Source organism: Mammaliicoccus sp. L-M44 (assembly GCF_022386355.1).
GTDB lineage: Bacteria > Bacillota > Bacilli > Staphylococcales > Staphylococcaceae > Mammaliicoccus > Mammaliicoccus sciuri_A.
In genome coordinates this window covers 1-115343 of record NZ_JAJNIU010000006.1, presented here as the reverse complement: position 1 = coordinate 115343, position 115343 = coordinate 1, and the positions used below count along the sequence as shown (strand labels likewise).

Sequence of the window (115343 nt, the reverse complement as noted above, 5' to 3'; positions counted from 1 at the left end):
GATCAACACTCATTACGATAGAAATAACTTGAACATCATGTCTGTATCCTTTAGGGAATAATGGACGAATTGGTCTATCAATTAATCTACTTGTTAAAGTAGCATCTTCACCAGGTCTACCTTCACGTTTATTAAAGCCACCAGGAATTTTTCCTGCAGCATACATTTTTTCTTCATAGTTAACCATTAATGGGAAAAAGTCTACATTTCTAGGTTCTTTTGATGCAGTTGCTGTTGATAATACAACTGTATCCCCATATCTTACTAATACTGCACCATTAGCTTGTTTTGCTAATTGGCCTGTTTCAATTATTAATGGACTTCCTGCCCATTCTGTCTTAAAGACTTTCTTCTCTTGAGACATTTATGAATCTCCTCTCATACACTTAATCTCTTATATCATACCATTATACACATATTTTTTATATTTATTTATAAAAAAATCGAAAGAAATCTGATTGATTTCCTTCGATTGAAATTACGATTAGCGACGTAATCCTAATGATTTAATTAAATCACGGTAACGTTGAACATCATTTTCACGTAAATATGTTAATAAATGTTTACGACGACCAACCATTTTTAATAATCCACGACGTGAATGATGGTCTTTCTTGTGAGTACGTAAATGTTCGTTTAAAGCAGTGATTTCTGCTGTTAAAACTGCGATTTGTACTTCTGGAGAACCAGTATCAGTTTCATGTACGCGGTATTGTTCGATTAGTTCGTTTTTTCTTTCTTGTGAAATTGCCATTGTCAATTTCCCTCCTATAATTGTATTCACCGTAAACCTGAGCTGATCGTCGGAGTGTCGATAAGCCAAGGATTAGGCACTCAAATCATTATACATAACTCTTTATGTTCTTTCAAGTGATAATAACGCTTTTGCTTCTTCTTTATCTTGCTTAATTTGATTAACAAGTGCATCTATGCCATCAAATTTTTGTTCTGGTCTAATAAAATGGTGCCAATATACTTCTACACGCTCACCATATATACTTTCTTCAAAATCAAAGATATTAACTTCAATACTTATTTGAGAAACAGATGGATCATGGAATGTTGGTTTCACACCAACGTTACACACACCTTTATATGACTTATCTCTTGATTTAATTAATAATGTTACAGCGTAAACACCTTTTCTAGGTAATACATAGTCATCGCTTGGTTCAACATTAGCTGTAGGAAAACCAATCGTACGCCCTCTTTTTTCGCCTTGAACAACCATACCTTTAATAACATATGGGCGTCCTAAAGCTAAATTACAAGCTTCTATTTCTCCTAATTCAAGTGATGTTCTAATATTCGTAGTTGAGATTTTTTCATCCTCATGTAATGTTTGCTTAGATACGACAAATACATCAAATGGATAATCATTCTCTTGTAATGATGCCATATTTCCTTTTCCATATTTACCAAAACTGAAATCATAACCAGCAATAACAGCTTTCACATGATTTTGAATAAAATATTGGTCAATAAAATCATCCGCAGACACATCTGCAAATGTAGAAGAAAAGTTAACGACGAAACAGTAATCTACGCCTAACTTTTCAATTGCTTCAATTTTATCTGCAATAGGTGTTAAATACGTTGTTCTTTTCTTTTCAGGATTTAAGACAACTGAGGGGTGTGGATCAAATGTCATAACAGCTTTTTTTAAATGTTTATCTTTAGCTACTTTAATCATTTTTTTAAGAACTTGTTGATGACCTAAATGTATACCATCAAAAAAACCGATAGCTAAAGCAATATTTTCATTTACAAATTGTTTAGATTTAATTGGGTGTGTAATTTCTATAACTTCCATCTATATACTCCTTTAAAGAAAAACTTTTTTCGGTTTATAAAGTGTTTCATTTTTATCATAAGTATCCATAATAGCAATCGCTTTGTCTTCATACCAAACAACAAATTCGCCATCATGTTTACTTTCATCTATTAAAGATTTTTCTATTTTTTGTCCGTTCTGAATACGCGTTACGATATTTTTATCATGTACGGTAATTTTCGTTAAACCATTCAATCCATATTCTAATGGAAGAATCACATCTTGTAACTTATCTTGCTCAACAATTTCTCTTAAGTCATCTAATTTAATAGCCTGATTTAAAGTAAAACCGCCACTTTTCAATCTAATTAAATGAGACATATGTGCAGGATAATTTAGTAACGCACCAATTTGAGTTGCTAACGTTCTAATATATGTCCCTTTGCCACATTCAACTTCAATTTCAAACTTACAAGTATCATTCTCATAAATAATATCAGAAATTAAATCAATACTGTTAATATGTACCCTTCTGACAGGACGTTCAACTTCTATATTTTGTCTAGCATATTCATATAATTTTTTACCATTAACTTTAACAGCAGAATACATAGGTGGAATTTGTTCAATGTCACCTTCTAATTGTTTTAAAGTCGCAATAATTTCATCTTTGTCCCATAAATTTTGATCAACACGCTTCTGATCTACAATCTCACCAGTTTGGTCTTCAGTCGTTGTACTAACACCAATCGTTACTTCAGCTCTGTATGATTTGCCACTTTCCATCACATAATCACTCACACGCGTCGCTTTTCCAACACAAATCGGTAGTACACCACTTACCTCAGGATCCAAAGTTCCAGTATGGCCAACTTTTTTTGTTTTTAAAATTTTACGAAGTTTAAATACGACGTCATGACTTGTCATACCAACTTCCTTATGAATTGCTAGAATGCCATCCAAATTTACGACCTCCATAATGTTTCTATTCTTTTTAATTTTACATGAAAATATTCATAAAAAGAAGAAATAACTCAATTTCATAAAAAATGCGATTGCGTTAGAGACAGAATTCTGAGAAATGTCCCTAACGAGGGTGCTTACGGACAGAATTACGAGTAATGTCCTTAACGAGGGCGTCGCTCTTATTACCACAATTCGGAATAATGGTAGTTACAGCTTTCTTATCACCACAATTCAGAATAATGGTAGTTACAGCCCCTCTAATCAAAAAAAGACTAAGACATCTTATAGTGTCTTAGCCTAAATTTGGATTAATCATTACGATTTAAATCTTGAATCATGCGTTCAATTTTATTACCGTAATCAATTGATTCATCATATTCAAAATGTAATTCTGGTAAAATACGTAATTTCATACGATTACCTAATTCTGATTTAATAAAGCCTTTTGCTTTTTCTAAACCTTTAAATGTATCTTCTTTTTCTTTATCAGTACCTAATACAGTTAAATAAACTGTAGCGTGTGATAAGTCTCCTGGAAGTTCTACATCAGTAATTGTTAAAAATCCAACTCTTGGATCTTTAAGTTTATTGTTGATGATATCCATTAATTCTTTTTTCATTTGTTCGCCTACTCGTTCAGAACGAATACTCATATCTTTCACCTCTTAACATTCTCATCTCTCTATATACATTAGTACATTATAGCACATGCTTGAATGCTTAAAAAGATAATCACTCGATATAAATATATTATGTTTCAATACTTAACTTTAGTCGCTCTAATCCTTCTAATACTTTAGACTTTGGGCATCCAATATTGTATCTTAAAAAGTGCTGACCGTTACCGCCATATGTTTGTCCATCCATTATCGCAACTTTGCCTATGTTAATAAGTCGATGTTGCAATTCATCCATCGTCATATTTAAATCTGAAACATCTAACCATATAAGATATGTTGATTCTGGATAGACAACTTTTATTTCTGGTATGTGCTCTTTTAAGAATGATTGAACTGCATGTATATTGTCATCTAAATATTCGTTTAAAGCATCTACCCAATCACTCGCTTTTTCATATGCTGCTATCGTAGCTTCCATCCCCATAATGCTTGGTGATGATAAACCATCTTGCTTTTTCAAATGATTTAAAAATGCATCCCCATCTTTTTTATTAGGAATTAAAGTATACGCAAAAAGTAGACCCGGAAAATTAAAAGTCTTACTTCCACTTGTCACAATTGCTATATCATTTGTACTTTTATCCAGTATTGGAATGTGGTTGTTACCCTTTCGAACGATATCCATATGAATTTCATCAGAAATGATATAAACATGGTGTTCATGACATAGTTTAATGATTGTAGTCAGTTCATCTTCAGTCCATACTCTACCTGTTGGGTTATGTGGAGAACATAATAACAAAATTTTATTTTCAGGTTTCGCTAATTGCCTCTCTAATTGTTTAAAGTCAATTGTATAATAACCATCTTCGTAGAAAAGTTGGTTCTCTACAACTGTACGATGATTCTCTTTAATCACATTATAAAATGCGTCATATGCTGGTGTTTGAATGATTACACCATCATTCAAATTAGATTTCATATGAATTAACTGCGAAACTGCATATATCACAGTTGGTGTATAATAAATCCAATCTTCATTAATTTCCGTATTAAAACGGCTTTTATACCAATTCGTAACGGTTGATTTAAAGTCTGCATGATTCCATCTCGTATAACCGAATATGGGATGCTTCATACGATTATTTAAATGTTCCATAATTGTATGTGGTAGCGCGAAGTCTGTGTCTGAAATTGTGAATGGCAACAAGTCACTTTGCCCAAAACGGTCTTGAACATAATCCCACTGAGTACAATTTGTCCCTGTTCTATCAATCACCTTATCAAAATTATACATTACAAAAATCCCTTCTTAACTTAAATAATGGCATCTAATTGTTTTCGGACAGTTGTTACTCTCGTTCCGATGATAATCTGTACATTTTGTTTATCTAAATGTACGACACCTAATGCACCAAGTTCTTTTAGCTTTTCATCATCAACAATTTCTGCATCTTCCAGCACTAATCTTAAACGTGTAATACAGTTATCGATGCTTATAATATTACTAGAACCGCCAATCGCTTGAAGCATATCAGAAGCCATTTCGTCTGTTTGATTTGTACGATTTTGTGTCGAATTACTTTCATTTTTATCGTTCTTTTCAACAGTTCTACCTGGTGTTTTTAAGTCGAATTTCAAAATAACTGTCTTGAACACTAAATAATAGATAACAAACCATATTAATCCAACAATTATGACAAGCCACCATTTCGTATAACTACCTTGCATGACGCCAAATATTAGAAAGTCTAGTACGCCGCCATCTGTATTACCAATTGTCACACCTAGAATATTCATAACCATAAATCCTAAACCTGTCATGATGACATGGAAGATCCAAAGCAATGGACTAATGAATAAAAATAAAAATTCAATTGGTTCCGTGATACCTGTAACAAATGTCGCTACAAATCCTGAAATTAAGAGACCTTTAATTTTATGTCTATTCTCTTTAGGCGCTGCGTGATAAATTGCTAAAGCTGCAGCAGGTAAACCAAACATAAATGTAGGCATCTTACCTTGTGATAAGAATGCTGTTACATTTGGAGATATTGGTAAATTATTTTGTAATTGCGCATAAAAAATATTTAATGCGCCAAATACATCCTTACCTTCAATAATAGAATGACCACCAACTTCAGTAAATCTAACCATAGATACTAAAATATGATGTAAACCGAATGGTAATAATAACCTTTCACCAGCACCGAATAAAAATGGTCCAAAGACACCAGAATGTTGAATTAGTGCACCAACACTTCCAATGATCATGCCGAAGAATGGCCAAACAATCGGTATAATTAACCCAACTACTGCCAATACGAGAGATGTTACAATTGGCACAAACCTTGAACCTGAGAAGAACGCAAAGCTGTCAGGTAACTGTGTATAACTAAATTTATTATGTAATTTATAAACGATAAGACCAGAAATAATACCACCAAGCACACCCATTTCGAGTGTTTGAATACCTAATACCATACTTTGTCCAGCTTGTTGTAATTTATCTGTATCGGCTAATTGATGCGTCTCAGTTAAATAGAAATTAATCGTTAAATTCATAACTGTATAACCTACAAACCCTGAGAATGCAGCTACACCTTTTTCATGTTTAACAAGTCCGATTGGTATAGCGATCGCAAATAGTACAGGTAAATATGTAAAAGCAAATCCCCCAACTGTTGCTAGAAACTTCAATACTAGCTGTATCATGTTATTCTCTAAAAATGGAAAGACATCAATCATTGACTCACTTGTAAATGAACTCCCTATTCCTAAAATCAATCCCATAAAAGCTAATAAAGCTACAGGAAGCATAAATGTCTTCCCCATATTTTGAAGAAAATCCCACACATTACTTTGCTTCTTCTTTTTACTCATATTTAATAACACCCCTTTAATACATTAATGTAATTTAAATATACAAATGTATTAAAGGGGCATCAATAGTATATAATCATTTTGGACGCGCTTACATCTTATGAATGTCGTTACATTATAATTGTTTACCATACATCATTAATAGAAAATCTATCATAAACATAGCAGCGTGCCTTGAACTTAAATCTACATTTCCAATATAGATACTATTCGTTTTAGCAATTAAAGTTATGGTCGATAGCTGCGCCAATTTGGAATGCCTATTACTAACAATAGAAATAATTGGTACTTTGTTGTCTCTTAACTGACCAGCATAACGGACAATATGTGAGGTTTCGCCACTAGAACTAATACAAATTGCTAAACTATCTTGATCTAAATTATGCGTTACCGCTTCTAATTCATCCCAATCCGTTCGCGCATGTGCTACTTTACCTAGAAACGTTAATTTTCTACTTAAATCAATCCCGTTTACTAAACTCGCTCCCACACTAATAACTTCTATTACACGTGCATCTCGTATATAAGCTACTGCTTTTTCTATATCTTGGATATTGATCTCATTCATTGTATTCTGAAGGTTCGCCAAATTTTCATTCATAAAATCATTCATTTCAACATCAAAACTTTGCACATTGTTTACTTTATTTAAATCAGGTTGATTTTGTAATAATGCATATTTCAGTTCTCTATAGCCTTGATAACCTAATTTTTGAGAACATCTACTTACAGTTGCAGTTGACACAAACAACTTTTCAGCAATATCATCGATATTCATATTAGCTATCGACGTATAATCATTCAAAATAAAATCCAGTACCCTCTTCTCTAATTCACTTAAATCATTTCTTCTTTTTTGTAATTTTCCTACAAGTGCATTTTGTTCCATTTTAACCCCTCTTAATATTTTCACTTTTATACCATAACTTATCCATCAATACTTCACTATATCCCATCTTAGGCATGCTTAAAGATGATAATAAATGAAACAATAAATAATATTTGCAACAGTGCTCTTAAATATATATTCATCGGTACTTTTCCACCTATAGTAATATTTTTAGCATGTGCTTTCATATAACCAGGGAACAAAACAAAGCATAAAATAATACCAATCACACTGAATACAAAATTAACTTTAGGAATAAACACACTTATCGCAATGACAAATTCTAACCACCCTGTTACATACACAATCATTTTTGGATTTGGAATACTACTCGGAACCATTTTAATAAGTGAATTTCGAATAGAAGGCATAAATCTACCAATAAATGTATACATAAATGCGAAAAATATTGAAAATTGAGCGACATTCATCCACATACTTTCAGTTTGAAATATACGATGTACAATAAATCCGATAAAGCAGCCGACAAAATAAACAATCATTGTTTGCATAAGAACCACTCCAATACGTCATATTTGTAGTTCATGATTAACTTTACTGTATCCAATCTATTTACTTACCTATTCCCTTATTACAGTGTAAATATACATCAAAAAATAATGATTCGTACTTTAATGAATGTCATCAACTGTCACACAACAAGTCATCATCCATAACACAAATTTCACTTTTCTAAATAAACCGTTATGCTATATATATCAAGTATATTTATATACTTGAAGAGAATCCGTATTCTCGACTCAACAATAAAAGTGCTTATCTTCCAAAAATGGGAAGTATATCTCCAGCTAAGGTATACTTCCCATTTACATGTCTACTACTACTCATTATGATAAATTAATTGTATAACACCTGATTTAAATTTTCTTGAATGTACTAGTTTAAGTTGTTGTCTATCTTCTATATCTATAAATAGTGGTTTTCCTTTTCCTAAAACTATAGGATGTATGGATAGTCTATATTCATCTACTAATCCATAATTTACAAATGTCGTAATTAAGCTAGATCCACCATATAACCATATATCTTTACCTGGCTTGCTTTTTATTTCATGTACATGTTCTACGATATTATCTTTAATAACATTGACATGTTTATCTTCAAACTTAAATTTCTTTGAAAAGACATACTTTTCTTTGGCATGTATGTTTTTCCACATTAATTTGTCTTCTTCTGAATCTTCTAAACTCGGTTGAAAATCTCCCCATGCTTTGTAACTTTTTCTTCCATAAAAGATTGTATCGACTTGATTTAAAAAATCATCAAAATTCATTTCAGGATCCATAATACACCAGTCAATCTCGCCATTTTCGCCTTCTATAAGCCCATCTAATGTAACAGCTAAATCTAAAATGACTTTCCTACTATTATCATCACTACTCATATATTGAACCCCCAATCATCTCTTACTATTATCATACACGAAATGATAATAGAAAACACACCACATTATTTATGATAAATGGGTGTGTCTTGACTCTAATTCTAATAATGATTGCTTCATTTCAAGTCCGCCTCTATAGCCTCTTAGTTGTCCGTCTTTGCCTATAACACGATGGCAAGGTATCACAATGTTTAATGGATTTTTACCGACTGCTGATGCAACAGCTCTAACTGCGTTTGGTTTATCAATTTTATTGGTTAAATCTGAATAAGTTATTGTTTCTCCATATGGTATTGTGGTCAACGCTTGCCACACGGTTTCGTTAAACGGTGTGGATTGTATATCTATTTTTAAGTCAAAAGTTTTTCTTGTGCCATTAAAATATTCATTCAATTGGTCGATATATGGTTTTACTTTGTCTTGATTTTCTTTAATATCTATATTTGAAATAAACTGATGTATTTCATTTTCTTTATCAAAAGAACCTACAAATATGAGACCCTCATCACTTGCATAAATATCGAGTTGTTTATTAAGATGCTTAAGAATACCATGATAAATTATTTTCATCGTCTATCTCCTTTGGTGATAGTTTAAATGAATTTATTTGTAAACTCAATATAAATAGTCGTTTTCATAATTAGATAGCAATATAAGGATATTTTTATATGTTATGATATTTTTGAGGTGATAAATTTGGCAATGTATTTAACTGAGAAAAGATGGCAAGACATTAAAACAAACAATAAATTAGCGAATGATGATTTTGTATATGCAGTTAAGACGACAATGATATTCTGTAAACCTTCATGCAATGCTAAATTACCTAATAAAGAAAATGTTTCAATATATCGAGACTATCACGAAGCTATAGAAAATGGTTATCGTCCTTGTAAAAAGTGTAATCCAACAGGTCAATTATTAGAAGATGAAGAATGGGTATTACAAATAAAAAATTTCATTCATCGAAATTATCATTTAAATCTTACATTAGATGAAATTTGTAACCAATGTCACGGTTCAAAATTTCATTTATCAAGACTATTCAAACAAGTTACACATCAAACAATTATGCAATATTTACATGAAATAAGAATTGAAAAAAGTAGCGAATTGCTTCTTGATAACACAATGACAATTGAAGACATTAGTAGACGAGTTGGTTATAAAACAACATCACATTTTATCAAAGTATTTAAGCAATTCTATTTTATGACACCTTTACAATATCGTAAACGGAAAAACAGTTAAGATAGCTTCCTATCTTAACTGTTTTTTAAAAGATTAACAATGTTACATACAAACCTACTAATGTAATAAATAATACGGGTATCGTTATGATGATACCTGTTTTAAAGTATGTGCCCCAAGGTATTTTAACACCTTTTTGTGACAATACATGTAGCCACAATAATGTTGCTAATGAACCGATAGGTGTAATTTTCGGACCGAGATCTGAACCGATAACATTTGCATAAATCATGCCTTCTTTAAGCGGAGCAATAACATCTGATTGATGGATAGCGAGTGCATCTATGAGAACGGTTGGTAAGTTATTCATAATCGATGACAAAAATGCTGCTATAAATCCCATCCCCATAATACTTGCAAATAATCCATGTTGAGAAATGTCTGTTAGTATATGACTTAAAATTGCAAGGATACCTACATTTTTAAGTCCAAAGACAACTAAATACATACTAATTGAGAATACGACTATATTCCATGGTGCACCTTTGAGCACTTTTTTAGTATGAACTGCAGGAGATTTTCTAGCAAACCATACAAATATAATGGCTACTATACCTGCAATAATTGATACGGGTATGTGTACAAACTCACTGATAAAATATCCGATGAGTAATATGGATAAAATAATCCATGACATACGAAACAGTTTCAAATCTTTAATCGCTTCTTTTGGTTGTTTTAAATGACGATCGTCAAATGTACGTGGTATTGACGATTTAAAGAATAACCACAATACAGCAATACTGGCCAATAATGAGAATATGTTCGGTATGAACATATGTAAGAAATATTCAACAAAGCCAATATTAAAATAATCTGCAGAAACAATATTCACTAAATTGCTCACAGTGAATGGTAGTGAAGTTGTATCTGCTATAAATCCACTGGCTATCACAAAAGGAAAAATGATTTTCTTATTAAATCCTAGATGACGTACCATTGCCAATACTATAGGCGTAAGTATCAAAGCTGCGCCATCATTCGCAAAAAATGCCGCAACAATTGCACCTAATATCATGATATAAATAAACATCTTTATACCATTTCCACGAGAGGCTTTAACCATATGAATCGCAGACCATTCAAAGAAACCAATTTCATCAAGAATAAGCGAAATGATAATTATCGCTATAAATGTCAATGTTGCATTCCAAACAATGCTGGTCACTTCAAGTATATCTTCTATTTGTACAACACCAGTTATAATGGCAATTAATGCACCAATAAATGCTGTTACACCGATATCTAGTCCTTTCGGTTGCCAAATAACGAAAGTCAGTGTTAATACAAAAATAATGATTGCTAATGTGGTTATCGTCAATTCCTCCTATCAAATATACCAAGATTATATTTAACAAATGTTTTTATGATAGAAATTTAATCATCATCTTCATCATCATCATCGTCAAAGTCATCATCTTGTTCATAATAATATCCATTATTTGTTTGTGCTTCTTGTCTTTCATCTGTCTTTGGAGCATTATATTCTAATTGTGGTTGTTCAATATTAAACCATGAGACAGAATTTATTTTACCACTTACTGCATTAACAGTTACAACCGCACCTTCATCATCATCTACATATTGAGTTATTGTATACGTATTCGGCGTTGTATTTGTATTTTTCTTTATATCTATAAATTTTCCGCCAACTTTTTGATGTGAGATTTGTTTTGCTTCTTTTTCACTGATTAATGATTTCTTTTCTTTTTTTCTAGGGTTTTCTTTTTGCTTTTTTTCTTTATTATTAGACTGCTCTTTATTTTTAATCGTTTTTGATTTTACGTTTTTAATAACCTCTTTCTTACGATCAATATCTAAAGAATAAACTTTATTACTATCTTTAATATTAACATGGAATAATGATTCATCATCAGAAAGCGAAATATCTTCAATATTCCCTTTATATCGATCGGTAACAAACTTTTCTACTTCTTCTTTCTTCATTAATTTTTCATTCGCTTTCATATAAATAATGATGCTTAATACTATAAATAGTGTAGATGCTAACAAAACAAGGATGTGTTTTGTTGCTATTTTCAAGTTATTTCACCCTCTCTAAAATAAGTGTAAATTGAGTACCTTTGTTCATTTCACTATCAACTTTAATATCAATATGATTTTTCAATGCTAATTCTTTCGCAATATAAAGACCTAATCCAGATCCACCAGATTCTCTTGATCTTGCTTTATCAACTCTATAAAAGCGCGTAAAAATTTTCTCTAAATCTTGTTCTGGAATACCTGATCCATAGTCTTTAATTTGTATTTGAACATGATCTTCAATTGTTAAAATATTAATATCAATATGACTCTGACTATATTTGTACGCATTATCTAAAAATATAGTCATAATTTGTGTGAAACTTTCTTTATTCACAAGTCCTTCTATATGTTGATTTTCAGCAGATAAATTAATTTTTCGTTTATATACTGCCATTAGGCGTTTAACTAAAATATAGATTTCTTCATATAAATTAATTTTCTCTAGTGGTAAATCATGATACGTTCTCTCTATCTTAGCTAAATCCAACATTTGCTCAGTTAAATATTTTAAACGTTTTGCTTCATCATTAATCGTATCTATACCCTCTTCTAAAATATCTTCACGAGTTTTCCCAAATCGTTTTAACATTTCACTATATGAACTAATAACCGTGATTGGGGTTTTTAATTCATGAGAAGCATTTAGAATAAAAGCTTGTTGCTTTTCATCATGATCTTTTAAATAAAGCATCATATCGTTAAATGTTTGTGATAATTCTTTTAATTCTTTCGTATCATCTTTATTAATACCAATAGTCGTGTAATGTTTTGTTTCTTTCGTCTTATTCATCTTTATTATAAGTTCATTAATCGGTTTCAATATAATCTGAGTAATAATTCGATTTAATAAAAATATAACAATTAGTATAATAAAAGTAGATACAATTAATATACCTTTTAATATATCAAAGGTTTCATATTTGAAATTAATATTTTCGTAAATTTGTAAATTACTGACTTCACCGTTTTTCCAAATAATCGGTAGTGATACCATTGCAAAGTGATTACCTTTCTTATTAACTACTTTCTTATATTGTTCATTTTTAAATGGTTCACCAATATTTTTGTAGTTTACATCTGTCGAAATTTGAATTATTTTTTTGTCATTTTTGTTTACTAAAGTAATATATCCGTCAGAGAGTAAATAAGATTGTAATACCGCTTCAGTATTTACATTTTCTCTAGTTGTATTTTGTAATTCTTTCATTATATTTATTCCGCGACTTTCTAATTGAGTCACTTCTGAATCTAATGAAATTTTTTGATACACAAAATATACTACTAAGTTGATTAATATCACTACTATAACAATCATTACTGTTGTGTATAATTGGATCTTTGTTCCTAATTTCATAATATCAATCCTTTAATATATATCCTATTCCTCTAACGCTAGTTATAATAGACTCTGTATCTATATCAAGTTTTTTTCTTAAATATCGGACATAAACATCGATAACATTTGTATCGCCATAATAGTCATAACCCCATACCGCTTCTATAATTTGCTCTCTCGTTAACACTTGATTTTTATTTTCTAGAAAGTAAATTAATAAGTCATATTCTTTTTGTGTTAAATTAATTGGTTCCTTATCAATATAGACTTCACGTCTTGATTTATAAATTGATAAATATCTATAAGTGGATGCATTGTCGTCTTCATTTTGTACTTTTAAAGTACTTTTTTCTTTCAAATGAACTCGAATACGAGCGAGCAATTCTTCAATTTCAAATGGCTTTGTCATATAATCATTAGCACCAGAATCTAAGCCACTAACTTTGTCCATAACTGCATCACGTGCAGTCAGCATTATAATTTTAACGTCTTCATTTTGTTCTCTTACGCGTCTTAATACTTCTAATCCATTTAGTTCTGGAATCATAACATCTAATAAAATCAGGTCGAAATTTTCATTTTCTAAACGTTCTAATGCTGATTTACCTGTGTGTGCAATATCAATTTTATAATTTGCATATTCTAGTTCTAATTGTATAACACGTGCAATTTTTTCATCATCTTCAACAACTAATATTTTCTCCATTATTTTGTCTCCTATCTAAGTGAAAGTCCTGTAAATTGCCACCATATATAATAACTAAATATCATCAATAATATATAAGTTGGCATTAATATAACACTTATTTTCATTAAATCTCGATTTTTAAATGGCTTTTCATCTTGTTCATAAAATAATAGCAATGCTTTTGAGCAAACTGGAAATGTTACACAATAATTCGTTCCAATTAAAGTAATAAACACTACTGCGACTGGATTTAAATTAAACATTTCACTAAATAATAAAAATACTGGTACAAAAACAATTGCCCGTGTCGTATGACTTGTAATATACAAATGGGAAGTAACAGTAATAATAACTATTATACTAAGTATAGCGAATTCATTTAAAGTTTGAAATTGAGATAAATAATTTAACAAATGATCTTGTATATAATCCACTACTTTATAAGTGACCAACAAATTCCCTAAAGTCGTAGCACCTGCTACAAAGAATATTAAACTCCATGAAATATTTTGAACACCTTGTTTCCAAGTTATCACACCTATTCTAGGTATCATCATACAAATACCCATCAACATAGTAATAAAAGCAATTTCAAATCCATGAATATTTTCAGTCATCCATAAAGTTATTGTGATGACGATATATACAATTGCTCTTTTCTCAATTTGAGTAAAAGGCTTTCGTTCTTCATGCGATTTTTCTTGATGGTAGTGTACGTCTTCACTTATATTCATATACATTATTTTAGTCACTATAAAAGTAACTAAACCAATTACTAAACCAAAGGGCAATCCCCATAATAAAAATTCACTATAAGAAATAGATTTATTAGCTTTTCCTTCTAATAATCCTATACCAACTAGATGACTACCGGCACCAATTAAAGTTAAATTTGCACCCATTAATATTAAAATTGGAATTAACAATGCAAAATACTTCTTATTTGTCGGGAATCGTGTTTCAAATGCTTTATAAACTGGTAACATAGCTGCTGCTCTACCTGAAGTTGATGGTACGATAACAGAAATCACTTGTATGATAAGAAATAAAAGTATATTCACACTTCTACTCGTTTTACATCTCACATGTATAAAATTAATCATTCTGTTTAACAAACCACTTATTTCAATTGCCGCACTAATAATAAAAGCGCCTATCATCAACCAAACTACGTGCGAATTCATTGAATGAAACATTACATCTTCTGGTAATCCAAGTAGAATACCTATCATAATCGCGATAAACGAAGATAAACCTGCTGGCATATTTGATAATAAATAGAGACCTAATGATAATACGAATACAATTAAACTTAATTTAGCTAAATAACTCATATCTGTATATAAGAAAATACAGATTGAAAAGATGAAATATACAGATAAGTAAATGATTTGCTTATTAGTCATTTAGATCACATCTCTTTAGCAACCATTTGGTTACCTAAGTTAATGCCTATCATAATATGTCTAAATGCATTTTCAGAACAATTTTCTAACCAATCTTTTGCATCAGATATTGAATTTTCTAAAGTTGTTGGTTCTGGGATTATACTCGTAAAAGCATCAATTCCACTTTGATAATTAATTTTTGCATTTAAACCAATTGTTCCTGCAAAAGCGATAACTGGTTTATTGTGTGATTTCGCAATTCTTGCAACTTCTGATGGAATCTTACCGTTTGGTGTTTGGTAATCTATACACCCCTCAGCAGTAATTACTAAATCTGCATTAATAATTGCATCAGAAATTTTAATATACTTCATTATAATTTCAAAGCGCGGATGTAACTTTGCATTTAAAAATCCATGTAAACCTGCTCCTAATCCACCTGATGCTCCGCCACCATTAATAAGAGATAAGTCATCACCTTTAAATGATTTGATTAGTCTCGCAAGATGTTCTAAGTTGGAAGATAATTGTTCTACATCTTCAATTGATGCTCCCTTTTGTGGTCCAAATACTCTTGCAACTCCTTTACTGCCACACAATATATTCATCCAATTTACCGCTACATCAATATCAACTAGATGTACCCTTGGATCCATATATCTCATATCAACACCATGAATACGATTAATTTCTCCCCCTCCATTAATAAATATAGGTTCTCCTTCTTTATTTAAAAATTTAACACCTACTGCTTGAGCCATTCCTACTCCGCCATCTGATGTACCTGAATCTCCACAACCAATTAGGATTCTTTCAACACCATAATCTAATGCTTTAATAATTGTTTCTCCTACACCAAATGTAGTTGTATTAAGTGGATTTCTCATATTTCTAGGTACATGTCTTAAACCAGCAATCGCTGCCATTTCTATTACGGCTGTTTTAACACCACTTTCTTTAAATACACCAAAGTATGAAGGAATCGGCTTACCGATTGGTCCCATTACTTGCGTTGCAATTTTTTTACCTTCTTTAAGTTTTATAATAGTATCTACAAAACCTTCTCCACCATCAACCATTGGAATAGTTGTGACTTCATGTTTGCCTTCTACTTTATTAACACCATTCGCAATTGCTTTTCCAACCTCTTCTGCGCTTAAACTTTCTTTAAATCCTGATGGAATAATCACTACTTTCATGTTCATTTCCTCCTCATATCGTATTTCTTGCTTAACCATAATTTATCTTTACAAGATTCACATACAATTAGAGAAAAATTAAAATTTGATTAAAAACGAACATTTTAACAGTTTTATGTAATTTGGAGGAATTGATAAAAAAAATCTCATTATTTAGCCTATGCTAAATAATGAGATTTGAGTTCATTGAATTTTTATAGTATGAGTAATCGTCATACATACTTCAAACTATGCTTAATTATTTTCTTTCAATTTCAACCATTTTGAAAGCTTCGAAGATGTCGCCTTCTTTAATGTCGTTGAATTTTTCGATTGTGATACCACATTCATATCCAGCTGCTACTTCTTTAGCATCATCTTTGAAACGTTTAAGTGTATCTAATTCACCTTCAAAGATAACAATGCCGTCACGAATAATACGTACACTTGCATCTCTTGTAATCTTACCGTCTGTTACGTAACTACCAGCGATTGTACCTACTTTAGATACTTTAAATGTTTGACGTACTTCAGCTTGACCAATAACTTGTTCTTCATATTCAGGGTCTAATAGACCTTTCATAGCTGATTCGATTTCTTCGATTACTTTATAAATAATACGATGTAATCTCATATCAACATTTTCTTCTTCTGCAGCACGTTTAGCACCTGCATCTGGTCTTACGTTAAATCCGATAATAATACCGTTTGATGCTGCTGCTAATGTAACGTCTGATGCATTAATCGCACCAACTGCTGTATGAATAATACGTACATTAACACCTTCAACATCTATTTTCATTAATGATGCTGCTAAAGCTTCTACAGAACCTTGAACATCACCTTTAATGATGATATTTAAATCTTTCATTTCACCTTGTTTCATTTGTTCAAACAAGTTATCTAATGAAACGCTCTTACTATCTTGACGTTGTTTTAAGATATTTTCTTGTTGACGTTTTTCACCGATTTGACGCGCTTGTTTTTCATTTTTGAAGACAACAAATCGATCTCCAGCTTGTGGTACATCATGTAAACCAGTAATTTCAACAGGTGTTGATGGTCCAGCTGTTTTGATTCGTTTACCTAAGTCGTTAACCATCGCACGTACTCTACCGTATGTGTTACCCACTACTAATGAGTCACCAACTTCTAAAGTACCGTTTTGTACTAATAGAGAAGCTGCAGGTCCACGTGATTTATCAAGCTCTGCTTCGATTACAGTACCTACTGCAGCACGGTTAGGGTTAGCTTTTAATTCTTCAACTTCAGAAACTAAACCAATCATTTCTAATAAATCATCGATTCCGTCTCCTTGGATTGCTGAAAGTTGAACGAAGATTGTATCTCCACCCCAGTCTTCAGGATAAAGACCATATTCACCTAATTCTTGCATAACACGATCAGGATTTGCTGTTGGTTTATCAACTTTGTTTACCGCAACAATAATTGGTACTTCAGCTGCTTTAGCATGGTTAATTGCTTCAATTGTTTGAGGCATTACACCATCATCAGCTGCAACAACTAAAATTGTGATATCTGTTACTTGAGCACCACGCGCTCTCATTGTTGTGAAAGCAGCATGTCCTGGTGTATCAAGGAAAGTAATTTTCTTGTTATTGTTAACAATTTGGTATGCACCAATATGTTGTGTAATACCGCCCGCTTCACCAGCTGTAACACGTGTATTACGGATTGAATCTAGAAGTGTTGTTTTACCATGGTCAACGTGTCCCATGATTGTAACAACTGCAGGTCTTTCAATTAAGTCTGCATCATTTTCATCAACTTCAAAGTAATTTTCTAAGTCAGTAGCATCTACATGTACTTCTAACTCAGCTTCAATATCATAATCTGCACAAATTAATTCAACAGTTTCAGTATCTAATGCTTGGTTAATATTAGCTACGACACCAAGTAAGAATAACTTCTTGATAATTTCAGAAGCATCTTTGTTGATTTTATCAGCTAATTCACCAACTGTAATACCTTCTTCATACGTAATTAAAGATGGTGTTTCTTTAACTTCAGGTTTAGGTTGTTGCTGTTGTTGATTATGTTGTTTTTTGTTATTTTGCTTTTTATTCTTTTGATTCTTTTGTTGATGATTAGGTTTATTGTTTTGTTTGTTATTCTGTTTGTTGTTATTTGATTTATTTGTATTTGCGTGAGTAGTTGATTGGTCTTTTTTAGCAGAATCCTGCTTTTTAAATGCTTTATCTAAAATTTTAATGTCATTCTCCTCTAATGCTTGCATGTGATTTGATACTTCTATGTTATTCTTTTTTAATTCATCTATGATTGCTTTACTCTTTACATCGATTTCTTTTGCATACTCATATATTCTCTTTTTACTCATATACTCACTCCTCATGAAAATCATGAATCATCGTTTTTAGCTTTTTGCTAAATCCAATGTCAGTTATGCCCAACACCACTCTGCTTTCTTTTCCAATTGCGTAGCCTAATTCATAGCGTGTAGCAAAAGTTAAAAGTGTTACATGATAAGTTGCACATTTATTTTTTATTGTTTTTGTAACATTTGCTGCAGCATCTTCTGAAAGTATGACAAGTTTAACATTGCCTTTTCTTAACTCACTTATGACAATTTCTTCGCCAGTCTTAATCTTTCTAGCTCTTGTTGCCAGACCAAGAAGATTTAAAATTTGATCTTTCTTTTCTATACTCATTTAGGTATACGCTCACGGTAAATTAAACGAATGATTTCTTTATAGACAGGTTCAAGTGTTTCTTTATTACTGTCAAAATAACGTTCTAACTTTCCTTGTTTCTGTGCATTTTCGATAACTTCTAGATCTTTAGAAACATATGCACCGCGACCTGGTGCTTTACCTGTCGCATCTGCTGTTATTTCGCCTTCTTTATTTTTAACGACACGAATCATATCATTTTTAGGTTTCATTTCATTTGAAAGTATACATTTACGCATTGGTATCTTTTTCTTTTTCATGATAAAAGCACCTCACTTTATGATTCTTCAGTTGAAATAATGCCTGCTTCTCTTGCATCAGTTTCTGATTTAATATCAATCTTCCAACCTGTTAATTTTGCAGCAAGTCGTGCATTTTGTCCACGTTTACCGATTGCTAATGATAATTGGTAATCTGGTACGACAACTGTAGTCGATTGATTTTCTTCGTCTACGATAACTTCTACAACTTGTGAAGGACTTAAAGCATTTCTTACGAATACTTTTGGATCTTCGTCCCACTCAACGATGTCGATTTTTTCGCCACCTAATTCATTAACGACTGCTTCAACACGAACACCTTTAGCACCAACACATGCACCTACAGCATCGATATCGCCATTTTCTGAAGTGACACTAATTTTAGAACGGTCTCCAGCTTCACGTGCTACAGATTTAACAATAACAGTACCGTCATAAATTTCAGGAACTTCTTGCTCGAATAAACGCTTTAATAAACCAGGATGTGTACGTGATACAAAGATTTGAGGACCTTTAGTCGTTTGTTCAACTTTATTCACATATACTTTAATACGTTCATTTGGTAAATATTGTTCATTTGGACTTCTCTCAGCTTCAGAAAGTACAGCTTCAGTACGGCCTAAATTAACATATACATAACGGTGATCGACTCTGTCAATAACACCTGTTACAATGTCATCTTCTTTATCAATAAACTCATCATAAAGAATGCCTCTTTCAGCATCTCTTAAACGTTGCATAACTGCTTGTTTAGCTGCTTGAGCACCAACACGACCGAAGTCTTTAGGTGTAACGTCTTCTTCAAAGACATCTCCAATTTCGTATGCTGGGTTTGTAACTAACGCTGTATCTAATGCTACTTGATCTCTATAATCTTCAACATCTTCTACAACGTCTTTTCTTGAAATAACTCTATAAGTACCTTCATCAAGATTCAATTCGATTCTAACATTTTTGGCACTGTCATAGTTCTTTTTGTAAGCTGTGATTAAAGCCGCTTCTATTGCATCAATAAGTACCTCACGAGGTATTCTTTTTTCCTTTTCAAGGTATTCAATTGCAAGTAATAATTCATTACCTTTCACAATGTATCCTCCTTTATATTATAACATTACTGATCGACGTGCTTTAGCGATTTTCTTGCGTGGCAACGTGACATTCTTAGTTCTTGTTTTAATTTTCACTTCTAGCGTTATAGATGTTTCAGTAACTTCTTTTAAAACGCCTAACCATTCTTTATCTCCTTCAACAGGTTCGTATAACGAGATAAATACAGGTTGTTCAATTGCATTTTGATAGTCTTTTTCTTTTTTCAATGGGCGTTCTGCACCAGGTGAAGATACATCCATGAAATAAGGTTCTTTAATAGGATCTTCTTTGTCCATAACTTCACTAATCTTTTCAGAGGCAATTGTGCAGTCGTTCAAATCAACGCCACCGTCTTTATCAATTGCAATACGTAGATAATAGTCTGATCCCTCTTTGACATATTCGACATCTACAAGTTCATAATTTAAATCTTCAAGTATTGGTTGAATAATTTCCTCAACGTGTGCTGCAACTTTACTCATAATGACCTCCCTCTTAATACAAACAGAAAAGAGCGGGAAATGTCCCACTCTTTAAACGTCAGAGTATTATTTTAAGCAATAACAGTATATCACATAATGTCGCTATGCTCAAGAACATGCATTATAAATCAAATATTGAAAGCTGAGCTTTATCAGGCATATTTGGTAATGATCCAAGTTCATCGAGATATTCGATGATTTTTTGAGATACACCTGCTTTTTTATTAAGGTCTTCTTTAGCTAAGAATGGACCTTCTTCTCTTGCTTCAACGATACGTTTCGCAACGTTTTCACCTAGTCCAGGAACTGCGATAAATGGTGGAATAAGTGAATCACCTTCAATTTTGAATTCAAACGAATCACTTTTCTCTAAGCTAACTGGTTGGATTTTGTAACCTCTATGTGCCATTTCATTTGTAATTTCTAAAACTGTTAATACATCTTTTTCTTTTTTAGCTAATTCATGGAATCGGCTATAATATTCTTTCACCGTTGCTTTAATAGACTCTTTATCTTTCGTCATTGTTTTTAAATCAAAGTCTGTCGCACGTACTGTAAAGTAACTTGCGTAATAGAACAACGGATAATGAACTTTAAAGTATGCAATTCTTAATGCCATTAAAACGTATGCAGCAGCATGGGCTTTAGGGAACATGTATTTAATTTTTTTACATGAATCTAAATACCAATCAGGTACATTATTTTCTTTCATGGCTTCTTCGAATTCATCTGTTAAACCTTTACCTTTACGAACTGCTTCCATAATTTTAAAGGCAAGTGATGGTTCTAAACCGTTATACATTAAGTAAACCATAATATCATCACGACAACCGATAACACTTGATAAATCACATGTACCTGTTTTGATTAACTCTTGTGCGTTTCCTAACCAAACGTCTGTACCGTGTGATAACCCAGAAATTTGAACGAGTTCAGAAAAAGTAGTTGGTTTCGTATCTTCAAGCATTTGTCTAACGAATCCTGTACCGAATTCAGGTACGCCAAATGTTCCAGTCTTACAAAGAATATCTTCTTCTGTTACACCTAATGATTCTGGTGTACTAAAGATTTTCATTGTTTCTTTATCATCTACTGGAATTGTCTTAGGATCAATGCCTGATAAATCTTGTAACATTCTAATCATTGTTGGATCATCGTGTCCTAATATATCCAGTTTCAAAATATTATCATGAATAGAATGGAAGTCAAAATGCGTTGTTTTCCATGGTGATTTTTGATCATCGGCAGGATATTGGATTGGTGTAAAATCATAAATATCCATATAATCTGGTACAACAATAATACCCCCTGGATGTTGCCCGGTCGTTCTTTTAACACCGGTACAACCTTTAACAAGTCTATCAACTTCAGCTGCTCTTTTATGAATACCTTGATCATTTAAATATCCTTTAACATAACCGAAAGCTGTTTTTTCAGCAACCGTACCGATTGTACCTGCTCTGAATACTTTGTCTTCACCGAACAGTACTTTCGTATAATTATGGGCAACTGGTTGATATTCACCACTAAAGTTCAAGTCAATATCCGGTACTTTGTCTCCTTTGAAACCTAAGAATGTTTCAAACGGTATATCTTGTCCTTCTTTAATCATATCAACATGACATTTTTCACATTGTTTATCTGGTAAGTCGAAACCAGATCCGACAGAACCATCATCAAAGAAATGGCTTTCTTTACAAGATGGACAAATATAATGTGGTGGCAATGGATTCACTTCAGTTATTTCAGTCATTGTCGCAACAAAACTAGATCCGACAGAACCACGTGAACCAACTAAATAGCCATCATTCAAGGATTTCTTAACTAACCTTTGCGAGATTAAATAAATAACAGCAAATCCATTTCCTATAATACTTTCTAATTCTTTTTCAAGTCTATCAATTACGATTTGTGGTAAGTCTTCACCATATAATTTTCTAGCATTCTCATAACTCATTTCACGAATTTCTTCATTCGCACCTTCCATATTAGGTGTATATAATTCATCCCTAATCGGTATTACAGTTTCGAGTCTATCTGCTAGCTCGTTCGTATTTTTAACAACAATTTCATATGCTTTTTCTTCACCTAAGAAGTGGAATTCATCCAACATTTCATCAGTTGTTCTAAAGTGTGCTTCAGGTAATGTTTGTCTATTCAATGGATTACCTGGTTGAGAAGCGATTAATATTTTTCGTGCAACAGCATCATGTTCGTATAAATAATGAGCATTTCCTGTTGCAATAACTGGAATATCAAGTTTCTCACCAACGCTTAATATACGACTATATATTTCTTCCATCGTTTCATTATCTTTAATCAATTCTCTATCAATTAAATCTTGATATAACCCTTTTGGTTGAACTTCTATATAGTCATAATATTTCGCAACTTTTTCAACTTCATCTTGGTCTTTTTGCATAACCGTTGTAAATACTTCCCCTTCATCACATGCACTACCTACTAGAATACCTTCTCTATATTTGTTTAATAACGAGCGTGGTATACGTGGTGTACGATAAAAGTAATCAACTAATGAGGCACTGACAATTTTGAATAAATTTTTAAGTCCGACTTGGTTTTGTACGATTAGCGTTACATGCGAAGGTCTTGCACGTTTATATGCTTCATCATTTGATAGCTTCTCGTTTATTTGATTATGATTATAAACATTGAGTTCTTCTAACTGTTTTAACATCTTAATAAAGATATGTGCTGTTGTTTCCGCATCATAAATCGCTCTATGGTGTTGTGTAAGTTCTACACCATATTTTTTAGCTAAGAAATTCAAACCATGTTTACCATATTCAGTATTCACTGTACGTGATAATTCAAGCGTATCGATGACACCATTTGTCGTAGCACCAAGTCCGATACGTTCAAATCCTGTATCTATAAAGCCCATATCAAATGATGCGTTATGCGCAATATATATTGCGTCCCCAACCCATTCATGGAAATCTTTTAGAACTGTTTCGATATCAGGTTGTCCACGTAACATTTCATCTGTAATACCGGTTAAATTTTTAATTGTTTCTGATAGACGTTCTCCTGGATCAGAAAAACGTTCAAATGTGTCAATTACTTCGCCATCTTTAACCTTAACGGCAGCTAATTCTATAATTTGATCATATTGACTTGAAAGTCCTGTTGTTTCAACGTCAAATACAATATACGTTGCTGTCTTGAGCGGAATATCTTGTGACTTGTATGCAATAGGTACACCATCATCTACAAGCATACCTTCCATACCATAAATCATTTTAATACCATTTTTCATGGCAGCTGCATGCGCATCTGGATATCCTTGAACACCATTATGGTCTGTTATCGCGATTGCTTTATGTCCCCATTTAGCAGCCTGTTCAACATACTTACCAATATGTGTAATGCCATCCATTTGACTCATAGATGTATGTAAGTGAAATTCAACTCTTTTTTCATCTGCTTTATCAAGTTTAGGAGACTTCTTAATTTCATGGATATCCGTCATCATCATCACTAAATCACGTATAAATTGATCTTGTTCAATTCTACCTTGTGCTCTTACCCATGTACCTACTTTTAAAGCTTTAAAATGTTCAAGGTCATCTTTGCCTTTTCTCGTAAACATCTTAAGTATGAGAGAATCGGTATAGTCCGTAATTTTTAATGTGACAATATGTCTACCACTTTTAAGTTCTTTCATTTCAATATCAAAAATAACACCTTCAAGTGCTACTTTGAACTCTTCTTCAATAATATCTTCTATTTTGCGAATAGAATCTACAGGAATGTCTTTACCTATCTGACATCGTGATACAGCATTTTCATTATCACTAGATTCTGCTTTTTCTTTCTTCATACGTTCCATTTTTTCTGATGCAATACGTGCAGCTTCTTCATCTTCTTGTTGGATGTGCGCTTCAAATGATTCAAGTTCTCTTCTCATTTGTTCTTCATTATCCATCGTTTCGAATATAACACGACTTATGTGAAAGCCACATTTCTGGAGCGCTTTTACTAATGAACCATTAACACGCTTATCGAAATAATCGCGTTCAATATCATTGTTCACTTGAACTTTTACGATATCATCAGCAAAGATAATAGGCTTTTGTTTAAGTTGATGTTTCACTTTATCACTTAATTCAGTACCATCAATACAATGTGGAATGTATTTCAATATATGTTCATCTATTTGTTCTTTAGTTGTCACTTCAATTGTCCAATCAACTTGCGCAATACTACTAAAAGCACTTTTCAGTTGATTTGTAAAAACAAGATACATTTCACTTGATAAATAATATGGCAACTTTATGTAGAAATGCCACAATCTTTTTGATTGGGACACATCAATTCTTGTAAGTTCACCTTGTTCTACGACATCTTTATCAAGTTCATCTGTAATGTTCATTTGCGTGAGAAGCGTTTGGAATTTCTCTTGCCCTGTCATTGACACTTATACGACCACCTTCATCAAAATGAAAAAGAGGCTAATCATTAAATAGCCTCTTTAAATATCTTATATTATATCAGATTTAGTTGTTTTTATCAGTCTATTTTACTGCATCATAGAAAGTAGCAAGTACTTCATCTAATTCATCAATATGGACTTCTTTACTATCTGAATTATCACGACGTTTTACTTCTACGATGCCTTCTGAAGCTTTCTTACCAACCATAACACGTACTGGTAAACCTATTAAATCTGCATCATTAAATTTCACGCCAGCACTTTCTTTACGGTCATCATATAAGACATCATATTTATTTTGTAATTGTCCATAAAGTTGATCCGCTAGTGCTTGTTGCTCTTCTTTTTTAGGATTAATCGCAATTAAATGTACTTCATAAGGTGCGATGGCTTTTGGCCAAATAATCCCTTTATCATCATGATGTTGTTCGATTGCTGCTGATAATGTTCTAGAAATACCAATACCATAACAACCCATAATAAGTGGTTGTGCTTTACCTTGTTCATCTAAGAATGTCGCATTCATACTTTCAGAGTACTTCGTTCCAAGTTTGAAGACTTGACCAACTTCAATACCTTCAGCGAATTTAGCAGTACCTAAATCACCCGGTAATGCTTCTCCTTCAAGAATAAATCTAAAGTCTCCATATGCCTCAATCTTAAAGTCTCTGTCTACGTTCGCATTAATAAAATGATAACCTGTTTCATTCGCACCAACAGCTAAATTATTAATATCTTGAACGAAATTGTCTGCATAAATTTTGATTTGGTCTACATTAACTGGTCCTAGACTACCTGGCTTAGCACCTAAAATATTCACGATTTCAGACTCAGTTGCCATTTCGATATTATCTGTTTTGAAATATGATTTTAACTTAACATCATTTACTTCATGATGACCTCTAATTAATATCATGACATACTCATCATCAACTTTAAGAATCATTGATTTAATAATTTTATCTAAAGTCACATTTAAAAAGTCTGCTAATGCTTGTGCTGTTGTAACATTTGGCGTTTCAACTTTTTCTAAATCTTTTAATGGTGTATGTTCATGATTAGGTGTATAAGCTACTTCAGCTTTTTCAATATTTGCAGCATAGTCATTTGTTTCACTATAAACAATTGTATCTTCACCAATATCAGCTAAAGCCATAAACTCATGCGTATGATCTCCACCGATAGCACCAGAGTCAGCAAGTACTGGTCTAAAGTTTAAACCTACTCTTGTAAAGATATTATGATAAGCATGATACATATCTTGGTATGTATCATCTAATGAATCTTCATTAGCGTGGAAAGAATAAGCATCTTTCATAATAAATTCACGGCCACGTAATAATCCAAATCTTGGACGTTGTTCGTCTCTAAATTTTGTTTGAATTTGGAATAAAGTGATTGGTAAACGTTTATAAGATTTCAATTCATCTCTTACAAGAGAAGTCACAACTTCTTCATGTGTAGGTCCTAAACTAAATTCACGTTTATTACGATCGTGCAATCTCATTAACTCAGGACCGTATGCATCCCATCTACCTGATTCTTTCCAAAGTTCGGCTTGTTGTAACACAGGCATAAGTACTTCTACGCCATCAATTTTTTCCATTTCTTCACGTACAATTTGCTCAATTTTGTTGAGTACACGCTTAGCAGTTGGTAAATAACTATATATACCTCTTGCATTTTGTTTAATCATACCTGACTTTAATAAAAGTTTATGACTAATTGCTTCCGCTTCTGCAGGAACTTCTCTTAATGTTGGTATAAATATTTTCGACTGTTTCATAAGTTTCCTCCTATAAGCTACATGAAGTACCTTTGAATATCATTCCATGTAACCATAATCATTACAAATATTAAAAATACAGCACCAATTGAAAGCATAACCATTTCTGCTTTTTTATTAATCGGTCTTCTGAAAATCATTTCATAAATAACAAATAATAATCTTCCGCCATCTAAAGCTGGAATAGGTAATAAATTCATAATACCTAAGTTAACACTTAATAACGCTGTGTAACCCATTAATGTAATAAACCCTTGCTTCACAATAGAATCTACATTGCTATATATACCAACAGGTCCATTTAACATATCAAAGGAGAATCCACCCGTGAATATGCTCGTAATCAAGCCAAGAACTGCTTGGAATATTAATTGACCTGCCACTATTGTTTTTTCAATACCTGCAATTAATGGACCAAACACTGTGTGTTCTGTCGGTTGTGCAACACCGATAATGTATCGTGTTTCATATTTACCTTTACTAACTTCTAGTTTATCTTTTTTAGCTGCTACTTTGAAAGTCTTTTCTTGACCATCACGATCAACTTTGATTTCTACAGGTTCAGTTTTCTTCTCTTTAAAAATAGGTTGTAAATCTGTGAACTTCTGAATCTTTTGTCCATCTACTGATAAAATTTCGTCACCTTTTTTAATACCTGCAGTTTGTGCAGGAGCACCGTCTTCTAAATCTCCAAATACTGGTTCATTCGTTGGCACACCATTCCAATAAGCAAGCCCAATAAAAATAACAAAAGCAAGAATAAAATTAAATAACGGACCTGCAAATAAAGTTAGAAATCTTTGATAAGGCTTTTTAGACATTAATTGTCTATCTTTAGGTGCAATTTGTATTAAATCTCCACCTTGAACAAAGTAAGCTTCTCTCGCTATTTTAAAATGATGTCTTTCTTCATCGCTTGCTGTAATACCTTCAATGAAAATATCATTTTCAAAATCACTATCTTTAATTTCGATATGTTCAATTTGTTGGAATTTATGTTGATCATCCATAATAACATGTGTTATTTCGTTTTGATCGTTTAATTTAATTGCGATATGCATACCTGGTGTTAATGGATTTTGTTCTAATCCATCTCCAGCCATTCTGACATAACCACCTACTGGAAGTAGTCTAATTGTATAAAGTGTTTCATTTTTCTTATATGAATAAATTTTAGGTCCCATACCTATGGCAAACTCTGGGCACATGATACCTGCACGTTTCGCAAAGAACATATGTCCATATTCATGTACTGTCACTAATAGTCCAAATACAAAAATAAATGCTAATATTGTATAAATCACGCCTACACCCCGTAATCCTTAGATTTATATGTAGCATCAATTTTTAGAATCGTTTCTAAATCTGGATGCTCAATAACTTCATGGTTTTTAATTGCTTCCCCAATCATGTCTTCAATTTCCAAAAATGTTATTTCATTGTTCAAGAACTTATTTACAGCTACTTCATTTACAGCATTTAAAACAACGGGCATTGTACCACCTATTTTAATGGCTTCATAAGCATACTGTATACATTTAAAGCGATCGAAATCCATTTCTTTAAAATTTAACTGACCAATTTGAGCTAAATTTAATTTTTCTGCATCTCTTGTATATCTTTCTGGATATGTAAATGCATATTGAATGGGTGTTCTCATATCTGGTGTACCCAATTGTGCAATCACACTCGTATCCTTAAATTCAACCATAGAATGAATAATACTCTCTTTATGCAAGACTGTTTCAATTTGGTCAATATCTAAATCAAATAACCATTTTGCTTCAATGACTTCTAAACCTTTATTCATCATTGTTGCAGAATCTATCGTAATCTTTTGACCCATAGACCAGTTAGGATGGTTGAGCGCTTCATCACGTGTTACAGATTTGAGTTCTGCACGTGTTAAATCACGAAATGATCCACCACTCGCAGTTATGATTAATTTATTAACCTGCTCTTTATTCTCACCATTTAAACATTGAAATATTGCTGAGTGTTCTGAATCGACAGGTAGAATGTTAACATTATGTTCTCTAGCTTTTGACATCACAAGTTCACCAGCTGCAACTAAAGTTTCTTTATTCGCTAGTCCTATATCTATACCAGCTTCTATAGCTGCGATAGTAGGTCTTAAGCCTATACTACCGACAATTGAATTTAATAAAATATCGGTATTATGGTATGTTGCAACTGCTAATAAACCTGCGTCCCCATGTACAATTTCAATATTTAAATGTTTAAGTTTATCTATATCTTCTTCATTTTGAACAGATATGAGTTCTGGATGAAATTCTTCAATTATATTCTGTGCATAAGCAATGTTTTTACCGACTGAAAATGCAACTAAATTAAATTGTGATGCATGTTCTCTTATAACATCTAATGCTTGCTGTCCAACAGAACCACTAGCTCCTAAAATAGCTATATTTTTCAAAGACCTCACCCCAATTTACAATTGAAATAGGAATAGATTTAACAGTGGTAAAACAAAGATAAAGCTATCAAATCTATCTAATATACCACCATGTCCTGGCATAATATTCCCTGAATCTTTCACACCGAAATGTCTTTTAAGCCCTGATTCTACTAAGTCACCTAATTGTCCAAACATACTTAATAACATCGTTAATGGAATTAATAACCATAATGATACATCCATATCAAAATATTGTCCAAAAATAACTGCAACGATTAAACTTGAGAAAATACCTCCAATAAATCCTTCAATCGTTTTGTTCGGACTAATTAATGGCCAAAGTTTATGTTTACCAAATAATCTACCAAATATATATGCACCTGTATCAGTCAACCACACTAATAATAATGCGAATAAGATAAATTGTAAGCCATGTTCTCTTGTCTCATAGAAATACATAAAGCCTATTCCAATATATGTAACGGACATGACACAGAAAGAGGCATCCATAAAATTAAATCTATTTTTAGACATCACTGTATAACTCAACATTAAGAAACTCATTACGATTAGAAGTTTAAGTTGAACGCTAATATCGTTATTAATGAGTTCTTGTGGCAATAATATTATACATAGCGAAACAGTGGACAAAAAACCTGGTATAGAAATAATTGATAAATTATTCATATTTAAAATTTCTTTTAAAGCAATAATCGCTAATAAATACGCTAACGCTATTACGGGTAATCCACCATATATTACGACTGGAAGAAATACAGCCATAGCAACAATTGCCGATATTGTTCTTGTCTTCATTTTTATCTCCTTTACAGCCCACCAAATCTTCGTTGTCTCGACTGATAAATTTTCAAACAGTCTATGAGTGATTGTTCATCAAAATCTGGCCAAAGTGTCTTAGTAAATATAAATTCACTATAAGATGATTGCCATATTAAAAAATTACTTAATCTTTCTTCACCTGATGTACGAATGAGCAACTCTGGATCTGGAATATCTGAAGTGAATAAATATTTCTTAATATTATCTTCACATAGATCATCAATTGTTAAATTGCCTTCTTCAACTTCATGGTAAAGTTCTTTAACAGCATTAAGAATTTCTGCTCTACCACCATAGTTCAACGCAAATACTAGATTTAGCCCTGTATTATGTTTCGTTTTTTCGATAGCTTCTTCAATTGCATTTTTAGTATGCTTAGGCAAAGCTTCGGTAAAACCAATCGTTGTGACTTTAACATTTTTTTCAATCAATTCTGGTAGAAAAGTCTTTAAAAAATCAACCGGTAATTTCATTAAATATTTCACTTCATCTTCTGGTCTTGACCAATTTTCCGTAGAAAAAGCATATAAAGTCAAATATTTCACACCTAAATCACTTGCTTTACGTGTTATTTTCTTAACCGTTTGCATACCTTCATAATGTCCTTTTATGCGAGGCATTTTTCTATTTTTAGCCCATCTACCATTTCCGTCCATAATAATTGCTATATGTTCAGGTATCGATAATTCATTGTCTTGATTATTTATTTGTTGTTTTTGCTTTATAAACTTTTTTATCATAGCGTCCTCCATCAAACAAACGCGAATTTATATGTAAAATTAATTAAACATATCGTAATACATTTTATCACAAAAAGAGTGATTCTGTTATATATAAAGAAAAAACCGTACCAAAGTCTGATTTGGTACAGCTCTTATCTTTAAACTTCCAAAATGTCATTTTCTTTTTGAGTCGTTAAATCATCTATTTGTTTGATGAAATCATTTGTAATGTTTTGAACTTCTTCAGTTTGATTTCTTAAATCATCTTCTGTAATTTCGCCATTTTTTTCTTGTTTCTTCAAATCTTCATTTGAATCACGACGAACATTACGAATTGCAACTTTAGCATTTTCAGCTTCTTTTTTAGCTTCTTTTACTAATTCTTTTCTGCGTTCTTCAGTTAATGCTGGTACTGAAATTCTAATAACTGTACCATCACTTGTTGGATTAACACCTAAGTTAGCTGCATTAATTGCTTTAAGTACATCATCAACTGATGATTTGTCATATGGTTGAACAACTAACAAACGCGCTTCAGGTACTGAGATACCTGCTAATTGTTGAATAGGTGTTGGAACACCGTAGTACTCAACATTTACTCTTTCTAAAAGATTTGCATTTGCATGTCCAGTTCTAATACCAGCTAAATCTCTATTGAAACTTTCAATAGTTTTGTTCATTTTTGACTTCGTTTCTTGAATAACATCTGCCATGGAATTACACCTCAAGTTTATTTTGTAATAATCGTACCGATTTCTTCACCTTGAACAGCACGTTTAATATTTCCTTCTTCCATAATTGAGAATACAACAAGTGGGATATCATTGTCCATACAGAATGATGAAGCAGTTGAATCCATAACTTGTAATCCTTCTTGTAACATTTGAATATATGTTAATCTTTCGTATTTTTCTGCTTTAGGATCTACTTTAGGGTCAGCAGAATAAACACCATCAACATTGTTTTTACCCATTAAGATAACGTCAGCCTCAACTTCGGCTGCTCTTAAAGCTGCAGTCGTATCAGTAGAGAAGTAAGGATTCCCTATTCCCGCTGCAAATATAACGACTCTCTTTTTCTCTAAGTGACGAATCGCACGTCTTCTAATATATGGTTCAGCAACTTGTTTCATTTCGATTGAAGTTAATACACGAGTATCACAATCTAATTGTTCTAAACTATCTTGTAATGCTAAAGCATTCATAACAGTGGCTAACATGCCCATATAATCAGCTGTTCCACGATCCATACCTAAATCGCTACCAGTTTTACCTCTCCAAATGTTTCCGCCACCAACGATTACAGCAACTTCGCAATCCATTTGAGCAACTTCTGACACTTGTTGAGCGATACTTTTAATTACGACTGGGTTAATGCCAAAGCCTGAATCTCCTGCTAAAGCTTCACCACTTAGTTTTAATACGACGCGTTTATATTTAGAATTCTTAGTCATCTTGATCCCTCTCTATGCTTATAATTAGGTCTTTATATATAACGAAAGAAGACACAAAGCGTGTCTTCTTCCTAAAAAGCAATCTTAGTTGCCTTTCATTTGTCCTTTTACTTCATCAGCAAAGTTATCAGAACGTTTCTCGATACCTTCCCCAACTTCGTAACGAACGAAATCTACAAGCACGCCACCGTCTGTTTTTAAGAATTCAGCAACAGTTTGGTCTGGATTTTTAACGAATGCTTGGTCAACAGCACAGATTTCTTCTAAATATTTACGCATTCTACCTTCAACCATTTTTTCAACGATATTTTCAGGTTTACCTTCATTTAAAGCTTGTTGTTTTAAAATTTCTTTTTCGTGAGCTAATTCTTCATCAGATACTTGGTCACGAGAAACAAATTTAGGGTTTAATGCAGCGATGTGCATAGCAACGTCTTTAGCTGCTTCTTCATTAGTTGAACCTTCAACAACAGTTAATACACCAATACGTCCACCCATGTGTAAGTACTCACCGAATGAATCGTTATCAGTTTTTGTTTTTAATGTAAATCTACGTAAAGTTAATTTTTCACCAATAGTAGAGATAGCTTCGTTCATTTTTTCTTCAACAGTTTGACCACTAGCTAATTTTGAAGCGTTTAATGCATCAACGTCAGCTGGTTTAACATCAAGAATATGATCAGCCATTTCTTTAACTAAGTTTTGGAAACCTTCGTTACGAGCAACGAAGTCAGTTTCTGAGTTTAATTCAAGAATTACTGCATCGTTACCTTTAGATGCAACAAAAGTAGTACCTTCTGCAGCAATACGGTCTGCTTTCTTAGCAGCTTTAGCGATACCTTTTTCACGTAAGTAATCTACCGCTTTATCGATGTCACCATCAGTTTCTGTTAAAGCTTTTTTACAGTCCATCATACCTGCGCCAGTTTTTTCACGTAGTTCTTTAACAAGTTTAGCTGAAATAGCCATAATCTAATTCCTCCATTTATTTAAATAATATATTGTTTATCTTAAATCTTTCTAAAAAAAGGTGATAAGTTATAGAACCTTATCACCTTTTTGAAATTATGCTTCAGTAGTTTCAGTTGATTCTTCTTCAGGTGCTTGTTCTGTTTCGTTTAAGTCGATGTTTTGCTCTTCAGCAACATCTTCATTTGAAACGCCTTGTTGACCTTCTAAAATAGCATCAGCCATTTTACCAGTTAACAATTTAACAGCACGAATAGCATCATCGTTCGCAGGGATAACATAGTCGATTTCATCTGGGTCACAGTTTGTATCAACAATACCAACGATTGGAATGTTTAATTTACGTGCTTCAGCAATCGCATTACGCTCTTTACGAGGGTCTACTACGAATAATGCTTGAGGCATTGATTTCATATCACGAATACCGCCTAAGAATTTGATTAAACGGTTATATTCTTTTTTAAGTTCTACAACTTCTTTTTTAGGTAATACATCAAACGTACCGTCTTCTTCCATTTTTTCAATTTCAGAAATACGTTTTACACGTTTAGAGATTGTTTTATAGTTAGTTAAGATACCACCTAACCATCTTTGGTTAATGTAGTAGTGTCCAGCACGTTCAGCTTCTTCTTTAACTGACTCTTGTGCTTGTTTTTTAGTACCTACGAATAATACTTTACCGCCTTCTTCAGAAACAGATTTAATAAAGTTGTATGCTTCGTCAACTTTTTTAACTGTTTTTTGTAAATCGATAATGTAGATACCGTTTCTTTCTGTGAAAATGTATTTTTTCATTTTTGGGTTCCAACGGCGTGTTTGGTGACCGAAGTGAACACCTGCTTCAAGCAATTGTTTCATTGAGATAACTGCCATGATAATTCCTCCTAATTGGTTTTATTCCGCCATAAACACTTATTATAGAAACAACTTATCTAAGTTGCACCAATCCATAATTTTCGTGATTATGTGTGAATTTGGCTTTTATAGCCGTTTTCAAATATATCATATCTTATACTGTTCATCAAGTATTTTATTTAGATAATCCTAACTCATCTAAGAATTTTTCTTTTTTAATTCTAATAAATGTACCTTTCATACCTAAAGAACGAGATTCAATTACGCCAGCACTTTCTAATTTTCTTAATGCATTGACGATAACTGATCTTGTAATGCCTACTCTGTCAGCAACTTTAGAAGCAACTAATAAACCTTCAGGTGCACCAAGTTCTTCAAAGATATGTTCAATCGCTTCTCTTTCTGAATATGAAAGTGAGTTAATTGCCATATTGATTGCTGCTTTGTCTCTTGCTTCTTGTTCAATTTCATTATGTTTTTCTCTTAATATTTCCATACCAATAACAGTAGCTGCATATTCACCAAGTACTAAGTCATTGTCATTGAAATCTTGAGATACACGTCCAACTACTAATGTACCTAAACGTTCACCACCACCAAGGATTGGGAAAATAGTTGTTTGACTATCAACGAATAATTCTTTGTTTTCTGGTGGGAATACAGTTAATACTTCTTCAATACCGATATTTGATTTCGTTTGTTCTACGTGCATTAATTGATCAGTATATTCTTTAGGAATATGTCTGTCTTCTAACATTTTGATAATACGTTCATTGCTTAATAATTCATTTAAGCTTGAACCTAAAATTTTACCTCTTCTTGATACGATGAATACGTTTGTCACCGTTACATCACTGATAGTTTTAGCCATATCTTTAAAGTCTACAGCAATACCTTTATGCTTTTGTAATAACGTATTTAATTCTCTTGTCTTTGATAATAAACTCATTTATTTTTTTCTCCTTTTTTATAGAATAAACGCGCTTAAATCTTTATTTGTCGCAATAGATTCTAATTTTTGATTAACATATTCAGGTGTTATATCTACAACTGCATTTGGCATATTCGAAGCTTCGAAAGAAAGATCTTCTAGCATTTTTTCAAGTATAGTATGCAGTCTTCTTGCACCGATATTATCTGTCTCTTGGTTAACTTGAAAAGCAATTTCAGCTAAACGATTAATGGCTTCATCAGTAAAGTTGATTGTCACCATTTCAGTTTCCAACAATGCTTTGTATTGATCAAGAAGCGATTGTTTCGGTTCTTTTAATATTTTAACGAAATCTTCAGTTGTTAAACTATCTAATTCAACACGAATTGGAAATCTACCTTGTAACTCAGGTATTAAATCACTTGGTTTAGACATATGGAACGCACCTGCACCAATAAATAATATGTGCTCAGTATTAATTGAACCATATTTCGTTTGAACGACACTACCTTCAACAATTGGTAAGATATCTCTTTGTACACCTTGTCGAGATACATCTTGTCCGCCGTTACTGTTGCTCACAGCAATTTTATCGATTTCATCGATGAATACCATACCCATTTGTTCAGTTAATTGAATTGCTTCTTCATTAACCGACTCTTGGTCAATCAATTCATTCGCAATCTCATCTGTTAGAATTTTTCGTGCTGATTTAACTGGCAAGTTTCTTTCAACTTTTTTCTTAGGCATCATTTGGCTAAGCATATCTTGCATTTGAGGGTTATTTTCCATACCCATCATGCCTAACGTTTGTTGTTCTTGTTCTACTTTTATTTTAACGATTTCTTCTTCAAGTTCGCCGTTTAATAATTGTTTTTTAATATCTTCACGTTTTGTTTTTATTTCTTCAGTTGGTGTTTCTTCGACTTCTTCTTGTTGATTGAAGTTCGGGAATTGTCCACCAAACAATGACTCTAACGGATTATTACTATTACTTTGTGCTTTTTTCTTCATACTTGGCACAAGCAATTTCACTAATTTTTCATTAGCTTTTTGAGTCGCCTCATCGAGTACGCCTTTTTTCTTTTCTTCTTTAACAAGTCGACGCCCTACTTCAACAAGGTCACGTATCATACTTTCAACATCTCTACCTACATAACCTACTTCAGTAAATTTAGTAGCTTCTACTTTTACAAAAGGTGCACCAACTAATCTAGCCATTCTTCTAGCTATTTCAGTCTTACCTACACCTGTAGGACCTATCATAAGAATATTTTTAGGTATGATTTCGTTTCTAAGTTGTTCATCTAATAAACTTCGTCTATAGCGATTTCTTAAAGCAATTGCTACTTTACGCTTAGCATCTTGTTGACCAATGATATGATCATTTAATCGATCAACGATATCATGCGGTGTCATTTTTAATTGATTTTGTGACAACCTTAAACCCCTCCAATTATATTTCTTCAACTTTTATTTCATGGTTTGTAAACACACAAATATCTGCAGCCGTATTAAGTGAAGCTTCTGCAATTTCTTTAGCCGATAAATGAGGTGCATATGATTTAAGCGCTCTACCAGCACTTAAAGCGTAATTACCACCAGAACCAATAGCAATGATACCATCATCTGGCTCAATCACTTCTCCAGTACCACTTACGACTAATAAATCAGTTTCATTCATGACAATGAGCATCGCTTCAAGTTGGCGTAACATTTTATCTCCACGCCATTCTTGAGCAAGCTCAACTGCAGCTCTCGTTAAATTACCGCTATATTCTTGTAATTTAACTTCAAATTTTTCGAATAAAGTAAATGCGTCTGCAACGCTGCCAGCGAAACCAGCAACAACTTTATCATGATATAATCTTCTAACTTTTCTTGCTGTTTGTTTCATAATGACTTGCTCACCTAATGTAACTTGACCGTCACCTGCCATTGCAGAATGACCATTATGTCTTATTGCAAATATAGTTGTAGCATGTAATGAAGAACTCATTATCAAATCTCCTTTACGCACGTGGATGTGCTGATAAGTATACTTTTCTTAATTGATCTTTTGTAACATGTGTATATTGACTTGTCGTTGATAAACTTTCATGTCCAAGTAAACTTTGAACACTTCTCATATCGGCTCCTTGATTTAGCAAATGTGTTGCAAAAGTATGCCTTAATTTATGAGGATGAATGTGATACACACCTTGCGTTCTCTTAACGATTTCGTTGAGCGCATATCGTACACCACGTTCAGTGATAGGTTTACCTCTCATGTTTACTATCAAGAAATCATGATCTAAATGCATCTGACTTCTAAACTGTTCAATATAGTCAACGATTGCACTTTGACAATACTCTCCAAAAGGAACGATACGTTCTTTATTCCCTTTACCTAGCACTTTGACAAATGCATAATTCAAATCAATATCACTCATTTGAATATGAACTAATTCTGACACTCGAATACCTGTCGCATAAAGCAACTCAAGAATGACGCGATCCCTTATATTCGTTTTTTTACCATCATCAAGTGTTTTAAATAGCTTTTCCATTTCTTCTTCATAGAAAAAGCTTGGTAAATGATGTTCTTTTTTTGGATGTACAAGTTGAATAAATGGATTCTGTATATCGCTATCAACACTCATCCAATATTGATATAAAGATCTTAATGTAGAAATTTTACGCGAAACACTCGTCCTTTTATGTCCTTTATCATACAAAAACGCAAGGTATCTCCTTGCATCTTTATATTCAAATGATTCTAAGGATAAATGTTCTGACTGTAAAAAATCATTAAATTCATTCAAATCAAGTTGATATGCATTTAAAGTATGGGTGGAAAAATGTTTTTCATAAGTTAACATATCAACAAACTGTTGTTCAATTGTATGTACCATAACTCATTCCTCCCATTTTATCTGAATTGTATCACAATTCTAAAAAATCTTAAAATAATTTACTAAAGCATTACTTTAAATGAATCTAAATGTTTTAATGCTCGATTTGCAAGTGTTTCATATCGTTCTTTCTTATCTTTAATACGTTTTTCTAATGTAGGTAACAAACCAAAGTTCGCATTCATAGGTTGGAAGTTCTTATTATTATTTGCATGTGTAATGTAATAAGCCATACTTCCGATTACTGTTTCTCGAGGGAAAACGATTGGATCAAGACCTGAAACGAGTTTACTTGCATTAATTCCTGCAATCAGTCCACTCGCTGCACTTTCAACATATCCTTCTACACCTGTCATTTGACCAGCAAAGAATAAATCTTCTCTTGATTTTAATTGATAAGTTTCTTTAAGCGCGTTTGGTGAATTAATAAATGTATTTCGATGCATCACACCGTAACGTACGATATCAACATTTTCTAATCCAGGTATAAGAGAAATAACTTCTTTTTGCGCGCCCCATTTTAGATGTGTTTGGAATCCTACAATATTATATAACGTTCCAGCTGCGTCATCTTGTCGTAATTGAACAACTGCATATGGTCTTTTACCAGTTTTAGGATCTTCTAAACCTACAGGCTTCATAGGACCAAATAATAAAGTTTTCTTACCACGTTCTGCCATTACTTCAAATGGCATACAACCTTCAAAATAAATTTCTTTTTCGAATTCTTTCAAAGGTACAACTTCAGCATTTATAAGTGCATCATAAAAAGTATTGAATTCTTCTTCAGTCATTGGACAATTCAAGTATGCTGCATCGCCTTTGTCATAGCGTGATTTCAAATATACTTTATCCATGTTAATTGATTCTTTTTCAATAATTGGTGCAGCCGCATCATAGAAGTACAGTTGTTCTTCACCCGTAATATTCATGATTTGTTTCGTTAAACTTTCTGTCGTTAAAGGACCTGTTGCAATAATTGTTGGTCCATCAGGTATCTCAGTAATTTCTTCATTCTTTACAGTAATATTCGGATGATTCTTAAGCGTATCTGTAATGTATCCCGCAAAATCATGTCGATCGACAGCAAGTGCACCTCCTGCTGGAACACGCGCATTATCCGCTGCTTTTATAATTAATGAATCTAATTGTCTCATTTCTTCTTTTAAGACACCGACCGCATTTGTTAACTGATTACCTCTTAAAGAATTAGAACATACAAGTTCTGCAAATTTATCTGTATGATGCGCTGGTGTTTGTTTTACCGGTCTCATTTCGTATAGATTAACATTGAATCCTCTCTTGGCAATTTGGTATGCCGCTTCTGAACCTGCTAATCCAGCACCGATAACATTTATTGAAGTCATTATTTATGCCTCCTTGATTTTCGAATTTTTTATTCCATATTGAATTGTATAACAAATCTGAATTTAATCAAATGATAAAGTGATGATAAATTTTAAAAATTAGTGACGTTTTACTATTAAAACATTAAATCAAAAAACAAGTGCAAAAAGTTATCATTAAAATAACTTTTTGCACTGTATTATAACTATTTTTGTTCTTGCTCTTTATAGTCACAATTTGGACATATAACTTGAGCTGATTTTCCTTTTTTACGTTCAACAAGTACTGTTTCACATTTAGGACATGAACGATCTAAAGGTTTATCCCATGATGTATAATCACATTCTGGGTATCTTGAACAACCATAGAATACTCTATTCTTTTTAGATTTACGTTCGACAACTTCGCCCTCTTTACATTTAGGACATTTAACGCCAATCGTTTTAATGATCGCTTTAGTATTTCTACAATCTGGGAAATTTGAACAAGCCATAAACTTACCGTATCGGCCCATTTTATAAACCATTGGTGAACCACATAATTCGCAATCCTCACCAGCTGGTTCATCTTTGATTTCAATTTTCTCCATTTCTTCTTCTGCTCTTGCTACATCGATTTTAAAGTTTTCATAGAACATATCTATGACTTTCTTCCACTCAATTTCACCATCTGCTACTTTATCTAGCAATGTTTCCATGTTAACTGTAAAGTCAACATCTATAATTTCAGGGAAGTATTCTTTAACTGACTCATGTACGATTTCTCCTAACTCTGTAGGCACAAATCTTTTCTGGTCTAATTTTACGTAGTTTCTTTTTTGAATCGTATCGATTGTAGGTGCATAAGTTGAAGGTCTACCGATTTTTAATTCTTCTAAAGTTTTAACCAATCGTGCTTCAGTGTATCGTGGTGGTGGTTGAGTGAAATGTTGTTTAGGATCGATTTTCTCAGCCGTAACGATATCACCTTTTTCTAACGGTGGTAATTTACCTTCTTTTTCTTCATCAGTATCATCTTTAGCTTCAACGTATACTTTCATGAACCCTTTAAATTTGATTGTTTGACCATTTGCTCTGAATTTCAAATCGCCTTGAGTAATATCTGCCGCAACTGTATCAGCAATAGCAGGTGCCATTTGACTTGCCATAAAACGTTCCCAAATCAATTTATATAATCGATATTGATCTCTAGATAAGAATGTTTTCATCTGATCTGGTGTACGTTCCACACTTGTCGGTCTAACTGCTTCATGGGCATCTTGCGCGCCTTGTTTACCTTTTTCTGCTTTAGCTTTAGATAAATACTCTTTACCGTACTCTTTCTCAATAAATGATGCTGCTTCAGCTTGAGCACTATCAGCTATACGTGTAGAGTCCGTTCTCATATAGGTAATCAAACCAACAGTACCTTGTTTTTTCAAATCTATACCTTCGTATAATTGTTGTGCTAACATCATTGTTTTTCTAGCTTTAAAATTCAACTTACGTGATGCTTCTTGTTGTAAAGATGAAGTTGTAAATGATTTCGCAGGATATCTTAATTTTTCTTTCTTAGTAACTTGCGTAACTTCAAATTTATCCCCATCTAATTGTGTTGTAATTTTTTGTACGTCTTTTTCATTTTTTAATTTAACGGGTTTACTTTTCTCATGTAAAAACTTCGCACTAAATGTTTTAGTTTTATGTTTAAATAAACCTTCAATTGTCCAGTATTCTTCTGGATTAAAATTATTAATTTCGTTTTCACGATCTATAACGAGTCTTAATGCAACAGATTGTACACGACCTGCTGACAAACCTTTTTTAACTTTTTTCCATAACACTGGAGAAATGTTATACCCAACAAGTCTATCTAGTACACGTCTCGCTTGTTGTGCATCAACTAATTCATGTTCTATTTCTCTAGGATGCTTAAAACTATCTTTTACTGCATCTTTTGTAATTTCGTTAAATACGACTCTTGATTTTTTATTTTCATCTATATCTAATATATGTGCTAAATGCCACGCAATTGCTTCACCTTCACGATCGGGGTCACTTGCGAGATAAACGTTTTTTGCTTTTTTTGCATAGCGTTTTAAATCTTTTACAACTGGCCCTTTGCCGCGAATCGTAATATATCTAGGTTCATAATTATTTTCAACATCTACGCCCATTTGACTACGAGGTAAATCTCTAACATGCCCCATAGATGCAACGACTTTATATTTTTTTCCTAAATATTTTTCAATGGTTTTTGCTTTTGCGGGCGATTCAACGATGACAAGATTTTCTGCCAAAGTAAGTCCCCCTTGCTATTCTATTGATTACAAATGTAAATGATAAACTGATAAATTCAGCTTTGTCAATTAAAACATTTTATAAAATTTATTTTTGTTCAGTAAATATACAATAATCCTCAATGATATCTTGAGCATTTTGTACGAGCTTGGCACCTTCTTTTATTCTATTATTGCCACCTTTACTTAAAGATTGAAAAATCGTACCAGGACAACAATATACATTTCTATTTTGTTCCAATGCCAAGTCTATCGTAATTAAAGAACCACTACGTTCATTTGCTTCAGTTACTAATACACCTTGTGACAATCCACTAATAATACGATTTCTTTCTGGGAAACGCCATTTTTGAACTTTTGTTGTTGGATAATACTCAGATATGACGAGATGATCTTTACGCATCAGTTCACTTATATATTGTGTCGCTTTTGGATAATGGTAATCTAAACCAAATGCAGCAACACCTATAGTTTGACCACTATACTCTATCGCTTTTAAATGTGCAAAATAATCTGCTCCCATTGCCATTCCAGAAACAATTGTAATATGAGACTTAACCAGTTCTGGCACGATAGCATCACAAATTTGTTCTGAATATTGTGTAGCCTTCCTTGAACCGACTATAGCCAATTTTTGTTTATTTTGCAATAACGACATATTACCCATTCCGAAAAGTACAAGCGGATAATCATAAATTTCCTTCAATAAAGTTGGATAACAATCCTCATCAGAAAACACCATTTGAATATTTCTTTTTTCTAATGAAGAACGTATTTTATCTATATGACTATCATTATATTTGTGATACATCGTTAATATTGTTCTCTCTTTAAAACCACTTTTATATACAAAATCAATAAACGCAGTTCTATATGAAAGAAAATTTAACTCAGGATCATAACGAATCATCTTGTGAATTTGATTAGTCGTAAAACCACTGTATATTAATTTCAAAATTGTTTCTTGATAATCATTTATAAATGTACACCTCTTATAATGTAGATTTTTTCTGTTTTGGACGGGCGGCTAACGATCTTGTTTTGGTTTCTTATATGTGGAAATTTATAAAATTCAGAGCGCAATAGTACTTGCGAGCGGTTTGGTATGTGGTTTCTTAGTGTAAATGTGGGATTTGAAAATACTAAAAAGTGATTTATTGGTAGGTTTAGATTGATTTCTTGAAGTATTGATTGGAGGGTATTTTTAGCTTTGTATAATTGTATAAATGGTGATGTGTAATGTTTATTATAAGAACTCTTTATATAGTTGTCATAGATTTCGAAATCACCATAATAGTGTTTAACTTCTAATATACTTATTTGACTGTTATGTATGATTAAAAAATCTATTTGTACTGCATTTGAAGATACAAATTCAAGATTATGACTAAACACAATTTGATGTTGTTGCTTTAGTAGATTTTCTACTAGTTGTTCGCCTTCATAACCTTTAAATTTATACATGATTTCAATATCATGACTGTCTTCATTTAATCTTGATGTTAGTGCATTTACATATGCTGTTTCATTGTTGTGATTCATGCCTCACTCCTGTTTGTTAATATTTTACATATATTATAGTTTATGCATTTAATATTGTCTACAAAAAAACACTAACAAACTAAAATTCAGTTCATTAGTGGGATATATAAATTTAAACACCAAATAAGCACAGTGCTTTTCTATTGAAGAAAGACACTGTACTTATATATATGATTATTATTTAACTGTTAGACATTTTTCGTATAAACCGTCTTCTTTTTTAATACGGTTTATAAGTGTTTCAGCGATAACAGATGGTGTATCTGCTGTATCAATACCACAGTCATTTAAAGTTTTGATTTTTTCAGATGCAGTACCTTTACCACCTGAAATAATTGCACCAGCATGACCCATACGTTTTCCTGGAGGTGCTGTTTGACCACCAATGAATCCTACTACTGGTTTTGTCATGTTAGCTTTAATCCATTCAGCTGCTTCTTCTTCAGCTGTACCACCGATTTCACCAATCATAACAACTGCATATGTTTCGTCGTCTTCATTAAATGCTTTTAATACATCAATGAAGTCTGTACCATTAACTGGGTCTCCACCAATACCAACTGCTGTCGTTTGACCGATACCTGCTTGAGTTAATTGATGAACCGCTTCATATGTTAATGTACCTGAACGTGAAACTACGCCTACGTGACCTTTTTTATGGATGTAACCAGGCATAATACCAATTTTACATTCATCTGCAGTGATCACACCAGGACAGTTTGGTCCTACTAAGCGTGTTTTCTTACCTTCTAAGTATCTCTTAACTTTAATCATATCAATAACAGGAATATGTTCTGTGATACAAATAGCTAAGTCTAATTCAGCATCTGCACTTTCAATAATTGCATCAGCCGCAAATGGAGCTGGTACATATATTACTGAAACAGTTGCGCCAGTTTCAGCGACTGCTTCTTCTATAGTGTTAAATACTGGTACACCTTCAACCACTTGCCCACCTTTACCAGGTGTTACCCCAGCAACGATTTGAGTACCGTATTCTAGCATTTGTTTAGTATGGAAAAGTGCTGTTGCACCCGTAATACCTTGAACTAATACTTTTGTATTTTTATCGATGTATACACTCACGTAACTCTCCGCCTTTCTTATCGTTCTTGAACTAATTTAACAATTTTTTGAGCACCATCAGCCATGATAGATGCTGGCTCGATTGCTAAACCAGATTCTTTTAAGATTTGTTTACCTTGTTCAACATTAGTACCTTCAAGTCTTACAACTAAAGGCATATCTAATTCAACTTCTTTAGCAGCAGCTACGATACCTTCAGCAATGACATCACATTTCATGATTCCACCGAAGATATTTACAAAGATACCTTCTACTTGTGAATCACCTAAGATGATTTTGAATGCTTCAGTAACTTTTTCTTTTGTTGCGCCGCCCCCAACGTCAAGGAAGTTAGCCGGATTACCGCCAAAGTGATTAATTGTATCCATCGTAGCCATAGCTAAGCCAGCTCCGTTTACCATACAACCGATGTTTCCATCTAGTGCGATATAAGATAAGTCGTATTTAGAAGCTTCGATTTCTTTTTCATCTTCTTCTTCTAAATCACGCATTTCAACGATATCTTTATGTCTGAATAAAGCATTATCGTCGAAGTTTACTTTTGCATCAAGTGCTAATACTTCACCACTACCTGTTGTAACAAGTGGGTTAATTTCAACAATTGAACAGTCTTTTTCTACAAACACATTATATAAAGACATCATTAATTTAACAGCTTTGTTAACTGATTCTTTAGGGATGTTAATATTAAATGCTATTCTTCTAGCTTGGTAAGGCATTAATCCAGTAACAGGATCAATCACTTCTTTGAAGATTTTTTCAGGTGTTGCTGCAGCAACTTCTTCAATTTCAGTTCCGCCTTCTTCTGAAGCCATTAAAGTAATTCTATCTGTAGCTCTATCGATAACGAATCCAATGTAATATTCTTTTTGAATATCGCATCCTTCTTCGATAAGAAGACGTTTTACTTCTTTACCTTCAGGGCCAGTTTGATGTGTAACAAGTACTTTGCCTAATAATTCTTTAGCATATTCACGTACTTCATCAATTGATTTAGCAATTTTAACGCCACCAGCTTTACCACGTCCACCAGCATGGATTTGCGCTTTAACAACATATACATTTGAATCTAATTCTTTCGCTTTTTCTACTGCTTCAGCAGGTGAAAAAGCCACTGAACCATTAGGTACAGCTACGCCCATAGAGCGAAAAATCTCTTTACCTTGATACTCATGGATATTCATTCTCCATCCTCCTAATACATACAATAATGTTTGCTTACTTCTCAATTATAGAAAATGTAAGCGTTATTGTAAACAAGGAGAGTCCAATTTTACGAATTGTTAGACTAATATTTCACTTTTGATTTGATAGGTTCGAACGTTTTACGATGTATCGGTGTAATACCATAATTTTCGAGCCCTTCTAAATGTGTTTTTGTACCGTATCCTTTATTTTTATCAAAATCATATCCAGGATATTCTATATGATATTGAGACATTAACTTATCACGATATTCTTTAGCAATCACACTCGCTGCTGCTATAGAAACACTATTTAAGTCACCCTTTATAATAGATGTTTGTGGAATGCCATTATCTAACTTCATCGCATCTATTAACAAGTGGTCTGGTTTAATTGATAATTGATCTATTGCTCGTTGCATCGCTACCTTTGTTGCTTCATATATATTGAGTTCATCAATTTCTTCAACAGTTGCAATGCCAATACCTACTGAACATGCACGATTATATATTTCTTGTTCGAAATAAGAACGTTTAGCTTGTGATAAAGCTTTCGAATCTGTAATGCCTAAATATTGATGGTCTTGTTCAAGAATGACCGCACTTGCTACGACTGGGCCTGCAAGTGGACCTCGCCCTACTTCATCAATTCCGCAAATTACAGCATCTTTGTTTAAGTCTAATACTTGTTTTTCATACTGATTCATTTGAATATATTTAAGGTGAAGTTGTTCTATTTTTTCTAACTGCTTGATTCGTTTGCTCAAAGCATTTTGAACACCTTTACGTTCATCTTCGTTATAAGGCGATGCTTCAACTTCTTGAATCGTTAAATATTGATTAATCTCTTCAACAATTTCTTTAATGCTCTTCTGTTTCATGCATGCCATCCTTCATTTCTTCATATATATCGAAGCAGTAATGACCAATTTTAGCATTACGTAAATCTCTAATAATTAACTCAGTGACAGACTCATAATCTACTTCATTACCACGTTTTAACATGCCTCTTCTTTTACCTATTTGATCGAACAAACCAATAACGTCACCGTCTTCAGGTAATTCAATTTGATAAAATTGTTTTAATTTTTCTGGATCCTGATCGATTAAAAAGTTTAATCCATATATCGCAACTTCATCTAAATGTACAATACTGTCTTTAATTGCGCCAGTTAAACTCAGCTTTTTACCGATTGTTTGGTCTTCAAATTTCGGCCATAAAATCCCTGGAGTATCTAACAATTCTAATTCTTTGCCTACTTTAATCCATTGTTGTTTTTTCGTTACACCCGGTGTATTACCTGTTTTAGCAATTGATTTTTTGGCTAATTTATTAATAAGTGTTGATTTACCTACATTCGGAATACCAACTATCATAGCTCTGATTGCTCTCGGACGAAGACCTTTACGTTTTTCTCTATCAAATTTTTCTTTAGTGGCAGCTTGTGCAGCTTTCATAAGCTCACCTAAATGCTTACCATGTTTCGAATCAATTTGAACTGGGAAAAAGCCTTGATTTTTAAAGTATTGCGTCCATTTATCTGTCTCACTTTGTTTTGACATGTCTTTTTTATTAAGTATTACAACACGAGGTTTTTGTTTAACAATGTCATCAATCATTGGATTTCTTGAAGATAACGGAATACGTGCATCGACTAATTCGAATACCACATCTACCATCTTTAATTGTTCTGTTACTTCGCGTCTCGCTTTGGCCATATGACCTGGAAACCATTGAATTGTCATTTATATTTATCCTTTCTTATCTTAAACTATCGAAATATGATATATTAACCATATCTATATAGGAGGTTTGTTATGTTTATTTCAATTATAGTTCCTCTTTATAATGAGGAAACTAATATCTCTATTTTACATGAAAAAGTATCAAACGTCTTTTTAAATTTGCCACATCAATTTGAAATCATTTTTGTTGATGATGGTTCTACAGATGCTTCACTAAATTTAATTCAATCACTATCAGAAAAAGACAAACATGTTAAATACATATCTTTCTCTAAAAATTTCGGCAAAGAATCTGCTATGTATTGTGGCCTTGAGCACAGTATAGGAGATGCTGTTATCATCATGGATTCAGACCTTCAACACCCACCTGAGATAATCCCACAAATGATCGAATTACACCTTGAAGGCTATCAACAAGTCGTCGCATTACGCAACCGCGACAAAGAGTCATTTTTAAAAAGAATCCCAGCTAAAATTTTCTATAAATTATCTAGAAATATGATTGATGTTAAATTAAAAAGCGGTGAAGGTGACTTTCGCTTAATATCTAAAGAAGTTGTTGAGTCTATCATTAAAATGACAGAGTATAACCGATTCTCTAAAGGTATATTTGAATGGGTTGGTTTTAATAAGACAAGTATTACATATGATCATCTAGATAGAAATCAAGGACGTTCTAAATATTCCAACTTTAAATTAATCGATTACGCAATTGATGGTATCGTTAGTTTTAATAATAAACCGCTTCGACTATGCTTTTATTTTGGTGGTATTACAATGTTTATCTGTCTTCTATATATTTTAATAACATTTATAAATATTATGATACATGGCATCGAAGAACCTGGTTATTTCACAATTATTTCCGCGATTTTATTCTTAGGTGGTCTTCAATTATTTAGTTTAGGTGTCATAGGTGAATATATTGGTCGTATTTATTATGAAACAAAAGATAGACCAAAATATATTATTCAACAAACAAACCTTAAATCTCACGAATAACACATATAGGTGAATCAAATGATAAATAAAATAAAAACATTTTTAAATAACAACGCTATTTTCAAATACATTTTGCTTTTCGGTATCTTAGCCATTTTAGGTCATAGTTATATACTATATCGCTATTTTAAAGATGGTATTATTTTTACTGGTCCAAATGATGGTATCGAACAAATGTTGCCAATACAAATGTATCTGTATGAACATTGGACACACGGAACATTTTTCTATTCAACTGATTTAGGTCTTGGTGGAGATATGTTTATGGATTTGTCGTATTACTTCTCTACGAATATTTTGTTCATTATCAATGTCATTTTTGTTTGGATAGGCTCATTTATCTTTCATTTTAATACGGACCACATGTTATTTTGGGCTCAGAATGCCATTGTCATATCAATCGTAAAGTCATTTTTAATTATGAGTTTTACCTATTTATATGTTAAGAAGATTGGCTTAAATCGAACTGCTTCGATAGTTGCTGCTTTTCTATTTGCAGTTTCTACTATTTATTTTAGGTTTACTGTATATTGGCCATTCTTTAGTGATGTCTTTATGCTATTACCATTATTATTATTCAGTATTGAAAGATTTTTAAAAGATAAAAAAATAGGCATGTTTATCTTAATCGTTGCCTTAACGTTTATCAATAACTTTTATTTTGCATACTATCAATTTTTAACAGGACTCATTTACTATTTCTATCGATTTATTTTTCAACATAAGGCAGATATCGTACCAAGAATACAACAACTTAAATTACTTGTAGTAGCGAGTATACTTGGACTTGGAAGTAGTTTATTTATTTTCTTCCACTCTGCCCATAGTTTCATTGGGAATAATCGTGCAATTTATAATGGAACGATTCCATTACTGTCTAACTTCAATAAACATGACAATATTTTCTATGACAATTATTTAATTGTTGTACTTTTTATAGCCATTCAAGCGCTTTTAACAATAAAACTATACAAACATTATTATTATAGATTATTTAGTATTTTCACGATTATCTTAATGATAGCGAGTTTCATACCTTATGTAGATAGTATTTTTAATGGCTTTTCTGCTCCACAAAAAAGATGGCATTATTTATTAACGTTCTTTTCTAGTGGTTTAATTGCGAGTTACGCATATTACTTTAAATCAATCGGCATCAAGCAATATATCATCACGGCTATACCATGTTTTGTTGTTATCTTTTCAAGTTATTATATAACTAAAGATTATGTCAGTTGGATTTGGATGGTACCTATTCTATTTATAATAGGATTACTCGTATTAACTATAAAACATTTTACACGTATATTAACACTTGTATTTGCGGCTTTGATATTGTTAACTTCTTTCTTAGTCTCAAAAGATCATAGTAAGAACCAAATCTATCACGATGATCATGAAAGACGTGCGAATAAATTCTTTATTCAAGCAAGTACGTTTGATAGTGGCCTACAACGAAGTCATGTATCACATTTAAATCAACAATTGAATCCTGATGAAAGATTAGGTTGGCGCGTATTAACACAAGATAACACTCCTATGTATCAACATTTTAAAGGTCTTAGTTTATACTCGAGTATATTTGATGGTGGTTTGAATCAATATCTTTTTGAAGATGCAAAAGTTAATCTACAGAATGAATCGTTAAGTCGTTATAGCGATATGCAAGATCGATCAAACTTATACAGCCTTTGGTCAACAAAGTATATAATGAAGAAATCGTACCAGAAATCATCGCCAGCAAACTTTAAATTAATTCAAGACGATGGCAAATATCAAATATTAGAAAACGAGCAACCATTACCTGCTGTTAAAGTAACCGATCAATATTATGATGCCCATGATATTGATAATCCATTAGATCTTGAACATGCCATGATTAAAGGTGTTGTTACAACCGATAAAAATAAAGGAAATGCGCAAATAAACAAAGCACCGAATCTATTAAATCAAACGACCATTACAACGCGTGATGCCGATTATAAAGATGACATGTTGACCGTGCCTCGAAATGGAGATGGTTTAACGATTCAGCTACCTAAAAAATTAACGAATCAATATCAAGATTTATATTTGATGTTACATTTAGAACGTGAATTACCGCAATCAAACTTTACGATTCAAGTAAATGATTATCCAAATAATCGTCTCTTCCAAGATTCAAAATATCGCATGAATCAAGATGATTTACTTTATCGTGTGCCAGTACCTAAAGATGGTAAAATATTTATCTCATTAACGAATGGGAAATATCAATTACAGTTACAAGGTTTATATGGTGAAAATTATCAAACATTGAAGCAAGCTCATAAAGAGAAGCATTATACTTACCATGAAACAAACGGGAAAATTAATATATCTTTACAAGAACATAAAAAAGGAAAAGCAGTCATCAATATACCGTATAGAGAGGGCTTAAAGGCTAAAGTAGACGGTAAAGACAAAGCCATTCATAAAGTCAATCATATTATGACAGGTATTGATGTAGAACAACAAGACAAAGATATAGAAATCACTTATCAACCACCCTATTTTAAAACGATGATTTTGGTTTCAATTGTTTCAATTATTTTAAGCTTTGTCTTCACAAGAAAAGTGAATTCGAAGCAGTAAACTTAAATATATTCGACCCATTTTAGTAAATAAAAAATAAGCATATCACCAGCAACTGAGTAATCAGTTCAGTGATATGCTTATTTATTTTGTGTCGGAATATATGTCCCAAACACTTAAACGCTTAGCAAGCAATGCCAAGGTTTATATTATCTAATTTCTTTAATACGAGCAGCTTTACCACGTAGGCTACGTAAGTAGTAAAGTTTCGCACGACGTACTTTACCGCGACGTTTAACTTCGATTTTCTCGATTTTTGGAGTGTGTACAGGGAATGTACGCTCAACACCAACACCGTATGAAATTTTACGAACTGTAAACGTTTCAGAAATTCCGCCACCACGACGTTTAATAACTACACCTTCGAACACTTGGATACGTTCGCGGCTTCCTTCAACGATACGTACGTGTACAGTTAAAGTGTCACCAGCACGGAATGTTGGAATATCCGTACGTAATTGGTCTTTTGTTACTGCTTCGATTAACTTATTATTACTCATTATATTCTCTCCTTCTGACTATGTTCTTGCCCAATGTAATTGTTTCATATAAATGCTAGCAGCGGATCATAGTGAATTTGTGCTCACACACTTATATTAATATATCACATTGCACAAGTTGATTCAATCTATTTTTTGTTATCATTTAAGAAACGTTTATCCGCTTCTGTTAATGGATAACTATCTAACAAATCTGGTCTTCTCTGTTGTGTTCTTAACAATGATTGTTCATGTCTCCATTTTTCAATGTTGGCATGATTCCCAGATAATAATACATCTGGTACTTTTAAGCCTTCATAATCTGCTGGTCTTGTGTACTGAGGATGTTCTAATAATCCAGATGAAAATGAATCATCTTCATGTGATACTTGATTACCGAGAACACCTGGTATTAGTCTTACGATTGCATCTGTCATTGTCATGCTTGCAAGTTCTCCACCTGTTAATACAAAGTCCCCAATTGAGATTTCATCCGTTACACAATGTTCTCTAATACGTTCATCATAGCCTTCATAATGACCACATATAAAAATAATATGATCGCTTTCTGATAAAGACTCCGCTTTTGCTTGTGTGAATGGCTCGCCTTGTGGACACATTAAAATCACGCGCGTATTTTCATCTTTATCTAATGATTGAAGCGCATTGAATACAGGTTCTGGTTTAAGGACCATACCTTGTCCGCCACCATAAGGATAATCATCAACTTGTGAATGTTTATTATTCGCAAAATCTCTAAAATTCACAGTATTAAATTGAACAATTTCTTTATCTTGTGCTCGTTTCATTATGGAATGATTGAGTACACCTTCATACATTTCTGGAAACAGTGTTAAGTAATCAATCTTCATCAGTCTAATAAACCTTCTAATGGTTCAATTTTAATAGTCTTCAGATCAACATCAACATGTTTAACCACATCTTCAATATAAGGAATTAAATATTCTTTATCTCCCTTAACGACCCATACATCGTTCGCACCTGTTTCCATAATTTCAATTACTCTACCTAACGCTTCTTCTTCAACAAATACTGTACAACCAATAATATCTGAATAGTAGTACTCATTTTCTTCAAGTTCAATCGCTTCATTTGATTGTTCTTGATAAATTTTAGAACCTTTTAAATGTTCGATATCGTTAATGTTATGAATACCTTCAAACGTTAATAGATGAAAATTCTTATGAATTCTATGTGATGCTATAGTAAATGAAAATGATTCATTATTTTTCTTAACTGTAATAATTTGACCTTTTTGAAATCGTTCATCGGTAAAGTCAGAATCTGATAATACTTTCACTTCACCTTTAATACCATGTGTATTAACAATTTTGCCTATTTCAACATTCATTGAGCTGTGCCTCCTCAACTGTTTCTTTCATTATTAACATAAAAAAGAGCACCAATTAGGTACTCTTAATTAACTTCTACAAACACTTTCTTGCCTTGCTCGTTCATTGAACCAGACACAATTGTACGAATTGCTTTAATCATTCTGCCCTTCTTACCAATAATTCTGCCAATGTCTTCTTCATGAACGTCTATATTGAACGTAATGCTAGAATCTTGTTCATCTTTAGATATATTGATGTTCTCCGGATAATCTACGAGCGGTACTATAATTGTTTGTATTAATTTTTCCAATATAATCTACGCTTTACTTAGAAAGTTTAGAATTATGGAATTTCTCCATGATACCTTGAGTTGATAAGATATCACGAACTGTATCAGTAGGTTTTGCACCGTCAGCTAACCATTTTAAAGCTAACTCTTCGTCAACTTTGATTTCTGCTTCTGGTTTAGCAACTGGATTGTAAGTACCGATTGGTTCGATAATACGACCATCACGTGGAGAACGTGCATCTGCTACTACTATACGATAAAATGGGTTTCTTTTTGACCCTTTACGTGTTAAACGAATTTTAACTGCCATGTTTAAAAAACTCCTTACTCATTTATAATTTCTTTTCTACAAGTAAATACTATAACAGGATATAAATTGTTTGTAAAGTGTTTTCTCTTTACCAATTTAAATTTCATGCAAAATAAGAGAGCAAAGCTGGCATGATCACTTAAAGATAGCTGCCATAACTTTGCTCTATATTATAGATGCGTCACGCTTCTATTAGAACGGTAAGTTCATGCCTTGGAATGGATTTCCACCGCGTTTACCTTTTTTACCTTTTTTATTGCTTCCTGTAAATTGTTTCATCATTTTCTTCATGTCGCCAAATTGTTTAATCAATCTATTTACTTCTTGTAAAGAACGACCTGAACCTTTAGCAATACGACGTTTTCTAGAAACATTTAAAATGTCAGGATTATTTCTTTCTTCTAAAGTCATAGAACGGATAATCGCTTGAACATTATCGATTTGTTTAGGATCCATGTTAGCATTTTTCATGCCTTTCATTTTGTTAGCACCTGGAATCATATTCATCAGATCATCTAACGAACCTAAACCTTTAACTTGTTCTAATTGTTCTAAGAAATCATCAAAAGTAAATGAAGATGTTCTCATTTTCTTTTCTAATTCTTTAGCTTTTTCTTCATCGACACCTTGTTGGGCTTTTTCAATTAAACTTAATACGTCACCCATACCTAAAATTCTAGATGCCATACGTTCTGGATGGAACAATTCAAGTCCATCTAGCTTTTCACTCATACCAATAAATTTAATTGGCTTTTCAGTAACAGAACGGATTGAAAGTGCTGCACCACCACGTGTATCACCATCTAATTTAGTTAATGTTACACCTGTTACATCTAATGTATTATCAAATGATTCTGCAACATTAACAGCATCTTGACCTGTCATAGAGTCTACAACAAGCATAATTTCATCTGGTTTAGATACTTCTTTAACGTCTACAAGTTCATTCATTAATGCTTCATCAATATGCAAACGACCTGCTGTATCGATAATAACAAAGTCTAAATGTTCTTCACGCGCATATTTCAACGCGTTCTCAGTAATTTGTTTCGGACTTACTTGATCGCCTTCAGTATATACAGGTATATCAATTTGCTTACCAACTGTTTGTAATTGTTGAATCGCAGCTGGTCTATAAATATCACATGCAACAAGTAATGGCTTTTTGTTATATTTTTTTCTCATTAATAATGCTAATTTACCTGCAGTTGTTGTTTTACCTGCACCTTGTAAACCGACCATCATCACAACAGTAGGTGGTTTACTGCTCATATTAATTTTACTATTTTCTCCACCCATTAAAGTTGTTAATTCATCTTGAACAATCTTGATGACTTGTTGTCCAGGTGTTAAAGATTGCATAACATCTGCACCTAACGCGCGTTCAGATACTGTGTTTACAAAAGATTTAACAACTTTAAAGTTAACGTCTGCTTCTAATAATGCTAATCGTACTTCACGCATCATTGCTTTAATATCTGACTCTGTAACTTTACCCTTACCTTTGATGCGTTGCATCGTGGCTTGAAGTCTTTCGGATAACCCTTCAAATGCCATAAATTTCTCCTCCTATTCAAGAATTTCTAAGCGTTCTATCGCTTGATTAAGTTCTTGATTATCTCCTGACAATCTTTTTAATTCATCAATAATAGATTGTCTTTCTTTAAATTTTTTAAAGAGTTGTAATTTCGTTTCATACTCTTCTAATAATTCATCTGTTCGTTTTATATTATCATATACTGCTTGTCGACTCACATGAAATGTCTCTGCAATTTCACTTAGTGCATAATCTTGTAAATAATATAACTCTAAATAATTGCGTTGTTTTTCAGTTAATAAACCTTGATAAAAATCAAATAAGTAATTCATTCTCATTGTTTTTATAAGTTCATTATTTTCCGTCATTTTGATCAGCTTCTTCAGTAGTATTTTCAACAGATTCATTCGCATCTATCATATCTGCAAATAATCCATAAACATAGCTTTCTGCATCAAATGGTTGTAAGTCATCAAGTTTTTCACCGAGTCCTACAAATTTAACTGGAATTTGTAATTCATTACGTATCGCTAACACGATACCACCTTTTGCTGTTCCGTCAAGTTTCGTTAATACGATACCTGTAACTTGTGTCACTTCTTTAAATGACTTAGCTTGTGATAATGCATTTTGTCCAGTTGTCGCATCTAATGCTAATAATACTTCGTGAGGTGCGCCAGGTACATTACGATCAATAACTTTTCTAACTTTTTGTAATTCATTCATTAAGTTTGCTTTATTTTGTAATCGTCCTGCAGTATCACAAATTAAAATATCAGCCCCTCTATTTTTAGCAGCATTTACAGCATCATACATAACTGCTGCTGGGTCAGAACCTTCTTTTTGACTAATTACTTCTACGCCAACACGTTCTCCCCAAACTTTCAATTGCTCAATAGCACCTGCACGGAAAGTATCTCCAGCTGCTAACATAACTTTTTTACCTTCTTGTTTATAACGGTGTGCTAATTTACCAATTGTCGTCGTTTTACCAACACCATTAACACCAACCATTAATATAACATTTAATCGGTCATTTTCAATATTCATTCGATCAATATCTTCATCATCTTGTACATAAATTTCGACTATTTTTTCAACGATGACTTCTCTTAATTCAGATGTTTCACTAATATTTTGGCGTTTAGCTTCCATACGTAATTCATCAACAAGTTCCATAACTGTGTTAAATCCAACATCTGCTTGAATTAACATTTCTTCTAATGCTTCAAAGAAATCTTCGTCAACTTTACGATACACTGCTAATAAATCATTTAATTTATTTTGGAAGTTCTCTCTAGATTTTTCTAATCCTTGTTTGAACTTAGCACCAAGTTGTTCTGATTCCCATTCTTCGAACTCATCTAATGACATTAATCCATCGTCAAACTGAACCGCTTCAGGATTTTCTTTTTCATTAGACTCAGGTTCTAAGTCTTGGACTGGTTGTTCTTCTTGGTTTTCAATCTCTTTGTTTTTTTCTTCACTAGGAGAGAATCTATCCTTTAATCGTTTAAAAAAACTCATGATTGTAATGCCTCCAATTCTTCTTCTTTAATTGATTTTAAGTTAACACTCACAAGTTTAGAAATGCCCGCTTCTTGCATTGTAACACCATATAAGCTATCCGCGTATGACATTGTACCTTTTCTATGTGTAATGACGATAAATTGAGTTTCTGATTTGAGCTGATCTAAATATTCTGCATATCTTATGACATTTTGTTCATCTAATGCAGCTTCAACTTCATCTAGAATTACAAAAGGCGCTGTACGTGCTTTTAATATCGCAAAGAGTAAACTAATTGCAGATAGCGCACGTTCCCCACCACTAAGTAGTGATAAGTATTGTCTGTTCTTACCTGGAGGTTGTACGACAATTTCAACACCCGCATCTAAAATATCTTTGTCTGTAAGTTGTAACTCAGCACGTCCACCATTGAAGAGTGATTTAAACACATTTCCAAAATGATGATTCACTTCATCAAATGTTTCTTTAAATCTAGTTGATACTTCGCCATCCATTTCTAATATGACTTGTTCTAATGTTTCTTTTGCTTCTAATAAATCTGTTCTTTGGTCACTTAAGAAAGTATATCTTTCATTAACTTCTTTAAATTGTTCAATCGCATTTAAATTTACATGTCCAAGTTCATCTATAGACATTTTCGTTAATTTAACAGTTTTTCTTGCTTCTGAAATATCTTCAGGCATTTCATACAATGATTGTGCTTTTTCAAAAGTTAATTGGTACGTTTCATTTAAGTGTGTCAATTGATGTTCAATCATAATATCTATTTTCGAGTGCTTACTAACCATATCTTGTAATCCTGTTTCTAAACCAGAAATACTTTGATGCATAGATTGCGTATCGCGCTCTATTTGCTCGATTTTTTCTTGAATAGATTTATATTTATCTTGATCATCCATCATTTTCGTTTCTATTTCTTGCTTTTTAGCTGTAAATAGTTGAATTTGACTTTCGACTTTTTCAAATTGACCGCTACCCATATAATCATCAGAATTGATTAATTCAATTTGGTCATTAATCTTAGTTAACGTATGTTCATATTCGTTTAAATCTTCTTTAAGTCGTTTCTTATCTTGTTCTTTCAAACGATTTCGTTCTTTTTCAACTGCAAGATTTGAACGTTTTTCATTTAATGTATTTTGAATAGTTTTTTCACTATCTTTGCTATGTGAAAGAGATGCATTTAATTGATTGATTTCGTTATCAATTTTCTCTATATCTTGTTTAATCGTTACAAGTTTATTTTGTTTTTCTTGTAATGTTTCTTGACCTTTCACAAAGTTATAGCCATCATTTTTTTCAAATTCAAACGTTTCATTTTCGTCTTTTAATCGTTTTTCTTTAGCTAATACTGCATCTAATTGTAACGTTACCTCATGCTCTTTAGCTCTTAATTCAGTACCTTTTTCTTGTGTTTCAGTTAATGACTGTTCGATATTTTGAACTTCTTGTTTTAATGCTTTAACATTCTCCTCAATTTGAGTTGTTTGTTGCATAAAGTTCTGATACTTATCTTCAGTCGTTTTCAGTTCATCTTTTTGTGATAACAAACTTGCTTTCTTCTCTTTGCCACCACCAGTCATAGCCCCGCCTGGCGTAATCACATCGCCTTCAAGTGTCACGATTCTATGCTTGAACTGAATTAACCTCGCAAGTTGATTGGCAGTTTCTAAATCTTTAGCAATAATTGTACTACCTAACAAATGCTCTACAATATTTCGATATTTCTCGTCATATTTAACACCTTCAGAAGCTACTGTAATGAAGCCTTGTTGATCATTAATTTGCTCGATAACAGATTGTGGTATAAATCGTTTTTTAACCACATTCATTGGTAAGAAAGTAGCACGACCTAGTTTTTTATCTTTTAAATATTTAATCGCTAAACGCGCATCTTTCTCTTCTTGTACAATAATGTGTTGCAAAGAAGCACCTAGCGCTATTTCAATAGCTGTTGTCAATTTCGAAGGTGTATCGATAATTTCAGCAACTGCACCTTCTATACCATTGAGTGACTTTTCTTTCAGCACATGTTTAACACCAGAATAAAATCCGGAGTATTCATCTTGCATACTCTTTAACGTATTAATACGCGTCTTCATTTGTTCTGTATAACGGTACGCTTGATAAAGTTTTGACTCCGTATCTTTATATGCTTGCTCTTTAGTTTTTAACAACTTATGGTCAGCTTTATATTTTTCAGTTGTTTCTTGAAGTTCTTTTTCAACAGATTGTAGCTTTTCTGTATAAGTTGATTTATCTTCCCAAACGCGTTGAAGTTCTTCGTATACTTCTTTTTGTCTGCCATCTAATCTTGATTGCTTTTCTTGATGTGTTGCTAATTTGTCTTCTAAAAATCTAATATCATTATTAATGTCTGATTGCTCTGTCATTAGTTGATAATAACGATCTTTCAGTTGTTCAATTTTCTCTTCAAATGTACCTTCTTGATTCGATAATTGACCTTCAAGTCCATTAATTTCTTGCACTAATACTTGATATCTATCTTTAAATTCTTTTAGTTCTGCATCAATTTCTTTAATTTGTTCAGTAATTTTGTTAATTCTCGTTTGAGAAGCTTGCTTTTCTTCTTCAAGTCTTTCATTTGTCGCATCACTATTTTTTTGACGTTCTTTTAAGACTTCTAATTGACCAGTAAATCTTTCTAATGATTCAGTCGCTTCAACTAATGCCTTGTTATCATTTTGTATTTGATTAGAAATCTGATCTCTCGATTTTTTCTTTTCATTTAATTCAAATGTCATAGCGTCTAATTCATTTGTTTTTTGTTCTTTTTGATATTGAAAATGCTCAATTTCTTGTTCAAGCTTTTTAAAATCTTTATTTAAACTTTCAATATCATATACCGTTACAGTAATATCACTCTTTTTCATTTCTTCTTTTAAAGCAATATACTCTTCAGCAATGGCAGCTTCTTCTCTTAGAGGCTCAACTCTAGCTTCTAAATCGAATACAATGTCTTCAACACGATTTAAATTTTGTTCTGTTTCGTCTAATTTTTGCGTCGCTTCTTTTTTACGTTTTTTATATTTTAATACGCCAGCTGCTTCTTCTATGAGATATCTTCTATCACTAGGTTTAGCATTTAAGACTTCATCAACTTTACCTTGAGATATAATACTAAAAGCTTCTTTACCAAGACCTGAATCTAAAAATAGATCAAGAACTGATTTTAAGCGTGTTCGTTCTTTATTTAAATAATATTCACTGTCACCATTTCTATATAAGCGGCGTTCAACTGTTATTGTATCTTCATCTATATTTAATTTTCTTGAATGATTATCCAATGTTAATTTTACTTCTGCATATTGGCACTTTTTACGTTCTTTCGACCCGTTAAAGATAACATCTTCCATCTTAGATCCACGTAAACTTTTTGCTGATTGCTCACCGAGAACCCATTTTATAGCATCCGTAATATTACTTTTACCACTACCATTTGGGCCGACAATAGCTGTTACACCATTATCAAAGTCTACATGTGTATGTTCAGCAAAAGATTTAAATCCATATGCATCTATTGATTTTAAATAAACCATAAACTACCCCTTATTGACCATTATTCAACGCTTTTTTAGCAGCATTTTGTTCTGATTCTTTTTTCGTTCTACCTTTTCCTGTTTCTAAAGGTTTGCCATTTAATAGTACTTCAGAAGTAAACATCTTGTGATGTGCTGGACCACTTTCATCTAATAAATGATACGTAATATTGCCTTTATTATGACGATGCATAAATTCCTGCAATTCTGTTTTATAATCACGATTCGCAGTATAATTTTCATCAACGACATGTGGAAATACAACTTTTTCTAAAAATTGCTCAACAATTTCAAGTCCTTTATCTAAATACAATGCACCAATAAATGATTCGAATGCATCGGCGATTAACGATGGACGTTCACGACCACCTGTTTTTTCTTCACCTTTACCAAGTAAAAGTAATTCGTTCATATTTAAACTCATTGCAAATGTTACAAGTGATGGTTCACATACAATTGATGCGCGCAGTTTAGTGAGCTTACCTTCTGGAAGTAATGGAAATTTCTTGAATAAAAACTGTGACACCGTCAATTCTAACACCGCGTCTCCTAAGAACTCTAAACGTTCATTATGACTTAATTTATCTAATTTAAAGTCATTAATAAAACTTGAATGCGAGAATGCTTGAACATAAATATCATATTGTTCAAATTCGATATCTATTTCTTTCATAAACGCATCGAATTGAGCTTTAAATTGTGCTATGATTTGTGCTTTATTTTTAACCATGCCTGTCCTCCCTAATATTATGTTTCCTATCTATTTTACGTTATATTTCATAAAAAAAAAAGAATATTATCATAAACGACAATATCCATTGACACAATATATAAAACGTCTGAACAAATTGCTTTGTTCAGACGTTTATATTATCTTATGTAATCATCATGGATTGCTTAATTTGGTCTTATAAACCACATTTCAGTTTCATAATCATGCGTGATACGTTGTGCAACTTCTGTCTTGTCAGCACCGCCACCATACCAATTTTGATCTAAACTTGTAAATTGCATGACGTTACCATCTGCATTACCGTTTAACACAATCGCTGTATGTCCAGCACCTGATCCGAAATCTTCATTAAATACAACGACATCTCCTGGTTGTGCTACAAATGATGGTGTATTTTTGTACACTGTAGCTTCACCACTAAAATTATTAGCAGTTGGAATATCTTTTGCATAGTCACCATGTAAACCGTGACCATATAAATAATTCCAATAATAATTCACTAAATCAAAACATTGCCAACCGTAGTAGCCATCAAAATCCCAACCCTTGCCTTCCAATGAATAAACATAATTCATGGCAGCCGTTGAAGATTTTGCAACTTCTTTTTGGACCTTGCTTGATTTCTTATCGTAATCTCTATGTTCAACCTCTACGTTCTGTATCTTAGGTGTCTTGTCTTTAGATATATCACTACCGCCGCCATCCTTAGCGTCAGCATGCAAATTCAAATTCAATGCAGTCAAGCTCGTAAATGCAATAGCTAACAATAATTTGCTTTTAATCTTCATACATCCCCCTAATAAATATGTATTATATATATTCTTAAATAATATATTAAAACATTTTATCATATATAAAGTATACTGGATAGGTTATAAAGATTAAGTATTGATTACAAATGAACAACCCTTTTTCACTTTTAAACAAAAATAAAACGCCCGTAGCCAATGGCATACGGGCGATAGGAATCTTATTATTTTTCTAATGATGAAATACATGTGATTTTCGCATGAGTTTACGGGTGTCCAAGTATAGTAATTAGCAAACTTGAACACAGGTTTTATCCAATGATTATTTCATATTAGTTCATATGAAAACAAACTTTTTGCCCCCTTTTTGCCCCCTTATACATAAACATACCTTCCCTTTACGAAACAGAACATTTGTTCGTATAATGATACTACTAATTATATGTGAGGTGTTTAAATTGAAAATCATTAATCCAGGCTTACCAGAGCCCTACAAATATGAGACTGATTACAGAAAGATACCTAGTAAATATCTTAATAAGGATATACCAAAAGGTAGAACAATGATTAAATGGCAACCTTTTGCGACTATGCCCCAGCAGTATGAAACTATTAAAGGTTTTATTGAAGACCAAAACAAAGTTGCTAAGCCAGTATTTGATGAACAAACGTTACGTGATTTAAACGATGTATTAGCACAGAAACTTTTTTATGATCCACCAGCACTTATTAAGTATTGGGAAAATGGATATTATAAATCTATTGAATGTGAGATAAATAGGTTTGATAGTGAACGAAATAAGTTAGAGGTAATAGAGAATGGTGAGAGAGTGCTATTGAGTATGGATTGTATTGTGGAGATAGAGTAATATTATTGTATCTATATGAAAAAGGAGACAGATTAAAAAATGATAATACCTTTACTTACAATACTGATATCCCTAATAGCTTTATTTGTAAATAATTTCATTACTATACGAAACAATAAATTACAGATAGAAGCTAATGTAATAACATCTTCAAGAGTTAAATGGATACAAGATGTGCGTGATTCTTTAGTTTTATTAAACAAGGAAAATAGTTACTTTAGACTAGAAAGTTCGAAGATTGCCCGAATCGAATATAATGATGATAATTATAAGGAATATGAAGATTCCTATAATAAATCATACCTAAATACCCAATCTGCAATACAACAATTAAGAAATTACTTTCCTATAAAAGCTGATGATTTGGAAGAATACAAAACATATAATGATAAATTGAGGAAGAGTAAGATAACAATTGATTTTGATATTGCAATTAAGGAGTCGCAATTCTCTCATATAAATATTAATTATTTATTAGATATGTATGAAATCGAATTGGATTATCTCCATATTTATTACGCAAGTGGAAATCCCGAGTATTATAATAAAAAATCTTACGAAAATAAATTCAAATATGATCCAGAACTACAACTCGAATATACTGCAATAAAAGAAATATCGGAATGGGTTAATAGTTATTTAAAAAACGAATGGGACGAAGCAAAAATAATTAAATTAAAAGAAAATTCAATCTTAGATTTCTTAAATAATTTATTTTCAAAATAAATAACCCACCTAAATTTGGTGGGTTTAGTTATATCTCCATATCTAGAAATTATTTTGAAACTATTATAAGATATACTTTAAATATTTATTTTATCCATAAGAATAAATTAATATCTACTCTCCTTAAATATAGTAAAATTATGATAATTGTATTTATTTTGGGAGGTATATTATGGATATAAAAAGCAACTTATTTATTTCTAATATGAAATATAGTGCATTGTATACAGGAGAAGAACAATATGATATTGAATATATCGACAATTTGGTAGAAATTAATGATTTCTCTGATAATAATTGGTCAATTTTAATTCAATTGATAATTGGTGGTTTAGATAATATTAAAAATACCATCAGAGATAATGATGCTATTGCTTTGCTTACATATTCAGAATTACATAATAATGAATATAGATTTGATGGTATGCATGCTACTCAAATAAAAAATGATAGTGGTATCAAGAAAGACTTTGGAATAGGTCTTCCTAGTTTTATTGAATTAGATAATGTAAAAAGGACTTACTTAAAAATACTATATTTACCAAACGCTTTAAATGAAAATAATTTATATAACGATCCTTTCTATTTCATATTAAATGACACTGAAAATGAAATAGGCAAGTTTACATTCCCTTTAAGGTTAATGCGAAGAGGTGTAAATTAATGAGTAATGAAGAACAAAAAGTTATAAATCATATGTTTAAAGAAATAGAAGGAACTAGCATTCCAACTAACTCATCATTTAATAAACATGATATAATGGTATTAAAGAAATCAATTAGAGAAGTTTTAAAAGAAGAGAATTTTAATAAGAAAGAGGTGGGTACAATGAGCGAATATATTACTAAAGATGCTTTCGAACAATTTGAAAAAAGAATTGATGGCAAATTCGAAGCGCTTGATAAAAAAGTAGATTCATTGCCCTCAAGTTCAGATATAAAAGTTATGTTATTAGAAAATAATAAGGAACTAAAAAAGGAATCAAAACAAGATAGAAATACAATTATAGGATGGATGATTGCAATTGTTGGTGTATGTATTACTATAGCTAAAAGTTTTGGTTTCATCTAGTTCACAAAAAATTAACCCTACCTAGTTTCCGCTAGATAGGGTTTTGTAATGTACGACGGTTCAGTTATAACCAAGCAATAGCTAAATTGATTATACCATGTTTGCTACTTAAAAGTACCCCAAGCACTACCAACTCGTTGTCCTTTACCATTCGACTTACCAATTGGCATATAAACAGTTGCACCACTGTATACTTCCCAACTAATCCAGATATAACCTTCATAGTCTTGTATTTCATTGTAGTTAACAGATTGACTATATTCTAATCCACCAGCAATAGGATTATGAATACTTGGTCCTTTATATCTTGTAACGATTCCATCTTTAGCTTTGCAAGTAAATGTACCTTTTTCTTTTTTCCAAAGAATATCGTATTTGTTTTTCTTCCAACCATTTCCAACATTTTTAGAAACAACTGTATTTGTTTTAGCTTGATTTGGTTTAACAGTTGATGGTTTTGTTTCTTTCACAACCGCATCAGTTGATGGACTACCTGCAGGTAATGATGGATCGTTATAATACTTTGTAATTTCCTTAATGAAATAATCTTTTAACTGATTAACAATATTAGATGGTGCAGCACCTTTTGTAACTGGATTCCAACCTGTATGAATTGTCATACTTCTATGTGGACAAGCAGTTGGTACAAATTCAGAATGTAATCTAATTGTAGAACGATTAACAGGTAGACCATAATAAAGTAAATCAGCAGCTGCTTTTTTAAATGTTGCTTGTTCGTTTGCTAAGAAATTTTTATCACTAGCATTTAATGACTCATTCACTTCATAGCCAATATAACTATTGTTACCTTCTTGATTAGCTGTATGCCATGCAACACTGAACGTATCAATCGCACGCCAAACTGTATTTCTATCAATATAGTAATGAGCAATACCAGCTTCATAACGAGCAACAGAAGTGCTTTGAAGATTATTATAATCTTGTTTAGCAGTAGCGCTACCTGCTGTATTATGAATAACTACACCCTTTAAATTGCCTGAACGATTAGCCATTTTATAGTTAATCGTTTTATTAATCGTTTCTATTTTAGTTGCTTTTTTTACTGCACCTTTTTCAGCATCTTCATATGGTGGTCTGATAACACCTAAAAAGTCTGTATATTCATGGTCTTCTACAAATGCTGCCGGACTACCCGTGTTTAAGTTAGCGTTAAACCAATTTTGGTCTATACTATTAAAATATTTACCATTAGCTTCAGTTACAATACCTGTATGACCGTGCTTTCCTCCAACTACAAAAATATCACCAGGTTGAGGTATTTGATTTTTACCTTTAATAACTTGGAAACCTTTTGGCCATTTATAATTTATAAAGTCTTTTGCATCTCCTGTTGGATGAACTTTCCAATGCTTTTTAGTAAACTCAATTATAAAAGTTGCACATTGTGCGCCATATGGTTGACCGTCTGTAAGTCTATTCCCTATATTACTTACTGCCCATTTAACACCTTCACGTTTTTTCATTATTTAAAACACTCCTTTTATTGTATTAAAAAAAGCCGACTATTCAGTCGACTTTACTTTGGTTGATGATATTGTTGTGCTTGTTCACTATCTTTGATACCACGCGTTGTCGGGTCTTGTACTACGCCTAATAGCACCAACACACCTAACACACTGTTAACGATATTCGTTATTTGGTCTGTATACACTGTGATGTCGTAATCGAATGCGCCAGACACTTGTTGAGCAAATAAAAGGATAGCCGATATAATGGCTACCCAAAATGACTTTTGTTTAATACGCACTTTCCAGTTTATTTTCATTTATATGCCTCCTTATTCTTTTTCATGTAAATCAAACGATATAATATAATTGTCGTAACCTGCACCGTCGAAATTTTCTTCTGAAATATTTCCGTGTAAAACACCATCTATTTCAAATATCGATTCAATTTCAAACCTTTTTTTGTTAGGTTTATAAGCTGACCAATATCGACCTGTTCTTTTTAATGATTTGCTATCGTTATGAACTTCATATTCAATGACACTAGAAAAATTAGAATTTTGTTGTATCATCAAATATTTACCATTTACAAACCTATTACTTTGATGTGTTGATACTTGATTATACAAATCATTAAGTAACTCTTTTCTATCGTTTACTATTTGTGGATTACTAATAATTGTGAATAATTTAGTACCTATAATTTCTCTTGGAATATCTAGATAGTTATTAAAAATTTCGAAATTATAATACTGCCCTACACAAAATGCACCAAATTCATAACCAACACTTGTTTTTTTGAAGTAATCAATAGAACTTGTTTTTATAGTGCTATTAGTTTCGCTTTTGAGGGTTATTATACCAGTTCCAACACGAGCAGTTTTTGTGACTATATTTATATAAATAGGAACAATTGTAGGTTCATATAAATGAGCGACATATAATAAGTACTCATTACCAAATTTTCCGACAACACTCATACCGTTAGCATGTCCCATACTTACGCCTAAATCACCCTGTGCAACAAAACTATTACTCAAATTATTGATATCTATAACCTGTATACTTTTAGCAATATCATTATCATTATTTTTGATAACAGCACCAAAAATATAGCCATCTTTATAGTCACACCCTTGAGTCACTAAAACATCGGGTTCAGGAAAAGTATATTTTCTACTGAACCCTTTATTAAAATTTACAGGAACAACCTCTCCTACTGGATAAGAAATAGAACCCCCAAAGTACTGACTTATCTTATCTCCATTTTTATCAAATTTAACATTAATAGATCCTGACGAAGTTACTATAATATTCCCTGTGTATTGTACTGCTTGACCACCTGATATAGAGGTTATAACTGCTCTTGTTGTTACAAGAGGTTTTGGAACATTCGCAGGTAATTGTGCGATTTGTGTATCTGCACTTGTTATGTTGTTAGCTGAGCCGTCACTTACTGCTTGGAGTCTGATTGTTACATTTGCTTGATTATAGAAAACATCTAATTCTGAACCAGCAAATGGTTTAGATGTGCTAAGTTTGAATGAATATAACTTAGATATTAAATCTTTACCGTCTTTACCATCTTTGCCATCTTTACCTTTTTGTATTTCCACAGTAGAATCATCTGAGAATTCCACTAATGTATTTCCGTTACTGTTTATTGTGTTGGATTTCACAGTGATTGACTCTCCACTATCGCCTTTTATTTCTTGTTTTTGAGAAGTTGTTAAATCGTTAAACTTTAAATCTTTGCCCTTAGGTACTACGATAGTTGTATCATCAGAAAATGTCAGTACTATATTTCCTTCGCTATTAGTATATTTAGATCTTACAGTTATTGAATCGCCATTAGCTCCTCTAAATAACTCTGGTTTACTTTCCAAATGAGTTACCACATCATTATTCAATTTTTGTTCAAAATCATTACCTAAAATTTCTATGGCATTTTCTCTGACAATTTTCCTTACGCTATCATCCACTATATTTACCGTAATTTCTTTGTCAATAACGTCAGTAATACCACTATCTTTTATGAAGAAATGGAAATTTGCAATGTGGACTGATTGTGTTTCGTTTTTAAGAAATAATTTAGCATTTACTTTACCTGGGTGCTTGATAACTCTTTCACTTATTTTGTACTGAATGATACCTTGTTCTGGTAATACAATATTTATATCTTCGTCAATAAAAATAGACCCATCACTATGTAACAGGTCTAATTTAGGTCTTAAGTTTGTATTACTTAAATCAACATTGCGTTTATTGTTCTTTATGGTAATTCTAATAGAACTGGTACTAATATCTTCTGTATAAAAATTAGCGTCAATATTACCAATATCAACATTACGTTCATTGATATTAACGTCAATATCTTTATTTTTATAAATTGCCATTTAATCACTCCTTATAATAATTGTGCAAGCCCTAGTGCTGCTGAACCTAATACAGCAATTCCACCAATAATGGCTACCCAGATATCTTTATTGTCTTTCTTTCGTTGTTCTACGATATTTTTAACTTCTGCAATGTCTTCAATGTTTGCTGACGTTTTATACTCTAAATCTACAACCCGTTGTCCGAATTCAGACATGGTTATATTTAAAGATTTTAGATACTCGTTACTTTCACTCTGTTTATCCAATGTTTGTTGTTGTAATTGTGTTTGTAGTTCAATTTTTGTAGATAATCGACTGTTTAAGTTTGAATGTTTCTGATCAACTTCATTTATTCTTTGATTTAACTTTCCCTGTCCTCGTTCCCATTCATAACGTGGAACGTAGTATCTATCATCTTTTTCCATTGCGTTCTGCTCCTCCTAAAAAGGCGATATAAATATAACCAGTCGACAACGTTAGATATTGAACAGAAAAGAATAATGGCGAACCATTCGACATACTAGCTGCCGACATTAGAAAGTGAACAAAACACGCACCTACACCACCGAATAACATAAAATTTTGGCATAGATTACTCAACTTAACTCTTGGATAAAATATAGCTGCTAAAATGAGTGAAACACCGAATAACATGAGTAATATCGCCCACACTTGCAAAGGTAATATTTCATGCATACCTTTATATAAAGGCGATTCGTTTATTACTGTACTAAATGTTTCAAACCAATATACGGAACGTTCAATTGAAAACAAACCATAGAAAATCATGAAACCTACTGCTAACTTGTCGCTAATATCATACTTATTCATACAACACCCACTTTCTTTGTTTTATTTATATAAAAAAGACACTGAACTTAATCAGTGCCTTGTGGTTTATTCAGGTAAATCTTCACCAGTGATTTTTTTGTACTGCTCTTTCGTTATGCAACCGTAATCGTAATAAATTTTAATATCTGTATTTGTATAACAATTAATATCATAAAAATATTTTATACTTTCAAATGGTGGAAACATTAGGCATTACCTCCGTATTCGTTTTCTAGTTCTGTTACTTTCATGACTGTATCTGCTAAAGTCTTTTCGGTAATCTTTAATTTATCTTCTAACTCTTTTGTTTTCATATTACCAATCATCATTTGTAACTGTAGCTGTGACACCAACATCTCTAATACTTTAGGCTCGATTGGTGGTTTAGATTGATTACTTTCCCACTCTTCTTTACTTGTACCTATCCATTCATTACCATCATAGTAGAACGGTTGATAAATACCTTCTGGTGGTGCTACTTCTGTATATTCATCGTTTGGATAAACGTATTCACCTTCATCGTTTAACTCAACTATGAAAGGTGTACCGTCATATAAATAAACTATTTTCATTTAGTTCCCTCCTTAATCGTGCCATACAATTTCGGCATACATGTAATTTGTATTATTCCAATTCGTGTTTTCACCGTTTATATAAAAGTTTACTTGTCCATTGGGTCTTACAGTGATATAAGCACCGTACCAACTCACACCTGAACTAACTCTAATAGGAAAAGATTGTGCGTTTTTACAGAAGTTATTAGGTAATTGTGCCACTACTTGACTATTTGACAAATTGCTCCCGTTTAATCTAAGTAATCGTTTAGTCATACTCCCATTTGTAATTGTTCTATAAGCGCAGTCAAAACCATTATCTCCTACATTTTTATATGCTGTATTACCAGTAGCGCCATTAAGGAGTTGTAATGGAATCCAACCAGTATCACTTTGGTTAATAGTGAGTTCTTTCCAACCTCTATCTTCACCTTTATGGACATTTTTTTTAAACATCCTGCCATCATAACTTGTTGTAGCGATAATTTGCTTTATATTGTCATAAGCAGTAACAACATCAACATTCCAATACTGAGCATTATTATCCCCTCCATATGGTGGGTTTTTCATATTCCACATTTGATAAAAACCTGTACCAAGTGTTATTGGATCTACATTTGAAATTCTAATTCTATCCCCATTGTCTTGTAATAATTTGAACTTTTGCCATTGTAATTCATTCAGTTTATTATCTACATCTGTTGGTTGAACGAAGCTATTTTCTTCAATCGCTTGGTTAAATTCATTCAACTTATCGTCAACATGTACAATGGTATCGTTAGAAACATTTTCGATACTGTTTATATTTTCCTGTACTTTGTTATTCATAGTTGAAATAGCATTATTTTTAGCAGTATTCACATCACTAATAGCGCTTGTAGTTGTATCATTAATGTTCGTTTGTGATTGTGAAATCAGATCGTCTATATAGTTTTTACCGTCAGTTACAGTTTGATTGATTTGTGTAATTGCTTGGTCTTTAACATGTATCATTTCTGCAACATAATCAGCACCATTCGCAATAGCTCGTTCAATGTCTTCTACACGTTGTAATATTCTTGCTTTTAACTGATCAAACATTCTTATATATTCAATCTTCGTGAATGAAGAAATTTTATTAATCAACGCGTCTGCAACTTCAAAAGTGAACTCTCTAAAGACTGCTACCTCACTATTTTTAGGGTTATTATCAACATTATTCACACCAATATAAACTTGACCTTTTACTTTTGTATCAGTACTAGCTTGTAAGAATTCTTTATCAAGTGTGATACCAACAATTCCGTTTAACCCGTCTATTACTTCTAAATCTATAACATCAGATACACTACCATTTGCTGATTCGAAATAAGCGTATGCATCAATGTTGATATCGCTAATTTGCAAAGTACCTTTCGAGTTATACAACTGAAATTCAATTTTTGCAGTATTTTCATCTAAATTATAAAAACCAACCCCTAGATCAGAGATTGGTTTTAAATATGGTTCTGCTTTTAATCTAAATAAGGCTTTTTTGTCTATACCATTTACCATGTCATCACTCCTTATTTTATTAATACGACTGCTACGCCATATCCTTTTTCACTATCGTACGGTTTTGTAATTTCTAACACTCTGTAATGACCGTTAACATTGTCACGAACACCTATACCGTTATCAGATTTGATATAGTCGTTAGGTTTTAACTCTCCCTTAAATCTTGTGAATACTTGTCCAACTAAACCAACTACATTCCACTCTGGACGTTCTGAACGTGGGATATAATCATCTTCATATTCTACGTAATCTGGATTAGGTATTGGTACTTCTACCTTTTCTGAATATGTTACACCTTCATCATCTTGCCATTCTTTAGTTTGCCATTCAGTAAGTGTTACACCGAACTCATCTTTTAAGAACTTGTCCTTATGATGGAACATTTGGTCACCTAAAATTACGCCTGCTGTACCAGATATAACACCAATTGGTTTATCATTAATTTGTGCTTTTCTGATAAATCTACCATCTAATGTTACGATTGTACCGTTTGGAATTGCTTGTCCACTTTGACTTTCAAAATACTCTGCATAGTCCCCAAAGTTTTGACCAGATGAAACTGTACCTTTAGTTTTGACGTTTCCTGTAGTACCTTTAACTGTAAATGTCGTATTTTCTGTTCTTGCACCATCTGTACCATACCCCATTGCGAAGATATAGTTTTCATCTATTTTTAAGCCCCTACTATTAACAGCAGTTTGACAATACTTGCCTGGAGAAGTTTCCGATTCGAGTGAGTTAAGAACTGAACTACGTGATCCATACGCTTTACTGCCTGCACCTGAACCTGCCACCCAACTTCTATCACTCATAGCATAACTGTTACCTGTACTTGCAATTACTGCCGAACGTGTTGCAACTGCTGCACTACCTGTTGAGCCACCACTGAAACCACCCTTTGTAACAGTTGGTACAGTTTTGTATAATCTGGAAGTGATGTCGGCAGCATTTGTATAACCTTCAGCCATTACACCTATAATCTGCATCGTATTGTTATAACTAAATACGCCTGTTCCTGTACCATTACCGATTAAATTACCACCAATAATCTTCGTATCATATACTCTTGAACCGTTGGCAATACCAGTATTAGCCGACTTATAAATATTAACGTTTGATATCGTAACTTTTTTAGGTCTATTACCTCCACCGAAAATTTTAATATCTTCGCTCGCATTTATGAAACCTTGAATATTAATACCGTTAATTGTAACGTTCTCTGCTCTGAATTGTATTGTCACAACTGGTTGTCCTGCTGTAAATGTACCGTCGCCAATCGCTGTAAAGTTATTAATTTGAACATTTCTATATGCAGATATAACTAATGCTCTAGGGTCTGAGTCTAGATACACACCGTTTCTATATGGCGTGATAGATGTGCAATTATTCAACATTACATTAAACGCAGTTTTGGATTGCGTATCTCCTGCTCTATGGTGTCCAATATGTCTAATGTTGTAAGAACGGTTGTCCTTAACTGACATATGGTTATTGACAAATACGCCTGTTGCAGCACTAATTGGTCCATGACCTTTAATTTCAAGTCCACCGAAGTTTTCTTCTGTTTTATTACTGTCTAAATAAACATATTGTGAACCATCGTCAATCTCAATACCGTTGTTGTTTCCTCCACCTTTGAATGGGTGGTGTGAGTATGAGTTTGTGATGTATAAGTATCTACTATGATGTGTTGTGATACCGTCATCACCAAAGGCATAAGTTTCACAATTATCTACCCAGATATATTCTGATTCTAAGTGTCTTTGTACACGTACACCGTCACCAGGATAACCATATTCATCACTTGCGTATGTCACATCAATACCATGTAATAGTGCGTTGAATGATTTGATATTTTTGATAAAACCTTTTTTAACACCTGCAAATCTAACGTTAGATGAACGTGAGCCACCAGTCGCTTTTAATGTGTCACCCTGTCTTGTTCTGTTACCGTCCACTGAAAAACCTTCAATTCCGATATTTTCAGCTACACCATTCATATCTAAGTTTGTAACAACAATACTTTCTGCAGGTGCTTCATCTGAAAGTTTAAGAATTGTTTGTTCTTTACCTTCTCCACTTAAAATTGTGTTATTAGGCAACTTCAAACCACTTACTATATAAGTTCCTTCTGTCATGTGTACATGTCTGCCACCATTAGCAAATGCTTTTTTAAACGCCTCTGTACTATCTTCTTGTCCTGTTGGATCTGCACCATAATCATTTACATTGATGATACGTTCAATCTTTTCATTTAGCGTATTGTAATTACTTTCCATTGTCTGATTAATCTTATTAAAATCATAATACAGACGCTCTGACAACACGTTAAACGGTGTGCTATCAATGGCTACATGACTATCTGTTAATTCTTGTATACCGTCACCATTATGTCCTAAGACTAATCCTTCTATTCGACTACGTTGATAGTCTAAATGATCTGATACGTTAGTTAGTTTATAGTCAATGTTCTTAGCATCATGTGCATGTTTATCACTTTTATGTTTATTGAATACGTTCAATATTTCTTTGAATTTAAAATCGATAGACTCAAATTTTTGAATAATCATCTTTCTGAACTTTTGACCTATTTCAATAGGTAAATTAAATTTCATTATTCGCCCTCCTCTGGTGGAATGATTGATGCTTTCAGTATCTCTATATCTTGTTTCATTTGTACATTTTCTGTTTCAAGCGTAGAAACTCTTGTTTGTAGGGTAGAAATCGTTGTATTTAAACTTCTAATGATTTGTTGTAAATTCTCTACATCATCGCCATTATCAAATTCTTCTAAACCTAAGATTGCGTTAACATGTGTCATAGGGAAATAGCGCTCACCATCAGTATCTTGAAGATATCTAATATTAATTTCAGCCATCTAATAACACCACCCCTACACTATCGGAATATAAATTAGGCATAACAAAAGTCGAGCCTCCAAGAGTACCCGACTTGATTTGTTTATCTACATTTTTTATACGCTTATTTATCGACTGTTGTATCTTGATGATATCAGTTTTCTTATTACTAAAATCTACTTCAACAGGTAAATTTAATAATGGATGTGATTCCGTTATTTTGATGACTTTCAACATCGTGTCAAAACCTAATCCAGTATGTTTGAAATAAACGAGATCACGTTCTGTAATTTGTTCTGTATCTAGATAGTTAGTGGATAACTCGACCACTGGTTCATCGTTTAATTCTTGAATAAGTTTCTTGCGTAATTCTGCTTTATCAAGAATATTATCATCATAGATTGTTGCTGCTTGCTTAGGGTTGTTCTTATCGTAGTATGGTGAGTAATAAGTGTCGCTCACATGATATAAGTCCTCACCCTTCAACACTGCTGTTAAATTTAACGTTGTAGACTTTTCAGTACCAACATACATTACTGGCGCTGTTTTATATTCTTTAACGTTAGGGTCTGCACCACGATGTACTGCTTTGAATGTATGCCAACCTTTACTCAAATTACGAGCAATAACAATTTGTTCTGACCTAGCTGTATGGCTATAACAACTATAACGACCGATTAACTCATTATCTAAATAGACATCTAATAAGCCACCACGTGATAGTTTTTTAAGCGACCATGTAAGTGTTTCATTACCCCATTTGCACTCAAAACGTTTCTCATAGCTTGCACCGACTACTTGTGTGCGCCAAGTACCCTCTTTGAAGAACGTGCCATTGTACGTTAAGCTAGGCGGTTTAAATGGACTGTAATTCTTTGTTTCTGAAGTTGACTTCTTCTTGCCATAACCTTTAACAAATGTTTTCTGTTTTTGTGTATTAACCGATACTGACGCCTCGTCTACGTTATATCCACCTATTAACTCAACATCAGATGTTTTATAGTACGTATCCTCGTCATAGATATAGATTGTTTTGTTATCAGCATGAAAGATATATCCAAATAGTTCAGCACCTTCTACTAGAAACTCTATACCGTTCTTATCGCCGACTTCATCAATCGCAATACGTTGGTCAAACTTACCGACAATCTTATATGAATAACCTAGCTTATTTCCTTTGAAACCGAAGTCTAAATATTGCTGTAACGTCCATGTTGGCGACGGTAATTCTTCATCACTGTCGTTATTCATTTCTTCTGATTCCAAATCTTTGTCGATGTAATGATTCTGAAATTCATACATAATATGATGTGCTACAACATCGTTAGTCAATGTAACGTTATCACTTTTTGGATCAGTCGTTTTAATCACATATTGTTGACCACGCCATAATAAAATAGCCTCGTTTTGTATCAAATCATATATATCTGGTGCGTAACTTGTTTTGAATGCAGTAAACGATATAGAACGGCTTGCATTTTGTTCACGTTCATATTTGAACGATGATAAATCGTAATCAATTAACAATTCCGAAAATGTGTTAGCACTATTGGTAATAATTAAATTATCCATTTAATCACCTACCTATAAATAAACGGGAATATAAATTCAGCAGTTGGCTCTGTTATATCCGTTCCGATTATTTCAATATCGTTATATCCAGGTGCTAGTGTTAACCATTCATGATTCGTATCTATGCCGACACGTTTACCGTCTATCGTTGGATATATACCATTGATAATGATTTGTTTGCTTTTAGTGATGGCTTTCTTGTATTCGAACACATCGCCTGTTGTACGATTAATAAGTTTAAAACCTTTAGGCGCATTGACGTTAAGTTTAATAATTAACTTATGTCGATGTGGAAAGGGTGCAATCGTGTCAGATGAACCATTGAATATTTTAAAGCTAGTTGTATTATGCTTGTATTTAATATCGTCATTCACAAGTAAACCATTACCGAACTGCCATTTGTCAGAAGTTTTGTCATATTGGTTTGTTTCATACAATGATTCGGAGTATCCTTTGTTACAAGTAAATGTAATTGTAAAATCACTATGTCTTATAGTTAATGGTTCTTTTTCTACTTTAGGAGTTGGAGCAACAAAATACTTGATTCCTGGCATTTTACTATGGACAACATAATATGGTTCTCTGCTTTGTAGTTCGTTTTCAAGTTCAAAACAAAACAAATCCATATCCGTACTATCTACACCTGTATATCTAAAATGTAAATTAAGTTCGAATGGTCCAAATGTTGTGGTTCCCATTAAAGCGCCGTCTACTCCACTTATCTCTTGAATAAAAGTATTTCCATTCACTTCATGTTTATCAAATCCAATAAAATCAAAACCGTCTTTCTCCATGAGATTGACGGTTTTATTGTTGTTATATATTAATTTAACCCATTTTCCATTATCACAATTCATTTACCCACCTCCTAATACATATGAATTATTGTTATACATAGAACCTTGTCGTTTGCTTACTTGTTGAGCAACTCTTTTACCGTCCATGTATACATTTGTATCCTTATTAGCAATTCTATTTGTATCTCTATTGTTGATTTGTTGTAAGCTGTTACCTTCATTGATTGCTGTAAGAATTCCATGAAGTAATTGAGCATCTTCTGAGAATCCAAGCATTTCTCCTGTTCTGTCCCAAATTACTTTGCTTCGTGCTTTCATGGAAGGATCATGACTAATTACAGATTCACTAAATCCACCTTCAGCTAACCAAGCTATTTCTGGGGAATTGATTATTCCACCATTTGCATAACCATGACCATGACCAATAACATCTAGTAAACTGCTTCCATATGTTTTACTTGCATAGTTCATTCCTGCCACTAAGTTGTGTACTGGATTCCAAATATCACCCATACCTTTTCCTTGATTGGCTTTGAAAGTACCAGGTTTAACTTGCACAAGTCCCATTGCGTTTCCGTCTGCTAGTCCGTCATTTCCACCCATTGCTCTAGCATTACCACCTGATTCAGTTTCAATCTGTTTCATCCAAGCGTTGATATATTTCTGAGTTACAGGGAGTTTGGCGATTTTTAAGGCAGTTATGACATTGCTTAACATGCCACCTCCACCACCTTTAGATGGATTATCTTTCGCCCATTTCAATGGGTCAATCGCTTGATTATTACTAGCATAAGAAGTTCCTTTATTTACTTGCCAGTGAATGTGAGGACCCGAACTATTACCTGTAGAACCAACTTCTCCAAGTTTTTGTCCTTGTTTTACCATATCCCCAGCTTGAACTGATCGTTTATTCATATGCATGAAAATATGTCCCATGCCTCCACTTGCAACTTGAACTTCATTACCGCCACCGTATGGAGATGACCAGGCTTTAACTACACGCCCCGAAACTGAAGATGGAATTTTAGTACCAGTATTAGCACCGTAATCTAGTCCATAGTGACTTGGAGGATTGAACCCTCTAACCCAGTGATAAGCTGGATTATTAGCAAACGGATTGGATCCACCTCCACCACCGTCTGACGCGTCTACAAACCATTCCATAACTTTTTTCTTCAAGCTATTTTTCAATTTGTTATAACTGTGTTTAATAATATCTCCATATACTGCTTTGATATCATCAAAATTCACACCAAATTGATTCATTACCGTATCGACTAACTTACTTGGATTTTCAACATAATCCCAAGCATCTAATGCAACTTTACTTCCTTTAGCAACTAGTTCAGCAGTCTTTTTAGTCCCGTATGATTTCAAATCATTATATTTAGAGTCTAAAGATGCCAAACCTACTTGTAGTGCATTTGGTCTCTTTTCTGCTTTATGCTTTTTATGTGGCTTATCACCTGTACCATTATGAAAAGCTGCAATATTTCCATTTTCAATCATACTTTGTGTATTTCTACCGTTGATTACTTCCATTCCTTTTCTCAACGGAAGAACTACATTTCGACCTTTAGGCGCAAATAATGAGCCGTCTTTATCTCTTATTAATTCTTGATGTCCATTACGACCTTTCCCGTTACCTGGTCCCTTGTCATTAACCATTGCTAAAGTATCTTCTTGTAATTGACCCTTTGCATTTGTCTTAACAGATTTACTTCCACCAGTACCAGTAGATAATTTGACTTCTGGTATTTCATTTTTGATAAGCTTTTTATTCATTATCTTATCCGATAAGGTATTAATACCTTTAATCATTGCGTTTAAACCTTTGATTGCACCATTAGCAACACCATTACCAACTTTTTTAGCAATCGATTTAAAGCCACTCACTGAGTCAGATAAGAAGTTTTTAAGTTTATCTATCCATGACTTACCTTTGTCATACATGGCTTTAAAACCATTCACGACATTATCTCTTGCGCCATGTGCTAAACTTGTCACTCTCTTTTTAATATTCGTAAAGATATTTTTAGCACTTTCAAACAATCTGCTGAATATTTCTCTAGAACTTTTAGACATTCCTGAAAACTTATTACGTACGTTAGTCCAAATATTTTGTGCTAAATTAGTAATGAAGTTTTTCATTTTCGTCCACAAATCACGGGCATATTTAGATAAATTGCTAAATATTGATCGTGTAGATTTACTTAATCCAGTAAATTTATTGCGAACATTGTCCCATATTGACTGACCTAATGAAGTAATTTTATTTTTCAATGAAGTCCACAAATTCTTACACCAATCAGATAAATTTGTGAAAATTCCACGAACCGATTTATTTAAACCAGTAAATTTAGTTCGGACGGAATTCCAAATTGATTGTGCAGTTTTACTGATGAAGTTTCGTATAAAAGTCCAACCTTTAGAAACGACACCCTTCAACAGACCTAGTCCAACTTTAACGACTTTGAGTATCTTGCCGACAAACCATAATTGGACTAAATTCCATGCTAGCTTCACTGCACCTCTTAGTATTTGTACAATGCCCTGCCATACGCCTCTCCAGTTACCTGTGAGTAAAGCAGAAAATACTTTGATGATACCGAGTATAATATTTGTCGCACCTTGTATCACGCCTTTTATGTTCTGCCAAACGGATACAATCAGTAATCTTATGGCTGGCCACAAAATTTTCATCAAATTCCAAATTAAAGTCATGATTGGCTTTATCACGTTACCCCAAATGAATTTGAATGTTGTAGAAATGAAACTACCTACATTTCGTAAAGCAGTCATTATTTCAGTACCATTTTTAGCCCAAAATGAACTAATTTGTGATCCAATTGATTTTGCGAAATTACTTATTGCGTTAACAACTTGATAGAATGTTGTTTTAACTTTTGTAGCAAAATTAGTCAGTCCTACAACTACATTTGGTGGTAAAATCTTACTTAGTGTTATAACACCGTCTTGACCATTTCCTTTAAACAATTGGAAGAAACCTTTGATAATATTACCTATCGTTATAAATGTTTGTTTAACGCCATTAAGCGCAGCATTAACGATATTTCTGAATGTTTCTGATTTCTTATATGCAACGACAAATGCAGTTCCTAAGGCAATGACTCCTAACGTTATCCATCCAACTGGTCCAGTAAGCGTTCCTAGTATTGCACCTAATTTAGGGAATACTTTAGTAATACCGATTATTGCACCTTCTGAACTTTTAGCAGCAGTACTAAATTTAGCAAAGAATTTTAAGAACTTGCCAAACGGTCCAAATATAGCGCCAATTATTCCAGTTAACTTACTGAATATCATTAAGACGGGACCAAGTCCGATAAGTATCAATGTACTCCATTGCATAATACTTGCTATGAGTTTTTGAGTGTTTTTATCTAAACTGTTATACCATCCTACAATACCTTTGATACCGTTAACGACTTTATCAAGCACTTGCCCTAGAGTTTCTCCCCACTTTGCAGCAGTACCTTCCATTCCGTCAATAGCAGTAGTTAAATCATTCATTAAAGGTTTCATTTTACTGAAGAAACCTCCACCTTTACCACCAGCATCTAAGAAACTAGCACCAAGTCGTCCAACTGCTGCCCACATGTTAGCAAGAGATGCAGTAAAGGACTTTTGTCCCATTTTTTTAGCTGCGCCACCGATATTTGTTTCGATAGCATTTAAGAACATCTTACTTGAAATTTCTCCGTCGCTTGCCATTTTAAATACTTCATCAGCAGTAACGCCTGCTTCCTTAGCAATCCATTGATAAATAGGTATACCACGTTCAGAAAGTTGTTGTAACTCTCCGTTATAAGCTTTGTTCGAAGTTTGGACTTTGTTAATAATAGAACCCATTTCTCCCATGCTTGAACCAGCTATCGCTGCAGCATCGCCTGTTAAACTTAAATATCTAGTAAGTTCTTTGCCTGGTTTAATTCCAGCTGCAACTGCACTAGATGCAGTCGTCGCAGCTTCACCTAATCCGAATGATGTTCCTCTAACTGATTCTAAGGCGTTATCCATGATTTTTTGTACACTTTCACTACTATGTCCTAAACCATCTAACTTAGCCTTAGCGTTATCAATTTCAACTAAACGCCCAAAACCTTTACCAATAGTTATACTTGCCAAAGCACCACCTGCTATCATTGCAGGCTTTGTAATTTTGTTTGTAAGGTTACTACCTACTTCTTCTGATTTTTTAGATATATTAGTGAATACTGAACCAACCTTTTCAAAACCTTCGCCCGTTTTGAACACTCTATTCATGCCGCGAGTCATGTTCTTTTCGATGTTTCTTGCTGCACGATCAGATGCTTTTTCAATATCATTAAGTCGATTAACGATAGCATTAAACGACGATTCCATACCACTTTTATCAGCACTAAATTTGGCTTGCAACTCCTTAATAGTTGCCATAAGACCCCTCCCTTCTTTTATTTATTTTTTAATTTACATATTTTGTTCGGCACGTTTTCTAGCTTCAATTTTCTTTTGTACTCTTTCATTCCATTGATATTTCTTTTTAGGTCTTGAAGATTTTTCAACTTTCTTTTTAGGTTGAATATCTTTCAAGAACTTCTTAACGTTTTTCATATCGTCTTTAGACTGAGGATTACTATTTAACATTGCGATGAAATTCATATAGTAATCAGCTTGCTCTTTTTCTGCTTTACGTTCTTCGTTTTCGAAGTGTGTCATTAAATATGCTAGCAACTCACTAAAAGGCGTGCTAAGAACTTCATCACGCCCACCGAGTTCTTTGCTTAACTTGTATATGACGACTTCTTCTAATTCGATGTCGCTGGCATTACTTCGTCCTTCGTTTGTTCCTTCTTCGGAAACAGAACTGCCAACACCATTGAGAAGGAATCTTTTGACTTTTTTAATCGTTCGATTAATTTAGGAATATCATTGACTTCAATAACTGCATCGATAATATCTAAGAACGTATAAACGTTTTGTTGACCAATTACATCGGCATTGATGTTAGATGCTTGTGAAATTAAGTTTTGTAATGAATCTGGTGCGTTCTCTAACACGATTTCAAAAGAACCTAATACATCTTTAAAGAATTGAGCGCCTGCTCGTTTGAACGCCTCTGAACCGTCATATTGAAAAACATTTACTTTATCATCGTCACTTTTAGCTTTTTCAAGTGCTTCTTCATAAAGTCTTCTATTCTCTTCATTGATTTCATTACGTTTAGCGAAGAATGTATCTACTGCACTCTTTAAGTGATCATTTGTATTAATATCTTTAACTAATTTATTTAATTCTCTTGATACTCTTTTGATTTGAAGAATATTCATTTCTTTGATTTCAACGTTTTCAGTTACTAACTTGTTACCTTCATATGTTTTAATTTCTACTTGTACCATGTGTCATTTCTCCTTTGATATATAAATTAAAAAACAAATAAAAAAGAGTGAGGTTATCCCTCACTCTACTTATCCTGCTGGTACTTCTTCTGCACCTTCTACTAGTTCATCTGGATCTTGTCCGATGTAGAAGTAGTTATTCGGTTTATTGGCATCTGCGCAATCTTTAGGGAACATTGCAAATTCCATTTCGTAGTTACCTTGTTCATTCGCAAATGATTTAGTCATACCACTAGAGTTAGCGATTTTATGAATGAAGATATCTTCTGAAGTATCATCTCCCATTTTTCTTGGGTGAATTCTTAAAGTTCTAGCACCTTCTCTAAGTGATGCTCCAATAGGTGCATCTGTAACTGATACGACTTTACCATCTGCTTCAAGTGAAATAGTTCCACTTAATGTTTTACTAATTAAATCTAATGTTGCTTTCATTGCGACAATAGTCACTGTTCCATTCCAACCAACTACAACTTGGTCATAATTTGTATTACCGAAGTCTGGTGAATTAATATCTTCTAATTCAGGCTCTAATTGAACTTCCCCTCCATCACCTTGTAGTAATGAACCATCTTCACACATTTTTCCGTCAAATCTCGTTTCAGTCGGTAAACCTTCATCAAAAATGAAGTCAGCCATACCAAATTCATAACTAATTTTTTCTTGTGGCATTATAATTCCTCCTTAAATTTGGGTATTAAAAAAGCACTTATTCGCAATAAGGCAAAATAAGTGCTAAAAAGTTTATTGTGTAGATCATAATGTCATTCTCTACACCCACTCTAATTGGTGGCGATTCTGCATAAATGTATTGAATAAAGTGTTTATCTGTTCTGATTAAACGACCGTCTTCTAATATTGGGACTTCCATTAACCTATTCTCTATTCCATGTATAGCTTTGTAAGTATCGAAAGCCCTATTTACTGCTTTATCAAAGCTTTGACTCCTTATTTCAACTTGATAATTCATCAAGTGTGATTTCATATCACTTCTATCTGGTGGATAACCACCTTCGTAATAAACAACACCGAACTCTGATTGTGCAGTACGATAATCAACTGTCCACTCTAAGTCAGGTATTCTATCCTGTAATATCTTTTTAATAGCGCGTTGTATCATCTAACTGCCTCCTTCAAATAAACGTGTCAACGCTCTTTCCATTGCTGTTTCAAAATGTTGGTCAGTTAAAATAACGGCACGTTGTAGGAATTTACGACCTGGCTGAAAACCTTTTTCACTAGGTTTATCTCTTGTTCTTTGGCCACGACCACCAATATAATAACCCTCTATTTTCACACCACGTTCATACTTATCTCCTACTGGTCTGACGTTGTTTAACTCATGAACATACGCTGCGTACTTCATATTTGTACCAACGTAGACGACAAAGGAACCACCTTCAATCGTAGCTTGAGTCGAATGAATACTATCTTCTAATTCCTTTGAATCACGCGGAGATAACTTTTTAGCATACTCTTCGCAAGTTAGACCAATTTTATCCATTTCATCTAGCATTATTAACTTAAAACGTTTATTCATCGTTTTAAACTCTTGTTGTAATTCTCGAAGTCCATCCCATTCAATATTGAACTTAAAATCTGCCATCTACATATATCCCTTAATAAAATGTGGTTTCCCTACAATATCTTGCCCGTATTCAAGCTTTTTAACTTGTCCTAACACTTTTGTATGTTTAGGTGTTATATGCTCAATACGTGCGTTTAAATCGATATTTGAAACTGTATCAGATATAGGGATGTAAACTTGAGTAACTGATGTGTATTCTTCGCCGGTAGAAGTATAGATATTTTGAATACCATACCTAACGTGCGCTTTAGTTAATACCTTTTCAGTTGCTGGTTTACCGTAGTCATCTTTTATCTGATTACCGTTAGAATCAACCGTTGGCACAATTACATTAACTTCATCTCTGTATATAATCATATTAATCTCCCAATATGACCTACTGATTTAGTTTGTAATTGTTGATTGATTAGGAAAAGCACATATGGATCAAGTAGATTATCAGACATCGTTACGCTAGCATCATTAATTTTTTGTGTTTCTACACCTTGTCTTTTCAACATAGCGTAACCATTGGACTCTCCTTCGAGTTTGTACAACATTTGTTTAACTATCATTCGTTCTGTGATTATTACTTTTGGATATAAGGAATGAATATCTTCGTAAGAATCAAATATATTTTGTTCTAATTCTTGAGTTCCCATACCTTCTAACAACGGATTAGAAGGTATTTTCTCAATGTATTCAATTACTTTTTCAGTATCCAACATATATCATCACCTACTCGCTAGGTTCTTCAATACGTTCGAAATAAGGACCTGTTCCTTTGAATTTCTTTTGTTTATCAATGTTTGTTTCAATCTCTTGTACACGCTTAACAGTTAGTTCAACTTCTTCGCCTGGTTCGAAACGTTTATTTTCTTTCTTACCATCAACTTGTTTAAGCACTTTAAATTTCGCCATTGATTTAACCTCCTTAATTATTTTAGAAAGTTAAAATTAACCTTCAGGAACTTCTTCAGTGTCAGCCTGCTCATTTGCAGTGATGATAGAAATACCTTTGATATTTTTCAATACAGGCATTGCTACTTCTCCGACAATTGTTTTCTCTCCAACTGGGTCTTGAGAAACAACAGAAACAACATACTTACCGTTTGCGAAGTTGTTATCAGCGGCTGGACCACTTAATGTATTACCTAAGTTTGCAGCGTGTAATACGACTACATCATCATCTAAATGTTTCTTAACAATATCTCCAGTGATACCTTCGATAATTGTTTGAGCATCGTCGATTTCAACTTTAGGTAAGCCAATATCTGTGAATAAAGTATCTAAATCAGATTGACGAACAATTTTGTTTCCAGCCTCTGAACCATATAAGTCAGCAGCAACATTAGGATTACGTTTAATCTTCGCTAATGTTTTAGAATTCATAACAACATAAGCAGGTGCTTGACCATTGTTACGCTCTTTGTACTTTTCAACTTCATTCATTAATACTTCTAATGGATTAACATCTGTACGAGAGAAATCTCCTGCTGTTGTTTTAGCTTCATCTGGTAAATCTAAATCAAATTGAATTTTCACTTCTGATTTTGGATCTTCATAATCAAACACACCACGGTAAACCATGTTTGCTCTGATTAACTCTTTAGTATCTTCAATACCTTCAGATAAATCAGCGATTGATAATAAAGCATTTTGAACTAAAGCATCTTGTTCAGCACTGTTACGTGAGTTTTTGTAGCGATACAATTCTTCTTCTGTGTAGTGGTAGGCATGAGCGATTTTAGAAAGCTTAGCCAATACTTGTTGGATATCACCTTTCTTACGTAATGGTGTTGCAGCATCAAATCCAATAATAGAACCTGCTTTAATTCCAGTTGAATCAATAACGTTATACGCTACGTTAATATCGAATACTTGTTCAGTAGGAAAAGCATTTGATAAACGTCTTGAAGATTGAGCAGGTGCATTTTCAATAAATGCTTGTAATGTAGGTGTTTGTAAATTTTCGTGTTCAGTAATTAATACCATTAATATTTCCTCCTTTTATTTGCAATTAAATAGGACGTATTACACGTCGAATGTAATGCGTCCTTGAGTAGCTTTTTTGAAATTGTTTGTTACGCCTGTTAATAGTTCTTCATAAACAGATGCTTTACGTAACGCTGATACTTGTTCATTAACTTGAACATCTTCGATTTTAACTGCATGTCCTGTTAATACTGGTGCAGTCATTGTTTCTGGTGTTGAAGCTTGAACTAATTCGAATAAGTCAGTTTCAGTATTTTTAAATACAGCTGTTCCACCTTTAATAACTTGACCTTCTGTTAATTTAGATGAATCTAAAGTGATGTTTCCAACAGTCCACTCAAGATTTTTAGCATCTCTTAAAAATTCTGGTTGTTCATTTTCGAATTGAACTTTCTTTGGTTTTAAACTCATTCTTTATTCCTCCTTTTGTTTTCCAAATAATTCATTTGCTAAGTCTCTACCACGCTTTGAATAGTCAACCTTTTGCTTACCATTGCCACTTTGTCCACCAGACTTATAATTGTTGTTTGGCGGTGGCGTATCTTCTTCGTCTGAACCACCCTCATCATTTGATGAAATGGCTTGATTGAATAAGTAAGGCTTATCCTGACGTAATTCACTCATGACCTCATTAAAGTTTGTGATGTCTCCGCTTTCTTCATCACGATTAAACTTGTCTTTATCAATAAATAAAAATACATCGTCTGGATCATACGCATCTTTAGATACTTCTTTTAAGATTTTCTTATCCAATTCGTTAGATGCTACTTGAACTTTAAAGTCTTTGATTTGTTCTTGAAGTTCTTTATTAGTACCTTCAAGCTTGTCATAATCATTTGCTTTCTTTTCAAGTGTTGTAATCTGTTTAGATAAGGTTTCTTTTTCTGTTTCTAAAGATTTGATTTCTGTATCTTTATCACTCAACTGCGACTTGATGTCTTGAATATCCTTACCGTTTTCTGCCATTACTTTCTCAATTTGTTCATCGGATAATTCTAAAGCTTTAAGTGTTTCTCTATTCATATTTATTCTCTCCTTACGTTTTGATAACGATGTCCGACACCGATTGGATTAGTACAATAACGCTTGTACATGCGACATCGTCTTTTAGTGACATACGAACAGGTCAAACGGAATACCACCGTTATGAGATATTTTGTGGATCACAATTCCTTTCTGCCATGATTAGCAAAAAAGCTAGGCACAAAAATAACCGGCAATCTCACGACTTTCGGTTTAAATAAACTTCCTATTTCATTTCTTGTCTAGCAACTCTTAACTTCTGTTTCATCTTTACATAACCAGTACTATTAGCACGTTTCATTCTTCGATAAGCACCTAATGTCTTAGGAGCATCATCACCTAATATCGCTTTAATACTGTTGTATGTTTTCATTTCTTGTCTTGCTTTACGTTTTAATTGTTGATCATGTTCATAACTTTCTCTTTGCTTTTTAGTACGAGGGTCAAGATTAGGATTAAAGTCCTTACCTTTAGCAATGTATTTATTAATTTCACTTTCTGTTTTGAAGTCAGCTACAAAAGGTCTAACCATACACTTGCAGTTTGGATGAACTGGAATGACATCACGAACATCTAATTGTGGGAATCTTGTATCTTTACCACTTATTGAAAACACTCTGTCTTGATATTTAGCACATTCGCCACATGTGTTTAAATTGCCTGTAACGTACACTAAGTCATTGTTAGTCTCTAAGTAATGATTAACATGAGCGTGTGTTCTAGCAGTACTTATTTTCGTTCTCACGACTGTTTCTGTGTAGAAGTCTAAAGGTAGCAGTTTATTATCAATTGTTCTGAATGATTTCATGCCACCTTTAACAAAAGAATCAGACACCCGTTGAATTATCTTCCTACGATTTTGACCGTATAAGATACCTCTTGAAATGTCTGATTGAACTTCTAATAATGTTTGATTAATTGTCGAAACAGTAGTGAAGTAAGCTTGTCTAAGTGCTGCTTGTAAATCTAGCATTGTGTCACTTGTGATAGTGGCTAACGCGCTTTTATGAACTTGTGAATTGAGTTCGTTTGATATTGGTATACCTTGCTTGCTTAATTCTTTCGTTGCGATGTTTAATTCCGATTCATACACCTTTGCAAGTTCGGGTTCAATAAACTCAAAAACATCTGTACCAAATTGTTGAATCAAGTTTTCAATGTTTCTAAACATAATCTGTTTATCTCTAGCACTTAATAAATCAACTTCTTGGATTAACTTTAGTATTTCATTTTGCAAGAACTCAACTGTAGGCTTTATTTCTTCAATCTTCATTCAATCACCTACTCCATTTCTTTTAATTCTTCATCAACTGGATTAGTTTCTTCCTCGTCTTCTTTATTGTCATTGAAGTTTAATCCTGTCATGTTACCTCTTAACAATGACATGCTATCTTGTGATGTTCGTTCAGCTTCAATCTTTTCTACTTCTTCCATAATCCATTCTTCTGACTTATCTGGATTATTGTTACGAACTGTTTGTTCAAGTGATTGCGTTCCAGCTGCGTAACTTTGATTATTTAATGTTGAAGTTTCTTTTAAAGTAACTGGCATCATATCTTTTTGGACAATGATTGGTTTTTCAATGATAAGGTCTTTGTTATCTAAGTTAAGTAACCACAGACAATTTTCAACGCCTTGTTGAATGAACTCGATGTATTCATCTCTCATTTGTTCAGCTTTCATAATCGATAAGAATAAATCGTAAAACTTAGCTGTACCCGATTGTGCTTGAGCACCTTCCGAAGTGAAGAAATCAATTGCTTTCTCACTTGTTTGTGTTTCCATTAACATCATCTTGATAACATCTTTCACATAAGTAATGTCACCAATCTTTGAAATATCAATTTGATGTATTTGTAATGATTGCCCGTCTTCATCAATTGTTGTAACTTCTAAATCTCTGTGATCAAACTTGTTCTCAACACCATACCTTTGTTCTGATAATTGCATTAACCTTTCCATAACTTCTTTCGATACAGATATTCTAGGTTTACCATTTCGTTCGAAGATTTGTGCCGTTCTTGTCATTGTCCAGTTCACTTCGTCTTGCTTGCCTTCTTGCCCCATCAGAACACTTCTACCGTATCTATTCATAAATGTTGGACTGTAAGGTAGGTAAACAAATAACGTTCGCTTACGACCTTTTAAAACATAATCACGTTGCTCTTTTTCAAGTTTTGTTATATCAAATATAATTTCTTCATCATCAACGATTTGTAAGTCTCCGTTGTCGTCCATATGATAAACTGTATGACTGCCTGTTAATTCGTTTTCTCCTTCGACTTCTTCATGAACATGTACATACTTGTCGTCGCCACGTTCAACAATGTAACGAAGTTGATATGTTTTACCGTCTTCTAGTTCGTAATACACGTTACGTTCTTTAAACGATAACTTTACTTGTCCGTTAATCACTTCAGGTACTGCCACAATGCCACCGTCTATTTGCCATTGTTTTATATTCATACCATGATGCTTGTTGAAGTTTGAGTTTACTTCAATTTGGTCTAACGTTTCTTGCTGCAAGTCAAATAGTTCTCCGTTTAACGAATCATCTTGAGTTCCCTCGATATGATTATCTTCTGTGTTGAAGTCTTCATCATCTTCTATCTCATTGATTGGATAGTTCGTTTGAAGCTTACCCATTGACCTTGTAATAAACAGTGTCGGTATATCTACAATCATTTTAGATATATTCACTACAATATATGGCGTTTGAACATTCTGTGCTTTAACATCACCATATTCAATACGGTCGATAATTTCACCCTGTTCAATCAATACTTTTGCTCTATCGAACAACTTCGAATGACGACCGTCATATAAGTCTCTATATAAAAACATATCACCGTGTGTTTCAGTGATTTCTTCTTGCGTGAATGATTTTAACTCTGCCATTGTCTACCTCCTTATCCTTACCACATTGTTCTAGATGAAATGACTGCCTTAGGTTTCTTCTTCATATCTTCACTAAAGGCATATCTTGTAGCATCTATTGTGTGGTTATCTTTATCTTCTAGTCTTGGTTTAGGGTTACCGTCTTTATCTGTTTCATAATCGATGTTCTCAAATTCCTTTGCAATGTTCGGTGTACGTTTAGGGTCAATGATTATTGCATCTAAATCATCAAGCCATTGTTCACCGTATTCAACACTGTCTGGACCTTTCTTCACACCTTTAATACGTTTGATACCATGTTCATTCTTTAACTCGTCAATACTTTTAGGTTCAGCACTATCAGCGAATATCTCATCAGACATATATTTCTTTCGTGTTAACCATTTAGCCAACTCTCTATTAGATATCTTCTGACCATAGTATTCATCAACTGCATATATAACATTCTTCTTTTTGTCATAATGCCAACGCACAAATGCTAATGGATCAGTAGCATATCCAAAATCGACTGCACTACGAATGTTATCGAATGAGTTATATAAGTCATCAGGTATCGTTTCAATTTGTAGGTTATCGAATGGAACAACACCACTACCGATAGCTTCACCTAAATACTCCCACCGATATCTCATTTCACTTTTTTGTTTAGTTGCTTCTGCTTCTTCAACAAACTGCTTTGAAATGTGTTGGTTATCTTTGTATGTACTGTGATGTACAAAAGTATTGTCTGGTTGAATAGATGATTCATACTTTTTATTAACCCATGACTGTTTTCTCTTTGGTGGGTTGTAGCTATAAAAGAATTTATAAAAAAGACCATCATCCAACTCTCCACGTAATAGTGAGTTAGTGATGGTCTTTACTTCATCTTCCGTTTTAAACTCTGCTAATTCCTCTATCCAGCCAATAGCGAATGGAAAGTTAGCATCTTTCAATGATTTAATTCTTTCTGGGTCTTTAGCACCTCTAAATGCGATATAATTGCCTCTAGGTATATAAGTAATTCTCATAGGCGATTTAGTTACTTTAAATAAATGTGAAACACCTTGATGACTAATAGCCCACTTCAATTGTTCATATATTGATAATTCAATTGTGTTATCTACTTTACGTATACAAACTGCGTTAACTGGATATCTCATAATAAGTTGAACAATAATGATTGCTAGATCAGTTGATTTACCACTACCACGTCCACCCTTTTCTACAATGTGCAATATATTAGGGTCTTTAGCAGCTTTCCATGACTTGTGAAACTCCACAGGCAATAGTTCTGATAGTTTCTTTATATTTGTCATTCTATATCATCTACAAACGTAACTGCACCACTATGTTCCACCTCTTGCTTTTCAGTCCACATAGCGTAACGTTTACCTAATAATTCAGCAGCCTTAGTTCTAGCAACTATATCAGCACGTTTCTCGTGTCTTTCAACTTCACTCATAAAATCACCAGTTGGAACTAACATTAATTCTTCATCTGTCATTTTACCTCGCATAACTGAAGTGAGGTATTGGAGTATCTCATCTTGTTCTGCAATACTTTCTTTTTTCAATTCTTCAAGCCTTGCATCAATATAAGATTTAATCCCAACATTTCCCAACATCTTACTGCCATTCTTATTCGCATAGTTATGACTATAACCTGCGTTAATAGCTGACTGATATATATTGCCTGTTCTGATATACTCATCTGCGAACAACTGTTGTTTTCTTGTTAATTTCATTTCATCTACCACCAACTCTCACGATAATCTCATTCATTTATTTTAATTCCTTTACTTTAAACACTTTCATAATCACCAAATGCATATGTGCTTGAATATAAAAAATAGAGTTAATCACATATTTGAATTTCTTCATGTAATCAACTCTACTTCTATATCGTAATCTTTTTCGCCTTTAACAACTGGATCATAATCAATTAATACTTTGCTTACGTTAGCATTGTTCTTTAATCTTTTAATCATCGCTATTAAATGACAATCATTATTCACTTTTCTAATGCCTTTTAAAGTTCCGTCGGCGACGACCATTACTCTCATATGTTCAACTCCAAATAAAAAAACACCTGAGATTAATCAGATGTTTTAAATTTATTTACTAATTCATTTTTTCTATTCACTTTTGTAATTTTTTCTTCAACAATAATATTTAATAATTCGAATACTAACTCAGCATCATTTTTGTCAATTTGATCATCTATATTTCTTGGGTGAACTGCATCATTACCCAGACCTCTAACACCATGTGCTAATTCTTTTATTTCAGAATTAATTACATTTTCATTGTACAACCATTCCACTTTATTATATAAGCTATCTTTATTATTTGCTCCCAGCTCTATGCATAATAAGTCTAATGCTAACCTTATAATAGCTAATGCAGACCTAGGTGACAATTCAAAAACAGAACTAGCCTCAATATATAAATCTTTAATGTTTTGAGGCATATCATTATTAGGTTTTTTGATACTTGTAGTTTTAGGATGTATTTTTTCTCCTGTTTTAGCATCATAGATACATGTTCCTTGACACACTTCGCAATTTTCAAAATAAAATAGATTTGCATATGCATCCATAGGATCAGACTCTCCCCAAAATAGACGTTTATATTCATCATCCCTAAATGTTAATGGCTTATTTATATTATGTCTGGGATATATTCTTTCAAGTTCATAATCTATAACACCTAGGTAATAATAACTTTCTTTATTCTTGTCTAAACCAACTAATGTCCATGCGCTTTTTGTTTTGTTGCTACAATATTCACATTCTCTAAATCCCCATAACTTCATAGCTTCTTCCATTTCCAATCCCCACTTTCCCTAAATTAATTTATTGCAATCTAATTATACGAAATCCACCTAACATTTGCTAGATGGATTCACATTAATATTAGGGTTATAGAAAGGATATGGAAAATAGCCGTTAGGCTAGGTGTAGGGCGACGTACAAACTTATCAGTTTGATTGATTTGAATTTGCCTAGCCGTCCTGCCTTCCATTTTAGGGTAAACTTTGTATTATAAGCAACTATAGTAACGAGTGTATAAAACGGTAATTTTGGTAACTTTGGTAAATCAAGAATGTTTCATGATATCCTCAGCTATTTTGTCATAGATTTTATACTGTTGTTTCTTGCTGATTCCAGTAGTCTCATATATCTTCTTAAGCGACTTCCCGTCCATTCTCATTTCAAGTACAAGTTCTTCCGTTTCATCACTTATAAACTGTTTTGCCATTTGCACGGGATATAATTTTCTTTCTAACTTAACCATTAGATTATTTCTTCTTATCCTGCGATCAATCTCAAATAAAAATGGTGTTGTATCCGTTATATTACCTTTTGGCAAACTTGCTTCGATACCATATTTAGAAGTATTAGCACCACCAATTACATCTTCATATTCTTTTGCATATAAAATTAAAGTGTTAGCGTTGTTATAATAATTATGGATTAACTCCAAAGCTTTTTCTTTTGTTTCTACTTTGTATAAATGTTTAGTCGAATAAGTCATGTGTTCAATTCCTCCGATTGGTTTAGTTTTCGATGTGGTCAACATCGGTTAAATAGTCGAAAATTACGCCATTACCACTCCTAACTAATTCAGCATTTTCATTAAACCATTCGTATGGAATACTTTTACGTTCATGTTGTTTCTTGAAATCATTAAACTGGTCAATATCTAATTTAAAGCATGTGTCATTAAATCTAAATAGTACTAGTATAAAAGCTTCAGCACCCATTCTTTTAGTATCGGTCAAATACTTAACTTGATGATCACTTACATTTTTCAAAGGTAAATTCTTAATTTTAACTTCTTTCGTATCAAAGGCTATGTACCTACCTTTGTTATTACATCCTACAAAATCAACTGTACTCTTTTCTTGATATCGTGCTTTACCTGTCCTAGTGTTATAACTTATAGGCGTTGCTACTTTATCAATTATTGCTATTTTCTTTTGTTTGTATACTCGATTGATATTGCCTATTACTGTTTCAAACCACATACCTCGATTAGCTTGTTTTCTATTCAATTTATCACTCCTTAACTGCATTTATAATTAGTGAAATGACTATTACTGAAAATAAAATTATTCCAAATATCAATGTCTACCAACTCCACTAAACCATACTTCATTATCCTTATATGCTTGTGTTTCTTCGTAATCAATAGGTGGTTCAACTGTGTCTGGTATGCTAGCGTACTTATATGAACGCTTGACGTATATGAATAATGCTAGTGTGCTTAGTAATAATGTGATTAGTAGTTTCATTGGTTATTCCTCCTTCAACCATTTAAAGTAATTATCTATAAGTTCCGAACATAATCTACTGTATCGTTCATCGGATAATAAGTAGTTTTTGACTTTCATTGTGTGTCCTCCTTGCTGCTAGCAAAGGCAATTCTTATTTTCAATCTATTCATTACATGGTACAGTGTGGTATTTAAAAATATTTCAAATTCTTCTCTATTTTCTTCAATAAATTCAAGTATTTCTTCTTCTGTTTCTTCGTCAAACTCACTTAGAATATCCCAAATATTTATATCATGTTTACTACTTTCTAAAACTTTAACGATTGTTTTTGTATCTATCTTTTGCATGCCTTATTCCTCCCCTAGTAAGTGTGGATGTTACGTTCCACATCTAACATTAATTTGTGTAATATCAATCTCGTTCTTTTCATTTCTGCTTGAGTAGGTATTTTCCCTGTATAATTCCATTTATATTCATCATGATTATTCAATTTCCATACTTCATATAACTTCATTTGTTCTATAAGTTTTTGATATTGTTCCATGTGATAATTAATTACTTCGTATTCTCTCATCTTCCCAACACTTCCTTTACATTATCTCGGTCTATCTGTTTCAATCTGATTCATATTGACCCATATTACTTCTAATGCGTAATATTCAGCCTCTAATTGTTTTATGAAATTAATATCTGCTTCGTCATATTTTGCATGTTCAAGCTTATCTTGTATATAAGCCCTAGCATTAGCTACACGTTCATGAATTCTTTTAAAATTCTTAGTATAATAATCTTCCATACCTAATCACTCCTTATTAAGTATCTGCTTAATGCGTTCTACAATATCTGGGTGACTTTCGCCACCCTTATCCTTATACTCCTGTACTTCCGTAACCTGATCTATCTGACACATACTCAAACTCCTTAACTACATTCGCATCTGGATATACAACTGGTGCGATAACTAACTGCGCTAACCTTTTCCCCTTTTGTACTACGATTGGTTTATCGCTTATATTGTCTGTGATGATTCCAATCTCTTTATGATATGTTTGGTCTATTGTTCCTATTGCCACACGTAATTTAGTTTTGAGTGACGTGCCAGAACGAGGTCTGACTTGTCCCTCATAACCTATTGGTAATTCAATTGCTATATCAGTCTTAACTAGCTTAGTTGTTCTAGGTGGTATATTGACTGTTTCAGATACATATAAATCTAGTCCACTATCAGTAGGATTAGCCCTAGTTGGTGTTGTTGCATTGTCTGATAGTAATTTGATGTTTAGGTTGTTCATGTTTGGGTTTTTCATGTTTTTTGCTCCATTTCTGCTATAATTTATTTAAAATCAATATTTTAAAGGAGTGCTATTTTTGAACACAGATCAAGTAATAAGTCTTTTAAAAATAATTTTGCCTATACTTTCTGTTATTATTTCTTTTTTATTAGGTTTATTCGCTTCAAACGTAACCCATAAAAAAGATGTTAATAAAGAAATTTACAACAATTATTACAGTGAAATACTTAAACTGTGTTATGGACTTCCGTCTCCTTCGTTACTTAATTTCTTTTCTTTTATTTCTTATTATCATGATGAGAAGTTGTCTAAAATTATTGTTAACAATTTCCAATACATACCTGAGGAAATCATCGAAAATTGGAAAAAATACAATTTGACTTTAAAAAAATATAATCATGAAACTTTAAAAACTGATATTGAAAAGAAAATAGTTCTTGCTAAAGTTTTGGATTACCATAGCCATTTGATAATCAAAAAATCATTATTAAGGTCGGAAAAATTATCAAACCAATTAAAATTGCCGCAGTTGTCCACACAATTACTTTCAGAAATGTATTCGACTGAACACTATGAAAAAAAATTGCCAACACAAGAAGTAATCCAGAAATATAACCTACAAAAATTAATATAAGATCATTCATATATTCTCAACACCAGTACTTTTATTTTTAAAAAATAGGAGTACTCTTTTATGTCATTCATATTATTTGTCCTCCAAATCTTCTACTATTTCTACAACATCTAATGCCGTGTCCCTGTCATAAAATTCTGCTTTCTTAATTACATCTGAAATCTCATTAAACGCTTTTGCTTTAGCGTAGACTTCTTCAACTTCAATAGACATATTAAAATATCCGTTGCTTTCGTAGTCCACACCCATTTGTTCTAACTCACTTATTACATCGTTCTCATACTCATACGCCATAGTCACTCACTCCTATTCATGTCATGTAGTAAATTACCGAATTCATGTGTATCATCTAGTTCGTCCATATCTTCTAATACTGAAGCTAAACTGATTTGAGCACCCTCTAAAATCTTATGAAATCCCATATTCTTATTTATGCGTTTTTGTCCTTCATAGTTTGCGTAAGATTCCAACATTCCTTCCTTTAACTTCTTCCACGCTTTTTCGATAAACTTTGTACCACTTGAATTCGGAACAACATCACTGATACGTTGTACTTCTGGTTCCTCTGAATCTTCTTCGTCTATTGCCAAGGTGTAGTAGTCACTTCGGTTTACACCGAAGCCCGTTTCATCACCTTTATATACTTCATCATTTTCATATTCACTATCGCTACAATTAGCTAATTCCCAAATACCTACACCTACATTTACTAACGTCCCGTAAAAATCAACTTCATTATGATTCAACCTCGTCATATGCACTCTATCGCCTGCATTGAATTCCATTAGCATATACCTTCTTTCTTCATTTTTTGTGCAAATGCTGGGTTACTTTCGATATACTTTAATTGTCTTGGATTGAGTGGTAGTTTATTTTCAATAAATCGAATGATATCTTTTTCAGTTTCATTCATTTTTTCTACTGAATTCATTGGCGTTGCACCATAACTTAACCTTTCTGTAGTTAAAGCTTTTTCCAATGACCAACCTCTTTTCGCTCTTCCAGTGAAAGTAGATATATTCACTTTGGCTTTCTCTTCGTATAGTCGATAAAAATAAGTTGGACTTGTTTCAAATGTAGTTTTATATTGATCATTAATCATCTTGTAGATAACATTCTCACTAGGTGTTCTTTTCTTGTTATTTAAATATCTGTAAATTTCAAACAACATTGCCAGACTTCCTTTTCCATTTAACTTTTTCACCATCTATATCACCTTCTAAAATTAATAGCATGACTAAATGTCAAATATGCTTAGTTGTTTTTTAATTTTTTCTTCATGTTCTACTTTGTATTTTTTATTAATAAACCCTTTAAAAGCTAGTAGATGACCATTAATATCAGCTACTCTATAGATGTCTACTACATCAACGTTTACTCTCCACTCGGTAATAGTGCCTACACCATTTTTACCAACTTCGAAGCAAGATCTTTCATCACTAATTTTATTGATCATATTTACCAACTCCCACAACAGTCATTAAATAATTGTTTAGCATAATCTCCGAATTCTGTTTTCTGAGGATATTTTTCTAACCATGGTTTCGGTTTTGAATAATCTTTTTTAGTTTTTCTCTTACGTCCATCTAACTCTTCGAACTTCATATATGCTTCGGCATCACATTTCGGTACACCTTGAGGAACACTTACAGCTAAATTCAATGTCCAACCTGCTCTTATACGCATTCTTATAAAAGTTTTATCAAAGTTGTTTTCTTCAGCCATTCTTACTTGTTGTGGCGTTAAAATGTATTCATTGCCATCAGCTGTTATTTTTTCTTTTTGTAACATTTTTTACACTCTCCATTTGGTCATTTAGTTTGTTTAAACTTTTTCTGTTTGAAACCAATCTTTGTTTTTCAACTGACATCGTTACTCTAATTTCATTTTCAGTGGTCATGCCGATGTATAAAATAAAGCCATATACATCGTTTTTTCTTAAAAACCACTGCAAAGCATCTGTATCGTTTATATAGTGTCCAGATTGTTTAATACTTGCTATAAACGTCTGAAATTGGTCAATTAACGGACGTTTTAACCTATAGTTTTGTTTAACTGCATCTGATAGCCTAAAAATCGGTTTTGTTGTCATATTTCGCACCTCGTCGAATAAAGGATATGTCCTAAAATTTAGTCAAAAGGTAAATCGTCATCATTAAAATCACTGCCATTGTTGAATGGATTATTTTGTTGGTCGTATTTCGCTTTATTTTGCCCCTGTTGGACGTTTTGATTGTTTTGGGTATAGTTGTTACCCTTTTGATAACTCGTTCCATTTTGATATGAATTTGAGCCGTTTTGACTATCTTTAGGCTCTAGGAATTGAACGTTATCGCAAACAACTTCAGTGACAAATACTTTTTGCCCTTCTTTGTTTTCATAACTTCTACTTTGTAATCTTCCATCAACGCCTGCTAACTTACCTTTAGATAAATATTGGTTTACATTCTCTGCTGTTTTTCTAAATACAACACAATTAATGTAATCTGCTTCACGTTCTCCTTGTTGATTAGTAAAAGTACGATTTACTGCTAATGTGAATGTTGCTACTTGAACGCCACTCGGTGTAGTTCGGTATTCTGGATCACGTACTAATCGCCCTACTAATACTGTTCTATTGATCATATTGTTGCTACCTCCATTGGTTTATTAATTATGATTGCTGGTGTTGTTCTTTGCTTGTGTTCTTGTATGGCTAATTCTCGTTGTATTTTTTCTTGATTATCGCCATACCATTTGAAAAATAATCTTGCCCTTTGCTCACTACAATTTAATCGTTCCATAATGTCTTCAACTGTTATTGGAATCATTTAATTTCCTCCTGTTAATTACTTTAGACTTCTAAATCCTTTCATTCGGTAATCGTCGCCCTCCAAAGTAATGCCAGTGGTGTTAGACATTAACCGACTAAATAATCTTTGTTGGTCTTTTGTTTTCGTTAGTTCTTTGACTGATAGATTAGTTGTTATGATGTTGTGCTTGCCAACTCTACTTTCAGCAATTTGAAATAGCTTTGACATGCCATAGTCTGTAACATTCATACCGAAGTCATCGAAAACCATTAAATCAACTTGTCCGATCGCTCTTTCTAAATCGGTTTCTGAATACTCGCTATCTTTATCAAAGGTAGATCTGAACTTAGATATCAATTCAGTTAAATTAATAAAGAGTACTGAATAATTTTTAGCTTTCACTTCTTTTAAAATCGACATAGCTAAATGAGATTTTCCTAATCCAAATGAGCCTTGTAATAAAAGCGACTGCTTATTATCTTTATCAAATGAATTGGCATATCTTTCGCAGATTACTTTTGCTTTTTCTTGGTTTTGATTTTCTGGAATGTATGTTTCAAAAGTAGCGTTTTTAGTTTCTTCATTCTCACTTGAAAAACTTAGAATTCTATTTATTTCTTTCTGTTTTTGACGTTGCTTGAAGTTACGTGTTAACTCTTTACCGTGTTCAATCATGTCGCAGTCACAACCTAGTCTGTAGGTATAACCATTTTTAAATTGGTATTCCTCATAATCGCGACCACACTTTTCACACTTTCCTTTTTCTAATAACTTAGGCTGCATTTTTTGTTCTAACTTATTTGCTAACTTTGGATTGAATAGACCATTCATTTAATCACCTCAACTATTCATATATTTAAGATATGGATTATCTTCATCAGCTATTTCTTCTTGTTTACTGCGTTTATTATTTCTTGCTGAAATATCATCTACTGATCTAATTCCATCGTTAAACCATGATTTCAAAATTGAATTCACATAATTCCATTTGTATACATTGTTGTTTAAAGACTCTTTCATTGCTTCGATAACAATTTCATTTCCATTCTCTCCAAAGTCATCTATCCATGCTCCGATTTGGTCAGATATATATGGTTTAAGAACTCCAAACCCATTAACTTGGTAAAAGTCAAACGGCGACTGCTGCTTACTACTACTGTTATTCTTATTACTATCAATATTAGTTGAGTCATTATAAGTACTATTATTATTAGTAGTGTTCGATTCTCCTACGTAGGTTTTTCCTATGTTGGAATTTCCTACGTTGGATTTACCTACATTGGATAATCGCATGTGGGTAGGATGTTCAAATACTGAATATTCATATTCCTTTAATCTTCCTTTATCATCACGTTTTCTTGTTCTTCGTATATAACCAATTTCTTCAAGTTCTTTGATGCCACTTTTTAAACTACTAAGCCCATCACTAGTGTGTTTTACTAATTCTGTTTCATATACTTGCCAATCATCTGGACGACTAAGTAGATATAGTAATATCCCTTTAGCTTTCCAGCTTATTTTATTGTCGTGAATGAAATTTTTATGAACAGTTACAAAATTACCTGTTTCTTTATAAACTCGGAATATTGCCATGTTAATTCTCCTTTCTTAAAGTACATATACTGGTCTTCCAGTAACTTTCTGAATAGATTTCTTAAACAAAACTTCGTCTGAATTACTATCAGATAAATGAATTAAATACGTTTCTTTCAATCTCGATAAATCACAGTCATTTAGAAAATCAATTACATTCTCTAAACTGAAATGACTTTTTCTAATTCGCTTTTTCAAAGATGAATTTAGTACGCCGTTTTCTACATTTCGATTTAATATTTCGATACTGTTATTACACTCAATAAGCATGTGTGTAAGTCCTGTAAACGTGTATTTGATGTAATAGGTATCAGTCGCAAACAGTAGCTTGTCGCCACTGTCTGACTGAATGAGATAACCTAATGGCTGACCTGTGTCATGCTGAACATCAAAGGGCAATATTGTTAATGTGCCAATCTTGAAATGTTCTAGTGGTTGAATACCTTTTAATCTAAAGTTGTTATACCTTTTATCTATTGCTATCAGTTCGTCTTTTTCGATTTCTCCGATATAACAGTTGATACCGTAGTTTAATAATTCTTTTAATCCTTTGATGTGATCATTGTGTCTATGGCTGATTAAACATGCTGAAATGCTTTTTAGTTGGTAATTTAAAGCTTGTTGTATCTTTTTGAAGTTAAACCCACATTCAAGTAATACTTCTGTTTGACCGTCTGTAATGTGGTAGCAGTTCCCACTGGAACCACTACCTATACAATTAATTTTCATTACCAAATAGTCCTTCATCGAATATTGATTGTTTAGCTTGTTTCTGTTCTTTAACTTCTTCAAACTGTGCGGGCTCAACTTCTACTTTTTCTTGTTGTTTTGCCGTTTCAACTTTTTGAGGTTCTTCTTTCGGAATATCAATTGCTGTTTTATTAGCATTTTGTTTAATTTCTTGTTGTACATCATCATTTACATTGATTGGTTGAATACTTTCTTCTTCGGTATACATAGCACCTAGATTTTCTGGAAATGCTTCACGTAGTGCGTTTACGATTGCAGTCTTTCTAATCATTGTTAATGGCATTTGTTTCCATGTAGATTGCTTTTTATCGTATTCATCAAGCGATACTTTAGCTACAATTGGCATTTCTCTATCTTCTCGATAAACCTTTGCCCAGCCACCGATTAAAACATCGTTTTTAAGCTTTACTGCACCTTCTATTTCGTGTAATTCGTTATTACGTTCTACAATGATTCCAGCTGCAATACCTTTGTATTTAGCGTTAGACTCTGCACGTTTCATAAATGCCTCTTTACCGACAATTATTTGAGCATCTCCACCAAACTTAACGATGTACGCCTCATTTAAGAATGGGTTCAATTTTTGATACTTACAAAGTGATAAGAACATCATAATTTCTTGATCATTAACTTCTTTGTTACCTCTTACTAAATATTTTTTGATGATTGAAGGTGATAACTTAACTGTTTCACCGTTAACCTCATATGTTGTACTTGATTTCTCTACTATTTGATTTTGATTTGTCATTTTAATTCCTCCATTATTTTTATTAAATTACTTCTACAGTTAAGGCTTTGTCCTTTTTACTTACTTCTAATTGAATTTGCTGAGATGTTGTTTTATGAACGTCTGTAACTGATTCAGCATTATCAATCATGATTGGTGCATAGAAGTTATAGTGCTTAGATAAAGCATTTATGATGTCTAAACCGACGTTTATTCTTGCTGCGTTATTTAATCCACTATCAAATGGAACGCCGTTATGAGTTGCGATACAAACATCTTGGACACCTTGATTAATCTGCACATCGAACAATTTAAATTTAGTGATTTCAAACTTGTTATTGATTGAGTCTTCCATCAGATTTACTTTTTGTTTCGTAAACTCTTCTGTTAAGAATGTTGCATGTTCTAATTCGTTATACTCTTGTGCTAATTGTTCTTGTTTAGTTTCTAGTTCTTTAATACGATCTACAGCGCGTTGACTAACTTGGATATCATCTAACTTTTGTTTTACTTCTTGTTGCTGGTTAATTAATGGTTCTTTTTTGCTCTTAACGATGTTCTTAACGTCTTCACTCATACTTTGAATAGATTGTCCCTTTTTCTCTTTTAAGGCTTTAATTTCGCTATCTAATTGCTTGTATTCGTCCGTATCTTTCACATCTGTATTATTACTTTCGATTTTTTTGATACTTTCTTTGATTTCTTCTACATTCTTTGTTTCTTTTTCAACTTCTTCTTTCAGTTCTTCCATAGTTGATTCAATTTCATCGTTTTGTTCTGATAGTTGTTTCACTTTATTTCTAATTTCAATACCGTCTGATTGTATTCTTTCTAATCTTTCAGACTTATCAGCGTTGTAATTCTCTTTCATTTTCTGTATTGCTTCTTGTTGCATATGTTCAGGTATATCTTGACCACAACAATCACATACAGTAGCTGTCGTAAACTCTTTTTGTTCATTTACTAATTCTTTATGCTTAATGCCTAGTGCTTTAAACTTCTCGTTTTGTTCTTCCATTACACTTTCATTTTTTTGTAGTTCAGCTGTTAAATTGCTTAAATCTCTACGTTTCGTTGCAATGGCTCTTTGTAGTTCAGAATCTTGGTTGATCAATGACGATAACTCTCGTTTGTTACCATGATTGTGATTATCTTTTAAATACTGGATATCGAGTTCTTTTGATTTGATATCTTTCTCAATCTTTTCAATTTCCAAACCGTTCTCTACGTCTTTAATTTCAATATCTACTTGCTTGATTTGATTGTTAATTTCGTTTAATTCTTCTTCTAAAGCTTGTTTGTTATATTTTCGAACGTCTGGCATGTTGTGATTGATTTCATCTACACGTACTGGAATAGCCTTTAAATCTTCATTTATAGATTTCTTATTTCGACTTATTCGCATCTTAAAATCTTCTAATGATCCGTCACCTAATAATTTTTTAAGTTCTTTCAACTTACTATCTGAATTAATTACATCTTCGTCCGTCACTTCATCAACTAAACTCATTAATATCTTTTTACGTTCATCTTGTTTTAAACTGTTAAACCAAAACGGGTTAGTTGTTAATTTGAAGATTTGTTCATCACTGATAATTGAATTTATAAATTCATTAAAGTCTTTTAATTTTTTAGGTGTTAATTCTTCTTCTGAGAAACCTAATTCATATACCGTTTCGTGTCCTGTGAAAGTTGATTTCGCTTGTCCTCGTTTTCTTGTCCATTTCTCTGAATACGTTTTTTTAATATGTTGTTCTTTACCGTCAATGTTCAACACTGCATAAACGCTATGCTTTAAATTGTTTATTTCTTCTCCTGCACTATCTAATGTTTTGATTGAGAATTTAGTAGCACCTTTACTATCTTTGTTGAAAAGTAACCAATAAAAAGCATCTGCAATCGTTGTTTTACCTGTGTTATTTTCTCCTTTAACAACAATATCTTTACCTTCGGCGTTTAATTCAAAATGTTTAGCGCCTTTAAAGTTATCTAGCACTAACTTAATAAGCTTGATTTCCATATCCATATCCTCCTGTGGTATAATATTTACAAATCTTATTTCTTATTTGGACACCTTGGTCGAGGTGTCTTTTTTAGTCGAATAAATCACGTGTCCAATTGTTGCTACATAAAAACTTAAATAATCTCTCTACTTCGGTCGTATTTGCTAATACATAATCTCTTATCGCATTTTCGATAATATCTCTCTGACATTCGTAATCTGATTGGTCATAAAAGAATGTACGAATAATCATTTGGTCAGTTTCGATACATTTGATATCTAATGAAATGCCAGATGGTAACAAAGTCACTTCACTCATAAATTGAAAACCGTGATAAGGAAATATTGTTTTGCCTGCTGTTCCTACTTCAATCATTTAGATCCCTCCTTTAAATTTCATCATTTTTTAAGCTATTGAATACATGGTCGAACATTTCGAAAAACAAAACTGTTACAAGCCAAAACATGAGGGCATGTTCTATAGGTGTTACCGAAAAACTAGATATGATGAAGAATTCAATCACTATGATTAATGTGAGTAACGGATATTTTAAAATGTTCATATAATACCTCCTATATTCTGCGTTCCATTTTTAATTTTTGTTCATGTGCTTTAGCAACTTCTCTAGGGTTTTGCTTAATGTGTTCACACGTTTTGTTTAGGAATATTTGACCTTGGAATAATACGTCTTTACATTCAGACATCGTTTCCAATACATTCTCTCTTTCTTCTCTATTCATATATTCAGGTCGCTTAGTAAAATTACAGTTTTTCAACGATTCGATTGCTTCATACATTTCAACTATTAACTGGTCTTTTATTAATCCTGGATGATCATAATAAACTCGGTCACTATGTGCAGGTGTTGAAAAACCGTCCGAAAACTCATTTAAGGTATCTGTCACAAAAACCCCGTCATTACTATTTGTTGCTAAAGCTTTATATGTGTCTGCCGATATATTTCTTTGACCGTTAATCATCATCGACATGTTGCTCTTTGTTGTAAGTGCCATATCTGCCAATCGCTGTTGTGTCATTCCTGTTCTGTCTATTTGCCTTTTGATTACATGTGCCATATTGTTCTCCTTCTTTCTATAATCTTTAATAATTAATGTGATTGTTTGGTTAACTGTTCCGTCTTTAAAGTTCACATCATGTGATGTATTATTTAGTTATCATCATTTGGTCGAATAAATGATGTGTTCTAAAATCTCAATTTGGTCATTGAGTGTAACTGAACTAGGTTTGGTCACCTGGTTCAGTTATTTTTTTATGCAATTTCACTCGATAACTGTGCTTCATAGCCTTTTTCAGTCAAAATTTCATGTATTTTCAATCGACCTTTTTGTGTCCATTTAGTTTGAAGCTTCGTATCTTGTCTTCCATCCGAACGTACAATTGAAATCGTGTTCGACTTTGTTAATCCTTTGTTCATGTGTTCTTTATACAAAATCCATTGATTACCCACTTTTCTTTGTAATCTTGCTTCGTTTAATATCTTGTTTAATTTGTTAGCTGATAAACCATAGTCTGCTGCGATTTGTGTCGCTGTCATTGTTCCGTTGCTTTTAAGAATTTCATCTACATAATCTGCTTTAGGTTTTAATTCTCCAATTTCTTGTTCTAGCATTAGTTTTTCTTGTTGTTCTTCTATCCAACGTTTTGCTCTCTGTACTGGATCTTCAATCATGTAACTATCAGACACTGAAATTGCTGTTTGATTTATTTGTTCTTGCATTTGATAAAAAGCATCTACATAAGTTGCAGTGAATAAAATTCCTTTCTCACCAGTCATTTTGTTTGCTACCATGTCACAACCTTTTTTAGTTAGAAGAAATCTTTTTCTTAACTCTCCTTTTTTATCTTTATAAGTTGAAGGTACGAAATAATCTAACGAACGCAATTTTGCGTTGGTTGAAATAACACTTTCATAATTCTCAATACTTCTCACTAAATCTGCATGTCGCTTGTTTGTCATTTCTGCTATTTCTCTACTGTCTACATATAATTCTTTGTTTTGTTCAATCACTTTTAAAGTTGTGTTCATTTCAAATTCCTCCTATTTTTTTATTTTTAGCATTGTAGTCACTAACTATATTTATTTGGTACAATTAAATTAATTTAATATGAAAGCGTGGTGAGAAAAATATGAGTGGTTATTATACGAATGCTACAATCTGTCTGAATGGTCATGTGTCATCATCAAGTGATGCTAACTATAGAAAATTTTGTAAAGAATGTGGTGAATCTACAATCTCAAATTGTTCAAAATGTCAGTCAGCAATACAAGGTTATTTTTATATACCTGGATTTCTTGGTACCTATAATTATGATGTGCCTAAATACTGTCACGAATGCGGTAGTGCATATCCTTGGACAGAAAAGATTTTAGATAATGCTATTGAATTAGTTTCTTTAGATGAACAATTATCAGAAGAACACAAATCAATAATTAAAAATGCAATTCCTGACCTTATAATTGAATCCCCAACTACACCTGTTGCCCAAGCAAAATATAAAAAATATATGACTCGAGCATCTGATTACGTTCAAGAAGGTTCTAGAAATTTACTTATTGATGTAGTGAGTGAAGCTGTTAAGAAATCTTTATTTAGTTAAACTTGTGTCTACATCTCGGGCAATAGTTAGCAGTCACCGTTGTTCTTGATGAACAATTGGGACATGTTTTAGTATTTAGATAAAAAGCAATTGATTCCCTAACACTCTTAATCTCCTCCGCCAAGATGATGATTAGGAGTGTTATTTTGATTATTTTTAACTTGCTCATGTACAGACCTCCTATAACCATTTTTTATGTTTCTTCTTTAAAAATTCTTCTAGTTTTTGAATATTGATTAGTGTTAAACCTGGTGTTAAATCAAGATACAGTCCCTCGATACCTAAATTGTCTTGTTCATAAGATTTCAACCAGTTATATACTGTTGTTCTACCAACTCCAAACGCTTTTCCGACTGGACCAGGTTTAGCGTAAATAGGATTAAACACAACCTGTTCTGAATCTACGATCACATTTTTTTCATTTGGCAATATCTTTAAATTAGACATCGTTTAATTCCTCCTTTTCTTTTGTTGACGTCCTATTACAACGTTTAGTCTTGGCAATGACTGTTAGATGTATTTAAGCGTGGCTCATATCGTCGCTCACTCTCGCTCTTAAACGCTCTAGTAGGACGTCAACATGTTCGTTTTAAGTTCTGTCTTACTTATTTACTTTCAAATTTGTAATATTAAATTTGAAGGGTGGTGATACTGTGGATATCGATAAATTTATTGAAGATAATTGGCAAGATCATAATTCTGATTTAGAAAAATTGTTTAATAAATTTTCTAAATTAAGACCATTAAACAAAACCGAAAAATATTTAATGGAAGAAGCTATGAAAACCAATTCAAAAATTCAATTATCATTAATTTCAAAATTCTTAGATGAACGTTCAAAATGATTAGTCGTTTTAAAATAAAGTTCAAAAGCATTTTCACAATCTTTGAATTCTAACCACCAATGTTTCAAAAATTGATACGTATAAGTTATAAGCACTATATTTAAAGTTATTAGATGTAGTGCTTTAAACTTCTTAGTACTAATTTCGTATTGATAGTGATTCCACAATTTAAATCTTTTCATTGTATCCTCGCTTTCTGTGAACTGACTGGTCTATCATGTTCACGTATTTTTTCGTATTATTTAGTTAGTCGAATAAATCAAGTGTTCTGAAAAAACAACTTTAAGTTGTTTCATTATTTAAAAAAAATAGTCCATTCAATATTTAGTATTGAACCTATTTCTTTAGCAATAGCAACAGAAGGTTGTCTTTTTTTATTCTCTAACATGTTGTAGTACTGAATAGTGACACCTATTTTTTTAGCCATATCATCTTGGGTAAGGTTTAATTCTTTTCTGGCGTCTTTTATTGAAGATAAAGTAATCATGTGATCACCCCTTTCTTTTTACAACTTTAAGTTGTTATAAATAATATAATACAACTTTTTGTTTAAGTCAACCGATAAATACAACTTTTTGTTGTTTGTTAAATTTAAACTTATAGTTTATATTTGTTACATAAGTAATAATCCCATTTAAATAGGAGTTGTAACTATGCCTAATAAGGATTTAGCTACTAAATTAAGGTATTTTAGAAAAGCTAAAAAGTTAACGCAAAAAGATGTTGCTGATCACTTAAATATAACTCCACAAGCATATCAGCGATACGAGTCTCAAACTAATACGAATGAACCTAATTTGGAGAACTTAAAAAAACTAAGTGTTTTATTTGATATAAATTTAGGTGAATTAATAAATGAAAAAGAAAATACCAACTCTATTGAAGATACTGAAGTTTTGATGTTTTCAGACAAAGAAGGTTGGGACGAACTATCCGATGACCGTAAAAAAGAAATTATGCGAGAATTATCAGATTTAGCCGACTTCTATATTGAGAAAGACAAGAAGTCTAAAGGCGATCAATAGAAAAGAGTATGAACTAACAACCTGTTAGTTTATATTTTTTAACCAAATTTTAGATTGTACTAAATTAGTGGACTATGGTTTATAATTTGTTTTTAACAAAAGAGTGCTAAATAAAAATATTTATAATTATTATGGGATAAACACATATGCTGAACTTTATGGAAACATAAAGAAACCACCGATAAAAAACGGTGGCGATAACATAATTGAGTAACGGAACGACTACCAACCTTTCAACAATTGTAAGCAAGTCAATTGCTTCGGGTTCTTATAAAACAGTTAAATCACAGCGAGAAGGGACTGGTTCAACTATAGTGAAATCAACTTCAATTGGAGATATGCTCTCTCGTGTGACAGATACTAAATCAAGTCTTGGCAGTTTCGCTACAAACACGCTTACAGGTAATTAATTGCCCTACTGTATAGTAATATATAGTATGCATCGGGTGAATTCAAAGGAAACCTAAGTCTAATTTAAAGATATGGCAACTTTGAGCTAAGCTAACAAACTCAGTAAAAGTAGTTAGAAAGTGCAACGCATAGTCATTGAGTATGAGAACAATATTATGACCACGAGCGCCCGATATCCCTTTCATTATATCAATTATTTTTTAAAAATAAATGTATATATAATAATTATAAAAGGTAGTTATAAAAAATTTACATATAAAAGGAGAACAAGTATGAACAATCAAGAAGGTATCAATACTAAAAGTAACAAGAAAAAATGGATATGGGGATGTGGCGGTTGTTTAGGAATTTTTATAATACTTGCTATAATCTTTGGAGCATGTAGTGCAGTATTTGTTAATAGTGTTGATGAAGAAGTAAATGGAACTAAAGAAGAACAAAAGAAAAATAAAAAAACATCTGAAAAAAGATATAAAGTCGGTGACGATGTTACTATCAAAGATGTGCAATTTAAATTGGTTGATGCATATTATACTGATGAAAGAAATGAATTCGCAGATGTAGAAGCTGATAAAGTCTTAGTTGTAGATATGGAAATTAAAAACAATGGAGATGAAGACATTCCAGTTGGAACTGATGTAAAAGCATATGCTGATGGAAAACAGTTAGAGAGTTACCCTGTGGATGATGAATTATTAGATGGTTTATCGCCTGGTAGAAGTATACAAGGAAAAACCGGTTTTGCTATTACTGGTAACCCTAAAAAACTAGAATTAGAATTTAGTCCTTTTGCTGATTTCAGTGGGACAAAAGCAATATACAACTTAGAACCATAATAAACTTTATTTTTAGCTGACCACTAAATATTTTGGTCGGCTTTTATTTCAAACTAAAACCGAACATACGTTCTTATAAATTGGAGGAATAGAACATGAATACAAACACTTTAATTGAAATACCAGAAAGATATAAACAATTTAGAACTGGAATATCAAAGTTTGCAACTTCAAGAGATAACAAAAGGATAGAAAATAACGATCAAGCAATTATTATTTACTTTGATGAAACAGACAATATTGAACCTTTACTGTTCGATAAAGATATTGTAGTTATTAATGATGAAATGAACGGTACTCCTTTTAACCAATTTGTTGCCGAAATTAATTTTATTGAATCAGATAGATTTGAAATAAAAAAACTATCAAACTATGTTGCTATTAATAACACCAGCTACTCTATTGAAGATATAAACAGTATAAATATAATCGGCAAAGTGATTAAGTTAATTAGATCATTTGATTAGATTTGGAGGATATTTTATGAGAGTCGAAGATATAGTGAATGATATCACTGCTTATACAATTTTAGATAACAGTGATTTGAATATAGAGTTTTTAAGCAATATTTATAACATTTTAGTCGTTTATAACTCCCCTATTACACTTTATGCAAAAGTAAGGAACAGAGATGTTATATTCGTCAAAAATGATACTACTGAAAATATGTGGAAAGCATTTTGTCATGAGTTTGCACATTTCCACTTGCATTTTGGTAATCAAACGAAAACTAAAAATCTATTTAATTTTAAACAAGAAGCAGAAGCAGAAAAGTTTTCTTTATTACTACGTATGCCTGAAAGATTAATCGTTACAAATGAATTATGGACTGCTGAACAGCTTGTGTATTACTTTAAGGTAACGTACTTAGAAGCTTATAAAAGATTGGAAATGTTGATAAATAGAAGTAAGACACATCCTTTAGTTGGTATTAAATCGATTTGATGTAATTTTGGAGGTATAAAAACATGTGGTATGAAGAAAGGGTTTTAAAAAATGGAAAAACAACTTATAAATTTTATGAAAGATATAAAGATCCACTTACTAATAAAAGTAAAAAAGTAAGTATAAGTATGAATACATGTACAAAAAAGGCTAAAAATGAAGCTGTGTTATTGCTAGATAAAAAAATAAATTCTATTATTTCAAATAGTAATACACAACAATTAAGTACTTTAACTTTTTACGAGGTTTGTGATGAGTATTTTAAACACTACAAAGCGACTTCGGGTAATAAATACAATACATTTTTGAGTAAAGAAAGTGAACTCAAAGTACTAAAAAAATTATTTAATAGTGATGTGTTAGTTCAAAAGCTAAATTTATCTTATACTCAAAAGCAATTTGATAAAATTCTAGAACTAAATATTGCTCATGAATATAGTTACAAAATATTATCCTTATTTAAAAACATTATGCGATACGTTAATAAATTTTATAATCTTGAAAATATATCTTTCATTGATAACATTACTCTACCAAGAAAAAGTTTATCTATAGAACAAATTAGAAACAAACAATCATTTTTCTTGGAAAATTCAGAGGTTAAATTAATAATTAATAAAATACTTGAAGATTACCAGGCACTTAATAGATTAGATAGCAAAAGAATTCGATTTGTAACTGCATATATTATTGAATTTATGTATCTAAATGGCATGAGGGTCGGAGAACTATTAGCTATTAAAAATGAAAATATAGACTTTGATAAAAAGGAATTAATGATAGAAGGAACTATCAATTGGAAAAAGTCCAATGGTGGTTACGGTGTTAAAGATACTACTAAAAATGAATATAGTACTCGAAAAATTAATATAAATAATAGAAGTTGCCAAATATTAAAAACACTTATCCATGAAAATAAAAAATTGCAACTTTATAATAAATCATATATTAATCGAGGTTTTATTTTCACTACAAGTAAAGGGAACCCTATCTTTATTTCTCAAATAAATAAAATATTAGAAGAAGCTGTAGATAAAATTGATTCGATCAATAAAAAAGTGACTACTCATATATTCAGACACTCACATATAACTCTTTTAGCTGAAATGGGTATTCCTTTAAAAGTTACTATGGATAGAGTTGGTCATAATGATCATGATACTACTTTAAAAATATACTCACACGTATCTGAAAAAATGTCTAAAGAGTTAGTAAATAAGTTGGAAAATATTAATATCGTATAGATTTTGCCCCCTTTTTGCCCCCTTTTCATAAAAATACAAAATAAAAAGCCCGAAACCATTGGTATACGGGCTTTTGTAATTTGAATTATTTTTCTAATGATTCAATATATTTTACAGCGTCACCAACTGTGTTGATTTTTTCTGCTTCCTCATCAGGAATTTCCATATCAAATTCATCTTCTAATTCCATTACTAATTCTGCGATATCTAAAGAATCAGCACCTAAATCATCTTTAAATGAAGCTTCAGGCGTTACTTTTTCAGCGTCTACACCTAGACGATCTACAATAATGTCTTTAACTTTGTCGAAACTTGCCATTCCATTCACCTCCTTTAAATGATTTAAATCTTATATAATAAGAAATTCAATTTCTCTTACTATCCTATTCTACTATAAAAGTAGCTTTTATTGCATATACATTCCGCCATTAACGTGAATTGTTTGGCCAGTAATATAGCTTGCTTTATCACTTGCAAGAAATGCTACTGTATGTGCAATATCACTATCTTCTCCAAATCGTGCAAGCGGAATTTGTGATTTCATTTGTTCTTTTAATTCATCAGATAATTGATCTGTCATATCTGACACGATAAATCCTGGTGCAACTGCATTACAAGTAATTCCTCTAGATGCTAATTCTCTAGCAAAAGTTCTTGTCATTCCTTCAACACCTGACTTAGTTGCTACATAGTTCACTTGTCCTGCATTTCCTAATGAACCTACAACACTTGATAAGTTAATGATACGACCAGATTTTTGTTTTAACATTGGTCTAGTTACTGCTTGAACACAGTTAAATACACCTTTTAAGTTTGTATTAATCACGTCATCCCATTCGTCTTGTTTCATACGCATCAATAAATTATCTCTTGTAATACCTGCATTATTGACGAGTACGTCGATAGTACCAAATTGAGATGTTGTTTCTTTAATCATAGCTTTTACTTCATCTTGCTCACTTACATTTGCTTGAAATGCAAATGCTTCTACACCAAATGATTTAATTTCAGAAACGACTTCTTCTGCTTTTTCTTTATTTCCTGCATAGTTCACAACTACATTGTAACCTTCTTTACCAAGTTCTAATGCAATTTTACGACCAATACCTCTAGAAGCACCTGTAACGATAGCTGTTTTTGTCATTATTCATTCCATCCTTTAATATCATCAATTGTTTGAATTGATGTTATTTTAACATCACGACTAATTTTTTTAACTAAGCCAGATAATACTTTGTTAGGACCGACTTCGATAAAGTGATCTACACCTTGTTCAATTAAATACTCAACAGATTGACTGAATTCAACTGGTGAGAATAATTGTTTAACCATGTTCGCTTTAATAACTTCATGATCTGTTTCAGGTTTAGCATATACATTTTGTACAATTGGGTGTTTAGCATCTTTCCACTCAAATTGATTAATGTAGTTTTCAAAATCATCTGCTATAGTTTTCATCATTGAAGAGTGAAATGGTCCTGAAACTTTTAATGGCATAACACGTTTAGCACCTAGTGATTTACCTTCTGCAGCAAGTTTATCAATGAGTTCTGCATGACCAGATACAACGATTTGACCTGGACAATTGATGTTTGCTGGTTCAATAAGTTTGTCCTCTGTTGATAATTGTTCACAGATTTCTCTCACTTTTTCAATGTCTAAACCAAGTACTGCTGCCATAGAACCTACACCTTGTGGAAAAGCTTCAGACATTAATGTACCACGTTTATGTACGGTTTGAACGGCATCTTCAAACTTTAATACACCTTCTGATACTAATGCTGAATATTCACCTAAACTATGTCCTAATGCGTAGTCATAATTTAAATCTTTTAAAGCATTCATTAAAGCTGAACTATGCGTTAATAATGCTGGTTGTGTATATTCAGTTAATCCAAGAATTTCTTCTGGATCTTTAAACATAATTTCAAGTAAATCAAATGATAAAGATTCATTTGCTCTTTCTAAAATTGATGTTGCATTAATTTCTTCTTGATATAAATCTTCTGCCATTCCAACTTTTTGTGACCCTTGACCAGGGAACATGATTGCAACTTTACCCATTTATTTCACCTACTGCTTTCTTCATTTTATCTACTATTTTAGTATCTGCAGCTAGCTTAGCTTGTTTAATTGCATTATAGAATGCACGTTGATCTGATGAGCCGTGTGCTTTAACAACAACACCATTTAATCCTAATAGTACTGAACCACCGTATTCTGCATAGTCCATTTTATTGCTGATTTTTTTAATATCTTTTTTCAAAGTAAGTGCAGCAAGTTTATTTTTAGTTGAAGCAGTCATCGCTTCTTTTAACATTTTAAATATACCTGTTGCTGTACCTTCGATTGTTTTTAACACCATGTTACCGTTATATCCATCTGATACTACGACATCACATGCATCTAACAATAAAGATTTTGCTTCAACATTTCCAATAAAGTTATCAAATTGTTCTTCTTTAAGTAATTGATAAGTCTTTTTCATTAAAGCATTACCTTTTGTTTCTTCAGTACCAATATTTAAAAGTGCTAATGAAGGTTTTTCAATACTTCTAATTTGTTTGGCATAAATTTCACCCATTTTAGCATATTGCACAAGATGTTCAGGTTTAGCATCTGAGTTTGCACCAATATCTAAAAATACAAATCCTTTACCTGTCACTGTTGGGAAAGTTGCAACTAATGCAGGTCTTTCAATACCTTTTATTCTGCCGACAATAAATAATCCACTACTCATAAGTGCACCTGTATTACCAGCTGATACACATGCTTCAGCTTTACCTTCTTTAACAGCATTCGCCATTAAAACCATTGAAGCGTTTTTCTTTTTCTTAATTGATCTAACAGGTTCGTCATCCATTGTTATCTTTTCATCAGTATGATAAAAAGTGATACGATCATGTTTGTAATCAAATTGTTTTTCGTCACCATATAACAAAATTTCTAAATCTGGAAAATCATTAACTGCTTGTTTAACCGCTTCTATTACGATACCTGGCGCGTCATCTCCGCCCATCATATCTATCGCAATCTTAACCATTATTTTCACCCTCGCTCGAATAATACATTTCAAATTGTCCTTGGAAAACAGTTTCTCCATGAACAGTGCTTGTGACATCAACTTTAGCTATATGTTTCGATTTATGAATCACAGTAGCTTTAGCAATGACTCTTTCATTTAGTTTTACTGATTTTTTGAATTGAACATTACTCTTAGTTGTTAATGCTAATTCATCATTAATCAATGCTACACATAATGAGTTAGCTTGGGCAAATAAATAGTGTCCTCTAGCAATACCGTTACGTGTAAAAACATGTTCTTCCTTAATATCTATAATAGATATTGCTGATTTATCTAATTCAATATCTATAATTTCCCCAATGACATCTTCGATGGGTAATGATTTAATTTCATCATGATTTTGTGTTGCTACATCTTTGATGCGGCGTCTTAATTCTGGAATACCTAGCTCCATTCTATCTAGTCTAATAGTTTGGATGCTTACTTTAAAATATTCACTTAAAGTTTCGTCAGTTATGAAAGGTTCAGCTTTCAAACGATTTGTTAATTCCCTCTGGCGATCTGCTTTTGATAATTTCATTTCATCCAAATCCATTCTATTATGTACTTATAGCTAAAATTAGCACCTGCTATCATGACCTACCTTACTTATACTAACACGGGTATAACAATATACTCAACAAATTATACAATAAAAAAGAGCGAAATTTAAAAATTTGGTCATAAGACTTAAATAATAAGATATGAAGACAAGGTGGAATGAGTGAATTTGGGGAGGTTTGGTTTATGGATTTGGGTAGGACGTTGGGGTTAATTTAGGTGTTGGAATTGGGTGTTGGCGATTGGGAGCTGAGGCTTAAGCTATCTCTTGGCTTTATTAGGAAGTTAAGCTACGACTTCGCTTATCTCTTGGCTTTATTTAGACGTTAAGCTAAGACTTAGGCGATTTCTTGGCTTTATTCAGGTCTTAAGCCACGACTTGAGTAATTTTTTAGTAATCAAAAATGTCATTTCTAGGCTTTGTCAAATTAAGTGTGTAAGTTATTCAAGATACTTAATAACTCTATCTTTAATTTGATCATATAAAAGAAGCTGGTTCATAACCATAGACCAGTTTGGAATGTAACCAGTGGACCATTTCTTTTGAAGTTCTTTCGTTCGAATAAAGAGTAAT

At 32.6% G+C, this 115343-nt stretch carries 132 protein-coding genes and 1 pseudogene (1 of these 133 running past the window's edge); 16 read left to right on the top strand and 117 right to left on the bottom strand.

Features of this window, described 5'->3' with window-relative positions; genetic code table 11:
- The 11 genes from pnp to LQ611_RS05135 form a co-directional block, all read right to left on the bottom strand.
- Positions 1-364, bottom strand: partial view of a polyribonucleotide nucleotidyltransferase gene (gene pnp / locus LQ611_RS05185; RefSeq protein WP_107590583.1) — the beginning only. It extends 1751 nt beyond the left edge of the window; only the first 364 of its 2115 coding nucleotides appear in the window; its start codon is at positions 362-364; its stop codon lies off the left edge, out of view.
- A gap of 120 nt (positions 365-484) precedes the next feature.
- Complete coding sequence (gene rpsO / locus LQ611_RS05180; RefSeq protein ID WP_025905354.1) at positions 485-754, bottom strand: 30S ribosomal protein S15; 270 nt, start codon at positions 752-754, stop codon at positions 485-487.
- 102 nt (positions 755-856) lie between these two features.
- Positions 857-1813, bottom strand: a complete 957-nt coding sequence (ribF, locus tag LQ611_RS05175; RefSeq protein ID WP_025905353.1) for a riboflavin biosynthesis protein RibF — start codon at positions 1811-1813, stop codon at positions 857-859.
- Between the two features lie 12 nt (positions 1814-1825).
- Positions 1826-2752, bottom strand: a complete 927-nt coding sequence (gene truB, locus LQ611_RS05170; protein ID WP_182476413.1) for a tRNA pseudouridine(55) synthase TruB — start codon at positions 2750-2752, stop codon at positions 1826-1828.
- 296 nt (positions 2753-3048) lie between these two features.
- Positions 3049-3393 (bottom strand): 30S ribosome-binding factor RbfA, encoded by a 345-nt coding sequence (rbfA, locus tag LQ611_RS05165; protein WP_037587805.1) that lies wholly within the window; start codon positions 3391-3393, stop codon positions 3049-3051.
- Between the two features lie 97 nt (positions 3394-3490).
- Positions 3491-4657, bottom strand: coding sequence for a MalY/PatB family protein (locus LQ611_RS05160; RefSeq protein ID WP_107590581.1), 1167 nt, complete (start codon positions 4655-4657; stop codon positions 3491-3493).
- A 20-nt stretch (positions 4658-4677) separates the two neighbouring features.
- Positions 4678-6243 (bottom strand): maltose/glucose-specific PTS transporter subunit IIBC, encoded by a 1566-nt coding sequence (malX, locus tag LQ611_RS05155; protein ID WP_107590580.1) that lies wholly within the window; start codon positions 6241-6243, stop codon positions 4678-4680.
- 115 nt (positions 6244-6358) lie between these two features.
- Positions 6359-7132, bottom strand: a complete 774-nt coding sequence (locus tag LQ611_RS05150; RefSeq protein ID WP_025905348.1) for a MurR/RpiR family transcriptional regulator — start codon at positions 7130-7132, stop codon at positions 6359-6361.
- Positions 7133-7200: 68 nt separating this feature from the next.
- The gene (locus LQ611_RS05145) at positions 7201-7644 is read right to left on the bottom strand and encodes a hypothetical protein (protein WP_025905347.1); all 444 of its coding nucleotides are present in this window, start codon (positions 7642-7644) and stop codon (positions 7201-7203) included.
- A gap of 329 nt (positions 7645-7973) precedes the next feature.
- Positions 7974-8537, bottom strand: coding sequence for a dihydrofolate reductase family protein (locus LQ611_RS05140; RefSeq protein WP_107590579.1), 564 nt, complete (start codon positions 8535-8537; stop codon positions 7974-7976).
- Positions 8538-8606: 69 nt separating this feature from the next.
- Complete coding sequence (locus tag LQ611_RS05135) at positions 8607-9107, bottom strand: methylated-DNA--[protein]-cysteine S-methyltransferase (protein WP_107565687.1); 501 nt, start codon at positions 9105-9107, stop codon at positions 8607-8609.
- Positions 9108-9239: 132 nt separating this feature from the next.
- Between LQ611_RS05135 and LQ611_RS05130 the strand changes: the two genes are divergently transcribed.
- Positions 9240-9788: an Ada metal-binding domain-containing protein gene (locus LQ611_RS05130; protein WP_107590578.1), complete on the top strand. Its 549-nt coding sequence runs from the start codon at positions 9240-9242 to the stop codon at positions 9786-9788.
- A gap of 25 nt (positions 9789-9813) precedes the next feature.
- On the opposite strand, the gene arsB is transcribed toward LQ611_RS05130, so the two are convergent.
- The 33 genes from arsB to ylqF form a co-directional block, all read right to left on the bottom strand.
- Entirely contained in the window at positions 9814-11103 is a 1290-nt protein-coding gene (gene arsB, locus LQ611_RS05125; protein ID WP_107596475.1) for an arsenite efflux transporter membrane subunit ArsB, read from the bottom strand.
- 62 nt (positions 11104-11165) lie between these two features.
- Complete coding sequence (locus tag LQ611_RS05120; protein ID WP_107590577.1) at positions 11166-11831, bottom strand: PepSY domain-containing protein; 666 nt, start codon at positions 11829-11831, stop codon at positions 11166-11168.
- A gap of 1 nt (position 11832) precedes the next feature.
- Entirely contained in the window at positions 11833-13188 is a 1356-nt protein-coding gene (locus LQ611_RS05115) for a sensor histidine kinase (RefSeq protein ID WP_107590576.1), read from the bottom strand.
- A gap of 4 nt (positions 13189-13192) precedes the next feature.
- Positions 13193-13876: a response regulator transcription factor gene (locus LQ611_RS05110; RefSeq protein ID WP_049319074.1), complete on the bottom strand. Its 684-nt coding sequence runs from the start codon at positions 13874-13876 to the stop codon at positions 13193-13195.
- Between the two features lie 11 nt (positions 13877-13887).
- Positions 13888-15264, bottom strand: a complete 1377-nt coding sequence (locus LQ611_RS05105) for an SLC13 family permease (RefSeq protein ID WP_107590575.1) — start codon at positions 15262-15264, stop codon at positions 13888-13890.
- 5 nt (positions 15265-15269) lie between these two features.
- Complete coding sequence (locus LQ611_RS05100; RefSeq protein ID WP_103361320.1) at positions 15270-16445, bottom strand: glycerate kinase family protein; 1176 nt, start codon at positions 16443-16445, stop codon at positions 15270-15272.
- Between the two features lie 238 nt (positions 16446-16683).
- A complete protein-coding gene (gene infB, locus LQ611_RS05095; RefSeq protein ID WP_025905337.1) occupies positions 16684-18783 on the bottom strand; it encodes a translation initiation factor IF-2 in 2100 nt (699 codons plus the stop codon).
- Between the two features lie 4 nt (positions 18784-18787).
- On the bottom strand, positions 18788-19114 hold the full coding sequence (locus LQ611_RS05090; RefSeq protein ID WP_025905336.1) for a ribosomal L7Ae/L30e/S12e/Gadd45 family protein: 327 nt from the start codon (positions 19112-19114) through the stop codon (positions 18788-18790).
- On the bottom strand, positions 19111-19395 hold the full coding sequence (gene rnpM, locus LQ611_RS05085) for an RNase P modulator RnpM (protein WP_025905335.1): 285 nt from the start codon (positions 19393-19395) through the stop codon (positions 19111-19113). Before rnpM ends, LQ611_RS05090 begins: the two co-directional genes overlap by 4 nt.
- A 17-nt stretch (positions 19396-19412) precedes the next feature.
- A complete protein-coding gene (nusA, locus tag LQ611_RS05080; protein WP_037587793.1) occupies positions 19413-20480 on the bottom strand; it encodes a transcription termination factor NusA in 1068 nt (355 codons plus the stop codon).
- A gap of 18 nt (positions 20481-20498) precedes the next feature.
- Complete coding sequence (gene rimP / locus LQ611_RS05075) at positions 20499-20966, bottom strand: ribosome maturation factor RimP (RefSeq protein ID WP_037587791.1); 468 nt, start codon at positions 20964-20966, stop codon at positions 20499-20501.
- 121 nt (positions 20967-21087) lie between these two features.
- Positions 21088-25407: a PolC-type DNA polymerase III gene (locus LQ611_RS05070; RefSeq protein WP_374229765.1), complete on the bottom strand. Its 4320-nt coding sequence runs from the start codon at positions 25405-25407 to the stop codon at positions 21088-21090.
- Positions 25408-25504: 97 nt separating this feature from the next.
- Entirely contained in the window at positions 25505-27208 is a 1704-nt protein-coding gene (locus tag LQ611_RS05065; RefSeq protein ID WP_107572772.1) for a proline--tRNA ligase, read from the bottom strand.
- Between the two features lie 17 nt (positions 27209-27225).
- Positions 27226-28512, bottom strand: a complete 1287-nt coding sequence (rseP, locus tag LQ611_RS05060; protein WP_058611079.1) for an RIP metalloprotease RseP — start codon at positions 28510-28512, stop codon at positions 27226-27228.
- 2 nt (positions 28513-28514) lie between these two features.
- Positions 28515-29645 (bottom strand): 1-deoxy-D-xylulose-5-phosphate reductoisomerase, encoded by a 1131-nt coding sequence (locus LQ611_RS05055; RefSeq protein WP_107572773.1) that lies wholly within the window; start codon positions 29643-29645, stop codon positions 28515-28517.
- Between the two features lie 15 nt (positions 29646-29660).
- Complete coding sequence (locus tag LQ611_RS05050) at positions 29661-30443, bottom strand: phosphatidate cytidylyltransferase (protein ID WP_103361323.1); 783 nt, start codon at positions 30441-30443, stop codon at positions 29661-29663.
- 11 nt (positions 30444-30454) lie between these two features.
- Positions 30455-31207, bottom strand: coding sequence for an isoprenyl transferase (locus tag LQ611_RS05045; RefSeq protein ID WP_025905327.1), 753 nt, complete (start codon positions 31205-31207; stop codon positions 30455-30457).
- A gap of 140 nt (positions 31208-31347) precedes the next feature.
- On the bottom strand, positions 31348-31902 hold the full coding sequence (gene frr / locus LQ611_RS05040; protein WP_037587780.1) for a ribosome recycling factor: 555 nt from the start codon (positions 31900-31902) through the stop codon (positions 31348-31350).
- 17 nt (positions 31903-31919) lie between these two features.
- On the bottom strand, positions 31920-32642 hold the full coding sequence (gene pyrH / locus LQ611_RS05035) for a UMP kinase (RefSeq protein ID WP_025905325.1): 723 nt from the start codon (positions 32640-32642) through the stop codon (positions 31920-31922).
- Positions 32643-32726: 84 nt separating this feature from the next.
- Positions 32727-33614, bottom strand: coding sequence for a translation elongation factor Ts (tsf, locus tag LQ611_RS05030; RefSeq protein ID WP_025905324.1), 888 nt, complete (start codon positions 33612-33614; stop codon positions 32727-32729).
- Between the two features lie 93 nt (positions 33615-33707).
- Entirely contained in the window at positions 33708-34484 is a 777-nt protein-coding gene (gene rpsB, locus LQ611_RS05025; RefSeq protein ID WP_025905323.1) for a 30S ribosomal protein S2, read from the bottom strand.
- A gap of 157 nt (positions 34485-34641) precedes the next feature.
- Positions 34642-35415 carry a GTP-sensing pleiotropic transcriptional regulator CodY gene (gene codY / locus LQ611_RS05020; protein ID WP_025905322.1) on the bottom strand — a complete coding sequence of 258 codons (774 nt, stop codon included), beginning with the start codon at positions 35413-35415 and terminating at the stop codon, positions 34642-34644.
- Between the two features lie 18 nt (positions 35416-35433).
- Positions 35434-36816, bottom strand: coding sequence for an ATP-dependent protease ATPase subunit HslU (gene hslU, locus LQ611_RS05015; protein ID WP_048542780.1), 1383 nt, complete (start codon positions 36814-36816; stop codon positions 35434-35436).
- A 37-nt stretch (positions 36817-36853) separates the two neighbouring features.
- Entirely contained in the window at positions 36854-37396 is a 543-nt protein-coding gene (gene hslV, locus LQ611_RS05010) for an ATP-dependent protease subunit HslV (protein ID WP_037560086.1), read from the bottom strand.
- Positions 37397-37409: 13 nt separating this feature from the next.
- Complete coding sequence (xerC, locus tag LQ611_RS05005; protein WP_103361325.1) at positions 37410-38291, bottom strand: tyrosine recombinase XerC; 882 nt, start codon at positions 38289-38291, stop codon at positions 37410-37412.
- A 62-nt stretch (positions 38292-38353) separates the two neighbouring features.
- Positions 38354-39658 (bottom strand): FADH(2)-oxidizing methylenetetrahydrofolate--tRNA-(uracil(54)-C(5))-methyltransferase TrmFO, encoded by a 1305-nt coding sequence (trmFO, locus tag LQ611_RS05000; RefSeq protein ID WP_025905318.1) that lies wholly within the window; start codon positions 39656-39658, stop codon positions 38354-38356.
- A 185-nt stretch (positions 39659-39843) separates the two neighbouring features.
- Positions 39844-41916, bottom strand: a complete 2073-nt coding sequence (gene topA / locus LQ611_RS04995; protein ID WP_107565457.1) for a type I DNA topoisomerase — start codon at positions 41914-41916, stop codon at positions 39844-39846.
- A gap of 88 nt (positions 41917-42004) precedes the next feature.
- Complete coding sequence (dprA, locus tag LQ611_RS04990; RefSeq protein ID WP_233678269.1) at positions 42005-42871, bottom strand: DNA-processing protein DprA; 867 nt, start codon at positions 42869-42871, stop codon at positions 42005-42007.
- Between the two features lie 20 nt (positions 42872-42891).
- Positions 42892-43458 carry a nuclease-related domain-containing protein gene (locus tag LQ611_RS04985; RefSeq protein ID WP_107565455.1) on the bottom strand — a complete coding sequence of 189 codons (567 nt, stop codon included), beginning with the start codon at positions 43456-43458 and terminating at the stop codon, positions 42892-42894.
- Between the two features lie 177 nt (positions 43459-43635).
- Positions 43636-44544, bottom strand: coding sequence for a succinate--CoA ligase subunit alpha (gene sucD, locus LQ611_RS04980; RefSeq protein WP_025905314.1), 909 nt, complete (start codon positions 44542-44544; stop codon positions 43636-43638).
- A 17-nt stretch (positions 44545-44561) separates the two neighbouring features.
- Positions 44562-45728, bottom strand: a complete 1167-nt coding sequence (gene sucC, locus LQ611_RS04975) for an ADP-forming succinate--CoA ligase subunit beta (RefSeq protein WP_025905313.1) — start codon at positions 45726-45728, stop codon at positions 44562-44564.
- Between the two features lie 104 nt (positions 45729-45832).
- The gene (locus LQ611_RS04970) at positions 45833-46609 is read right to left on the bottom strand and encodes a ribonuclease HII (RefSeq protein WP_107565454.1); all 777 of its coding nucleotides are present in this window, start codon (positions 46607-46609) and stop codon (positions 45833-45835) included.
- Positions 46590-47474: a ribosome biogenesis GTPase YlqF gene (ylqF, locus tag LQ611_RS04965; RefSeq protein ID WP_107590573.1), complete on the bottom strand. Its 885-nt coding sequence runs from the start codon at positions 47472-47474 to the stop codon at positions 46590-46592. The genes LQ611_RS04970 and ylqF overlap by 20 nt, the downstream gene beginning before the upstream one ends.
- 72 nt (positions 47475-47546) lie before the next feature.
- On the opposite strand from ylqF, the gene LQ611_RS04960 reads away from it, so the two are divergent.
- Both LQ611_RS04960 and LQ611_RS04955 read left to right on the top strand, forming a co-directional pair.
- Positions 47547-48476, top strand: coding sequence for a glycosyltransferase family 2 protein (locus tag LQ611_RS04960; RefSeq protein ID WP_107572776.1), 930 nt, complete (start codon positions 47547-47549; stop codon positions 48474-48476).
- Positions 48477-48494: 18 nt separating this feature from the next.
- Positions 48495-51089, top strand: a complete 2595-nt coding sequence (locus LQ611_RS04955; RefSeq protein ID WP_239709433.1) for a YfhO family protein — start codon at positions 48495-48497, stop codon at positions 51087-51089.
- Positions 51090-51238: 149 nt separating this feature from the next.
- Here the strand turns inward: LQ611_RS04955 and rplS are convergent, their stop codons facing one another.
- The 11 genes from rplS to LQ611_RS04900 all read right to left on the bottom strand — a co-directional run bounded on the left by rplS (position 51239) and on the right by LQ611_RS04900 (position 61670).
- The gene (gene rplS / locus LQ611_RS04950; RefSeq protein ID WP_025905308.1) at positions 51239-51589 is read right to left on the bottom strand and encodes a 50S ribosomal protein L19; all 351 of its coding nucleotides are present in this window, start codon (positions 51587-51589) and stop codon (positions 51239-51241) included.
- A 128-nt stretch (positions 51590-51717) separates the two neighbouring features.
- A complete protein-coding gene (gene trmD, locus LQ611_RS04945) occupies positions 51718-52440 on the bottom strand; it encodes a tRNA (guanosine(37)-N1)-methyltransferase TrmD (RefSeq protein WP_103361332.1) in 723 nt (240 codons plus the stop codon).
- On the bottom strand, positions 52440-52940 hold the full coding sequence (rimM, locus tag LQ611_RS04940) for a ribosome maturation factor RimM (RefSeq protein WP_103361333.1): 501 nt from the start codon (positions 52938-52940) through the stop codon (positions 52440-52442). The genes trmD and rimM overlap by 1 nt, the downstream gene beginning before the upstream one ends.
- Before the next feature lie 65 nt (positions 52941-53005).
- Positions 53006-53233: a KH domain-containing protein gene (locus LQ611_RS04935; RefSeq protein WP_025905305.1), complete on the bottom strand. Its 228-nt coding sequence runs from the start codon at positions 53231-53233 to the stop codon at positions 53006-53008.
- Between the two features lie 13 nt (positions 53234-53246).
- Positions 53247-53522, bottom strand: a complete 276-nt coding sequence (gene rpsP, locus LQ611_RS04930; protein WP_016910739.1) for a 30S ribosomal protein S16 — start codon at positions 53520-53522, stop codon at positions 53247-53249.
- A gap of 192 nt (positions 53523-53714) precedes the next feature.
- Positions 53715-55079 (bottom strand): signal recognition particle protein, encoded by a 1365-nt coding sequence (gene ffh / locus LQ611_RS04925; RefSeq protein WP_037587757.1) that lies wholly within the window; start codon positions 55077-55079, stop codon positions 53715-53717.
- Between the two features lie 12 nt (positions 55080-55091).
- A complete protein-coding gene (locus tag LQ611_RS04920) occupies positions 55092-55427 on the bottom strand; it encodes a putative DNA-binding protein (RefSeq protein ID WP_025905303.1) in 336 nt (111 codons plus the stop codon).
- Positions 55414-56586 carry a signal recognition particle-docking protein FtsY gene (ftsY, locus tag LQ611_RS04915; protein ID WP_025905302.1) on the bottom strand — a complete coding sequence of 391 codons (1173 nt, stop codon included), beginning with the start codon at positions 56584-56586 and terminating at the stop codon, positions 55414-55416. The genes LQ611_RS04920 and ftsY overlap by 14 nt, the downstream gene beginning before the upstream one ends.
- On the bottom strand, positions 56583-60149 hold the full coding sequence (gene smc / locus LQ611_RS04910; protein ID WP_107565450.1) for a chromosome segregation protein SMC: 3567 nt from the start codon (positions 60147-60149) through the stop codon (positions 56583-56585). Before smc ends, ftsY begins: the two co-directional genes overlap by 4 nt.
- Positions 60150-60159: 10 nt before the next feature.
- Entirely contained in the window at positions 60160-60879 is a 720-nt protein-coding gene (gene rnc / locus LQ611_RS04905) for a ribonuclease III (RefSeq protein ID WP_025905300.1), read from the bottom strand.
- Positions 60880-61046: 167 nt separating this feature from the next.
- A complete protein-coding gene (locus tag LQ611_RS04900) occupies positions 61047-61670 on the bottom strand; it encodes a CHAP domain-containing protein (RefSeq protein ID WP_107565449.1) in 624 nt (207 codons plus the stop codon).
- Between the two features lie 419 nt (positions 61671-62089).
- Here LQ611_RS04900 and LQ611_RS04895 point away from each other — a divergent pair, with 419 nt between their 5' ends.
- From LQ611_RS04895 to LQ611_RS04880, 4 genes are all read left to right on the top strand, one after another.
- Positions 62090-62500 carry a YolD-like family protein gene (locus LQ611_RS04895; protein WP_239709432.1) on the top strand — a complete coding sequence of 137 codons (411 nt, stop codon included), beginning with the start codon at positions 62090-62092 and terminating at the stop codon, positions 62498-62500.
- A gap of 39 nt (positions 62501-62539) precedes the next feature.
- On the top strand, positions 62540-63226 hold the full coding sequence (locus LQ611_RS04890) for a hypothetical protein (RefSeq protein ID WP_239709430.1): 687 nt from the start codon (positions 62540-62542) through the stop codon (positions 63224-63226).
- A 172-nt stretch (positions 63227-63398) separates the two neighbouring features.
- Positions 63399-63890, top strand: a complete 492-nt coding sequence (locus LQ611_RS04885; RefSeq protein ID WP_239709428.1) for a hypothetical protein — start codon at positions 63399-63401, stop codon at positions 63888-63890.
- On the top strand, positions 63890-64297 hold the full coding sequence (locus LQ611_RS04880) for a hypothetical protein (RefSeq protein ID WP_239709426.1): 408 nt from the start codon (positions 63890-63892) through the stop codon (positions 64295-64297). Before LQ611_RS04885 ends, LQ611_RS04880 begins: the two co-directional genes overlap by 1 nt.
- A gap of 104 nt (positions 64298-64401) precedes the next feature.
- On the opposite strand, the gene LQ611_RS04875 is transcribed toward LQ611_RS04880, so the two are convergent.
- From LQ611_RS04875 to dut, 37 genes are all read right to left on the bottom strand, one after another.
- The gene (locus LQ611_RS04875; RefSeq protein WP_239709425.1) at positions 64402-65781 is read right to left on the bottom strand and encodes an SH3 domain-containing protein; all 1380 of its coding nucleotides are present in this window, start codon (positions 65779-65781) and stop codon (positions 64402-64404) included.
- A 53-nt stretch (positions 65782-65834) separates the two neighbouring features.
- Complete coding sequence (locus tag LQ611_RS04870) at positions 65835-66083, bottom strand: phage holin (RefSeq protein ID WP_204256355.1); 249 nt, start codon at positions 66081-66083, stop codon at positions 65835-65837.
- A gap of 12 nt (positions 66084-66095) precedes the next feature.
- On the bottom strand, positions 66096-68159 hold the full coding sequence (locus LQ611_RS04865) for a BppU family phage baseplate upper protein (protein WP_239709424.1): 2064 nt from the start codon (positions 68157-68159) through the stop codon (positions 66096-66098).
- An 11-nt stretch (positions 68160-68170) separates the two neighbouring features.
- Complete coding sequence (locus LQ611_RS04860; RefSeq protein ID WP_239709423.1) at positions 68171-68566, bottom strand: hypothetical protein; 396 nt, start codon at positions 68564-68566, stop codon at positions 68171-68173.
- Positions 68553-68972, bottom strand: coding sequence for a hypothetical protein (locus LQ611_RS04855; protein ID WP_239709422.1), 420 nt, complete (start codon positions 68970-68972; stop codon positions 68553-68555). The genes LQ611_RS04860 and LQ611_RS04855 overlap by 14 nt, the downstream gene beginning before the upstream one ends.
- A gap of 66 nt (positions 68973-69038) precedes the next feature.
- The gene (locus LQ611_RS04850; protein WP_239709421.1) at positions 69039-69179 is read right to left on the bottom strand and encodes an XkdX family protein; all 141 of its coding nucleotides are present in this window, start codon (positions 69177-69179) and stop codon (positions 69039-69041) included.
- Positions 69179-69544: a hypothetical protein gene (locus LQ611_RS04845; RefSeq protein ID WP_239709420.1), complete on the bottom strand. Its 366-nt coding sequence runs from the start codon at positions 69542-69544 to the stop codon at positions 69179-69181. The genes LQ611_RS04850 and LQ611_RS04845 overlap by 1 nt, the downstream gene beginning before the upstream one ends.
- A 12-nt stretch (positions 69545-69556) precedes the next feature.
- A complete protein-coding gene (locus LQ611_RS04840) occupies positions 69557-71059 on the bottom strand; it encodes a phage baseplate upper protein (RefSeq protein WP_239709419.1) in 1503 nt (500 codons plus the stop codon).
- Positions 71060-71070: 11 nt separating this feature from the next.
- A complete protein-coding gene (locus LQ611_RS04835) occupies positions 71071-73677 on the bottom strand; it encodes a peptidase G2 autoproteolytic cleavage domain-containing protein (RefSeq protein WP_239709417.1) in 2607 nt (868 codons plus the stop codon).
- Entirely contained in the window at positions 73677-73940 is a 264-nt protein-coding gene (locus LQ611_RS04830; protein WP_239709416.1) for an ELKS/Rab6-interacting/CAST family protein, read from the bottom strand. The genes LQ611_RS04835 and LQ611_RS04830 overlap by 1 nt, the downstream gene beginning before the upstream one ends.
- Positions 73933-75492, bottom strand: coding sequence for a prophage endopeptidase tail family protein (locus tag LQ611_RS04825; protein ID WP_239709415.1), 1560 nt, complete (start codon positions 75490-75492; stop codon positions 73933-73935). The genes LQ611_RS04830 and LQ611_RS04825 overlap by 8 nt, the downstream gene beginning before the upstream one ends.
- A gap of 8 nt (positions 75493-75500) precedes the next feature.
- Positions 75501-76349: a phage tail domain-containing protein gene (locus LQ611_RS04820; protein WP_239709414.1), complete on the bottom strand. Its 849-nt coding sequence runs from the start codon at positions 76347-76349 to the stop codon at positions 75501-75503.
- Positions 76350-80726: a peptidoglycan DD-metalloendopeptidase family protein gene (locus LQ611_RS04815; RefSeq protein ID WP_239709413.1), complete on the bottom strand. Its 4377-nt coding sequence runs from the start codon at positions 80724-80726 to the stop codon at positions 76350-76352.
- A 33-nt stretch (positions 80727-80759) separates the two neighbouring features.
- On the bottom strand, positions 80760-81008 hold the full coding sequence (locus tag LQ611_RS04810; RefSeq protein ID WP_058612495.1) for a hypothetical protein: 249 nt from the start codon (positions 81006-81008) through the stop codon (positions 80760-80762).
- Positions 81009-81097: 89 nt separating this feature from the next.
- Positions 81098-81688, bottom strand: coding sequence for a hypothetical protein (locus LQ611_RS04805; protein WP_239709412.1), 591 nt, complete (start codon positions 81686-81688; stop codon positions 81098-81100).
- A 69-nt stretch (positions 81689-81757) separates the two neighbouring features.
- Entirely contained in the window at positions 81758-82357 is a 600-nt protein-coding gene (locus LQ611_RS04800; RefSeq protein ID WP_239709411.1) for a hypothetical protein, read from the bottom strand.
- Positions 82358-82394: 37 nt separating this feature from the next.
- Entirely contained in the window at positions 82395-82805 is a 411-nt protein-coding gene (locus tag LQ611_RS04795; RefSeq protein ID WP_239709410.1) for a minor capsid protein, read from the bottom strand.
- Positions 82806-83291: an HK97 gp10 family phage protein gene (locus LQ611_RS04790; RefSeq protein WP_239709409.1), complete on the bottom strand. Its 486-nt coding sequence runs from the start codon at positions 83289-83291 to the stop codon at positions 82806-82808.
- Positions 83292-83630 (bottom strand): hypothetical protein, encoded by a 339-nt coding sequence (locus LQ611_RS04785; protein ID WP_239709407.1) that lies wholly within the window; start codon positions 83628-83630, stop codon positions 83292-83294.
- Positions 83627-83980: a hypothetical protein gene (locus tag LQ611_RS04780; protein WP_107617054.1), complete on the bottom strand. Its 354-nt coding sequence runs from the start codon at positions 83978-83980 to the stop codon at positions 83627-83629. Before LQ611_RS04780 ends, LQ611_RS04785 begins: the two co-directional genes overlap by 4 nt.
- Before the next feature lie 10 nt (positions 83981-83990).
- Positions 83991-84173 carry a hypothetical protein gene (locus LQ611_RS04775; protein WP_037587707.1) on the bottom strand — a complete coding sequence of 61 codons (183 nt, stop codon included), beginning with the start codon at positions 84171-84173 and terminating at the stop codon, positions 83991-83993.
- Positions 84174-84209: 36 nt separating this feature from the next.
- Entirely contained in the window at positions 84210-85247 is a 1038-nt protein-coding gene (locus LQ611_RS04770) for a major capsid protein (RefSeq protein WP_239709406.1), read from the bottom strand.
- 39 nt (positions 85248-85286) lie between these two features.
- Positions 85287-85658 (bottom strand): hypothetical protein, encoded by a 372-nt coding sequence (locus LQ611_RS04765; protein ID WP_239709405.1) that lies wholly within the window; start codon positions 85656-85658, stop codon positions 85287-85289.
- A 3-nt stretch (positions 85659-85661) separates the two neighbouring features.
- Positions 85662-86270, bottom strand: coding sequence for a phage scaffolding protein (locus LQ611_RS04760; RefSeq protein WP_239709404.1), 609 nt, complete (start codon positions 86268-86270; stop codon positions 85662-85664).
- Between the two features lie 226 nt (positions 86271-86496).
- The gene (locus LQ611_RS04755; protein WP_239709403.1) at positions 86497-87543 is read right to left on the bottom strand and encodes a phage minor capsid protein; all 1047 of its coding nucleotides are present in this window, start codon (positions 87541-87543) and stop codon (positions 86497-86499) included.
- An 8-nt stretch (positions 87544-87551) separates the two neighbouring features.
- Positions 87552-89168: a hypothetical protein gene (locus tag LQ611_RS04750; RefSeq protein WP_239709402.1), complete on the bottom strand. Its 1617-nt coding sequence runs from the start codon at positions 89166-89168 to the stop codon at positions 87552-87554.
- 17 nt (positions 89169-89185) lie between these two features.
- Positions 89186-90466 carry a PBSX family phage terminase large subunit gene (locus LQ611_RS04745; RefSeq protein WP_239709401.1) on the bottom strand — a complete coding sequence of 427 codons (1281 nt, stop codon included), beginning with the start codon at positions 90464-90466 and terminating at the stop codon, positions 89186-89188.
- Positions 90463-90894 carry a terminase small subunit gene (locus LQ611_RS04740; protein ID WP_239709400.1) on the bottom strand — a complete coding sequence of 144 codons (432 nt, stop codon included), beginning with the start codon at positions 90892-90894 and terminating at the stop codon, positions 90463-90465. The genes LQ611_RS04745 and LQ611_RS04740 overlap by 4 nt, the downstream gene beginning before the upstream one ends.
- Before the next feature lie 132 nt (positions 90895-91026).
- A complete protein-coding gene (locus LQ611_RS04735) occupies positions 91027-91212 on the bottom strand; it encodes a hypothetical protein (RefSeq protein ID WP_239709398.1) in 186 nt (61 codons plus the stop codon).
- A gap of 32 nt (positions 91213-91244) precedes the next feature.
- Positions 91245-91976 carry a DUF4145 domain-containing protein gene (locus tag LQ611_RS04730; protein ID WP_239709396.1) on the bottom strand — a complete coding sequence of 244 codons (732 nt, stop codon included), beginning with the start codon at positions 91974-91976 and terminating at the stop codon, positions 91245-91247.
- A 272-nt stretch (positions 91977-92248) separates the two neighbouring features.
- Positions 92249-92686 carry a hypothetical protein gene (locus tag LQ611_RS04725; protein ID WP_239709395.1) on the bottom strand — a complete coding sequence of 146 codons (438 nt, stop codon included), beginning with the start codon at positions 92684-92686 and terminating at the stop codon, positions 92249-92251.
- 22 nt (positions 92687-92708) lie between these two features.
- Entirely contained in the window at positions 92709-93206 is a 498-nt protein-coding gene (locus LQ611_RS04720; protein WP_210126549.1) for a Holliday junction resolvase RecU, read from the bottom strand.
- A gap of 69 nt (positions 93207-93275) precedes the next feature.
- Positions 93276-93446: a hypothetical protein gene (locus LQ611_RS04715; protein WP_239709394.1), complete on the bottom strand. Its 171-nt coding sequence runs from the start codon at positions 93444-93446 to the stop codon at positions 93276-93278.
- A gap of 95 nt (positions 93447-93541) precedes the next feature.
- Entirely contained in the window at positions 93542-93775 is a 234-nt protein-coding gene (locus LQ611_RS04710; RefSeq protein ID WP_239709393.1) for a hypothetical protein, read from the bottom strand.
- A gap of 14 nt (positions 93776-93789) precedes the next feature.
- On the bottom strand, positions 93790-94002 hold the full coding sequence (locus LQ611_RS04705; protein WP_239709392.1) for a hypothetical protein: 213 nt from the start codon (positions 94000-94002) through the stop codon (positions 93790-93792).
- A gap of 21 nt (positions 94003-94023) precedes the next feature.
- Complete coding sequence (locus LQ611_RS04700) at positions 94024-94224, bottom strand: hypothetical protein (RefSeq protein ID WP_204173116.1); 201 nt, start codon at positions 94222-94224, stop codon at positions 94024-94026.
- Positions 94225-94297: 73 nt separating this feature from the next.
- Positions 94298-94720, bottom strand: a complete 423-nt coding sequence (dut, locus tag LQ611_RS04695; protein WP_239709435.1) for a dUTP diphosphatase — start codon at positions 94718-94720, stop codon at positions 94298-94300.
- A gap of 76 nt (positions 94721-94796) precedes the next feature.
- Here dut and LQ611_RS04690 point away from each other — a divergent pair, with 76 nt between their 5' ends.
- Positions 94797-95354 carry a hypothetical protein gene (locus LQ611_RS04690; RefSeq protein WP_239709391.1) on the top strand — a complete coding sequence of 186 codons (558 nt, stop codon included), beginning with the start codon at positions 94797-94799 and terminating at the stop codon, positions 95352-95354.
- Positions 95355-95426: 72 nt separating this feature from the next.
- On the opposite strand, the gene LQ611_RS04685 is transcribed toward LQ611_RS04690, so the two are convergent.
- From LQ611_RS04685 to LQ611_RS04605, 17 genes are all read right to left on the bottom strand, one after another.
- The gene (locus tag LQ611_RS04685; protein WP_239709390.1) at positions 95427-95648 is read right to left on the bottom strand and encodes a hypothetical protein; all 222 of its coding nucleotides are present in this window, start codon (positions 95646-95648) and stop codon (positions 95427-95429) included.
- A 2-nt stretch (positions 95649-95650) separates the two neighbouring features.
- Positions 95651-96139 carry a hypothetical protein gene (locus tag LQ611_RS04680; protein ID WP_239709389.1) on the bottom strand — a complete coding sequence of 163 codons (489 nt, stop codon included), beginning with the start codon at positions 96137-96139 and terminating at the stop codon, positions 95651-95653.
- Positions 96139-96561: a hypothetical protein gene (locus LQ611_RS04675; protein WP_196307654.1), complete on the bottom strand. Its 423-nt coding sequence runs from the start codon at positions 96559-96561 to the stop codon at positions 96139-96141. Before LQ611_RS04675 ends, LQ611_RS04680 begins: the two co-directional genes overlap by 1 nt.
- A 30-nt stretch (positions 96562-96591) precedes the next feature.
- The gene (locus LQ611_RS04670) at positions 96592-96810 is read right to left on the bottom strand and encodes a hypothetical protein (protein WP_196307655.1); all 219 of its coding nucleotides are present in this window, start codon (positions 96808-96810) and stop codon (positions 96592-96594) included.
- Between the two features lie 2 nt (positions 96811-96812).
- Entirely contained in the window at positions 96813-97145 is a 333-nt protein-coding gene (locus LQ611_RS04665) for an SA1788 family PVL leukocidin-associated protein (RefSeq protein ID WP_239709388.1), read from the bottom strand.
- Positions 97117-97446, bottom strand: coding sequence for a hypothetical protein (locus LQ611_RS04660; protein WP_239709387.1), 330 nt, complete (start codon positions 97444-97446; stop codon positions 97117-97119). The genes LQ611_RS04665 and LQ611_RS04660 overlap by 29 nt, the downstream gene beginning before the upstream one ends.
- Positions 97447-97484: 38 nt before the next feature.
- Positions 97485-97979, bottom strand: a complete 495-nt coding sequence (ssb, locus tag LQ611_RS04655) for a single-stranded DNA-binding protein (protein WP_239709386.1) — start codon at positions 97977-97979, stop codon at positions 97485-97487.
- The gene (locus LQ611_RS04650; RefSeq protein ID WP_210142899.1) at positions 97976-98164 is read right to left on the bottom strand and encodes a hypothetical protein; all 189 of its coding nucleotides are present in this window, start codon (positions 98162-98164) and stop codon (positions 97976-97978) included. The genes ssb and LQ611_RS04650 overlap by 4 nt, the downstream gene beginning before the upstream one ends.
- Positions 98165-98182: 18 nt before the next feature.
- Positions 98183-98977, bottom strand: a complete 795-nt coding sequence (locus LQ611_RS04645; RefSeq protein ID WP_239709385.1) for an ATP-binding protein — start codon at positions 98975-98977, stop codon at positions 98183-98185.
- Between the two features lie 9 nt (positions 98978-98986).
- Positions 98987-99739 (bottom strand): DnaD domain protein, encoded by a 753-nt coding sequence (locus LQ611_RS04640; protein WP_239709384.1) that lies wholly within the window; start codon positions 99737-99739, stop codon positions 98987-98989.
- Between the two features lie 15 nt (positions 99740-99754).
- The gene (locus LQ611_RS04635; RefSeq protein WP_239709383.1) at positions 99755-100468 is read right to left on the bottom strand and encodes an MBL fold metallo-hydrolase; all 714 of its coding nucleotides are present in this window, start codon (positions 100466-100468) and stop codon (positions 99755-99757) included.
- The gene (gene bet, locus LQ611_RS04630; protein ID WP_239709382.1) at positions 100458-101237 is read right to left on the bottom strand and encodes a phage recombination protein Bet; all 780 of its coding nucleotides are present in this window, start codon (positions 101235-101237) and stop codon (positions 100458-100460) included. Before bet ends, LQ611_RS04635 begins: the two co-directional genes overlap by 11 nt.
- Before the next feature lie 22 nt (positions 101238-101259).
- A complete protein-coding gene (locus LQ611_RS04625) occupies positions 101260-103236 on the bottom strand; it encodes a hypothetical protein (RefSeq protein ID WP_239709381.1) in 1977 nt (658 codons plus the stop codon).
- A gap of 73 nt (positions 103237-103309) precedes the next feature.
- Entirely contained in the window at positions 103310-103594 is a 285-nt protein-coding gene (locus LQ611_RS04620; protein ID WP_217843752.1) for a hypothetical protein, read from the bottom strand.
- 13 nt (positions 103595-103607) lie between these two features.
- Positions 103608-103781 carry a hypothetical protein gene (locus LQ611_RS04615; protein WP_239709380.1) on the bottom strand — a complete coding sequence of 58 codons (174 nt, stop codon included), beginning with the start codon at positions 103779-103781 and terminating at the stop codon, positions 103608-103610.
- Positions 103782-103791: 10 nt separating this feature from the next.
- Entirely contained in the window at positions 103792-104295 is a 504-nt protein-coding gene (locus LQ611_RS04610) for a helix-turn-helix domain-containing protein (protein ID WP_239709378.1), read from the bottom strand.
- 194 nt (positions 104296-104489) lie between these two features.
- On the bottom strand, positions 104490-105266 hold the full coding sequence (locus LQ611_RS04605; protein WP_239709377.1) for a phage regulatory protein/antirepressor Ant: 777 nt from the start codon (positions 105264-105266) through the stop codon (positions 104490-104492).
- A 101-nt stretch (positions 105267-105367) separates the two neighbouring features.
- Here LQ611_RS04605 and LQ611_RS04600 point away from each other — a divergent pair, with 101 nt between their 5' ends.
- A complete protein-coding gene (locus LQ611_RS04600) occupies positions 105368-105838 on the top strand; it encodes a DUF2321 domain-containing protein (protein WP_239709376.1) in 471 nt (156 codons plus the stop codon).
- A 180-nt stretch (positions 105839-106018) separates the two neighbouring features.
- On the opposite strand, the gene LQ611_RS04595 is transcribed toward LQ611_RS04600, so the two are convergent.
- Positions 106019-106285, bottom strand: a complete 267-nt coding sequence (locus LQ611_RS04595; protein ID WP_204174512.1) for a helix-turn-helix domain-containing protein — start codon at positions 106283-106285, stop codon at positions 106019-106021.
- A gap of 206 nt (positions 106286-106491) precedes the next feature.
- On the opposite strand from LQ611_RS04595, the gene LQ611_RS04590 reads away from it, so the two are divergent.
- Positions 106492-106683, top strand: a complete 192-nt coding sequence (locus LQ611_RS04590; protein ID WP_167811883.1) for a hypothetical protein — start codon at positions 106492-106494, stop codon at positions 106681-106683.
- Between the two features lie 295 nt (positions 106684-106978).
- Here the strand turns inward: LQ611_RS04590 and LQ611_RS04585 are convergent, their stop codons facing one another.
- Complete coding sequence (locus tag LQ611_RS04585) at positions 106979-107170, bottom strand: helix-turn-helix transcriptional regulator (protein WP_204187058.1); 192 nt, start codon at positions 107168-107170, stop codon at positions 106979-106981.
- Positions 107171-107336: 166 nt separating this feature from the next.
- Between LQ611_RS04585 and LQ611_RS04580 the strand changes: the two genes are divergently transcribed.
- The 6 genes from LQ611_RS04580 to LQ611_RS04555 all read left to right on the top strand — a co-directional run bounded on the left by LQ611_RS04580 (position 107337) and on the right by LQ611_RS04555 (position 111144).
- Complete coding sequence (locus tag LQ611_RS04580; protein ID WP_204255618.1) at positions 107337-107708, top strand: helix-turn-helix domain-containing protein; 372 nt, start codon at positions 107337-107339, stop codon at positions 107706-107708.
- Positions 107709-107914: 206 nt separating this feature from the next.
- The gene (locus LQ611_RS04575) at positions 107915-108118 is read left to right on the top strand and encodes a hypothetical protein (RefSeq protein WP_204255617.1); all 204 of its coding nucleotides are present in this window, start codon (positions 107915-107917) and stop codon (positions 108116-108118) included.
- A 273-nt stretch (positions 108119-108391) separates the two neighbouring features.
- The gene (locus LQ611_RS04570; protein ID WP_204255616.1) at positions 108392-108955 is read left to right on the top strand and encodes a DUF4352 domain-containing protein; all 564 of its coding nucleotides are present in this window, start codon (positions 108392-108394) and stop codon (positions 108953-108955) included.
- 95 nt (positions 108956-109050) lie between these two features.
- Positions 109051-109422, top strand: a complete 372-nt coding sequence (locus LQ611_RS04565; RefSeq protein ID WP_204255615.1) for a hypothetical protein — start codon at positions 109051-109053, stop codon at positions 109420-109422.
- A 16-nt stretch (positions 109423-109438) separates the two neighbouring features.
- Positions 109439-109900: an ImmA/IrrE family metallo-endopeptidase gene (locus LQ611_RS04560; protein WP_037587631.1), complete on the top strand. Its 462-nt coding sequence runs from the start codon at positions 109439-109441 to the stop codon at positions 109898-109900.
- A 23-nt stretch (positions 109901-109923) separates the two neighbouring features.
- The gene (locus tag LQ611_RS04555; protein ID WP_239709375.1) at positions 109924-111144 is read left to right on the top strand and encodes a tyrosine-type recombinase/integrase; all 1221 of its coding nucleotides are present in this window, start codon (positions 109924-109926) and stop codon (positions 111142-111144) included.
- Between the two features lie 85 nt (positions 111145-111229).
- Here the strand turns inward: LQ611_RS04555 and LQ611_RS04550 are convergent, their stop codons facing one another.
- The 6 genes and pseudogenes from LQ611_RS04550 to LQ611_RS04525 form a co-directional block, all read right to left on the bottom strand.
- On the bottom strand, positions 111230-111463 hold the full coding sequence (locus LQ611_RS04550) for an acyl carrier protein (protein ID WP_017000113.1): 234 nt from the start codon (positions 111461-111463) through the stop codon (positions 111230-111232).
- An 87-nt stretch (positions 111464-111550) separates the two neighbouring features.
- The gene (fabG, locus tag LQ611_RS04545; protein WP_025905298.1) at positions 111551-112288 is read right to left on the bottom strand and encodes a 3-oxoacyl-[acyl-carrier-protein] reductase; all 738 of its coding nucleotides are present in this window, start codon (positions 112286-112288) and stop codon (positions 111551-111553) included.
- Positions 112288-113208: an ACP S-malonyltransferase gene (gene fabD / locus LQ611_RS04540; protein WP_210142879.1), complete on the bottom strand. Its 921-nt coding sequence runs from the start codon at positions 113206-113208 to the stop codon at positions 112288-112290. Before fabD ends, fabG begins: the two co-directional genes overlap by 1 nt.
- Positions 113201-114187: a phosphate acyltransferase PlsX gene (plsX, locus tag LQ611_RS04535; protein ID WP_107565446.1), complete on the bottom strand. Its 987-nt coding sequence runs from the start codon at positions 114185-114187 to the stop codon at positions 113201-113203. The genes fabD and plsX overlap by 8 nt, the downstream gene beginning before the upstream one ends.
- Positions 114180-114749 (bottom strand): transcription factor FapR, encoded by a 570-nt coding sequence (gene fapR, locus LQ611_RS04530; RefSeq protein ID WP_025905295.1) that lies wholly within the window; start codon positions 114747-114749, stop codon positions 114180-114182. Before fapR ends, plsX begins: the two co-directional genes overlap by 8 nt.
- A 461-nt stretch (positions 114750-115210) precedes the next feature.
- Positions 115211-115343: pseudogene (locus LQ611_RS04525) on the bottom strand (IS256 family transposase); the annotation flags it as partial.

What these genes read in the sequence shown, in the direction of transcription:
- truB (WP_182476413.1), bottom strand. Translation starts at nt 2,752, where the DNA reads ATGGAGGTCGTAAATTTGGATGGCATTCTAGCAATTCATAAGGAAGTT.
- LQ611_RS04840 (WP_239709419.1), bottom strand. Translation starts at nt 71,059, where the DNA reads ATGGTAAATGGTATAGACAAAAAAGCCTTATTTAGATTAAAAGCAGAA.
- bet (WP_239709382.1), bottom strand. Translation starts at nt 101,237, where the DNA reads ATGACAAATCAAAATCAAATAGTAGAGAAATCAAGTACAACATATGAG.
- LQ611_RS04955 (WP_239709433.1), top strand. Translation starts at nt 48,495, where the DNA reads ATGATAAATAAAATAAAAACATTTTTAAATAACAACGCTATTTTCAAA.
- LQ611_RS04890 (WP_239709430.1), top strand. Translation starts at nt 62,540, where the DNA reads ATGATAATACCTTTACTTACAATACTGATATCCCTAATAGCTTTATTT.
- LQ611_RS05065 (WP_107572772.1), bottom strand. Translation starts at nt 27,208, where the DNA reads ATGAAACAGTCGAAAATATTTATACCAACATTAAGAGAAGTTCCTGCA.
- LQ611_RS05140 (WP_107590579.1), bottom strand. Translation starts at nt 8,537, where the DNA reads ATGAGTAGTGATGATAATAGTAGGAAAGTCATTTTAGATTTAGCTGTT.
- ffh (WP_037587757.1), bottom strand. Translation starts at nt 55,079, where the DNA reads ATGGCATTTGAAGGGTTATCCGAAAGACTTCAAGCCACGATGCAACGC.
- LQ611_RS04570 (WP_204255616.1), top strand. Translation starts at nt 108,392, where the DNA reads ATGAACAATCAAGAAGGTATCAATACTAAAAGTAACAAGAAAAAATGG.
- LQ611_RS04830 (WP_239709416.1), bottom strand. Translation starts at nt 73,940, where the DNA reads ATGGCTGAAATTAATATTAGATATCTTCAAGATACTGATGGTGAGCGC.
- LQ611_RS04985 (WP_107565455.1), bottom strand. Translation starts at nt 43,458, where the DNA reads ATGAATCACAACAATGAAACAGCATATGTAAATGCACTAACATCAAGA.
- LQ611_RS05050 (WP_103361323.1), bottom strand. Translation starts at nt 30,443, where the DNA reads ATGAAGACAAGAACAATATCGGCAATTGTTGCTATGGCTGTATTTCTT.
- LQ611_RS04970 (WP_107565454.1), bottom strand. Translation starts at nt 46,609, where the DNA reads ATGAAACAGAAGAGCATTAAAGAAATTGTTGAAGAGATTAATCAATAT.
- LQ611_RS04775 (WP_037587707.1), bottom strand. Translation starts at nt 84,173, where the DNA reads ATGGCGAAATTTAAAGTGCTTAAACAAGTTGATGGTAAGAAAGAAAAT.
- LQ611_RS04675 (WP_196307654.1), bottom strand. Translation starts at nt 96,561, where the DNA reads ATGGTGAAAAAGTTAAATGGAAAAGGAAGTCTGGCAATGTTGTTTGAA.
- trmD (WP_103361332.1), bottom strand. Translation starts at nt 52,440, where the DNA reads ATGAAGATTGATTACTTAACACTGTTTCCAGAAATGTATGAAGGTGTA.
- LQ611_RS04795 (WP_239709410.1), bottom strand. Translation starts at nt 82,805, where the DNA reads ATGATACAACGCGCTATTAAAAAGATATTACAGGATAGAATACCTGAC.
- LQ611_RS04835 (WP_239709417.1), bottom strand. Translation starts at nt 73,677, where the DNA reads ATGAAATTTAATTTACCTATTGAAATAGGTCAAAAGTTCAGAAAGATG.
- LQ611_RS04765 (WP_239709405.1), bottom strand. Translation starts at nt 85,658, where the DNA reads ATGAGTTTAAAACCAAAGAAAGTTCAATTCGAAAATGAACAACCAGAA.
- LQ611_RS04550 (WP_017000113.1), bottom strand. Translation starts at nt 111,463, where the DNA reads ATGGCAAGTTTCGACAAAGTTAAAGACATTATTGTAGATCGTCTAGGT.
- LQ611_RS04790 (WP_239709409.1), bottom strand. Translation starts at nt 83,291, where the DNA reads ATGGCAGATTTTAAGTTCAATATTGAATGGGATGGACTTCGAGAATTA.
- LQ611_RS05160 (WP_107590581.1), bottom strand. Translation starts at nt 4,657, where the DNA reads ATGTATAATTTTGATAAGGTGATTGATAGAACAGGGACAAATTGTACT.
- LQ611_RS04880 (WP_239709426.1), top strand. Translation starts at nt 63,890, where the DNA reads ATGAGTAATGAAGAACAAAAAGTTATAAATCATATGTTTAAAGAAATA.
- LQ611_RS04730 (WP_239709396.1), bottom strand. Translation starts at nt 91,976, where the DNA reads ATGGAAGAAGCTATGAAGTTATGGGGATTTAGAGAATGTGAATATTGT.
- LQ611_RS04845 (WP_239709420.1), bottom strand. Translation starts at nt 69,544, where the DNA reads ATGAAAATAGTTTATTTATATGACGGTACACCTTTCATAGTTGAGTTA.
- LQ611_RS04580 (WP_204255618.1), top strand. Translation starts at nt 107,337, where the DNA reads ATGCCTAATAAGGATTTAGCTACTAAATTAAGGTATTTTAGAAAAGCT.
- rpsO (WP_025905354.1), bottom strand. Translation starts at nt 754, where the DNA reads ATGGCAATTTCACAAGAAAGAAAAAACGAACTAATCGAACAATACCGC.
- LQ611_RS04700 (WP_204173116.1), bottom strand. Translation starts at nt 94,224, where the DNA reads ATGGAAGATTATTATACTAAGAATTTTAAAAGAATTCATGAACGTGTA.
- LQ611_RS04635 (WP_239709383.1), bottom strand. Translation starts at nt 100,468, where the DNA reads ATGAAAATTAATTGTATAGGTAGTGGTTCCAGTGGGAACTGCTACCAC.
- LQ611_RS04685 (WP_239709390.1), bottom strand. Translation starts at nt 95,648, where the DNA reads ATGGCGTATGAGTATGAGAACGATGTAATAAGTGAGTTAGAACAAATG.
- LQ611_RS05130 (WP_107590578.1), top strand. Translation starts at nt 9,240, where the DNA reads ATGTATTTAACTGAGAAAAGATGGCAAGACATTAAAACAAACAATAAA.
- LQ611_RS04800 (WP_239709411.1), bottom strand. Translation starts at nt 82,357, where the DNA reads ATGCCACAAGAAAAAATTAGTTATGAATTTGGTATGGCTGACTTCATT.
- rpsP (WP_016910739.1), bottom strand. Translation starts at nt 53,522, where the DNA reads ATGGCAGTTAAAATTCGTTTAACACGTAAAGGGTCAAAAAGAAACCCA.
- LQ611_RS04875 (WP_239709425.1), bottom strand. Translation starts at nt 65,781, where the DNA reads ATGAAAAAACGTGAAGGTGTTAAATGGGCAGTAAGTAATATAGGGAAT.
- ylqF (WP_107590573.1), bottom strand. Translation starts at nt 47,474, where the DNA reads ATGACAATTCAATGGTTTCCAGGTCATATGGCCAAAGCGAGACGCGAA.
- LQ611_RS04810 (WP_058612495.1), bottom strand. Translation starts at nt 81,008, where the DNA reads ATGACACACTTCGAAAACGAAGAACGTAAAGCAGAAAAAGAGCAAGCT.
- LQ611_RS04565 (WP_204255615.1), top strand. Translation starts at nt 109,051, where the DNA reads ATGAATACAAACACTTTAATTGAAATACCAGAAAGATATAAACAATTT.
- plsX (WP_107565446.1), bottom strand. Translation starts at nt 114,187, where the DNA reads ATGGTTAAGATTGCGATAGATATGATGGGCGGAGATGACGCGCCAGGT.
- rpsB (WP_025905323.1), bottom strand. Translation starts at nt 34,484, where the DNA reads ATGGCAGTTATCTCAATGAAACAATTGCTTGAAGCAGGTGTTCACTTC.
- LQ611_RS04755 (WP_239709403.1), bottom strand. Translation starts at nt 87,543, where the DNA reads ATGAAGATTGAAGAAATAAAGCCTACAGTTGAGTTCTTGCAAAATGAA.
- LQ611_RS04855 (WP_239709422.1), bottom strand. Translation starts at nt 68,972, where the DNA reads ATGAATAAGTATGATATTAGCGACAAGTTAGCAGTAGGTTTCATGATT.
- LQ611_RS04705 (WP_239709392.1), bottom strand. Translation starts at nt 94,002, where the DNA reads ATGAGAGAATACGAAGTAATTAATTATCACATGGAACAATATCAAAAA.
- LQ611_RS04900 (WP_107565449.1), bottom strand. Translation starts at nt 61,670, where the DNA reads ATGAAGATTAAAAGCAAATTATTGTTAGCTATTGCATTTACGAGCTTG.
- LQ611_RS04740 (WP_239709400.1), bottom strand. Translation starts at nt 90,894, where the DNA reads ATGAAATTAACAAGAAAACAACAGTTGTTCGCAGATGAGTATATCAGA.
- LQ611_RS05135 (WP_107565687.1), bottom strand. Translation starts at nt 9,107, where the DNA reads ATGAAAATAATTTATCATGGTATTCTTAAGCATCTTAATAAACAACTC.
- ribF (WP_025905353.1), bottom strand. Translation starts at nt 1,813, where the DNA reads ATGGAAGTTATAGAAATTACACACCCAATTAAATCTAAACAATTTGTA.
- LQ611_RS04625 (WP_239709381.1), bottom strand. Translation starts at nt 103,236, where the DNA reads ATGGAAATCAAGCTTATTAAGTTAGTGCTAGATAACTTTAAAGGCGCT.
- LQ611_RS04665 (WP_239709388.1), bottom strand. Translation starts at nt 97,145, where the DNA reads ATGTTACAAAAAGAAAAAATAACAGCTGATGGCAATGAATACATTTTA.
- LQ611_RS04725 (WP_239709395.1), bottom strand. Translation starts at nt 92,686, where the DNA reads ATGACTTATTCGACTAAACATTTATACAAAGTAGAAACAAAAGAAAAA.
- sucC (WP_025905313.1), bottom strand. Translation starts at nt 45,728, where the DNA reads ATGAATATCCATGAGTATCAAGGTAAAGAGATTTTTCGCTCTATGGGC.
- rbfA (WP_037587805.1), bottom strand. Translation starts at nt 3,393, where the DNA reads ATGAGTATTCGTTCTGAACGAGTAGGCGAACAAATGAAAAAAGAATTA.
- LQ611_RS05045 (WP_025905327.1), bottom strand. Translation starts at nt 31,207, where the DNA reads ATGATAAAAAAGTTTATAAAGCAAAAACAACAAATAAATAATCAAGAC.
- LQ611_RS04760 (WP_239709404.1), bottom strand. Translation starts at nt 86,270, where the DNA reads ATGAATAGAGAAACACTTAAAGCTTTAGAATTATCCGATGAACAAATT.
- hslV (WP_037560086.1), bottom strand. Translation starts at nt 37,396, where the DNA reads ATGAGTTCTTCATTACATGCTACAACTATATTTGCAATAAGACATAAT.
- codY (WP_025905322.1), bottom strand. Translation starts at nt 35,415, where the DNA reads ATGAGTTTATTATCAAAGACAAGAGAATTAAATACGTTATTACAAAAG.
- LQ611_RS04560 (WP_037587631.1), top strand. Translation starts at nt 109,439, where the DNA reads ATGAGAGTCGAAGATATAGTGAATGATATCACTGCTTATACAATTTTA.
- LQ611_RS04680 (WP_239709389.1), bottom strand. Translation starts at nt 96,139, where the DNA reads ATGGAATTCAATGCAGGCGATAGAGTGCATATGACGAGGTTGAATCAT.
- LQ611_RS04820 (WP_239709414.1), bottom strand. Translation starts at nt 76,349, where the DNA reads ATGAATTGTGATAATGGAAAATGGGTTAAATTAATATATAACAACAAT.
- LQ611_RS05115 (WP_107590576.1), bottom strand. Translation starts at nt 13,188, where the DNA reads ATGAAATTAGGAACAAAGATCCAATTATACACAACAGTAATGATTGTT.
- fapR (WP_025905295.1), bottom strand. Translation starts at nt 114,749, where the DNA reads ATGAAATTATCAAAAGCAGATCGCCAGAGGGAATTAACAAATCGTTTG.
- LQ611_RS05105 (WP_107590575.1), bottom strand. Translation starts at nt 15,264, where the DNA reads ATGACTAATAAGCAAATCATTTACTTATCTGTATATTTCATCTTTTCA.
- LQ611_RS04805 (WP_239709412.1), bottom strand. Translation starts at nt 81,688, where the DNA reads ATGGTACAAGTAGAAATTAAAACATATGAAGGTAACAAGTTAGTAACT.
- smc (WP_107565450.1), bottom strand. Translation starts at nt 60,149, where the DNA reads ATGGTTTATTTAAAATCAATAGATGCATATGGATTTAAATCTTTTGCT.
- LQ611_RS04865 (WP_239709424.1), bottom strand. Translation starts at nt 68,159, where the DNA reads ATGGCAATTTATAAAAATAAAGATATTGACGTTAATATCAATGAACGT.
- LQ611_RS04870 (WP_204256355.1), bottom strand. Translation starts at nt 66,083, where the DNA reads ATGAAAATAAACTGGAAAGTGCGTATTAAACAAAAGTCATTTTGGGTA.
- infB (WP_025905337.1), bottom strand. Translation starts at nt 18,783, where the DNA reads ATGAGTAAAAAGAGAATATATGAGTATGCAAAAGAAATCGATGTAAAG.
- LQ611_RS04710 (WP_239709393.1), bottom strand. Translation starts at nt 93,775, where the DNA reads ATGCAAAAGATAGATACAAAAACAATCGTTAAAGTTTTAGAAAGTAGT.
- hslU (WP_048542780.1), bottom strand. Translation starts at nt 36,816, where the DNA reads ATGACACCGCATGATATCGTTGATCGATTAAATGATCATATCATTGGT.
- LQ611_RS04660 (WP_239709387.1), bottom strand. Translation starts at nt 97,446, where the DNA reads ATGACAACAAAACCGATTTTTAGGCTATCAGATGCAGTTAAACAAAAC.
- LQ611_RS04735 (WP_239709398.1), bottom strand. Translation starts at nt 91,212, where the DNA reads ATGAGAGTAATGGTCGTCGCCGACGGAACTTTAAAAGGCATTAGAAAA.
- rimM (WP_103361333.1), bottom strand. Translation starts at nt 52,940, where the DNA reads ATGAATGTTGAAATAGGCAAAATTGTTAATACACATGGTATTAAAGGT.
- LQ611_RS04600 (WP_239709376.1), top strand. Translation starts at nt 105,368, where the DNA reads ATGAGTGGTTATTATACGAATGCTACAATCTGTCTGAATGGTCATGTG.
- LQ611_RS04670 (WP_196307655.1), bottom strand. Translation starts at nt 96,810, where the DNA reads ATGATCAATAAAATTAGTGATGAAAGATCTTGCTTCGAAGTTGGTAAA.
- LQ611_RS04780 (WP_107617054.1), bottom strand. Translation starts at nt 83,980, where the DNA reads ATGTTGGATACTGAAAAAGTAATTGAATACATTGAGAAAATACCTTCT.
- LQ611_RS05100 (WP_103361320.1), bottom strand. Translation starts at nt 16,445, where the DNA reads ATGAAAGTAGTGATTATTCCATCAGGATTTAAAGAAAGTTTAAGCGCA.
- LQ611_RS04650 (WP_210142899.1), bottom strand. Translation starts at nt 98,164, where the DNA reads ATGATTCCAATAACAGTTGAAGACATTATGGAACGATTAAATTGTAGT.
- fabD (WP_210142879.1), bottom strand. Translation starts at nt 113,208, where the DNA reads ATGGGTAAAGTTGCAATCATGTTCCCTGGTCAAGGGTCACAAAAAGTT.
- rnc (WP_025905300.1), bottom strand. Translation starts at nt 60,879, where the DNA reads ATGGTTAAAAATAAAGCACAAATCATAGCACAATTTAAAGCTCAATTC.
- LQ611_RS05090 (WP_025905336.1), bottom strand. Translation starts at nt 19,114, where the DNA reads ATGAGTATAGAAAAGAAAGATCAAATTTTAAATCTTCTTGGTCTGGCA.
- LQ611_RS04825 (WP_239709415.1), bottom strand. Translation starts at nt 75,492, where the DNA reads ATGGATAATTTAATTATTACCAATAGTGCTAACACATTTTCGGAATTG.
- LQ611_RS04605 (WP_239709377.1), bottom strand. Translation starts at nt 105,266, where the DNA reads ATGAACACAACTTTAAAAGTGATTGAACAAAACAAAGAATTATATGTA.
- LQ611_RS04640 (WP_239709384.1), bottom strand. Translation starts at nt 99,739, where the DNA reads ATGGCAATATTCCGAGTTTATAAAGAAACAGGTAATTTTGTAACTGTT.
- pyrH (WP_025905325.1), bottom strand. Translation starts at nt 32,642, where the DNA reads ATGACTAAGAATTCTAAATATAAACGCGTCGTATTAAAACTAAGTGGT.
- LQ611_RS04745 (WP_239709401.1), bottom strand. Translation starts at nt 90,466, where the DNA reads ATGACAAATATAAAGAAACTATCAGAACTATTGCCTGTGGAGTTTCAC.
- LQ611_RS04620 (WP_217843752.1), bottom strand. Translation starts at nt 103,594, where the DNA reads ATGATTGAAGTAGGAACAGCAGGCAAAACAATATTTCCTTATCACGGT.
- LQ611_RS04595 (WP_204174512.1), bottom strand. Translation starts at nt 106,285, where the DNA reads ATGTCTAATTTAAAGATATTGCCAAATGAAAAAAATGTGATCGTAGAT.
- LQ611_RS04960 (WP_107572776.1), top strand. Translation starts at nt 47,547, where the DNA reads ATGTTTATTTCAATTATAGTTCCTCTTTATAATGAGGAAACTAATATC.
- xerC (WP_103361325.1), bottom strand. Translation starts at nt 38,291, where the DNA reads ATGGTACATACAATTGAACAACAGTTTGTTGATATGTTAACTTATGAA.
- rplS (WP_025905308.1), bottom strand. Translation starts at nt 51,589, where the DNA reads ATGAGTAATAATAAGTTAATCGAAGCAGTAACAAAAGACCAATTACGT.
- LQ611_RS05150 (WP_025905348.1), bottom strand. Translation starts at nt 7,132, where the DNA reads ATGGAACAAAATGCACTTGTAGGAAAATTACAAAAAAGAAGAAATGAT.
- ftsY (WP_025905302.1), bottom strand. Translation starts at nt 56,586, where the DNA reads ATGAGTTTTTTTAAACGATTAAAGGATAGATTCTCTCCTAGTGAAGAA.
- LQ611_RS04555 (WP_239709375.1), top strand. Translation starts at nt 109,924, where the DNA reads ATGTGGTATGAAGAAAGGGTTTTAAAAAATGGAAAAACAACTTATAAA.
- LQ611_RS04645 (WP_239709385.1), bottom strand. Translation starts at nt 98,977, where the DNA reads ATGAATGGTCTATTCAATCCAAAGTTAGCAAATAAGTTAGAACAAAAA.
- LQ611_RS04585 (WP_204187058.1), bottom strand. Translation starts at nt 107,170, where the DNA reads ATGATTACTTTATCTTCAATAAAAGACGCCAGAAAAGAATTAAACCTT.
- trmFO (WP_025905318.1), bottom strand. Translation starts at nt 39,658, where the DNA reads ATGACTTCAATAAATGTTATCGGTGCTGGATTAGCAGGTTCAGAAGCG.
- LQ611_RS04860 (WP_239709423.1), bottom strand. Translation starts at nt 68,566, where the DNA reads ATGGAAAAAGATGATAGATACTACGTTCCACGTTATGAATGGGAACGA.
- LQ611_RS04615 (WP_239709380.1), bottom strand. Translation starts at nt 103,781, where the DNA reads ATGAACATTTTAAAATATCCGTTACTCACATTAATCATAGTGATTGAA.
- LQ611_RS05145 (WP_025905347.1), bottom strand. Translation starts at nt 7,644, where the DNA reads ATGCAAACAATGATTGTTTATTTTGTCGGCTGCTTTATCGGATTTATT.
- malX (WP_107590580.1), bottom strand. Translation starts at nt 6,243, where the DNA reads ATGAGTAAAAAGAAGAAGCAAAGTAATGTGTGGGATTTTCTTCAAAAT.
- LQ611_RS04785 (WP_239709407.1), bottom strand. Translation starts at nt 83,630, where the DNA reads ATGATTATATACAGAGATGAAGTTAATGTAATTGTGCCAACGGTTGAT.
- LQ611_RS04770 (WP_239709406.1), bottom strand. Translation starts at nt 85,247, where the DNA reads ATGGTATTAATTACTGAACACGAAAATTTACAAACACCTACATTACAA.
- LQ611_RS04750 (WP_239709402.1), bottom strand. Translation starts at nt 89,168, where the DNA reads ATGGCAGAGTTAAAATCATTCACGCAAGAAGAAATCACTGAAACACAC.
- LQ611_RS04610 (WP_239709378.1), bottom strand. Translation starts at nt 104,295, where the DNA reads ATGGCACATGTAATCAAAAGGCAAATAGACAGAACAGGAATGACACAA.
- ssb (WP_239709386.1), bottom strand. Translation starts at nt 97,979, where the DNA reads ATGATCAATAGAACAGTATTAGTAGGGCGATTAGTACGTGATCCAGAA.
- LQ611_RS04715 (WP_239709394.1), bottom strand. Translation starts at nt 93,446, where the DNA reads ATGAAACTACTAATCACATTATTACTAAGCACACTAGCATTATTCATA.
- LQ611_RS04850 (WP_239709421.1), bottom strand. Translation starts at nt 69,179, where the DNA reads ATGTTTCCACCATTTGAAAGTATAAAATATTTTTATGATATTAATTGT.
- LQ611_RS04815 (WP_239709413.1), bottom strand. Translation starts at nt 80,726, where the DNA reads ATGGCAACTATTAAGGAGTTGCAAGCCAAATTTAGTGCTGATAAAAGT.
- dut (WP_239709435.1), bottom strand. Translation starts at nt 94,720, where the DNA reads ATGAACAACCTAAACATCAAATTACTATCAGACAATGCAACAACACCA.
- LQ611_RS05110 (WP_049319074.1), bottom strand. Translation starts at nt 13,876, where the DNA reads ATGGAGAAAATATTAGTTGTTGAAGATGATGAAAAAATTGCACGTGTT.
- LQ611_RS04920 (WP_025905303.1), bottom strand. Translation starts at nt 55,427, where the DNA reads ATGACGGAAAATAATGAACTTATAAAAACAATGAGAATGAATTACTTA.
- LQ611_RS04885 (WP_239709428.1), top strand. Translation starts at nt 63,399, where the DNA reads ATGGATATAAAAAGCAACTTATTTATTTCTAATATGAAATATAGTGCA.
- rnpM (WP_025905335.1), bottom strand. Translation starts at nt 19,395, where the DNA reads ATGAAAAAGAAAAAGATACCAATGCGTAAATGTATACTTTCAAATGAA.
- rimP (WP_037587791.1), bottom strand. Translation starts at nt 20,966, where the DNA reads ATGAGTAAAGTTGCAGCACACGTTGAGGAAATTATTCAACCAATACTT.
- frr (WP_037587780.1), bottom strand. Translation starts at nt 31,902, where the DNA reads ATGGCAGATGTTATTCAAGAAACGAAGTCAAAAATGAACAAAACTATT.
- fabG (WP_025905298.1), bottom strand. Translation starts at nt 112,288, where the DNA reads ATGACAAAAACAGCTATCGTTACAGGTGCTTCTAGAGGTATTGGTCGT.